This is a genomic window from Caballeronia sp. RCC_10 (assembly GCF_041360715.1).
In the GTDB taxonomy this organism is placed as follows: domain Bacteria; phylum Pseudomonadota; class Gammaproteobacteria; order Burkholderiales; family Burkholderiaceae; genus Caballeronia; species Caballeronia grimmiae.
Map to the genome: position 1 here is coordinate 111,173 of NZ_JBFUPT010000011.1, position 93,277 is coordinate 204,449.

The 93,277-nt window shown below is 64.0% G+C and carries 84 protein-coding genes, 1 tRNA gene and 3 pseudogenes (1 of these 88 only partly in view); 31 read left to right on the forward strand and 57 right to left on the reverse strand.

Annotated features, from left to right (window positions below; all coding sequences use genetic code 11):
* Positions 1-24: the end of a 16S rRNA (uracil(1498)-N(3))-methyltransferase gene (locus AB6804_RS19930; RefSeq protein WP_370887913.1), read on the forward strand. The gene continues 714 nt to the left of window position 1, outside the view; only the last 24 of its 738 coding nucleotides appear in the window; the start codon falls outside the window, past its left edge; the stop codon is at positions 22-24.
* Between the two features lie 77 nt (positions 25-101).
* Here AB6804_RS19930 and AB6804_RS19935 read toward each other — a convergent pair.
* From AB6804_RS19935 to AB6804_RS19950, 4 genes and pseudogenes are all read right to left on the reverse strand, one after another.
* Positions 102-509: pseudogene (locus AB6804_RS19935) on the reverse strand (barstar family protein); the annotation flags it as partial.
* 63 nt (positions 510-572) lie between these two features.
* Positions 573-680: pseudogene (locus AB6804_RS19940) on the reverse strand (barnase inhibitor); the annotation flags it as partial.
* 15 nt (positions 681-695) lie between these two features.
* Complete coding sequence (locus tag AB6804_RS19945) at positions 696-1,205, reverse strand: ribonuclease (RefSeq protein WP_370887973.1); 510 nt, start codon at positions 1,203-1,205, stop codon at positions 696-698.
* A 410-nt stretch (positions 1,206-1,615) separates the two neighbouring features.
* On the reverse strand, positions 1,616-3,910 hold the full coding sequence (locus AB6804_RS19950; protein WP_370887914.1) for an NADP-dependent malic enzyme: 2,295 nt from the start codon (positions 3,908-3,910) through the stop codon (positions 1,616-1,618).
* Between the two features lie 266 nt (positions 3,911-4,176).
* Between AB6804_RS19950 and thiL the strand changes: the two genes are divergently transcribed.
* The 3 genes from thiL to AB6804_RS19965 are packed head-to-tail and all read left to right on the forward strand — an operon-like array spanning position 4,177 to position 6,215.
* On the forward strand, positions 4,177-5,163 hold the full coding sequence (gene thiL, locus AB6804_RS19955; protein ID WP_370887974.1) for a thiamine-phosphate kinase: 987 nt from the start codon (positions 4,177-4,179) through the stop codon (positions 5,161-5,163).
* Positions 5,153-5,686 carry a phosphatidylglycerophosphatase A gene (locus AB6804_RS19960; RefSeq protein WP_370887915.1) on the forward strand — a complete coding sequence of 178 codons (534 nt, stop codon included), beginning with the start codon at positions 5,153-5,155 and terminating at the stop codon, positions 5,684-5,686. Before thiL ends, AB6804_RS19960 begins: the two co-directional genes overlap by 11 nt.
* A gap of 28 nt (positions 5,687-5,714) precedes the next feature.
* Entirely contained in the window at positions 5,715-6,215 is a 501-nt protein-coding gene (locus AB6804_RS19965; RefSeq protein WP_035966765.1) for a CinA family protein, read from the forward strand.
* Positions 6,216-6,313: 98 nt separating this feature from the next.
* On the opposite strand, the gene pyrF is transcribed toward AB6804_RS19965, so the two are convergent.
* The 16 genes from pyrF to mpl form a co-directional block, all read right to left on the reverse strand.
* Positions 6,314-7,129: an orotidine-5'-phosphate decarboxylase gene (pyrF, locus tag AB6804_RS19970; RefSeq protein WP_370887916.1), complete on the reverse strand. Its 816-nt coding sequence runs from the start codon at positions 7,127-7,129 to the stop codon at positions 6,314-6,316.
* A gap of 68 nt (positions 7,130-7,197) precedes the next feature.
* Positions 7,198-8,313: an aldose 1-epimerase gene (locus tag AB6804_RS19975; protein ID WP_370887917.1), complete on the reverse strand. Its 1,116-nt coding sequence runs from the start codon at positions 8,311-8,313 to the stop codon at positions 7,198-7,200.
* 81 nt (positions 8,314-8,394) lie between these two features.
* Entirely contained in the window at positions 8,395-9,288 is an 894-nt protein-coding gene (locus tag AB6804_RS19980; RefSeq protein WP_370887918.1) for an SMP-30/gluconolactonase/LRE family protein, read from the reverse strand.
* On the reverse strand, positions 9,288-10,073 hold the full coding sequence (locus AB6804_RS19985) for an SDR family NAD(P)-dependent oxidoreductase (protein WP_370887919.1): 786 nt from the start codon (positions 10,071-10,073) through the stop codon (positions 9,288-9,290). Before AB6804_RS19985 ends, AB6804_RS19980 begins: the two co-directional genes overlap by 1 nt.
* A 12-nt stretch (positions 10,074-10,085) precedes the next feature.
* Positions 10,086-11,102, reverse strand: a complete 1,017-nt coding sequence (gene araH / locus AB6804_RS19990) for an L-arabinose ABC transporter permease AraH (protein ID WP_370887920.1) — start codon at positions 11,100-11,102, stop codon at positions 10,086-10,088.
* 18 nt (positions 11,103-11,120) lie between these two features.
* Positions 11,121-12,635 carry an L-arabinose ABC transporter ATP-binding protein AraG gene (gene araG / locus AB6804_RS19995; protein ID WP_370887921.1) on the reverse strand — a complete coding sequence of 505 codons (1,515 nt, stop codon included), beginning with the start codon at positions 12,633-12,635 and terminating at the stop codon, positions 11,121-11,123.
* Between the two features lie 66 nt (positions 12,636-12,701).
* Positions 12,702-13,709, reverse strand: coding sequence for an arabinose ABC transporter substrate-binding protein (locus tag AB6804_RS20000; protein ID WP_035966776.1), 1,008 nt, complete (start codon positions 13,707-13,709; stop codon positions 12,702-12,704).
* 205 nt (positions 13,710-13,914) lie between these two features.
* Entirely contained in the window at positions 13,915-14,694 is a 780-nt protein-coding gene (locus AB6804_RS20005; RefSeq protein WP_370887922.1) for an SDR family oxidoreductase, read from the reverse strand.
* Positions 14,691-15,368 (reverse strand): 2-dehydro-3-deoxy-6-phosphogalactonate aldolase, encoded by a 678-nt coding sequence (locus AB6804_RS20010; protein WP_370887923.1) that lies wholly within the window; start codon positions 15,366-15,368, stop codon positions 14,691-14,693. The genes AB6804_RS20005 and AB6804_RS20010 overlap by 4 nt, the downstream gene beginning before the upstream one ends.
* A 25-nt stretch (positions 15,369-15,393) precedes the next feature.
* A complete protein-coding gene (locus tag AB6804_RS20015; protein ID WP_370887924.1) occupies positions 15,394-16,383 on the reverse strand; it encodes a 2-dehydro-3-deoxygalactonokinase in 990 nt (329 codons plus the stop codon).
* Positions 16,380-17,306, reverse strand: a complete 927-nt coding sequence (locus AB6804_RS20020) for an IclR family transcriptional regulator (RefSeq protein WP_370887925.1) — start codon at positions 17,304-17,306, stop codon at positions 16,380-16,382. Before AB6804_RS20020 ends, AB6804_RS20015 begins: the two co-directional genes overlap by 4 nt.
* Positions 17,307-17,668: 362 nt before the next feature.
* Positions 17,669-18,430 carry a monofunctional biosynthetic peptidoglycan transglycosylase gene (gene mtgA / locus AB6804_RS20025; RefSeq protein WP_370887926.1) on the reverse strand — a complete coding sequence of 254 codons (762 nt, stop codon included), beginning with the start codon at positions 18,428-18,430 and terminating at the stop codon, positions 17,669-17,671.
* Positions 18,430-19,284, reverse strand: a complete 855-nt coding sequence (gene aroE, locus AB6804_RS20030) for a shikimate dehydrogenase (RefSeq protein ID WP_370887927.1) — start codon at positions 19,282-19,284, stop codon at positions 18,430-18,432. The genes mtgA and aroE overlap by 1 nt, the downstream gene beginning before the upstream one ends.
* The gene (locus AB6804_RS20035) at positions 19,281-21,353 is read right to left on the reverse strand and encodes a ribonuclease catalytic domain-containing protein (RefSeq protein ID WP_370887928.1); all 2,073 of its coding nucleotides are present in this window, start codon (positions 21,351-21,353) and stop codon (positions 19,281-19,283) included. Before AB6804_RS20035 ends, aroE begins: the two co-directional genes overlap by 4 nt.
* Before the next feature lie 62 nt (positions 21,354-21,415).
* A complete protein-coding gene (locus AB6804_RS20040; protein WP_035966784.1) occupies positions 21,416-22,015 on the reverse strand; it encodes a YqiA/YcfP family alpha/beta fold hydrolase in 600 nt (199 codons plus the stop codon).
* On the reverse strand, positions 22,012-23,430 hold the full coding sequence (gene mpl, locus AB6804_RS20045; RefSeq protein WP_370887929.1) for a UDP-N-acetylmuramate:L-alanyl-gamma-D-glutamyl-meso-diaminopimelate ligase: 1,419 nt from the start codon (positions 23,428-23,430) through the stop codon (positions 22,012-22,014). Before mpl ends, AB6804_RS20040 begins: the two co-directional genes overlap by 4 nt.
* Positions 23,431-23,603: 173 nt before the next feature.
* Between mpl and AB6804_RS20050 the strand changes: the two genes are divergently transcribed.
* The 10 genes from AB6804_RS20050 (at position 23,604) to AB6804_RS20095 (ending at position 31,735) form a co-directional block, all read left to right on the forward strand.
* On the forward strand, positions 23,604-24,260 hold the full coding sequence (locus AB6804_RS20050) for a UDP-N-acetylmuramate--alanine ligase (protein ID WP_370887930.1): 657 nt from the start codon (positions 23,604-23,606) through the stop codon (positions 24,258-24,260).
* Positions 24,261-24,283: 23 nt separating this feature from the next.
* Complete coding sequence (locus tag AB6804_RS20055) at positions 24,284-24,823, forward strand: TlpA family protein disulfide reductase (RefSeq protein ID WP_370887931.1); 540 nt, start codon at positions 24,284-24,286, stop codon at positions 24,821-24,823.
* A 194-nt stretch (positions 24,824-25,017) separates the two neighbouring features.
* Positions 25,018-25,281: a hypothetical protein gene (locus AB6804_RS20060; protein ID WP_370887932.1), complete on the forward strand. Its 264-nt coding sequence runs from the start codon at positions 25,018-25,020 to the stop codon at positions 25,279-25,281.
* Between the two features lie 68 nt (positions 25,282-25,349).
* A complete protein-coding gene (gene accB, locus AB6804_RS20065; protein ID WP_370887933.1) occupies positions 25,350-25,826 on the forward strand; it encodes an acetyl-CoA carboxylase biotin carboxyl carrier protein in 477 nt (158 codons plus the stop codon).
* A gap of 153 nt (positions 25,827-25,979) precedes the next feature.
* Positions 25,980-27,347, forward strand: a complete 1,368-nt coding sequence (gene accC / locus AB6804_RS20070; RefSeq protein WP_370887934.1) for an acetyl-CoA carboxylase biotin carboxylase subunit — start codon at positions 25,980-25,982, stop codon at positions 27,345-27,347.
* Between the two features lie 19 nt (positions 27,348-27,366).
* Positions 27,367-28,269 (forward strand): 50S ribosomal protein L11 methyltransferase, encoded by a 903-nt coding sequence (prmA, locus tag AB6804_RS20075; RefSeq protein WP_244794018.1) that lies wholly within the window; start codon positions 27,367-27,369, stop codon positions 28,267-28,269.
* Positions 28,270-28,317: 48 nt separating this feature from the next.
* Positions 28,318-29,562 carry a zinc-ribbon and DUF3426 domain-containing protein gene (locus AB6804_RS20080; protein ID WP_370887935.1) on the forward strand — a complete coding sequence of 415 codons (1,245 nt, stop codon included), beginning with the start codon at positions 28,318-28,320 and terminating at the stop codon, positions 29,560-29,562.
* 99 nt (positions 29,563-29,661) lie between these two features.
* Positions 29,662-30,162, forward strand: coding sequence for a thiol peroxidase (tpx, locus tag AB6804_RS20085; protein WP_370887936.1), 501 nt, complete (start codon positions 29,662-29,664; stop codon positions 30,160-30,162).
* Positions 30,163-30,291: 129 nt separating this feature from the next.
* The gene (locus AB6804_RS20090; RefSeq protein ID WP_370887937.1) at positions 30,292-31,230 is read left to right on the forward strand and encodes a carbohydrate kinase family protein; all 939 of its coding nucleotides are present in this window, start codon (positions 30,292-30,294) and stop codon (positions 31,228-31,230) included.
* Positions 31,231-31,255: 25 nt separating this feature from the next.
* Positions 31,256-31,735 carry a glycine zipper 2TM domain-containing protein gene (locus AB6804_RS20095; protein ID WP_035966802.1) on the forward strand — a complete coding sequence of 160 codons (480 nt, stop codon included), beginning with the start codon at positions 31,256-31,258 and terminating at the stop codon, positions 31,733-31,735.
* A gap of 247 nt (positions 31,736-31,982) precedes the next feature.
* Here the strand turns inward: AB6804_RS20095 and AB6804_RS20100 are convergent, their stop codons facing one another.
* From AB6804_RS20100 to AB6804_RS20115, 4 genes and pseudogenes are all read right to left on the reverse strand, one after another.
* Positions 31,983-32,762, reverse strand: coding sequence for a histone H1-like repetitive region-containing protein (locus AB6804_RS20100; protein ID WP_370887938.1), 780 nt, complete (start codon positions 32,760-32,762; stop codon positions 31,983-31,985).
* A gap of 31 nt (positions 32,763-32,793) precedes the next feature.
* Positions 32,794-33,118, reverse strand: a pseudogene (locus tag AB6804_RS20105) (hypothetical protein).
* Between the two features lie 104 nt (positions 33,119-33,222).
* Positions 33,223-34,464, reverse strand: a complete 1,242-nt coding sequence (locus AB6804_RS20110; protein WP_370887939.1) for a ribonucleotide-diphosphate reductase subunit beta — start codon at positions 34,462-34,464, stop codon at positions 33,223-33,225.
* A gap of 559 nt (positions 34,465-35,023) precedes the next feature.
* Positions 35,024-35,233: a DUF3820 family protein gene (locus AB6804_RS20115; RefSeq protein WP_035966806.1), complete on the reverse strand. Its 210-nt coding sequence runs from the start codon at positions 35,231-35,233 to the stop codon at positions 35,024-35,026.
* A 117-nt stretch (positions 35,234-35,350) separates the two neighbouring features.
* Here AB6804_RS20115 and AB6804_RS20120 point away from each other — a divergent pair, with 117 nt between their 5' ends.
* Entirely contained in the window at positions 35,351-36,748 is a 1,398-nt protein-coding gene (locus AB6804_RS20120; protein WP_370887940.1) for an MFS transporter, read from the forward strand.
* 156 nt (positions 36,749-36,904) lie between these two features.
* Here AB6804_RS20120 and AB6804_RS20125 read toward each other — a convergent pair whose 3' ends face one another.
* The 3 genes from AB6804_RS20125 to AB6804_RS20135 all read right to left on the reverse strand — a co-directional run bounded on the left by AB6804_RS20125 (position 36,905) and on the right by AB6804_RS20135 (position 41,865).
* Positions 36,905-39,898 carry a ribonucleoside-diphosphate reductase subunit alpha gene (locus tag AB6804_RS20125; protein ID WP_370887941.1) on the reverse strand — a complete coding sequence of 998 codons (2,994 nt, stop codon included), beginning with the start codon at positions 39,896-39,898 and terminating at the stop codon, positions 36,905-36,907.
* Positions 39,899-40,610: 712 nt separating this feature from the next.
* A complete protein-coding gene (locus AB6804_RS20130) occupies positions 40,611-40,925 on the reverse strand; it encodes a PP0621 family protein (protein WP_035966817.1) in 315 nt (104 codons plus the stop codon).
* 25 nt (positions 40,926-40,950) lie between these two features.
* Positions 40,951-41,865 (reverse strand): inner membrane protein YpjD, encoded by a 915-nt coding sequence (locus tag AB6804_RS20135; RefSeq protein WP_370887942.1) that lies wholly within the window; start codon positions 41,863-41,865, stop codon positions 40,951-40,953.
* Positions 41,866-41,988: 123 nt separating this feature from the next.
* On the opposite strand from AB6804_RS20135, the gene ffh reads away from it, so the two are divergent.
* Both ffh and AB6804_RS20145 read left to right on the forward strand, forming a co-directional pair.
* Entirely contained in the window at positions 41,989-43,356 is a 1,368-nt protein-coding gene (gene ffh / locus AB6804_RS20140) for a signal recognition particle protein (RefSeq protein WP_035966823.1), read from the forward strand.
* 117 nt (positions 43,357-43,473) lie between these two features.
* Positions 43,474-44,025 (forward strand): hypoxanthine-guanine phosphoribosyltransferase, encoded by a 552-nt coding sequence (locus AB6804_RS20145; protein ID WP_370887943.1) that lies wholly within the window; start codon positions 43,474-43,476, stop codon positions 44,023-44,025.
* A 95-nt stretch (positions 44,026-44,120) separates the two neighbouring features.
* Here the strand turns inward: AB6804_RS20145 and AB6804_RS20150 are convergent, their stop codons facing one another.
* Both AB6804_RS20150 and AB6804_RS20155 read right to left on the reverse strand, forming a co-directional pair.
* Complete coding sequence (locus AB6804_RS20150; RefSeq protein ID WP_035966826.1) at positions 44,121-44,720, reverse strand: MarC family protein; 600 nt, start codon at positions 44,718-44,720, stop codon at positions 44,121-44,123.
* Entirely contained in the window at positions 44,720-46,456 is a 1,737-nt protein-coding gene (locus AB6804_RS20155) for a proline--tRNA ligase (protein WP_370887944.1), read from the reverse strand. The genes AB6804_RS20150 and AB6804_RS20155 overlap by 1 nt, the downstream gene beginning before the upstream one ends.
* Before the next feature lie 285 nt (positions 46,457-46,741).
* On the opposite strand from AB6804_RS20155, the gene AB6804_RS20160 reads away from it, so the two are divergent.
* Both AB6804_RS20160 and AB6804_RS20165 read left to right on the forward strand, forming a co-directional pair.
* Positions 46,742-47,383 (forward strand): RNA pyrophosphohydrolase, encoded by a 642-nt coding sequence (locus AB6804_RS20160; RefSeq protein WP_244794746.1) that lies wholly within the window; start codon positions 46,742-46,744, stop codon positions 47,381-47,383.
* Positions 47,384-47,501: 118 nt separating this feature from the next.
* Complete coding sequence (locus AB6804_RS20165) at positions 47,502-48,068, forward strand: CNP1-like family protein (protein ID WP_035966914.1); 567 nt, start codon at positions 47,502-47,504, stop codon at positions 48,066-48,068.
* A 78-nt stretch (positions 48,069-48,146) separates the two neighbouring features.
* Here AB6804_RS20165 and proB read toward each other — a convergent pair whose 3' ends face one another.
* The 4 genes from proB to rplU all read right to left on the reverse strand — a co-directional run bounded on the left by proB (position 48,147) and on the right by rplU (position 51,226).
* The gene (gene proB / locus AB6804_RS20170) at positions 48,147-49,265 is read right to left on the reverse strand and encodes a glutamate 5-kinase (RefSeq protein WP_370887945.1); all 1,119 of its coding nucleotides are present in this window, start codon (positions 49,263-49,265) and stop codon (positions 48,147-48,149) included.
* Between the two features lie 49 nt (positions 49,266-49,314).
* Positions 49,315-50,412 (reverse strand): Obg family GTPase CgtA, encoded by a 1,098-nt coding sequence (cgtA, locus tag AB6804_RS20175; protein WP_035966831.1) that lies wholly within the window; start codon positions 50,410-50,412, stop codon positions 49,315-49,317.
* Between the two features lie 207 nt (positions 50,413-50,619).
* The gene (gene rpmA, locus AB6804_RS20180) at positions 50,620-50,880 is read right to left on the reverse strand and encodes a 50S ribosomal protein L27 (protein WP_035966833.1); all 261 of its coding nucleotides are present in this window, start codon (positions 50,878-50,880) and stop codon (positions 50,620-50,622) included.
* A gap of 34 nt (positions 50,881-50,914) precedes the next feature.
* Complete coding sequence (gene rplU / locus AB6804_RS20185; RefSeq protein ID WP_008342953.1) at positions 50,915-51,226, reverse strand: 50S ribosomal protein L21; 312 nt, start codon at positions 51,224-51,226, stop codon at positions 50,915-50,917.
* 257 nt (positions 51,227-51,483) lie between these two features.
* On the opposite strand from rplU, the gene AB6804_RS20190 reads away from it, so the two are divergent.
* From AB6804_RS20190 to yacG, 9 genes are all read left to right on the forward strand, one after another.
* Positions 51,484-52,476: a polyprenyl synthetase family protein gene (locus AB6804_RS20190; RefSeq protein WP_370887946.1), complete on the forward strand. Its 993-nt coding sequence runs from the start codon at positions 51,484-51,486 to the stop codon at positions 52,474-52,476.
* Between the two features lie 40 nt (positions 52,477-52,516).
* Positions 52,517-52,593 (forward strand) — tRNA-Pro (locus AB6804_RS20195).
* 168 nt (positions 52,594-52,761) lie between these two features.
* Positions 52,762-54,048 (forward strand): HlyC/CorC family transporter, encoded by a 1,287-nt coding sequence (locus AB6804_RS20200; protein ID WP_370887947.1) that lies wholly within the window; start codon positions 52,762-52,764, stop codon positions 54,046-54,048.
* A gap of 71 nt (positions 54,049-54,119) precedes the next feature.
* Positions 54,120-55,304, forward strand: a complete 1,185-nt coding sequence (locus AB6804_RS20205; protein ID WP_370887948.1) for a GspE/PulE family protein — start codon at positions 54,120-54,122, stop codon at positions 55,302-55,304.
* The gene (locus AB6804_RS20210; protein WP_370887949.1) at positions 55,301-56,509 is read left to right on the forward strand and encodes a type II secretion system F family protein; all 1,209 of its coding nucleotides are present in this window, start codon (positions 55,301-55,303) and stop codon (positions 56,507-56,509) included. Before AB6804_RS20205 ends, AB6804_RS20210 begins: the two co-directional genes overlap by 4 nt.
* Before the next feature lie 31 nt (positions 56,510-56,540).
* Positions 56,541-57,452 (forward strand): A24 family peptidase, encoded by a 912-nt coding sequence (locus tag AB6804_RS20215; RefSeq protein ID WP_370887950.1) that lies wholly within the window; start codon positions 56,541-56,543, stop codon positions 57,450-57,452.
* Positions 57,453-57,468: 16 nt separating this feature from the next.
* Entirely contained in the window at positions 57,469-58,071 is a 603-nt protein-coding gene (gene coaE / locus AB6804_RS20220) for a dephospho-CoA kinase (RefSeq protein WP_370887951.1), read from the forward strand.
* Between the two features lie 160 nt (positions 58,072-58,231).
* The gene (zapD, locus tag AB6804_RS20225; protein ID WP_035966846.1) at positions 58,232-58,987 is read left to right on the forward strand and encodes a cell division protein ZapD; all 756 of its coding nucleotides are present in this window, start codon (positions 58,232-58,234) and stop codon (positions 58,985-58,987) included.
* A 70-nt stretch (positions 58,988-59,057) separates the two neighbouring features.
* Positions 59,058-59,249, forward strand: a complete 192-nt coding sequence (gene yacG / locus AB6804_RS20230; RefSeq protein WP_035966849.1) for a DNA gyrase inhibitor YacG — start codon at positions 59,058-59,060, stop codon at positions 59,247-59,249.
* A 13-nt stretch (positions 59,250-59,262) separates the two neighbouring features.
* On the opposite strand, the gene AB6804_RS20235 is transcribed toward yacG, so the two are convergent.
* From AB6804_RS20235 to secA, 4 genes are all read right to left on the reverse strand, one after another.
* Entirely contained in the window at positions 59,263-59,694 is a 432-nt protein-coding gene (locus tag AB6804_RS20235; RefSeq protein ID WP_370887952.1) for an NUDIX domain-containing protein, read from the reverse strand.
* A gap of 5 nt (positions 59,695-59,699) precedes the next feature.
* On the reverse strand, positions 59,700-60,563 hold the full coding sequence (locus tag AB6804_RS20240; protein ID WP_370887953.1) for an ATP-binding protein: 864 nt from the start codon (positions 60,561-60,563) through the stop codon (positions 59,700-59,702).
* A 32-nt stretch (positions 60,564-60,595) separates the two neighbouring features.
* Positions 60,596-61,837, reverse strand: coding sequence for a bifunctional glutamate N-acetyltransferase/amino-acid acetyltransferase ArgJ (argJ, locus tag AB6804_RS20245; protein WP_370887954.1), 1,242 nt, complete (start codon positions 61,835-61,837; stop codon positions 60,596-60,598).
* A gap of 194 nt (positions 61,838-62,031) precedes the next feature.
* On the reverse strand, positions 62,032-64,851 hold the full coding sequence (secA, locus tag AB6804_RS20250) for a preprotein translocase subunit SecA (RefSeq protein ID WP_370887955.1): 2,820 nt from the start codon (positions 64,849-64,851) through the stop codon (positions 62,032-62,034).
* A gap of 288 nt (positions 64,852-65,139) precedes the next feature.
* On the opposite strand from secA, the gene AB6804_RS20255 reads away from it, so the two are divergent.
* On the forward strand, positions 65,140-65,634 hold the full coding sequence (locus AB6804_RS20255; protein WP_370887956.1) for a DciA family protein: 495 nt from the start codon (positions 65,140-65,142) through the stop codon (positions 65,632-65,634).
* 64 nt (positions 65,635-65,698) lie between these two features.
* Here the strand turns inward: AB6804_RS20255 and lpxC are convergent, their stop codons facing one another.
* From lpxC to coq7, 18 genes are all read right to left on the reverse strand, one after another.
* Entirely contained in the window at positions 65,699-66,616 is a 918-nt protein-coding gene (lpxC, locus tag AB6804_RS20260; protein WP_370887957.1) for a UDP-3-O-acyl-N-acetylglucosamine deacetylase, read from the reverse strand.
* Positions 66,617-66,888: 272 nt separating this feature from the next.
* Entirely contained in the window at positions 66,889-67,392 is a 504-nt protein-coding gene (locus AB6804_RS20265; RefSeq protein ID WP_370887958.1) for a peroxiredoxin, read from the reverse strand.
* A 254-nt stretch (positions 67,393-67,646) separates the two neighbouring features.
* Positions 67,647-68,843, reverse strand: coding sequence for a cell division protein FtsZ (gene ftsZ / locus AB6804_RS20270; protein WP_035966858.1), 1,197 nt, complete (start codon positions 68,841-68,843; stop codon positions 67,647-67,649).
* A gap of 142 nt (positions 68,844-68,985) precedes the next feature.
* Entirely contained in the window at positions 68,986-70,218 is a 1,233-nt protein-coding gene (ftsA, locus tag AB6804_RS20275; RefSeq protein WP_035966862.1) for a cell division protein FtsA, read from the reverse strand.
* Positions 70,219-70,244: 26 nt separating this feature from the next.
* Positions 70,245-70,997: a cell division protein FtsQ/DivIB gene (locus AB6804_RS20280; RefSeq protein ID WP_035966865.1), complete on the reverse strand. Its 753-nt coding sequence runs from the start codon at positions 70,995-70,997 to the stop codon at positions 70,245-70,247.
* A gap of 34 nt (positions 70,998-71,031) precedes the next feature.
* Positions 71,032-71,973, reverse strand: coding sequence for a D-alanine--D-alanine ligase (locus AB6804_RS20285; protein ID WP_370887975.1), 942 nt, complete (start codon positions 71,971-71,973; stop codon positions 71,032-71,034).
* 32 nt (positions 71,974-72,005) lie between these two features.
* The gene (murC, locus tag AB6804_RS20290; protein WP_370887959.1) at positions 72,006-73,400 is read right to left on the reverse strand and encodes a UDP-N-acetylmuramate--L-alanine ligase; all 1,395 of its coding nucleotides are present in this window, start codon (positions 73,398-73,400) and stop codon (positions 72,006-72,008) included.
* A 3-nt stretch (positions 73,401-73,403) separates the two neighbouring features.
* Positions 73,404-74,522: an undecaprenyldiphospho-muramoylpentapeptide beta-N-acetylglucosaminyltransferase gene (gene murG / locus AB6804_RS20295; protein ID WP_370887960.1), complete on the reverse strand. Its 1,119-nt coding sequence runs from the start codon at positions 74,520-74,522 to the stop codon at positions 73,404-73,406.
* A complete protein-coding gene (ftsW, locus tag AB6804_RS20300) occupies positions 74,519-75,817 on the reverse strand; it encodes a putative lipid II flippase FtsW (RefSeq protein ID WP_370887961.1) in 1,299 nt (432 codons plus the stop codon). Before ftsW ends, murG begins: the two co-directional genes overlap by 4 nt.
* Entirely contained in the window at positions 75,814-77,325 is a 1,512-nt protein-coding gene (gene murD, locus AB6804_RS20305; protein WP_370887962.1) for a UDP-N-acetylmuramoyl-L-alanine--D-glutamate ligase, read from the reverse strand. Before murD ends, ftsW begins: the two co-directional genes overlap by 4 nt.
* Before the next feature lie 53 nt (positions 77,326-77,378).
* A complete protein-coding gene (gene mraY / locus AB6804_RS20310) occupies positions 77,379-78,548 on the reverse strand; it encodes a phospho-N-acetylmuramoyl-pentapeptide-transferase (RefSeq protein ID WP_035966875.1) in 1,170 nt (389 codons plus the stop codon).
* A gap of 23 nt (positions 78,549-78,571) precedes the next feature.
* Positions 78,572-80,002: a UDP-N-acetylmuramoyl-tripeptide--D-alanyl-D-alanine ligase gene (gene murF / locus AB6804_RS20315; protein WP_370887963.1), complete on the reverse strand. Its 1,431-nt coding sequence runs from the start codon at positions 80,000-80,002 to the stop codon at positions 78,572-78,574.
* Positions 79,999-81,537: a UDP-N-acetylmuramoyl-L-alanyl-D-glutamate--2,6-diaminopimelate ligase gene (locus AB6804_RS20320; protein WP_370887964.1), complete on the reverse strand. Its 1,539-nt coding sequence runs from the start codon at positions 81,535-81,537 to the stop codon at positions 79,999-80,001. Before AB6804_RS20320 ends, murF begins: the two co-directional genes overlap by 4 nt.
* Positions 81,534-83,387, reverse strand: coding sequence for a peptidoglycan D,D-transpeptidase FtsI family protein (locus tag AB6804_RS20325; RefSeq protein ID WP_370887965.1), 1,854 nt, complete (start codon positions 83,385-83,387; stop codon positions 81,534-81,536). The genes AB6804_RS20320 and AB6804_RS20325 overlap by 4 nt, the downstream gene beginning before the upstream one ends.
* Positions 83,384-83,728, reverse strand: coding sequence for a cell division protein FtsL (ftsL, locus tag AB6804_RS20330; protein WP_370887966.1), 345 nt, complete (start codon positions 83,726-83,728; stop codon positions 83,384-83,386). Before ftsL ends, AB6804_RS20325 begins: the two co-directional genes overlap by 4 nt.
* Positions 83,725-84,678, reverse strand: coding sequence for a 16S rRNA (cytosine(1402)-N(4))-methyltransferase RsmH (gene rsmH, locus AB6804_RS20335; protein WP_035966889.1), 954 nt, complete (start codon positions 84,676-84,678; stop codon positions 83,725-83,727). Before rsmH ends, ftsL begins: the two co-directional genes overlap by 4 nt.
* A gap of 16 nt (positions 84,679-84,694) precedes the next feature.
* A complete protein-coding gene (mraZ, locus tag AB6804_RS20340; RefSeq protein WP_035966891.1) occupies positions 84,695-85,123 on the reverse strand; it encodes a division/cell wall cluster transcriptional repressor MraZ in 429 nt (142 codons plus the stop codon).
* A gap of 429 nt (positions 85,124-85,552) precedes the next feature.
* The gene (gene coq7, locus AB6804_RS20345) at positions 85,553-86,206 is read right to left on the reverse strand and encodes a 2-polyprenyl-3-methyl-6-methoxy-1,4-benzoquinone monooxygenase (protein ID WP_370887976.1); all 654 of its coding nucleotides are present in this window, start codon (positions 86,204-86,206) and stop codon (positions 85,553-85,555) included.
* A 355-nt stretch (positions 86,207-86,561) separates the two neighbouring features.
* Here coq7 and AB6804_RS20350 point away from each other — a divergent pair, with 355 nt between their 5' ends.
* Entirely contained in the window at positions 86,562-87,725 is a 1,164-nt protein-coding gene (locus tag AB6804_RS20350) for a porin (RefSeq protein WP_035966893.1), read from the forward strand.
* 142 nt (positions 87,726-87,867) lie between these two features.
* Here AB6804_RS20350 and AB6804_RS20355 read toward each other — a convergent pair whose 3' ends face one another.
* The gene (locus AB6804_RS20355) at positions 87,868-89,541 is read right to left on the reverse strand and encodes a long-chain fatty acid--CoA ligase (RefSeq protein WP_370887967.1); all 1,674 of its coding nucleotides are present in this window, start codon (positions 89,539-89,541) and stop codon (positions 87,868-87,870) included.
* A 128-nt stretch (positions 89,542-89,669) separates the two neighbouring features.
* On the reverse strand, positions 89,670-91,751 hold the full coding sequence (locus AB6804_RS20360) for a molybdopterin-dependent oxidoreductase (protein WP_370887968.1): 2,082 nt from the start codon (positions 91,749-91,751) through the stop codon (positions 89,670-89,672).
* Positions 91,752-91,911: 160 nt separating this feature from the next.
* On the opposite strand from AB6804_RS20360, the gene AB6804_RS20365 reads away from it, so the two are divergent.
* Complete coding sequence (locus AB6804_RS20365) at positions 91,912-93,105, forward strand: M20 aminoacylase family protein (protein ID WP_370887969.1); 1,194 nt, start codon at positions 91,912-91,914, stop codon at positions 93,103-93,105.
* Positions 93,106-93,277 lie beyond the last annotated feature (172 nt).

Consider the following 93,277-nt stretch of genomic DNA (forward strand, 5'->3'; position numbering starts at 1 on the left):
GCCGCGCGCTGGGGCGGGTGGTGACGCGCTTTCTGGCCGTTCCAACGAAAACAGCCCGATGAGCGTACTCATCGGGCTGTTCTGTATGTGACGCCGACAGTTCAGACGAATGAATAAAACACGCGGAACGCCACGCGTCGTTCGGCCCAGAATTCGGCCGCGTCGCGGAACACATCGAGCAGCGTCTCGCGCCCTTCCTTGTCGAACTTCTGGGCGATCGGCAGTTGATCCAGCACGATCACGAAGCCCGGCTGCGAGCCCGCCTTGTGGACGAGATCGGTCAGGCAGTCATACAGCGCGTCATAGTTCTTGCCGAAATGCTTCGGGAACAGAAACGACAGCGCGATCGTCTCCAACACTTCCTGCTTGCTCTGCGCCTGGCCGAGATACGCGTAGAGAAAATGCTGACCAAGCCGGTTCGCCTCGTCGGCGAGTTCCTGTACGCGGAACGCGCGTATCGACTGAACGATGTTCGGCCGCACCGTCGCGAAAAGAGACTCCGATTCCTCCTGAGGATGCCCCTCGGCCTCCGCGCTGTGCTGCGGATTCGGCTCGTCTTCGGGTCTGTTGTCGTGTTCTGTCATCCGTAGCCGCAATACTCGCTGGAACAGGTTGCCATCGCCGGTGGCGAAAAGATCACCCGCGACGCCGTTGTCGTGCGCGTAGATGTTGTCGCTCATGCCGTTAATCCCTAGTTATCCCGCAATGCGTTTGAAACTGGCGTAATGGTCGTCCGAGTAGTAGCAATCGTCTGTTTGCTGCTTCGGGCCACCGCATACGATCCGGCGTGCGCCGCGATCCCGCGCGCGCGGCGTGGGGACTGTGTACTCGTGGTAGTAGCCGCGGGGATGCCGCGGCAGCAAACGCTCGCGATTGCCGAACACGACGCCGTCCTTCTCATAAGGAAACGGGCCGCCCGCTTCGATCAGCCGCAGCGTCTCGACCGCTTGCCTCGGCAGCTGGGCGACGCTGGTTGTCCCGGGGCCATCGCCGCGCGCCTGAGCGACGGCAGGCCGTTCCGATTCGGAGGAGGCGACAGTCGCATCCGGCCTCGCCGACGCCTTCCCCGCCTGATCGGACTGCTCCGCAATCGTGGGCGTGGACGTTGACCGTGGAGCCGCGTCGCCGTGCGATTCATTCTTGCCGCAACCGCTCAGAAGGAGACTCAGAGCGACGATACAAGCGAACGCCGATGCACGCTTCACGAAACGATTGTCCCCCGCGTTGATCCGAAATTCGACGACCATGAAAGATATAAGGGTATCGCTAATGACAGGGCGAAGCAACGTTCCGCGGAATTTCGGAAATTTTTTCTCAACTTCGACTCCGGCGAGCCCAAAGGCCGAAGAAAAGGCGGCGACTTTTAGCCTTTGTCCGAGAGATTTTTATCCCGCGTTAGATAAAAATGGATGCCGTAGAGATCGAAACCTCTGGACCGGTTGCCTCACCTGTCGCCAGTTTCGCGCGATGCCCGCATCGCGATGCTCTGCATTGGGCGGCAACCCCTTGCCTCTGCCCCGAGCGTGCCAGCACCGGCACGCTTTTTTTTCACCCAAAGAAAAACGCGGCAGGAAGATCCCGCCGCGTTGTTTGCGGTGACGCGCGAGCCGGATGTTTAGCGCGAGGCGGTCGTGTCCGCGACCAGCAGCGCCGTCATGTTGACGATGCGACGCACCGTCGCCGACGCCGTCAGCACATGCACCGGCTTCGCCGCGCCGAGCAGGATCGGCCCGATCGCGATGTTGTTGCCCGCCGCCGTCTTCAGCAGGTTGTACGAGATGTTCGCCGCGTCGATGTTCGGCAGGATCAGCAGATTCGCGTCGCCTTCGAGCGTCGATTCGGGCAGCACTTCGCGGCGCAAACGCGCGTCGAGCGCGACGTCGCCGTGCATTTCACCGTCCACGTCGAGATCGGGGGCGCGCTCCTTGAGGATCGCCAGCACGTCGCGCATCTTCTGCGCCGTCGGCGCGTTGCTCGTGCCGAAGTTCGAATGCGACAACAGCGCGATCTTCGGCAAGATGCCGAAGCGCTTCACTTCCTCGGCCGCGAGAATCGTGATTTCGGCGAGTTGCTCCGGCGTCGGATCGACGTTGACGTGCGTATCCACGATGAAAATCTGGCGGCCCGGCAGCACGAGCGCGTTCATCGCCGCGTACACGTTGCAGCCTTCCTTCTTGCCGATGACCTGATCGATGAAGTGCAGGTGACGATGCGTCGTGCTCACCGTGCCGCAGATCATGCCGTCCGCTTCGCCCTTCTTGACGAGCATCGAGCCGATCAGCGTCGTGCGGCGGCGCATTTCGAGCTTCGCCATCTGCTGGCTGATGCCCTTGCGCGCCATCATCGAGTAATAGGTTTGCCAGAAATCGCGATAGCGTTCGTCATGGTCCGTATCGACGACCGTGAAGTCCACGCCCGGCGTCAGACGCAGGCCGAACTTCGTGATGCGCTGCTGAATGACCGCCGGACGGCCGATGAGAATCGGCTTGGCGATCTTTTCGTCGACGGCGATCTGCACCGCGCGCAGCACGCGCTCCTCTTCGCCTTCCGCGAACACAATGCGCTTCTTCTCCGGCTCGACGCTGCGCGCAAGCTGGAACACGGGCTTCATCGTCGTGCCGCTGTGATACACGAACTGCTGCAGATGCTGCTCGTAGGCGTCCATGTCCTCGATGGGACGCGTCGCCACGCCGGATTCCATCGCGGCCTTCGCCACCGCCGGCGCGATCTTCACGATGAGACGCGGATCGAACGGCTTCGGAATCAGATATTCCGGACCGAACGACAAGTCCTGGATGCCATAGGCCGTCGCGACGATATCGCTTTGTTCCTGACGCGCCAGTTCGGCGATCGCGTTCACGGCCGCGATTTCCATTTCCTTCGTGATCGTGGTCGCGCCCGCATCGAGCGCGCCGCGGAAGATGAACGGGAAGCACAGGACGTTGTTGACCTGATTCGGATAGTCCGTGCGGCCGGTCGCGAGCACCGCGTCGGGACGCACTTCGAGCGCGAGTTCCGGCAGGATTTCCGGCGTCGGATTGGCGAGCGCGAGAATCAGCGGCTTCGCGGCCATGCCCTTCACCATCTCCTGCTTCAGCACGCCGCCCGCCGACAGGCCGAGGAACACGTCCGCGCCTTCGATGACTTCCGCGAGCGTGCGCGCGCTGGTTTCGCGGGCGTAGCGCTCCTTGTCCGGATCCATCAGCTCGACGCGGCCCTTGTAGACCACGCCGGCCAGATCGGTCACGTAGATGTTCTCGAGCTTCATGCCGAGATCGACGAGCAGGTCGAGACACGCGAGCGCCGCCGCGCCCGCGCCGGACGCGACGAGCTTCACTTCGCCGATGCTCTTGCCGACCACCTTCAGCCCGTTGGTGACCGCCGCCGCGACGACGATGGCCGTGCCGTGCTGGTCGTCGTGGAAGACCGGAATCTTCATGCGCTTGCGCGCTTCACGTTCGACGATGAAGCAATCCGGCGCCTTGATGTCTTCGAGATTGATGCCGCCGAAAGTCGGCTCCAGCGCAGCGATCACGTCGACGAGCTTGTGCGGATCGGTTTCGTTCAGCTCGATATCGAACACGTCGATGCCGGCGAACTTCTTGAAGAGTACTGCCTTCCCTTCCATGACCGGCTTCGACGCCAGCGGCCCGATGTTGCCGAGACCAAGCACCGCCGTGCCGTTCGTCACCACGCCGACGAGGTTGCTGCGCGCGGTAAAGCGCGCGGCGTTGAGCGGATCCGCGACGATCTCCTCACATGCGAACGCCACGCCCGGCGAATACGCGAGCGCGAGATCGCGCTGGTTGATCATCTGCTTCGTCGGGGCGATCGCGATTTTCCCGGGGGTCGGGAACTCGTGATAATCGAGCGCGGCTTCGCGCAACTTCGTATTGGCGGGAGTCGTCATAAGGCGGGCTGAAAGTGCGGGAATTAGAATAGAGATTCCAACGCATTGTAGCGCCAAACCCTTTCGGTTTCGGGACGGCAGTCCGTGCATTTCGGCTATAAGTGCCGTGACTGCCAAACGTCTGATCGCATGGCGCGGCAAGGCTCGCAGCGCATCGTCCTGTTTTTTCGAGATATAGGCGGCGGTTCTCGATCGTTCGGATTCCAGCCTTGTCGTTCTCGCCGTTCCGTTTTTGCAGCGCACAAATAATGACTCATTCGCCGACGATGCTCTCCGAGTTCTCTTTAATCGACCGCTTCTTCGCACGCCGCGCGAGAGCGCCCGCGCCGCGTCAGGGCGACGCGCCGCTCGGCATCGGCGACGACTGCGCACTAATCGCCCCGCCCGCCGGGCATCAGTTGGCCATCTCGACGGACATGCTGGTCGAAGGCCGTCACTTCTTCCCCGATGTCGATCCGCACGCGCTCGGTCACAAGGCGCTCGCCGTCAATTTGTCGGACCTTGCCGCGATGGGGGCGAAGCCGCACGCGTTCACGCTGGCGCTCGCGTTGCCGCGCGCCGATGAAGCGTGGCTCGAAGCGTTCAGCGACGGCCTGTTCGCGCTGGCCGACCGCTTCGGCTGCGCGCTGATCGGCGGCGACACGACGAGCGGACCGCTCAACATCTGCATCACCGTATTCGGCGATGTACCGCACCACGCGGCGCTGCGTCGCGATGCAGCGAAGCCCGGCGACGACATCTATGTTTCCGGCACGCTCGGCGATGCTCGCGCGGGCCTCGGCGCGATGCTCGGCGAATGGCAAGCACCGGAAGCTGCGGCATCGGCGTGGCGGCGCGCGCTCGAACGCCCCGAACCGCGCGTGGCGCTCGGCATGGCGCTCGGCGGCATCGCGCACGCGGCGCTCGACATCTCCGATGGCCTCGCCGGCGACCTCATGCATATCTTGAAACGCTCGAACGTGCGCGCAACCGTCGATGCCGACGCCGTCCCCTGCTCAGACGCCGTGCGCGCCATGCCAGACGCCGCGCGCCGCCAATGCACGCTCGCGGGCGGCGACGACTACGAGCTTTGCTTCACCGCGCCACGCACCGCACGCGATGCGATCGCGCGCATCGGCGAACGCGTGGGCGTGCCGCTGACCCGCGTCGGTAGAATCGAATCTTTCGGTTCGCCGGAAATCGCGTGGCGCGACAGCGCCGGCGCTCCGCTTTCTTTGATGTTGCAAGGCTTCGACCACTTTCATGCAGACTGACCCGACTCTCGCGAACGCGCCCGACCGGCCGCGTCCCGCGCCGCGCAAGGCGACCGCGCGCTTCATGCTCAACCATCCCGTGCATATTCTGTCGCTCGGCTTCGGCAGCGGGCTGTCGCCTGTCGCGCCGGGCACCGTCGGCACGCTCTTCGCGTGGGCGTCGTTCGTTGCGTTCAACCGTCATCTCACGGTTGCCGAATGGGGCGCGCTGATCGTCGTCGGCTTCATTGCGGGATGCTGGTTCTGCAGCTTCACGGCGAAGAGGATGGGCGTCTCGGACCCGTCGGCGGTGGTGTGGGACGAGATCATCGCGTTCTGGCTGGTGCTGCTGTTCGTCACGCCCGCGACCTTCACCGGCCAGTTGTGGGCGTTCATCGTGTTCCGCTTCTTCGACATGGTGAAGCCGCCGCCCATCCGCTACTTCGACCGGCATCTGAAAGGCGGCTTCGGCATCATGTTCGATGATCTCGTCGCGGCGTTCTTCACGCTGCTCGTCATCGCGCTGTGGCGCATGACCGTCTGATTTCATCCCTCTCTTCGAGAACACCGCCATGCCAACCGACACTGTCGTTCACCAACTCGCGATTCGCGTCAGCAACAAGCTGCGCGACGAACGACTGATGCTCGCGACCGCCGAATCGTGCACGGGCGGCATGGTCGCCGCCGCGATTACGGACATCTCGGGCAGCAGCGCGTGGTTCGAGCGCGGTTTCGTCACGTATTCGAATCTCGCGAAGACGGAGATGATCGGCGTGCCCGCCGCGCTGATCGAGCAGCACGGCGCGGTGAGCGAGCCGGTCGCGAAGGCGATGGCCGAGGGCGCGCTGCGCAACAGCCGCGCACAGGTGTCCGTGTCGATCACGGGCGTGGCCGGCCCGGCGGGCGGCAGCGACGCGAAGCCGGTCGGCACCGTCTGCTTCGCGTGGAGCAACCGGCTGCATACGGCATTCGAGACGCTGCACTTCAAAGGCGACCGCGAGCAGGTGCGAACGCAGGCGGCGGCGCATGCGCTGAGAGGCTTGCTGGAGTTTCTCGAACAGCGCGAGCGATGAGAGGCGCGCAGTCTCAAGAGGCGGGCGCAGTGGTCCGCTTGCCGGAGCAATACATTCAGGCGCTCTTCACGCCGATATCCGGCGCGTGAGCGTGCGGTTCATCGATACGCGTTGATCGTGTCGCGCGTCTTCTTCGCGGCAACGGCCGCTGCGTCGGCGTAGTCATCGCCCTTGCCGGCGTAGATGATCGCCCGCGAAGAGTTGATGAGCATGCCGGCGCCGTTCGCCGTGCGGCCTGCACGCACGGTCGCTTCGACATCGCCGCCTTGCGCGCCGATGCCGGGAATCAGCAGCGGCATATCGCCGACGATGCCCCGCACCGCTTCGATCTCCTTCGGAAACGTCGCGCCCACGACGAGGCCGAGCTGGCCCTGATCGTTCCACTTCGTCGCCGCGAGCTTCGCCACGACCTGATACAGCGGCTGACCATCGGACGTCGTCAGGAATTGGAGGTCCGAGCCGCCCGGGTTCGACGTGCGGCACAGCACGATCACGCCCTTTCCTTCATGCGCGAGATACGGCTCGATCGAATCGAAGCCCATGTACGGATTGACCGTCACGGCATCGGCCTCGTAGCGCTCGAAGGCTTCCTTCGCGTATTGCTCCGCCGTGCTGCCGATGTCGCCGCGCTTTGCATCGAGAATCACCGGAATGCCGGGATGCTTTTCGTGGATATGCGCAATCAGCGCTTCGAGCTGGTCTTCCGCGCGATGCGCGGCGAAGTATGCAATCTGCGGCTTGAACGACGACGCGTACGGCGCGGTCGCATCGGCGATGGTCTTGCAGAACTCGAAGATCGCGTCGGCGCGGCCGTTGAGCGCGCCCGGAAACTTCGACGGCTCGGGATCGAGGCCGACGCACAGGAGCGATTGAGTCCGCGACCACGCGGCGTTGAGAGATTGGATGAAGGACATGTGAGGAGTCGGTGAACGTCGGTGGCACGCATTTTAACGTGACGCAACCGCCGTATTCCTGGTCCGGCTCACCGCGCCGGCGCCGCGCGGCCGCGCGCCTTCGATCCCGCTCCCGCCCGCGTGCGCGGCCTCCCGCGACGTGCGGCCTCGCCCGTGCGCTCGACGGTGAAGCGAAATTCCCGCGCCAGCCGCTCGCCGGGACCGAGCACGGTCATCCCGTGCGCCTCGCCGCCGCCGGGCAGATTCACCGCGTTGATCGGATGATCGACCGGCTCGAAACAGAAGAAGTCCTCGCCGGGCGGCGCATAGAGCACGTAGTAATCGGTATCGGCGGCGATCGTGAGCGACAGGCGGCGCTTCGGCCACAGCACGCTCGTGCGTCCGCTCCAGCCGGTGAACGCGTTGTTCACCATTTCCGATGGCATCGGATAAGCGACGCCGAATTGCCACGCGGGTGGCGCGGGAACGTGACGCACCGGCAGCCAGTCGTCGCCGCATAGCCAAAGGCCGCCCGCCGCGGCGGACAGTTCGGTATCGGCTTCGCGCATCAGAAACGGATGCAATCCGAGACCGAAGGGCAGCGCTGCATCGCCGGTATTGCGCACTTCGAGCGTGACGACGAGCGTCGCGTCTTCGAGCGCGTAAGTCTGCGCCGCGTGAAACGAGTACGGCTTGCCGTCGTGGCGTTCGAGCGTGAGGCGCACGCGCGTCGCCTCTTCCTCCTCGACCTCCCACGCGCCGAGCCAGCCGTCGCCATGCAGCGGCAGCGGTTCGCCGGGGCGATTCGGCGGCACGTCGACCGCGCGTCCGGAGAACTGAAAATGCCCGTTGCCGATGCGGTTCGAATACGGCAAGAGCGGATAGCACGCGAGCTCGTTCGGGTCAGTGCCGGGACCGGGATCGGCGCACGGCCGGAAGATCGGCACGAGCACGCCTTCGTGACGCCAGTCGAAACGCGTGATGCCGCCGCCGAGCGCCGGCGCGACGTCGAGCCGCAAGTGCGCGTTCACCAGCGTGATGCAGCCTTCGACGTCCGCGCCGCCCATCGCCACGACCGCGGTGTGCGGACCGGGGCGGATCGGCGGTTCGGAGGCGGCGGCGAGGCGCGAGCGGCGAGCGTTCGCCTGCGCGGTGGATGTCGTCGATGCGGATTTCAGCCTTTGCTCCGTGCGCGCAACAGTCATGACTCGTGCTCCATCGAGAGGCGACCGACCCGGCATCGCCGGGGCCAGAGCGGGCGACGCGTCATTGCGCGCCGCCTCGTTTTATCCGTTCAGCTTGCCGGCGAACACCGGTTCCGCGATGCCGCGCACGCCGGGCTGCGCGGTGAAGATGCCGCCCGCGTGCGGATCCGCGTCGAGCGCATCGTCGTCCAGACCGGCGCGCGCCGTCGTGATGAAAAGCGTATCGAGCAATGCCCCGCCGAACGCGACGCAACTCGGCTGCGCGCTCGGCACCGCGATGCGCGCCGTCTCGCGGCCGTCGGGCGCATAACGCACGACGCGCCGGCCGGCCCATTGCGCGTTCCACAGGCCGCCGTCGGCGTCGACGATCGAGCCATCGGGGAAGCCCGTGTCATCGGACAGTTCGACGAACACGCGTTGATTGCCGAAGTCCGGATAATCGCACGCGCGGATGTGGCGCGTCGGCGTGTCGCAGTAATACATCGTCGCGCCGTCCGGGCTGAACGCCGTGCTGTTGTTGATCGCGAAATCGCCGAGCGGCAGGCGTTCCAGCGACAAGTCCAGATTCAGCCGATACATCCCGCCGATGGGTTGCGCGTCGTCCACATCGTGCTTGGTGCCGAACACGAAGCGCCCTTCACGATCGCAGCGGCCGTCGTTGAGGCGCGTCGGCAGATGCGCTTCCACTTCAAGGATCGTCTCGATCTTCCCCGACGCGATCTCGTAGAACGCGAGCCGCGACGCGAGACCCAGCAACAAGACGTTCGGATCGGCGCACAATGCGAAGCAGGCAAGGCGTTCGGGCGTCGCGAACGATGCCGTCGCGCCGTCGCGCGGGTCGTAGCGCCACAGGCGCTTGCCTTCGATATCCGTCCACCAGAAGCGCCCGCTCGCGGCGCACCACGTCGCGCCTTCGCCGAGTTCGCACCGGCTGTCGATCAGAAGCTGCGCATCCATCGCGTGCGCGCTGTTCATCAGGACCACCCTGCATCGACGATCATGTCCTGCGCCGTCATCATGCTGCTGTCGTCGGACGCGAGGAACAGCGCCGCGCGTGCGAGGTGATGCGGCAGCAGTTCGCCGTCGATGCATTGCCCTTGCTTGAGCGCGAGCTTGCCGGCCTCGTCGAACCACAGCCGCTTCTGCTTCTCGGTCAGCACCCAGCCCGGCACGAGCGTATTCACGCGAATGCCAAACTTGCCGACATCGCGCGCGAGGCCGCGCGTCATGCCCTGCACCGCCGACTTCGCCGTCAGATACACCGGCATGCCGCTGTTCTTCAGCATCCAGCTGACGGAGCCGAGGTTGATGATCGAGCCGCCGCCCAGTTGCTTCATGTCGTCGATGACCGCCTGCGCCGCGAAGAACTGATGGCGGACGTTCACCGCGATGCACGCATCGTAGTACTCGGGCGTCACGTCGGCGATCGCATGACGCTGGTCGTTGGCCGCGTTGTTCACGAGCACGCCGATCGGACCGAGCGCGCTGCGCACATCGGCGATGCCCTGACGCAGTGCGGCGATATCGGTGAGATCGACGCGCAGGAACATCGGGCGCACGCGGTCCGCGCCCGGCGATGCGCCGAGCTGGTCCGCGAGCGCTTCGCCCGCGCTGGTGTCGATATCGAAGAATGCGACTTTTGCGCCCTGATCGAAGAAGTGTTCGACGAAGGCCGCGCCGATGCCGGTCGCGCCGCCGGTGATGAGCACCGTCTTGCCGGCGAGGCTCGGATAGCGCGCGAGTTTGTTGTCGATTGCCATATCTCTTCCCGATTAATCCCGCGATCCGCGGTTCTTCAACTGGTCGAGCAACACCGCGGCGAGCAGGATCGCGCCGCGCACGAGGTACTGATAGAACGCGTCGATGTTGAGCAGGTTCATCACGTTCTCGACGGTGCCCATGATGAGCACGCCGATCACGACGCCCGAAATCGTCGCGCGTCCGCCGAGCAGCGACACGCCGCCGAGCACGCACGCCGAAATCACGTTGAGCTCGAAGCCTTGCGCCGCGTTCGGCTGCCCCGACGTGATTCGCGATGCAAGGATAACGCCGGCCAGCGCCGTGACCGCGCCCTGAATCAGAAAAATCCACACGCGCGTGCGTTCCACGTTGATGCCCGCGAGCCGCGACGCCTCCGGATTGCCGCCGATGGCAAGCGTGTTGCGCCCGTACACGGTCTGGTTCAGCAACACGCCGAACACGATGAAACACGCAAGCGTCACCCAGATAGGCAGGGAAATGCCGAGCATCGACAAGCTACCGAGCGCAATGAACGTATCCGACGACACGCCGACCGCCTGCCCATGCGACACGATGAAGCCGAGCCCGCGCACGATTTCCATCGTGGCCAGCGTGGTGATCAGCGCGTTGATGCGCAGATACGCGATCACCGCGCCGTTCACGAAGCCGATCACCGCGCCCGCCGCAACAGCAGCAATGATCGCGATAAACGTGTTGTCGGTCGCGTTCAGCACCATCGCGCACAGCACGCCGGCGAAGGCGATCGTCGATCCCACCGACAAGTCGAAGTCGCGCGACGCGAGACAGAACATCATCGTGCACGCGACCATGCCGATCTGCGAAATCGACAGCGCGAGACCGAGCATGTTCTCGATCGAGAAGAAGTGATCGACGGAAAGCGACATCGTCACGAACATGACGATGAAGATCACGATCAGGCTGTACTCCGTGATCTGCTGCCACCACTTCTGTTTGTCGTTCTTCTGCGGGATCAGCGCGTTCGCGACCGTTTCGCTCGCCTGTCCCACGATGTTTTCTCTTGCTTCCATGATTCGCTCCTCTTGTCTTTACGCGGCCTGCGCAACCGTCTCGGCCTGCGGCAACGCGAGGCTCAGCACCGATTGTTCGCTCGCCTTCCCGCGCGGCAATTCGCCCGCGATCCGCCCCTGCCGCATCACGACGATGCGATCGGAGACGCCCAGCACTTCCGGCAACTCCGACGAAATCATCACGATCGCGCAGCCGCGCTCCGCCAGCTGATAGATCACGTTATAGATTTCGTGCTTCGCGCCGACGTCGATGCCGCGCGTCGGTTCATCAAGAATGACGACCCTCAGATCCGGCTCCGCGAGCCAGCGCGACAGAATCGCCTTCTGCTGATTGCCGCCCGACAGGAAACGGATGCGCTGCTTGCGGCTCGGCGTCTTGATCTTCAGCAACTGGATGAAACGGTCGGCCGTCTGCGCTTCCTTCTTGCGGTCGAGAAACAGACCGCCGCGCAGATAGTGACGGCGGCACGAGATGTTGATGTTCTCCGCGACCGTCGCCATCGCTACGATGCCCTCTTCCTTGCGATCTTCCGGACACAGCACGATGCCGTGACGGATCGCTTCGCCGGTGCTGCGTATCTTGATCGGCTGGCCGTCGAGCCGGATGTCGCCGCCCTTCTTCTTGTCCGCGCCGTACACGAGATGCATCAACTCGCTGCGGCCCGCGCCGACCAGTCCGAAGAAGCCGACGATCTCGCCGCGCTTCACCTCGAAGCTTGCGGGCGCGCTCAAGGCATCGCCCTGCACGTTCGTCACGGAAAAGCGCACTTCGCCCAACTCGCGCGCCCGGTAGTTATAGATGTCGCTGATTTCGCGGCCGACCATTTCCTGCACGAGCGTATCGCGCGACACTTCGGCGAGCCGCGTGTGCGACGCGATCTTGCGGCCGTCGCGGAAAATCGTGCAGGCGTCGCACAGTTCGTAAATCTCGTCCATGCGATGCGAGATATAGATCAGCGCGCGCTTGTCGGCCTTCAGATCGCGCACGAGCTTGAACAGCACTTCCGTCTCGCGATGCGACAGCGACGAAGTCGGCTCATCGAGCGCGATCACGCGCGCATTGCGCAACAGCGCCTTGCAGATTTCGACCATCTGCCGCTGCGCGATGGAGAGCTTGCGCAGCTTCGCGTTCGGATCGAGATCGACGCCCATCGCCGCGAGCCGCTCGCGCACGTGCTTTTTCGCGGCGCTCTTGTTGACCCAGCCGAGCCGGTTCGGCAACGCGCCGAGCAGCAGGTTTTCGGACACGGTGAGGTCCGGCACGTACTGCAACTCCTGATGGATCACCGCGATGCCCGACGCGATCGATGCCGCCGCGCTTCCGAAATGCACTTCTTTTTCGTCGATGAGCACACGCCCCGAATCGGGCTGATACTCGCCGCCGAGAATCTTCAACAAGGTCGATTTGCCCGCGCCGTTCTCGCCCATCAAACCGTGAACTTCGCCGGCATTGACGTCGAACGACACGCCGTCGAGCGCACGCACGCCTGGAAACACCTTGCCGATATTGTCAAAACGCAGCGTCGCTGACACATCGCCTCCTTTGTCGCCAATGCGCGGGCCGCTTCCTGCAACGCGGCCCGCTCCGCTTCACTCGTTTCAGTTCGACGCCAGGCCCATCTGCTGGCGCACCGACGACACGTTCTCACGCGTGGCGAGCATGCCGGTCGTGAGCGTGAGCATCGGCGGCGTCTTGCCGTCCTTGATCCACGCGTACATCAGCTCGGACGTCTCTTCGCCGTGGCGCTTCGGGCTGATGATGACGGTGCCGAAGAAGCCCGTCGGCTGCGGCTTCTTGAATTCGTTCAGCGCCGAATCCGACCCGCCGATGCCGATGCCGATCATGTTGTCGGCCTTGAAGCCGCGCCCTTCCGCCGCGCGCACCGCGCCGAGCACGCCTTCGTCGTTCAGCGCATACGCGACCCAGTGCTTGAACTGCGGGTTCTTCGTGAGCGCGATGTTCGCGGCGTTGAATGCGTTCTCGGTATCCGTCTTCGCTTGCGGCGCGGCGATGATGTTCGCCTTCGGGAAACCGGCGGCGACGAGCGCATCGGTGGCGCCGGACGTGCGGTCGTGCGCGGTCGGCAACTGCTCGTAAGTCACGTCGATGGCGCCGACTTCCTTCATATCCCAGCCGCGCTTCTTGATCTCGGCGGCGATGCCGTCGCCCACCTGCTTGCCGATGTTGTACGCCGAGATGCCCATGTGCGGCACGGACTCGATCGGCTTGCCGGAACCATCGACCAGGCGGTCATCGACGGTCATCATTTTCAGCTTGTCCGCCTTCGCCTTCGCGACGATGCCCGGCCCGAGCTTCACGTCCGGCGTGCAGATGATGAAGCCCTGCGCCTTTTGCGCGGCGAGGTTGTCGATGGCGCTCATCACCTTTTCGCCCGACGGCGCGCCGATCTTCACGAGCGTGAAGCCCTTGCTCTTCGCGGCCGCTTCGGCGAACTTCCATTCGTCCTGGAACCACGGCTCTTCCGGCTGCTTCACGAGGAAGCCGATCTTGACGTCATCGGCGGCCTGCGCGACGGGCGCGGCGATCAGCGTGGCGCTCGTGGCGGTGGCGGCGGCGATCAGCGTGAGGAACAGTCTGCGTTTCATCTTGTGTCTCCCGAGTTTTTACCCGTTGTCTCAAAAAGCCCGCGTGTCGGGCCGTTACGAAATGTGTGTGGCTGCTTGTGGCTACCTGTGACTGCTTTCGACTGCTTGCGACTGCTGTCGTCTTCATGCCGCCGTCGCATCGCGGCATCCAGCTTGCGCGTCAGCGCCTTTGCCGCACTGCGGCCAGTGCGTCATTCCTCGTGTTCTAGTCGTGATAGAGCGCCGAGCGCCCGCCATCCACGGTGATGCAGCTCGCGTTGATGAAAGGCGCTTCATCCGATGCGAGGAACACCGCCGTCATCGCGACTTCGTGCGGCTGGCCGATGCGCTTCATCGGCTGCAAATCGAGCGTCGCCTGCCGCGCGGCGGCCGGATCGGGCTGCGCGTCCCACCAGTCGAGCGTCAGTTGCGTTTCGATATAGCCCGGCGCGATGGCATTCACGCGCACGTTGTTCGGCGCGTATTCGATGCCGAGCGCGCGCGTCAGGCCGATCACGCCGTGCTTCGCCACCGGATACGGAAAGCAGCCGGGAATGATCTTGAACGCATGCGTCGACGCGATATTCACGATGCTTCCCCGCCCGCGCGCCACCATGCCCGGCAGCACGGCGCGGCAGCCGTTCCAGACGCCATCGAGATCGACGGCGAAGCAGCGGCGCCAGTCGTCGTCGGTCATCGTGAGCGGATTGCAAAACACGTTGATGCCGGCGTTGTTCACGAGCACGTCGACGGGGCCGAGCCGCGCTTCCGTTTCCGCGACGGCTTCCTTCACCGATGCGCTTTGCGTCACGTCGGTCCGCACCGCGAGCACGTCGTGCGCGCCGGTCTCCTGCCGGATGCGCGCGGCTGTCGCCTGCGCGGTTTCGATGTCGAGTTCCGCGAGCGCCACCGCCGCGCCTTCGCGTGCGAACGCCAGCGCGATCGCCGCGCCGATGCCGCGCCCCGCGCCCGTGACCATCGCGACCTTCCCGGCGAGGCGGCTCATCGTTTTTCACCTCGGGCGATCGCGAGTCCGCCGACGAACGCCTTCGCGTGCGACGCCGTCACCTTCACGCCCTGACCCGGCTTGTACAGCGCGGAGCCGAGGCCGAAGCCGTTGGCGCCCGCCGTCAGGAACGGCCCCATGTTGTCGGGCGAGATGCCGCCGACCGGCACGAGCGGCACGTCTTTCGCGATCACCGCGCGCCACGCCTTCACGACCGTCGGCCCGAGCTGCTCGGCCGGAAACATCTTCAGCACGTCCGCGCCGTTCTTCAGCGCGATGAAACCCTCGTTCGGCGTCGCGACGCCCGGTGCGCAAGCGAGCCCGAGCGCCTTGGCGGCGCGCACGACATCGCCGTCGCTGTGCGGCATCACGATCAGTTCGCCACCGGCGGCCTTTACATCGTCGACATAGCCCGGATGCAGCACCGTGCCTGCACCGACGATGGCGTCGGCCGGCAATGCCTGGCGGATCGCCGCGATGCTGTCGAACGGCTGCGGCGAGTTGAGCGGCACCTCGACGATGCGAAAGCCCGCTTCGTAAAGCGCGCGAGCGTGATCGGCGGCATCGTCGGGCGTGACGCCGCGCAGGATCGCGATCAGCGGGCACGCGGCGAACGCCTTCGCGAGACCGGCGTGCATCTGGTACGGCGCGGGGAGATTGATGGGTGGCTGCATCGTCGTGACTCCTTCTCGGTGCTGCTCAGGCCGCACGCGCGGGCGCTGGCACGAGCCCGGCTTGCACGGCGATTCGGAATAGGCCCTGCTCGGTGGCGTTGGCAACGGTCGCGGCGTCGTGACAGCCGAAGCGCGCGAGCGCCGCCCGATAGCGGTCGCACAGCGTCTCGTTGCCGATGAGCCGCAGCGTCCTGCCCGCCAGCGACGACTGATCGCGCGCCAGCACTTCGGTGAGGCCGCGCAGTTCGTGGCCGATCAACAGGCCCGACAGATAATCCGGCTGCTGCGCCGGCGTGAGTTGCCCGGTGAGGCCGAGCGTGCGTGTGCTGAAGATCGTCGCGAGCACGCCGGGATGACCGGCATCGCGTGCGGTATCGACGCCCCGCTCGAACGCCGCCGCGTCCGCCGCCGCGCCTTGCTGCATCGTGCGGCCGAGGATCGTGTGATCGCGCAGCGCGCCGAACACTTCGCCCGTCATGAACGTATAGAAGCGCTCGATGCGCCCCGCCTGCACGAACGCCCACTTCGCGTGCGTGCCGGGCAGGCCGATCAGCACGCCGCCCTCCGCGTTCAGCGATGCATCGCTCGACAACGCGCCGACGATCTGAGTTTCCTCGCCGCGCATCACGTTCGGCAGCACGCCGCGCTCGAGCACGCCCGGCACGATCCGCACCGTCGCGCCGCGCGCCGTTTCGATCGCGACGATGCCTGCGACGAGCGCATCGGCATCGGCGGGCGTTTCGACGTACGGCGCTTCGGCCCAGCCTTGCGCGCTGCCGACCATGCCCGCAGCCAGCACCGGCAGTTGCGGATGCGCGTCGAGCCACGCGCCGCAGGTTTCTTCGAACGCCTGCTCGAAGCCGCCCGCAGGCAAATTCATGATGCCCGCAGGCGATGCGTGCGTGTCGAGCGCGACGCCATCCGCGCCGAGCAGATAAGCGCGCAGCGAAGTCGTGCCCCAGTCGAGCGCGACGAGCGCGGGAGCGGCGAATGTCCGTGCGACGGGCGCGGTCATCGCTTGATCCTGCGATTGCTTTGCGGCGCGCGCCAGCCGAGTTCCGACGAGATTGCACGCGCTTCCTGCTGCACAATCGGAATCAGTTCTTCCATGCGCTCGTCCGGCATATAAGGAATGGTGCTCGCCACCGAGAGCGCCGCCACGATCGCGCCCGACGCATCGCGCACGGGCGCGGCGACGCAGCGGATCGACGCTTCGTTTTCTTCCAGATCGAACGTGTAGCCGCCTTGCGAATAGCGCGTCATGCGCTGCACGAACGTGCTGACGTCCGGCCGATGATCCGGCTTGAAACTCGTACGGGCGAGCGCGCGATGCGACGCCTCCAGCAGCTTCTTCCACGCGTTGCTTTCGAGATCGAGCATCATCGCCTTGCCGATGCCCGTCGACGCCAGCGGCATCCGGTGCCCGACGCGCGAGCGCATCTCCAGTCCGCGCGTGCCCGGAATTTTGTCGATGTACAGCACGTCGTCGCCGTCGCGCACGCCGAGGTGGATGGTGTCCTGCGTATGCCGCGCGAGCGATTGCAGATACGGCCGCGCGACGGTGGTGAGCGGCATCTGCTCCAGCGCGATAGTGCCGAGTTCGATCAGCTTCGGCCCGAGCAGATAGCCGCCCTGCACTTGCCGCAGATAGCGCGCCTGCACGAGCGAGCTGACGAGCCGATGCGTGGTGCTGCGGGTCGTGCCGAGCGCGGCGCTGAACGAGCGCAGATCGCGCGCCCCGTTCGCGGCGGCTTCGAGAATCGCGAGGCCGCGCAACAGCGTCTGTGTGCCGGCCTGCTGCGGCGTGATGTCGACGAGCGCGCTCGGCAGCGCGATGGCGTCGGGATCACGGCCGTGCGGTTGGGCGTTCTGCTGGCTGCCCGCCGCGCCGATGGAACTGCTGCGCGCACGCGTCGCGCCGGTGGAGTGGTCGCTCATGTCGGCTCGTCCTCGCGATTCATGCAGCGCGGGCAAGCCGCGACACCTGGATGAACCGGCGCTGGCCGGCGCGAAACACCGATGAATCGTGCAACGCAACCCGCGAGCGCGGGCGAGCGGTCGAGTGCATGACGTGTCTCCAGTCTGTTCTTGTCGGCGCATGTCAGTGGCGCATGCGCTCGGGGCTTCGTGGCGATTCCATCGAAAGCCTGCACGGATTGTAGTTCCGGCTATCTCGATAATTCAATATGTGATCGTCTGGTTCACATAATGGGACTCAAGCTGACAACCGAAAGCCGACAGAAAAAGAAAAAGCCCTGACGGATCAGGGCTTTGCAATGTTTAGCGACGCCAACTAAATTTCACTCGGGCAGTTCGGCTGCGCCCATTCGACGCGCGATGACACGCGCCCGCGACGCGAGATAGGCCGAGTTCCGATGGTCGTCGAAATACTTCGGGCGCGGCAGCATCACGGCGAGGCGCGCGCTTTGTCCGGCCGTCAGTTTCGCCGCCGAGGTCTTGTAGTAATACTGCGCCGCCGCTTCCGCGCCATAGACGCCGTTGCCCCATTCGACCGAATTCAGATAGATCTCGAAGATGCGCTGCTTGTCCATCCAGAACTCGAGCATCCACGTGATGACGAGCTCCTGCGCCTTGCGCAAATAGCTCTTTTCCCGCGACAGAAACAGGTTGCGCGCAAGCTGCTGCGAAATGGTCGATCCACCCGCGACGATTCTTCCGCGCGCCTTGTTCTTCTCCCACGCCTGCAGGATCGCGTCCGTTTCGTAGCCGTTGTTGTTGACGAAGTTCGCATCCTCCGACGCGATGATCGCCCGCTTCAGATTGCGCGATATCTGGTCATAGGGCATCCACGTCCGTTGCAACGGCGTGCCGGGGCGGGTGCTGGCAAGCGTCCACGCGTCGGCGCGCATGAACGCGGTCGAGCCGGGATTCAGCACCGTCCATATGCCGATCTGCGCGAAGAAGTAGAACTGCGTCGCGACCGCCGCGATGACGAACACGGAGAGGCCGTAAGCGATCCATCGCGCGGGTCCGAGGCGCACCGCCGGGCGTGGCTGCCGCGAGCGCGGCGACGTGCGGCTCGGAGCGGGCGCGGTCGTCATCAGGCTTTGGCCGCCAGCGTCTGGCGCAATTCACGCAGCACCGCGCCGCCGTCCGGACGCACGCCGCGCCATATGAAGAACGATTCGGCCGCCTGCTCGACGAGCATGCCGAGGCCATCGGCGGCGCGTGCGCCGAGGCGTTCGGCGTGCTCCATGAAGACCGTCGGCTTGGGGCCGTACATCATGTCGTAGGCGAGCGTGCCCGCGCCGAACGCGGCGTCGTCGCATTCGGGCAGCGCGGCATCGAGACTGCCGGCCGTCGCGTTGATGATTACGTCGTAGCGCGCTTTTTCCGCGCTATCCGCGCCGCCGCCCGCAAAGCGCACGCCGCTCTCACGCGCCTGTGCGGCGAATTGGTCGACGAGTTCGCGCGCCTTCGCCGCCGTCCGGTTGACGATGGTGAGCGCGGCGGGCTGCCGGGCGAAGATCGGCAACACGACGCCGCGCGCCGCGCCGCCCGCGCCGAGCAGCAGAATGCGCGCGCCCTGAAGGCTCACGCCCAGATTCACTTCGATGTCGCGCACGAGGCCGACGCCATCGGTGTTGTCGCCGCGCACGCCGTCATCGGAGAACGAGAGCGTGTTCACCGCGCCCGCCGCCGCCGCACGCGGCGACAGCGAATCCGCGAAGGCGTGGGCATCGAGCTTGAACGGGACGGTCACGTTCATGCCGCGTCCGCCCGACGCGATGAAGGTTTTCACCGCCGTCTCGAAACCGCCGAGCGGCCCGAGAATGCGCGCGTATTCCACCGGCTCGCCCGTCTGCTCTGCGAACCGCGCGTGAATCCACGGCGATTTGCTGTGCTCGACAGGATTGCCGATCACCGCGTAACGGTCGGCTTGCGCGTGGCTCATGCGGTCGGCTCCGTGGAATCGGACGTAGGTTCCTGCGGCTGCCCAGTGCCTTCGGTCTGTGCTTCGGTCTGTGCTTCCGCCTGCGCTTCGGCTTCGCTTTCCGCGCTGAGATCGTCGGCCTCGATGATCTCTTCCTCGGCTTCGTCTTCCTCGGCGGGCGCGCTCGCGGACGGCGCGTCGATCACGTGCAGCAGACGGCACGACGCTTCGACGGTCAGTTCATCGATCGAGACGACTTCGAGCATCACCCGCGTGCCGCGTGCATGCACGCCGAGACCGGGCACGTGCAGGATCAGCGGAATCTCTTCGAGCCGCACGAGATCGTCCTTCACCACCGAAGCCGGCACGTGCCGCTTGTTCTCCTGCTTCAGCCAGCGCAGACACCAGAAATATTCCATGCGGCGCTGGTGATCGGCGTAGGCGCTGTAGGTATCGTCGAAACCCTGCACGACGGCGAAAAGGTCCGCGTCCTTCGGCTTGAACGGCGCGGCGAGCTTCGCGGTCACGCCATGCTGCACGCACGCGAGCAGTTGCCACTGATTGACGAGGTCGACATAGCGGCGCAGCGGCGACGTGCTCCACGCATATTGCGCGACGCCCAGCCCTTCGTGCGGCGCGGGCGTCGTCTGCATGCGCGTGCGCTTCGGGCCGGGACCGCCGAAACCGCGCTGCGAGCGATAGATGCCCGGCACGCCGTGATCGTTGAGGAACGCGCCCCAAGACGAATTCGCGAGAATCGCCAGTTCCGCAACGATCAGATCGAGCGGCGATCCGCGGCGGCGCGGCGTGATGGTGATGTGCTCGCCATCGACATAGAAATTGAAGTCGTTGTTGCGCTGCACTTCGCGCTTGAGCCCGTAAGTCGCGCGTGCCTGCTGGCGTTTTTCGAAGAGCGACTGCGCGAGCGGCCACAGCACGGCGATGTCTTCCTTGTGCGGATAATCGCCCGTGCCGGCGGCGAGGCTTTCCTCCGTGACATGCTCGTCCAGATGGTTGTGCCGCAGGTTGCTTTTCACGAAGACGCGTTCGGCGCGCGTTTCGGTCGCGACGATGTCCTGCGTCTCGCGATTCACGATGATGTAAAGCGACAGCGCCGGACGCAGCCCGCCTTCGCCGAGCGTGAACACTTCGACGACGTTGTCGGGCAGCATCGTGATCTTGTCGCCGGGCATGTAGACCGTGGACAAGCGGCTGCGCGCGATGGAATCGACCGTGTCGCCGCGCGCGATGCCGAGCGCCGGCGCCGCAATGTGAATGCCGATGCGCAGGCGGCCATCGGCGAGATGCTCGACGGAGAAGGCGTCGTCGATTTCGGTGGTCGTGACGTCGTCGATGGAGAACGCCTGGACATGCGCCTCAGGCAAGTCTTCCGGCAGCGGCGCGGGCTGCACCGCCGGGAAACCGATCCCATGCGGGAAAAACTCGGACAGGAAACGCGCCTCGTGCAGCGCCCGCGCGGACGCGATGCCGCCGCATTCGAGCATCAGCCGCGCCTGCGAGATGCCGCGCGCCGCAGCGGCGGCTTCGAGCGCCTTGTACTCGATCGAATTCTTGTCCGGCTTCGTCAACAGGCCGATGGCCTTGCCCTTCAGCGCCTCGGGCAGCTTGCCCGCTTTCAGTTCCTCTTCGTAGCCGGCTTGCACGAGCGCCTGCTGACGCTTGCGCTCCAGCGACGCCAGCGCCATCTGCAACTGTTCCTGCGGCGCGCGCTGATATTGGCCGCGTCCCTTGCGGCGGAAATAAACCGGCGAGCCGTGCATGCGCAGCACGAGCGCCGCGCGTTCGGCTGCACCGAACTTGTCGCCGAAGTAATCCGCGCCCAGCGCGGCGAACGGAAACTCCTCTTCGGGCGCGCATTCCCACAGAAAATCGAGGTCGATCTCCTGCGCGATGGCGTCGGCTTCCTGCATGAGATCGCCGGCAGCGGGCTTGTCGAATTCGATCAGCACGTCTTTCGCGCGCACCTTGGCGCGGCGTCCGCCCGGCAATTCGACCTGGAACGCGTCGCCTTGTTTCGACAAGACCGAGCCGGCCTTGAAACTACCCGATTCCTCGAAGAAAACGTTCACTCAATACTCTCGTAAGACGGTGGACCGGCGCGCAGCGGGCGCGCCGGTGTATGAATGGGGCATCACGCAGCCGCTGGGGCAAGCGCGGCGCGCGGCGTCTGATCGCAGAAGGCAAGCACATCGGCGAGATAGTCGCCGAAGTCGCTGATCGCGTGATCGCTGCCTTCGATCAGCGTCGTGCGTACGCCGGAATAGTGGGCAAGCATCGCGCGATAGTCGAGCACTTCGTCGCCGGTCGCGGCAATCAGGAAATAGCGCTCGGGGCGCGTGATGGCATCGACATGAAGCGCGCGAAGTTCGTCGAGATGACGCGGCAACACGGTGATGGTGCCGCCGCCGTGCCACAACGGCTGTTCGCCGAGATACGCACTGAGATCGACATCGGGCATCACGGCCGGATTCAGCAGCACCGCGCGCCAGCCGTGCTTCTCCGCGAGATAGGTCGCGTAGTAGCCGCCGAGCGAACTGCCGACGACGGTGACATCTTCCGGTAGCGCCGCGCCGGCGATGGATTCCGCCAGCGCGATGGCGTCGCACGGAGAAACCGGCAAGACCGGGCACTGCCATTCACTCAGCCGGCCGAGTTCCGCGAGGCGCGCGCGCATCATGCGCGCCTTGAACGATTGGGGAGACGAGCGAAAGCCGTGCAGGTAGAGAATCACGCGGGGCCTCTTGCGGTTGTCCCCGGACCCGGACGCGCCGACAGCGCATCGAGCAGTTTCTGATGTACGCCGCCGAAACCGCCGTTGCTCATCACGAGCACGTGGTCACCAGGGCGCGCCGCACTTACGACCGCTTTCACCAGCGGCTCTATTTCATTGAAGGCCTGCGCCCGGTCGCCGAGCGGCGACAACGCCTCGGCCAGGTCCCAGCCGAGCTTGTCGCGGCCTTCGCGCGCGCCGTAGCCGAACACGAGATCCGCACCGGCGAGGCTCGCGGGCAGTTGGGCTTTCATCGTGCCGAGCTTCATCGTGTTCGAGCGCGGTTCCAGCACTGCGAGGATGCGCGCGTGACCGGCATCGCCGATGCGCGTGCGCAATCCCGCGACGGTGGTTTCGATGGCGGTCGGGTGATGCGCGAAGTCGTCGTAGACGGTGACGCCTTCGACGCTGCCCTTCACTTCCATGCGCCGCTTGACGTTGCGGAAGCTCGCCAGCGATTTCACCGACTGCGCCGCCGGCACGCCGACCGACCGCGCCGCCGCGATCGCCGCGAGCGCGTTCATGCGATTGTGCTCGCCCTGCACCTGCCAGTCGACGACGCCCAGCCGCTCGCCTTCCCAATAGACGGCGAACTGCTCATCGACGGTTTCGCCATCGCGGGCGGGCAGCGCCTGCCATCCGCCTTGCACGCCGAAGCGTTCGACGCCCGACCAGCAACCGCGCGACAACACGCGTTCGAGCGCCGCCTCGCGCCCATTGGTGACGATGCGTCCGACGCCCGGCACCGTGCGCACGAGGTGATGAAATTGCGTTTCGATGGCGGCGAGATCCGGGAAGATGTCGGCGTGATCGAATTCCAAATTGTTGAGCACCGCCGTGCGCGGACGGTAATGGACGAACTTCGAACGCTTGTCGAAGAACGCGGTGTCGTATTCGTCGGCTTCGATCACGAAGAAGCTCGAATCGGTCAGGCGCGCGGAGATGCCGAAGTTGAGCGGCACGCCGCCGATCAGAAAGCCCGGATTCATGCCGGCGTCTTCGAGCAGCCACGTGAGCATTGAGCTCGTCGTGGTCTTGCCGTGCGTGCCGGCGACCGCGAGCACCCACTTGCCCGCCAGCACGTGCTCGCCGAGCCATTGCGGGCCGGACGTGTACGGCAGGCCGCGATCCAGAATGGCTTCCATCAGCGGATTGCCGCGCGACACCACATTGCCGATGACGAACAGATCCGGCTCGAGCGATAGCTGCTCGACGCCGAAGCCCTCGATCAGTTCGATGCCCTGCGCCTCGAGCTGCGTGCTCATCGGCGGATAGACGCCCGCGTCGCAGCCGGTGACCTTGTGACCCGCCTCGCGAGCCAGGACGGCGAGACCGCCCATGAAGGTGCCGCAAATGCCGAGGATGTGGATGTGCATAAACCGTGTCGCGCCGCGCAGGCGATGAAGTGCGGAAAAGAGGACGGCGCGTGGACGGAAAACCCGTGCAGGAACGCGCCTGGAGGCGCATATTGTAACCGAGCGCGCCGGCCGCCTGACTGCGCGCCCGCGCGCCGCAAGGGCCGCCAGACGTTATCTAGTATGATTGCCCAATGGTCCGCAAATCACACTTCGATCCGCAGCGCGTGCGCGAGGAAATCGCAATCGCCGCAGCGAGAATGATCGCCGAAGATGGCCTCGACTACTCCACCGCAAAGCGGAAGGCGGCGCGGCAGGTCGTCGGCGAGGCGAAAATCGGCGGCGAGTTTCTACCCGACAACGACCAGATCGAAGAGGAAATCCGCGAATATCAGGCGATTTTCCAGAGCGACAGCCAGCCCGCCGTTCTGCGCCGCATGCGCGAGGCCGCACTCGACTGGATGGAGCGGCTCAAGCCCTTCGACCCCTATCTGACAGGCGCGGTGCTCAATGGCACGGCGGGCGAGCATTCGGATATTCATCTGCAATGCTTCTGCGACAACCCCAAGGAAGTCGCCATTTATCTGCTGAACGCCAACGTCCAGTACGACGTCTCCGAGACGCGGCACTTCGCCGGACGCGGCTACGTGGAAACGCTCAGCTTTCTGCAGCGCGAGCGCGGCGAGGAACCGATCGGCGTGCACATCGCGCTTTACGGACCCAACGATCTGCGCGGCGCGGTGCGTGCCGACGGACGCGGACGGCTCGCACGCGCGAACGCGGCAGCCGTGCGCGCCCTGCTCGACGATCCCGGCCCTTCCGATCGTCCGCCGCTGGAAGTCGGCGGCTGATTCTCCAAGACTCTTTCTCGTCCATGAACAGCAAACGCATCCTGGCGGCCCTCGCGGTCGCGATCGCCGCGACCGTCGGCGGCTTCTACGCGGGCCATCGCTTCACCGGCGTCGATACCGAAGCCGCCACGCAGCCGAGCGGCAACGCGGTCGAGCAGTTGTGGCAGACGACGCCGCCCGCCGCTGCCGGAACCTCGCAGCCGCTCGCGGCTTACAAGGGCAAGCCGGTCGTCGTCAACTTTTGGGCGTCGTGGTGCGGACCATGCGTCAAGGAAATGCCGACGCTGTCGGCGCTGCAGCGCGAGTATCAGAAGAAGGGCATCACGTTCATCGGGCTCGGCGTGGACAGCGAGAAAAACGTCAACGACTTCCTGAAGAAGGTTCCGGTCGATTACCCCGTCTACGTGACCGGTTTCGGCGGCGCAGATCTTGCGCGAAGCTTCGGCAATAACGCGGGCGGGCTGCCTTTTACCGTCGTGATCGACGCGAAGGGCGCGGTCCGGTCGACGAAACTCGGCGAAGTGAACGAAGCTGAACTAAAGCGAACACTGGACGCGCTGTAAAAAATCGCCGCCTGATCGCTCGCCTTTGCGCTAAGTAAGCAGCAACTTAGCGGGCTTTTGCCGGAACTTCGTCGTTTGGGTGCGACAATGCTGGCAAAGCGTGCCGTCCCGATTCCGCGTCTTGCACGGCAAAACTAGACAACATTCTCTAAACGGCGCTAAAGTGCGCCGAATTCCGCACAACCGAACCGACCATGATCATTCCGCCGGCGCCGCAAGGCCACGCAGCCGAATCAGCCGATGCCCGTTCGAACGGGCCGTGCCGCGCCGCGCGAAATGCGACTGCTCGCGTGCCGTTCAGGCGCACGCTTCAAAGCGACCACGTCAAGGCGTTCCGTTCGAACGCCGTCCGCGTGCCGATCGACTCTACCGATTTCGCCGCCCGCGCATGGGCGGGCGCACCGATGCGCCGAATGCATGCGCGCGCCGGCCGGCCGACCGCGCCGGCTCGCGGCTGACAGTCATACACCCACAAAGTCAAGCACCGGGCAGTCCCGGTCTCCAAGTATTGAAAGGGGAATTTTCGATGGACCTTCGTAAACTGAAAACGCTGATCGACCTCGTCTCGGAATCCGGCATCTCGGAACTGGAAGTGACGGAGGGCGAAGGCAAGGTTCGCATCGTCAAGAACGCAGCACCCGTCTACATGCAGGCGCCGCAGCAGTACGCGCCGCAGGTTCAGGCGCCGTCCGCGCCGGGCATGTCCGCCGGCGCCGATGCAGGCGCAAGCGCGGGCGCAGCGACGCCGGCGGCTTCCGCGCCGCAGGGCCACATCGTGACGTCGCCGATGGTCGGCTCGTTCTACCGCGCGCCGTCGCCGGGCGCGGACCCGTTCGTCCAGGTCGGCGATACGGTGAAGGAAGGCCAGACGATCTGCATCATCGAAGCCATGAAGCTCCTGAACGAAATCGAATCGGACAAGTCCGGCGTCGTGAAGGAAATCCTCGTCGAGAACGGTCAGGCGGTCGAGTATGGCCAGCCGCTCTTCGTGATCGGCGACTAAGCGCGTCGAGCCGTGCGCCGGGCACATCGCTCCGGTCCGCGCGGCGTCACCGCGCCGGCGCGTGCTTGTGCCTCAGACTCCTGAAAGCGCGCGCCGCCGATTCGAATCCCGAGGGCCGCTCGCGCGTGCCCGTTGATGAGCCGACCCACAGCCATGTTTGAAAAAATCCTCATTGCGAACCGCGGCGAAATCGCGCTTCGCATCCAGCGCGCGTGCCGCGAACTGGGCGTCAAGACTGTCGTCGTCTATTCGGAAGCCGACAAGGAAGCCAAGTACGTCAAGCTCGCCGACGAAGCCGTGTGTATCGGACCGGCGCCGTCGAACCTGTCGTACCTGAATATGCCGGCGCTCATCAGCGCCGCCGAAGTCACCGACGCCGAAGCCATCCACCCCGGCTACGGCTTCCTTTCCGAGAACGCCGACTTCGCCGAGCGCGTCGAGCAGTCGGGCTTCACGTTCATCGGGCCGCGCCCTGAAACCATCCGCATGATGGGCGACAAGGTCACCGCCAAGCAGACGATGATCAAGACCGGCGTGCCGTGCGTGCCGGGCTCGGAAGGCGCGTTGCCGGACGATCCGAAGGAGATCGTGAAGATCGCGCGCACGATCGGCTATCCGGTCATCATCAAGGCGGCGGGCGGCGGCGGCGGACGCGGCATGCGCGTCGTGCATACGGAAGCGGCGCTCGTCAACGCGGTCAACATGACGCGCGAAGAAGCGGGCCGCGCGTTCGGCAATCCGCAGGTCTACATGGAGAAATTCCTGGAGAATCCGCGGCATATCGAAATTCAAGTGCTGTCGGATTCGTTCCGCAACGCGATCTGGCTCGGCGAGCGCGATTGCTCGATGCAGCGCCGTCATCAGAAGGTCATCGAAGAAGCGCCGGCGCCGGGTATCGCGCGGCGGCTGATCGACCGTATCGGCGACCGCTGCGCCGACGCGTGCAAGAAGATGGGCTACCTCGGCGCGGGCACGTTCGAGTTCCTGTACGAGAACAACGAGTTCTACTTCATCGAAATGAACACGCGCGTGCAGGTCGAGCATCCGGTGACGGAGCTGATCACGGGCGTCGATATCGTGCAGGAGCAGATTCGTATCGCCGCCGGCGAGAAGCTCGCGTTCCGCCAGAAGGACATCCAGTTCCGCGGCCACGCGATCGAATGCCGCGTCAATGCGGAAGATGCGTTCAAGTTCACGCCGTCGCCGGGACGCATCACGTCGTGGCATGCGCCGGGCGGCCCGGGCATTCGCGTCGACTCGCACGCGTACAACGGCTACTTTGTCCCGCCGAACTACGATTCGATGATCGGCAAGCTGATCGCCTACGGCGCGACGCGCGAACAGGCCATCAACCGCATGCGGATCGCGCTGTCGGAAATGGTCGTCGAAGGCATTTCAACCAACATCCCGCTGCATCGCGAGTTGATGATCGACGCCAAGTTCGTCGAGGGCGGCACGAGCATCCACTACCTCGAGAACAAGCTGGCCGCGCGTCAGGCGGCGGTGGCGGAAGAGTCCTGAGTCAGATAGAGACACGAGCATGAGTTACCGGGAACTGATCGCCGAGCTGGATCGCGAGCACGCGGAAGCGCTGTCGGATGCGCTGCTGGAAATCGGCGCGCTGTCGGTGTCCGTCGAAGACGCCGACGCCGACACGCCCGACGAGCAACCGCTCTTCGGCGAGCCCGGCCTCACGCCGGAGCGCAGCGCGTGGAAGCGCTCGCGCGTCGTCGCGCTCCTGGCCGAGGACGCCGATCCCGCCGTGCTGCTTGCGGCAGCCGCGAACGAAATCGGCCTGAACGCGACGCCCGCGTTCTCGGTGCGCGACGTGGAAGAACAGGACTGGGTGCGCCTGACGCAAGCGCAGTTCGAGCCGATTCCTATCGGCGAGCGCATCTGGGTGGTGCCGTCGTGGCATGACGCGCCCGATCCGTCCGCGCTCGTGCTCGAACTGGACCCTGGTCTCGCGTTCGGCACGGGCAGCCATCCGACTACGCGGCTCTGCATGGAATGGCTGGAGCAATCGGTGAAGCCGGGCCAGTCGCTGCTCGACTATGGCTGCGGCTCGGGCATCCTCGCGATCCTCGCGAAGAAGTGCGGTGCCGATCCGGTCTACGGCATCGACATCGACCCGCAGGCGGTCGAATCCGCGCGCCAGAACAGCGAGCGCAACCGGGCGGCCGTCACCTACGGGCTGCCCGACGAATGCCCCGCCGGCGAGTTCGATATCGTAGTCGCGAACATTCTCTCGAACCCGCTCAAGCTGATGGCCTCGATGCTTTCGTCGAAGGTGAAGCCCGGCGGGCGCATCGCGCTGTCGGGCATTCTCGCGCGACAGGCCGACGAAGTCGCGGCGGTCTATGCGGCGTGGATCGACATCGCCGTCTGGCGCGAACACGAAGGCTGGGTGTGCCTCGCCGGAACGCGCCGCGAAAGCCATTAGAATAGCGCCATCGTTCACGACCCGGCCGCGAGGCCAATGGCAATACACATGGCGCTCGCAACCCGCTGCCCTCACTGCGAAACTGTTTTCAGGCTCGACCCGTACCTGGTCGCGCCGCATGATGGCCGCGTGCGTTGCGGACACTGTCAGGAAGTCTTCGACGCCGCGCACCATACGTTCGAGCTTCCCGACGACGCGGCCGCAGCGGACGAGCCGCAGCACGCAACCATCGTCGATGACCAGGTGGCAGTCGGGCCGTCCACGTTCACCGCGCCAACGCCCGAAGCCGACAAGGAACCGCCCACGCTCGTCGTGCCCCGCACGCTCGAACTCGGCAAGCGGGCGAGCGTCGAGCCGCCCGCTCCACGCGTCGAAGACGACGATCCCACGATTCATGCGAAGCCTCCGGCATCCGCTGCGGCGCCTTCGCGTCCCGCGCGGAAGGATGCAGCCAACGAATCCGCAGTTCAGCCTCCCGCCGACGACCGGCGCAAGCCCTTCGTTCGCGTAAGCGCGCCGCCCGACGATCGCCCGCAGCCGACGCCCACGCGCCCGGAACCGCCGCCCACGCGCTTCGTCAATCCTGTCGACGACCGCGCGGAGCCGTTCATCGGTCCAGATCATCGCGAGTCCGATGCGCCGCCGCCTCGTCCCGCGCCGCCCGTCGAGCCCGCGTCTTCATGGCATGACGACGAAGAGCCGCGTTTCGGCGCACGGCCACCCGCAGCGGGCGCGGCGCACGCACCGAGCGCGAACGAAGCCTTTCCCGTGACGCGCGAGCCACGTCCCGCTTCGCAGCCGCCGCGGCGCGGGCGCCAGGCCGTGCAGATTGCCGGCTACCTGCTCGCGGCAGTGCTCGCGCTGCTCTTGCTGATGCAACTCGCGTGGTGGCAGCGCGAAGCGGTCATGGTCTACATGCCCGGCACGCGCGCCCTTTACTCCGATATCTGCACTGAAGTCGGCTGCACGTTTTCGCCGCCGCGCTATGTCGCGGGGCTGCAGATCGAGAGTTCGGGGCTGCGTCAGGTCGACGGTCCGCACAAGCTCGAACTGAAACTGATGTTGCGCAATCGCGCCGACGTCCCGCTCGCCTATCCGGCGCTCGAACTCACGCTGCTCGACGACAAAAGCGATGTCGCCATCCGGCGGGTGCTGTGGCCGCAGGATTACGCGCGACCGGGTACGATATTCGCCATCGGCCTTCCCCCGCAAAGCGCGCAGCCGGTCGTCGTACGGTTGGATACCGGCGATGCCGTCGCCGCGAACTACCGCGTTCAGGTCTTCTATCCGTGATGGCGCGATCGCGTGACGGGGCATTCGCGCCCTGCCCGCCGACCGCGCCACGCCAAGTGAAACTTCCCGTCAGCATCTGACACCTCTCTGGAGCGCAACATGAGTCAAGTTACCCTCGGCGGCAATCCCATCGAAGTCAGCGGCACGTTCCCGAGCGCGGGACAGCAAGCCCCGGAATTCAACCTCGTCGGCACTGATCTCGGCGACATCACGCTCGCGAGCTTCGCGGGCAAGCGCAAGGTGCTGAACATCGTGCCGAGCCTCGACACGCCGACCTGCGCCACGTCGACGCGCAAGTTCAACGAATCCGCCGGCAAGCTCGACAACACCGTCGTGCTCGTCGTTTCGGGCGACCTGCCGTTCGCGGCCAAGCGTTTCTGCACGACCGAAGGCCTCGCCAACGTGGTGACGGCGTCGACATTCCGCGGCCATGAGTTCGCGCAGGCGTATGGCGTCGATGTCGCGAGCAGTCCGCTCAAGGGGCTGACGGCGCGCGCAGTCGTCGTCCTCGATGAGAACAACAAGGTGCTGCACGCCGAACTCGTGCCCGAAATCAAGAACGAGCCGAACTACGATGCGGCGCTGTCGGCGCTGAAGTAAGCTGCACGGCCGGACCGCTTGCGGCGGTCCGCGCATACGAGGCGCGGCAGCCATCGAAGTCGAAAAGCCGCCGCCGCGCGCCGTATGCGCATTCTCTTGCTCGGCACCCCAACTTAAAGGACGTTCGCCTTGGCTACGCTCATCTGCGGCTCGCTCGCCTACGACAACATCATGACTTTCCAGGGCCGCTTCGGCGACCACATCCTGCCGGATCAGGTGCACATGCTGAACATCAGCTTCCTGGTCCCGACGATGCGGCGCAACTTCGGCGGCTGTGCGGGCAACATCGCCTATGCGCTGAAACTGCTCGGCGGCGATCCGAAGATCATGGCGACGCTCGGCGAAGCGGACGCGCAGCTTTACATCGACCGTCTCGACGCGCTCGGCTTGTCGAAGGAATACGTGCGCGTGCTGCCCGGCCAGCACTCGGCGCAATGCTTCATCACGACCGATCTCGCGAACAACCAGATCACCGCCTTCCACCCCGGCGCGATGATGGAATCGCACCTCAACCGCGCCGACGAAGCGCAGGGCATCTCGCTCGGCATCGTCGCGCCGGACGGCGCCGACGGCATGCGCGAACACGCTGCCCAGTTCGCGGCTGCGGGTGTGCCATTCGTCTTCGATCCGGGTCAGGGTTTGCCTATCCTTGAAGGTGTAGAACTCTGTCGCATGATTGAACTTGCCAAATACGTGGCGGTCAACGATTACGAAGCCAAGTTGTTGAGCAATAAGACCGGCTGGTCGATCGAAGACATCAAGAGCCGTGTCGATGCGCTGATCGTGACGCGCGGCGAGCATGGCGCCCAGATCTATCATGAGGGCGGCGTGCTCGACGTGCCGGTTGCGAAGGCGCGTCAGGTCATCGATCCGACCGGTTGCGGCGATGCGTTCCGCGGCGGCCTGCTGTACGGCATCGAGAACAATCTTGGCTGGGAAAAAACGGGGCGTCTCGCGAGTCTGATGGGTTCGTTGAAGATCGAACATCAAGGCCCGCAAACCTATGCGCCGACGCGCGCCGAAATCGAAGAGCGTTTCAAGCAGGCATTCGGAACAAGCCTGTCGTGAGCGAGTGGAAGAAGGGAGTGAAGGGATGAAAACGGTAAGTCGCATCATGCTGGCAGCAACGCTCATCGGCTCAGTGGCGCTGACGGGCTGCGCGTATAACAGCAGTTCGCCCGACGTCTACACGGCGTCGCAGGCTCAGCGCGAGGAAACGGTACGCATGGCGACCGTCGAAAGCGTGCGCGGCGTCAAGATCAGCTCGAACAACGGGCAGCCGAGCGGTCTCGGCGCAATCGGCGGCGGCGCGCTCGGCGGTGTCGCGGCGGGCAGCGCCATCGGCGGCGGCAACGGGTCGATCATCGCGGGCATCATCGGCGGTCTGGCGGGCGCGGTCGCGGGTAACGCGGTCGAGAACAGCGTCGCGACGAAGAACGGCCTGGAGATCACCGTGCGCCTCGACAACGGCGACCTACGCGCGATCACGCAGACATCGAACGGCGAAGTGTTTCAGGCTGGCGAGCGCGTTCGCCTGCTGTCGAGCGGCGGCGTGACGCGCGTCACGCACTAAGCACCGGCGGATTCAACCGAGGAATCCTCAGCGATTCTTCGGCGGATGACAGAAGCGCATGCATCGAAAGAGGCATGCGCTTTTTGTTTGCGGCTTGCTCGAGCGCGTGACATTGCCGCTGTGTGCGACGCCACGCGAAAAACCCGTCGCCGAGTTTCCCCGGCGACGGGTCGAGGCCGGGTAGGCCTACCCGGTCGTAAGGCACAGCGAGGTGTGCCGCGGTGATGCGTCCTGCTTGTGCCGAGACTTACGGACGGCTGCCGGTCGGGAACGGCCATGCCGCCGCCGGGTTCAGCGCCGTCTTGACTGCTGCAGCCGGAGCGGCCGGAGCAGGCGTCGAGACAGTCGTTGCCGTCGTTGCGGGAGCGGCAGCGGTCGTCTTCTTGGCAGCAGCGGCCTTCTTGGTCGGAGCCTTCTTCGCTGCGGGCGCAGCCTTCTTCGCTGCGGGAGCAGACGCGGGAGCCGACGCCGACGTAGAAGCAGGCGCAGGAGCAGCAGGCGCGGCAGGAGCAGAAGCAGTCTTCGCCGACGCCTTCTTCGCAGGGGCCTTCTTCGCAGCAGCCTTCTTCGCGGGGGCCTTCTTCGCAGGAGCCTTTTTGGCGGCAGCCTTCTTCGCGGCCGCTTTCTTCGCAGGCGCCTTCTTGGCGGCAGCCTTCTTCGCCGGCGCCTTCTTCGCAGCGGCCTTCTTCGTCGCTACCTTCTTGGTCGCGACTTTCTTGGCTGCGGCTTTCTTGGCGGGCGCCTTCTTCGCAGCGACCTTCTTGGCTGCGGCTTTCTTCGCCGGCGCCTTCTTCGCGGCGACCTTCTTTGCCGCTACTTTCTTGGTCGCGACTTTCTTTGCTGCGGCCTTCTTTGCCGGCGCTGCCTTCTTGGCGGCAACCTTCTTCACTGCGACTTTCTTTGCAGCGACCTTCTTGGTGGCGACCTTCTTTGCCGCTACCTTCTTCGCCGGAGCGGCTGCCTTCTTGGCGGTGACTTTCTTTGCTGCGGCCTTCTTCGCGGCGGGTTTCTTTTTGGCGACTGCCATGATTTTTCTCCTTCAGGTTTTCAGATGAGAGTCAGTTCAAACAACACCCTTCGTCAAAACCCGCTTCCCGCGTGGAGGCTCTCAGGGCACACGCTACGAAGCGGATTATTCATCGGCGTACGCTGATCCCACCTGCTTACGCTAATGAATACGGCAAGGCGCGCCGTGCCCCGAGGCACCGCGCGCCAAATAAAGTCAGCGCCAATACCGAGCGCCGCCCATCGCTTGATCGAGCCAGCGAGCTTGCCGCTGGCGTTTTCCGGGGGGAAGTTTGCCCATCCCATTGAAGGGAACGCAAAACGCCTGTCTTCGAATCGGGCCACTCGGTCCGTTAAGTCAGTAGGCGCACTTTGCATCAGGCGACCGTTCTCCTAAACCTTGTCAGTCAGGCGCGCGTGAGTGACACGCCGCTGCCTGCCCGTCCCATCGATTTCGTCTGCAACACGTCCTGGGCTTGTTGTTATTCCCAGGTCAGCGCGCCGCCGGTTTGATACTCAATCACGCGTGTCTCGAAGAAGTTGCGTTCCTTCTTCAAGTCGATCATTTCGCTCATCCACGGGAACGGGTTTTCCTCGTTCGGGAAGAGCGGGTCCAGGCCAATCTGCTGGCAACGCCGATTGCAGATGAAGCGCAGGTAACTCTTGAACATCGACGCGTTCAGGCCGAGAACCCCGCGCGGCATGGTGTCTTCAGCGTAGCGATATTCAAGATCAACAGCTTGCTTGAAGAGCTCACGGATCTCCGCCTTGAAGTCGGCGGTCCACAGTTGCGGCTCTTCCAGCTTGATCTGGTTGATGAGGTCGATGCCGAAATTGCAGTGCATCGATTCATCGCGGAGGATGTACTGGTACTGCTCCGCCGCGCCCGTCATCTTGTTCTGGCGACCCAGCGCCAGAATCTGCGTGAAGCCCACATAGAAGAACAGACCTTCCATGATGCAGGCGAACACGATCAACGACTTGAGCAATTTCTGGTCCGCTTCCAGCGTGCCGGTGATGAACGCCGGATCGGTCAACGTCTGGATGAACGGGATGAGGAACTCGTCCTTGTCCCGGATGGACTTCACTTCGTGATACGCGTTGAAGATCTCGCTTTCGTCGAGGCCGAGCGATTCGACGATGTACTGATACGCATGCGTATGGATCGCCTCTTCGAACGCCTGGCGCAGCAGGAACTGGCGGCACTCCGGAGCGGTGATGTGACGATACGTGCCGAGCACGATGTTGTTCGCGGCGAGCGAGTCCGCCGTCACGAAGAAGCCGAGGTTGCGCTTGACGATGCGACGCTCGTCATCGGACAGACCGTTCGGGTCTTTCCACAGAGCGATGTCTCGCGACATGTTCACTTCCTGCGGCATCCAGTGATTCGCGCAACCGGCGAGGTACTTCTCCCACGCCCACTTGTACTTGAACGGCACCAGCTGGTTGACGTCGGTCTGGCCGTTGATGATGCGCTTGTCTGCGACGTTGACGCGCGCTTCGCTCTGCGCGGCGATAGCGCCCGCGGAGGGCGTGGCGGCTGCCGGGGGAACGAAGCCATCGGAGAAGATGTTGTTCGCCTGAGCAGACTGATGGGCGGCTTGATGAGCTGCAGCATGTGCTGCTTGCGTACCGAAAGTCGTGCCTTGAGCGTTGCGCAACGGGTTCTGTTGCGAAGCGCTCGAGGGAGCTACGGTCGTGTTCTCGTCATCCCAGTTGAGCATAAATTCTCACCATCAATTTAGATCGGTTTGTACCATCTTTTCATGAGCGATAAAAGAGCTTGCTCATGAAAATTCTCGTTTTCTAGCGATTTGGATTCAGCGTTGCTACCTGCATACAACACTTGGCTCTTCGCTTCATGTGTGACGCGTGATGCAGGCACCGATGAGACAGGTGTGAAGCGGTCCTCACTGACTGTCATCGAGTGCTTCGATGCGGTCTGCGCCGCGTTGCTTCGATGCCTCGAAGCGATGGTCCGAACGGCAAGCGCAGGATGTGTCGATGTGAAGCGTTCGATGGTTCGCATGAGTGGGGCGACACACGCGACGTTCATGCGGCTGATGCGAACTCGCATGCGATGTCATCGACGATGAAGCGGCATGTCGGACTCGCGATTTTCTTGCGCATTCGATGCGCGAGGAACGCAGCCGGCGACTCGTTAAAGCGCTTCGATTTCGTTGCCGAAGTTTAGCATTTTCGGCCCAATCCATACAAGATATTGTGTCTGTCGCGGTCGATCCATACAACCTATAGGGCCGCTGCGCAAGTGCGAAAAAAGCGTCATCGGCGTAGCGGATCGAGCAGAGAACGCAGGTTGTTGTGATCGATCTCGTGCATGAGGGCAAGCAACGCGCCGAGCTTGCCTTGAGGAAAACCCTCACGCGCGAACCATGCGAGATAGTGTGCGGGCAAGTCGGCGATAAGCCGGTCCTTGTACTTGCCGTAGGGCATCGTCTGCGTGACGAGACGTTGCAGGTCTTGCGGGTCCATCGTTTCTCGACTCCTCTTGCATGTTCATCGCATCACGTAGCGCGACGCTGGCGGTCGGCGTGTGCTCCACATCGGTGCCATAATCGCCGCTCCTCCCGCCATGATGATCGTTCTCTGATGCCGCTCGCCGTCAAAGCTTTCATTGCCCCTCTCATCGTCGCATGTGCGATGTTCATGGAAAGCGTCGACGCCAACGTCATCGTTACTGCGATTCCCGAAATGGCCCGGGCGTTCGGACGCGATCCCGTCACACTCAAGATCGCGGTGACGAGCTATGTGCTTGGCCTCGGCGTCTTCATCCCGATCTGCGGCTGGGTCGCCGACCGCTTCGGCGCACGCGTCGTGTTTCGCACGGCCATCGGCGTCTTCGTCGTCGGCTCGCTGCTTTGTGCGGCGTCGACATCGCTCGGCACCTTCACCGTCGCGCGCTTCATTCAGGGCGTCGGCGGCGCGATGATGGTGCCCGTCGGACGCATCATCATCTTCCGTTCGGTGCGCCGCTCGGAGTTCATTCGCGCGATGAACTACCTGTCGGTGCCTGCAATGCTCGGACCCGCCGCCGGTCCGCTGCTCGGCGGTTTCATCACGACGTATCTGCACTGGCGGCTGATCTTCTTCATCAACATTCCGATCGGCATTGCCGGCATCTACCTGACCAATCGATACATCGCCGACACGCGCGAAGAGCATCCCGGCCGGCTCGACTGGTTCGGCTTCTTTCTTTCGGCGAGCGCGGGCGTGTTGCTGATGCTCGGGCTGTCGCTCGTCGGCGGCGAACTGGTGCCGCAGAGCGTCGCTTACGCGATGTGCGTGCTCGGCGCGGTGATGGTCGCGCTCTACATCCTGCATGCGCGACGCGCCGAGCGGCCGTTGCTCGACTTGCGCTTCTTTCGCGTGCCGACGTTTCAGGCGAGCGTCGGTGGCGGCTCGCTCTTTCGCATCGGGCTGGGCGCCGTGCCGTTTCTGCTGCCGCTCGCGTTGCAGGAAGGCCTCGGCATGACGGCGTTCAAGTCCGGCGCGATCACGTGTGCGTCCGCGTTCGGCGGCATGTTCATGCGATCGCTGGCGTCGCGCGTGTTGCATCGCTTCGGCTTCCGGCAGACGCTGCTGTACAACGCGGCGTTGTCGGGGATCGCGATCGCTGCATGCGGCGCGTTCTTTCCCGGCACGCCGACGTGGGTCATCTGGGCGGTCGTGCTGCTCGGCGGATTCTTCCCTGCGTTGCAGTTCACGTCGCTCAACTCGCTCGCTTATGCGGAGATCGAGACGCGCGATGTGGGCCGGGCCACCAGCCTGGCCAGTTTCGTGCAGCAGGTTTCGCTCGGGCTCGGGGTGACGATTGCTGGCATCACGCTCGAGCTGTCGCAGTATCTCAATGGCCACGCTTCCGTGCGCTGGTCGGACTTCTGGCCTGCGTTCATGGTGGTGGGCCTGTTTTCGTTCCTTTCGATGCCGGTTACTGCGCGCCTGGCGCGCGATGCCGGGCGGGAGATTTCGCGCGGGACGCGAGGGTAAGTTCTTTCTCGCTCTGCCGCGCCTGTTCAACGCCGCAATGAAAAAGGCCGGTATCGAAGTCATCCCCGAGGGAAAGAAGCATCCGATACCGGCCCTACCGCTCAGGGAAAGCCAGGCTTCCCCCAAGCGCCCTCTCGCGACGAGAGAGCAAACCTGTTACTGACAGGCCTCGCACTCGTCGAACCCGGCGTCGCCCGGACGCATCATGCAAACCGGGCCATCGGCTTCCGGTGCATCCGCCGCTGCCGCAGGGGCCGCGTTGAAGCCACCGCCCGCAGCACCGCTCGCCGCCGATGCCCCGCCGCCCGAAGCACCGAAGCCGCCATCGGAACCCGACGAAGGAACCGCGTTCAGCGCACCGTGCGCAACAGTCGACTTCTCGACGTGCGTCGCCGCCATCGTGCGGAGGTAATACGTCGTCTTCAGGCCACGCAGCCAGGCGAGCTTGTAGACCTCGTCGAGCTTCTTGCCCGAAGCGCCGCCCATGTAGATGTTCAGCGACTGCGCCTGATCGATCCACTTCTGACGACGCGACGCCGCCTCGACCAGCCACTTCGGATCCACTTCGAACGCCGTCGCGTAGATCGCGCGCAGGTCCGCCGGAATGCGGTCGATGCGCGACAGCGTGCCGTCGAAGTATTTCAGGTCCGAGACCATCACCTCGTCCCACAGGCCGCGCGCCTTCAGGTCACGCACCAGGTAGTCGTTCACCACCGTGAATTCGCCCGACAGATTCGACTTCACGTACAGGTTCTGGAACGTCGGCTCGATACACGCCGACACGCCGATGATGTTCGAGATCGTCGCCGTCGGCGCAATCGCCACGCAGTTCGAATTGCGCATGCCGTGCGTCGCGATGCGCGAACGCAGCGTCGACCAGTCCATCGTCTCGGTCGTATCGACTTCGACGTAACCGCCGCGCGCTTCGGCGAGCAGCTTGATCGTGTCCTGCGGGAGAATGCCGCGATCCCACAGCGAGCCGCGATACGTCGCGTAACGGCCGCGCTCTTCCGCCAGTTCCGTCGACGCGTAGTACGCGTAGTAGCAGACGGCTTCCATCGAACGATCCGCGAACTCCACCGCTTCCTGCGACGCGTACGGCGTGCGCAGCAAGTGCAGGCAGTCCTGGAAGCCCATGATGCCCATGCCCACCGGACGATGCTTCAGGTTCGAGTTGCGCGCCTTCGCCACCGCGTAATAGTTGATGTCGATGACGTTGTCGAGCATGCGCATCGCGACGCTGATCGTGCGCTTCAGCTTCTCGTGATCCAGCGCGAGCGTGCCGTCGGCTTGCTTCGTCAGGTGCGCGACGAGGTTCACGGAGCCGAGGTTGCAGACCGCGATCTCGCTGTCGCTCGTGTTCAGCGTGATTTCCGTGCACAGGTTCGACGAATGGACGACGCCCACGTGCTGCTGCGGCGAACGCACGTTGCACGGATCCTTGAACGTGATCCACGGATGGCCCGTCTCGAACAGCATGCCGAGCATCTTGCGCCACAGTTGCGCCGCCGGCACCTTCTTGAACAGCTTGATTTCGCCGCGCGCCGCCTTGTCTTCATAGGCCGTGTACGCCTTTTCGAACGCCGCGCCGAACAGGTCGTGCAGGTCCGGGCAGGTGGCCGGCGAGAACAGCGTCCAGTCGCCGCCTTCGTGGACGCGCTTCATGAACAGGTCGGGAATCCAGTTCGCCGTGTTCATGTCGTGCGTGCGGCGACGGTCATCGCCCGTGTTCTTGCGCAGCTCCAGGAACTCTTCGATGTCCAGGTGCCACGTCTCGAGGTACGCGCAGACCGCGCCCTTGCGCTTGCCGCCCTGATTCACGGCGACGGCCGTGTCGTTCACGACCTTCAGGAACGGCACCACGCCCTGCGATTTGCCGTTCGTGCCCTTGATGTGCGAGCCGAGCGCGCGCACGCGGGTCCAGTCGTTGCCGAGGCCGCCCGCGAACTTCGAGAGCAGCGCATTTTCCTTCAGCGCTTCGTAGATGCCGTCGAGGTCATCGGCAACCGTCGTCAGATAGCACGACGACAACTGCGAGCGATGCGTGCCCGAGTTGAACAGCGTCGGCGTCGACGACATGAAGTCGAACGACGACAGCACGTTGTAGAACTCGATGGCGCGCGCTTCGCGGTCGATTTCGTTGAGCGACAGGCCCATCGCGACGCGCATGAAGAACGCCTGCGGCAACTCGATGCGCGTGCCGTCGACGTGCAGGAAGTAGCGGTCGTACAACGTCTGCAAGCCGAGATAGCCGAATTGCAGGTCGCGATTCGCGTCGAGCGCGGCGCCGAGGCGCTTCAGGTCGAACTGCTGCAGCTTCTCGTCGAGCAGGCCGGCTTCGATGCCGCGCTTGATGAACTGCGGGAAATATTCGGCGTAGCGCTCGCCCATTTCGGCTTGCGTCACTTCTTCGCTGAGGATTTCACGGCGGATCGTGTGCAGCAGGATGCGCGCCGTGACCTGGCTGTATGCCGGGTCCTTCTCGATCATCGTGCGCGCCGCGAGAATGGCCGAGTCGTAGACCTGGCTCATCGGCACGCCGTCGTACAGATTCTTCACCGTTTCGGCAACGATCGGGTCGGCGGACACCGCATCGCCCAGATTCGCGCATGCGGAGACGATCAGCCCTTTCAGCGCTTCTAGATCGAGCGGGCGCGTCACGCCGTTGTCCGTCACGTTGATGACGCCGCCTTCATGCGACTGCGCATCCTGCGCGGCCGAGCGCTCTTGCGAACGCTGCTGCGTGCGCTTCTCGCGATACAGCACGTAGGCGCGCGCGACGTTGTGCTCGCCGCCGCGCATCAGCGCGAGTTCGACCTGATCCTGAATGTCTTCGATGTGGAACGTGCCGCCGTGCGGACGGCTGCGCACCAGCGCGCGCACGACCGCTTGCGTCAGTTGCTCGACGAGCTCGCGCACACGCGCCGAAGCCGCGCCCTGCCCGCCATTGACGGCGATGAACGCCTTCGTCACGGCGATGGAAATCTTCGACGGCTCTAACGACACCACGCTTCCGTTGCGACGGATGACCTTGTAGTCGGCAAACGTCGTGTTGGGCGCGAGCGCTTGCGCGCCCTGGCCTTGCGCACCGCCCGCGGGCTGTGCGGATGCGCCTTCGAAGGAAGACGTGGCGTTCTCGGTGGTTTGCATGTGCAAAACTCCTGGTGTTCGAATGGTGCGGATGATCCGCGGATTTATCACTTGTGCCGCGCGTGTCGCGCCATCTGATGACGGTGCAACGCGCGGTGTTTTTTTGCGGTGAAGCGGGGCTGTGACGTCGGCCGTGAAGCCGGCAAGCCCTGAAACGCGATTCGCGGCGATGTCGGCCCGCACTGTTCTTGGCGCCGCGTGCGGGGCCCGCGTTGGCGCGCGGTTATCGGCCGACGCGACGCGCGTTCACTTGCTGCCTTCTTCACGGTGATGCTTGCCGGCGCTCGATACGGTTCGCCGTTTTTCGACGCCGGAAAGCGCCCCGGCCAGCCGAACGTTCTCTTGCGCCGGAAAGCCAACGGCGCCGGCTCGTAGGAGCGGGCGCCGCCTCAACAACACAAGATATAGTGCAAATTACGTCTGCGAGCACCAAGTATAGTGTAACTTCGCACGGTCTCAAAAAGGTTTTTTTGCTGACGAAACGCCTTCGCGGGGTTGACTTCTGCGACGCCGAAGCACGACAAGGCATCGAGCCTGACGCTGCTGCGTCGCAGCGAGAAAGACTTTACGCGGCGCGCAGTCGCGGTTCGCGGGGTTGCTCAGATGGTGGGCTGAAATGAGAAAAACGATGACCGCGACGCGCGGTGGCGATCGCTTGAAATGCGATGCGCGTCCTGATCGGCCGCGCTTGATCGCTCGATCGCTCAATCGCTCATCGTGCGTCGCGGCCGGTCGGACGGTTGGCGTGGCGGCGTGCGTGATCGCTGCAGCAGAAGCGTTCTCCCGCCACGACGATGGCTTCGCTGCGCGGCGTATGCACGCCGCACTGCGCGCAGCGGATGAGCGGATCGGCGAGTTGCGGGGCGTCGCTGGCTGCGGCGCCGTTGCGGGCGCGCGAGCTCGTCGAACCAGCGGAGTCCGCCGCGCCCGTCGCGCCCGATTGCGCACGCTGATTCGCGCGGCGCAGCTTCTTGAGGAGCCACTGCGTGACGAAGAAGAGGACGATCAGAAGAATGAAGTTTCGCATCGACTGGAAAAGTGGAGTCGCCCGCTCAGATGACGGCGCGATGCAGCAGCACTTCGAACACGAACCGGCTGCCGACATACGCGAGCAGCAACGCCACGAACGAAGCAAGCACCCAGCGCAGCGCGGCGCGCCCGCGCCAGCCGGAGATGCGCCGCGCGGTGAGCAGCGCGCCGAACATCAGCCAGGAGAGGAAAGCGAAGATGGTCTTGTGATCGAAGCGCAACGCGCGATCGACCAGTTGCTCATTGAACGCGATCCCCGACACCAGCGTGAGCGTCAGCAGCACGAAGCCCGCGCCGATCAGCCGGAACAGCAGCTTCTCGAGCGTGAGCAGCGGCGGCAAGGTGTCGAGCCAGCTCGCGAGCCAGCCGTTGTTGCCCGAGTGGCGCATCGCGAGGCCGCGCATGCGCTGCAGGCGACGTTCGAGCATGAGCATCAGAATGGCGTGCAGCGCGGCGATGGCGAACAACCCATACGCGATGTTGGCGATCAGGAAGTGGAGCTTGAACATCGGCGCGGCGGAATACGACAGCACGCGCACGCCGCCGAACACGAGCGGCAGGACCGACGCCACGCACGCAAGCGGCAGCACGAGCAGGCGCAAGCCGTCGAGCGGAAAGAAAAAGCTCTCGATCCAGTAGATGCCCGCGCCGAGCCAGAACATCGCGGAAAGCGCGAATGCGAAGCCAAACACCATCGCGTTCTGCGGGAAGATGGTCGTGTGGAGCAAGAGGCCGTGCACGAGCAACGCTATTAATAGTAGCGCGCGCCCGACGCCGCTCATGCCGGAGGCCTTCGATGCAGCCGCGGGCATCGCGCCCACGCCCGCAGGCACGCCCGCCAGCGCCGGCTCGACGCCCGTATGACGATGCGCGCGCCAGCCCGCCACGGCCAGTCCGCCGTAGAGAAGCGCAGTGAGGGCATACAGTACAATATCCATGTTCGAAGTTTACACTAGGCCCCGAACCCGCGACGTCTTCCCCCTTGCGCCGGAATAGAGCGCATCGCTGCGAAGCCGTCTTCACGTCGCGGGAAAACAAGGGCCGCACTCTCTACATTCCCCATGCTCGACAACCTCACTCAACGGATGGCGCGCGTCGTCAAGACGCTGCGCGGCGAGGCCCGGCTCACCGAGGCCAACACGCAGGAAATGCTGCGCGAAGTGCGTCTCGCACTGCTCGAAGCCGACGTGGCGCTGCCGGTCGTGCGCGAGTTTATCGCCAAGGTGAAGGAAAAGGCGCTCGGCGAGGAAGTGCTGTCGAGCCTGTCGCCGGGTCAGGCGCTCGTCGGCGTCGTGCAGCGCGAACTCACCGCGGTCATCGGCGGCGACTACGAAGGCAAGGCCGCCGAACTGAATCTCGCGGTGACGCCGCCCGCGGTCATCCTCATGGCCGGCCTGCAAGGCGCGGGCAAGACGACGACCACCGGCAAGCTCGCCAAACTGCTGCGCGAAAAGCAGAAGAAGAAAGTGCTGACGGTTTCCGTCGACGTGTACCGCCCCGCCGCTATCCGCCAGTTGCAGACGGTCACGGAGCAGGTCGGCGCGGACTTCTTCCCGTCGGAGCCGGATCAGAAACCGGCGGACATCGCGCGCGCGGCGATCGACTGGGCGAAGCGGCATTACCACGATGTCGTGATCGTCGACACGGCCGGCCGTCTCGGCATCGACGAAGCGATGATGAACGAGATCAGCGAGCTTCATGCGCTGCTGAAGCCGGCTGAGACGCTGTTCGTCGTCGATGCGATGCTCGGTCAGGACGCCGTCAACACCGCGAAGGCGTTCAATGACGCGCTGCCGCTGACGGGCGTCGTGCTCACGAAGCTCGACGGCGACTCGCGCGGCGGCGCGGCGCTTTCAGTGCGTCACGTTACCGGCAAGCCGATCAAGTTCGTCGGCGTCGCGGAAAAGCTCGATGGTCTCGAAGTCTTCCATCCGGATCGCATGGCGAACCGGATTCTCGGCATGGGCGACATTCTCGCGCTCGTCGAGGAAGCGCAGCGCGGCGTCGACACCGCCGCCGCGCAGAAACTCGCCGACAAGGTCAAGAAAGGCGGCGACTTCGACTTGAACGACTTCAAGGCGCAGTTGTCGCAGATGAAGAAGATGGGCGGTCTGTCGTCACTGATGGACAAGCTGCCCGCGCAGTTCCAGCAAGCCGCGCAAGGCGCGGACATGAACAACGCCGAGAAGCAGATGCGCCGCATGGAAGGCATCATCAACTCGATGACGTTGCAGGAGCGCGCCAAGCCGGAGCTGATCAAGGCTGCGCGCAAGCGTCGTATCGCGGCGGGCGCGGGCGTTCACGTGCAGGAAGTGAACCGCATGCTGAACCAGTACGAGCAAATGCGCGGCATGATGAAGAAGCTCAAGGGCGGCAACCTGCAGAAGATGATGCGCGGCATGAAGGGCATGATGCCGGGCATGCGTTGATCGCGTTGCATCGAACCCGCGTTTTTTCGCCGGTGCGGCGACGAGACGCGGGTTTATGATAAGGTGCGCGCCGCCGTTTTTCTCCACAGCAAGCAGTCAGCCTCCCCCGCTTTCCCTATGAATCGCGAAGAAGCCCTCCATATTTATAGCCACTCGGAAGAGATCGTTTCGGCTGCCGAAGTCAACGCATCGATCGAGCGCATGGCTTCGGCCATCAAGGCGGCGACGAGCGAAGATTTCCCGCTCGTGCTCTCGGTCATGGGGGGCGCGGCCGTGTTTACCGGCATGCTGCTGCCGCACCTCGATTTCCCGCTCGAATTCGACTACATCCACCTGACGCGCTACCGCAACGCCATCAAGGGCGGCAGCGAAATGCAATGGCGCGTGGCGCCGGCGGAATCGGTGAAGGATCGCGTGGTGCTCGTGCTCGACGACATTCTCGACGAAGGCGAAACGATGGCCGCCATCCGCGACCGCATCATGGCGATGGGCGCGAAACAGTTCCTGTCGGCGGTGCTGTGCGAAAAGATCATCCCGAAGGCGAAGCCGCTGCGCCCCGACTTCTGCGGCTTCGAAGTGCCGGATCGCTATGTGTTCGGCTGCGGGATGGATGCCAAGGGATACTGGCGGAATCTGCCGACGATCCGGGCGTTGACGGAAGGCGCGTAAGCGCTTCGTTTCCCGAGTTCGTCTCAAGGGCCGCGCCAGCGGTTTTTCTCAGTCACAAGCGAACGTCAAACAAAAAGCGGCCGAGGCCGCTTTTTTCATAACTGATGCACGAAGGTCCGTATCCCTTCGAGCATCATCTCGACCGAGATCGCGACCAGCACCAGCCCCATCAGGCGCTCGAACGCCGTCACCGCGCGTTCGCCGAGCCACTGCTGAATCTTCTCCGCGAGAATCAGCACGACCGCGCACACGATCATCGTGACCGTGAGCGCGCCGATCCATTCGACCATTTTCCCCGGCGCCTGCGATGTCAGCAGCATCACCGTCGCGAGCGCGGAAGGCCCGGCGAGCGCGGGAATTGCGAGCGGCACGATCAGCGGTTCGCCGCCGCGCGAGTCGCCGCCCATCGGGCCGTCCGGATGCGGGAAGATCATCCGCAGCGCGATTAGAAACAGCACGATCCCGCCGCCGATGCGCAGCGACAAATCCGTCAGATGCATCGCGCGCAGGAAGCGGTCGCCGGCCAGCATGAAAAACAGCAGGATGCCGAACGCGATCGCCACTTCGCGCAGAACCACGATGCGGCGCCGCTCGATGGCGACGCCCCGCAGCGCATTGATGAAGATCGGGATATTGCCGAGCGGATCGGTGATCAGCAGCAGCAGGACCGTCGCAGACAGGAAGTTGTACTGCATTACTTCGCGAGGGCGGCCCGCACCTTGCCTGTCACGACGCCCGCAGCCTCTTCCACCGGCAGCAGCGTGGCTTCGGTATCGCGGCGGCCCTGATATTCGAGCTTGCCTTCCTTCAGCCCGCGATCGCCGATCACGATGCGATGCGGCACGCCGATCAGTTCCCAGTCCGCGAACATCACGCCGGGACGCTCGCCGCGATCATCGAGAATCACGTCGATGCCCGCTTCAGTCAGCGTCGCATACAGCTTGTCCGCCTGCTCGCGCACGGCGTCGCTGCGGTCATAACCCATCGGGCAGATCACGACCTCGAACGGCGCGATGGATTCCGGCCAGATGATGCCCTTGTCATCGAAGTTCTGTTCGATCGCCGCGCCCAGCACGCGCGTCACACCGATGCCGTAGCAGCCCATCAGCATCGGCGCGGGCTTGCCGTTTTCGTCGAGATACGTCGCGCCCATCGAGTCCGAGTACTTGGTGCCGAGCTGGAACACGTGCCCGACTTCGATGCCGCGGCAGATTTCGAGCGTGCCCTTCCCGTCCGGCGAAGGATCGCCCGCGACGACGTTGCGGATATCCGCGACTTCCGGTTCCGGCAGATCGCGGCCCCAGTTCACGCCGGTCGTGTGGAAATCGACTTCGTTCGTGCCGACGACGAAGTCGCTCATGTTCGCCACCGTGCGGTCCGCGATCACGCGCACCGGCTTCTTCGTGCCGATCGGTCCCAGATAGCCCGGCGGCGTGCCGAACCATTCGACGATCTCCGCTTCCGTCGCGAAGCGATAGCCCGCGAGGCCCGGCAGCTTGTTGACCTTGACGTCGTTCAGAGAATGGTCGCCGCGCAGCATCAGCAACCAGATGGTCGGTTCCGCGCCTTCGTTGTCGGTGGCGAGGATGATCGACTTGATGGTCTTTTCGAGCGGAATGTTCAGGTGCTCGGCGACCGCTTCGCACTTCGCCTTGCCGGGCGTCGGGGTCTTCTTGAGCGCTTCGGTGGGCGCGGCGCGTTGCGCGATCAGCGGCAGCGCATCCGCGGCTTCGACGTTCGCGGCGAAGTCCGAAGTCGGGCAATACGCGATGTCGTCCTCGCCCGTCTCGGCGATCACGTGGAATTCGTGCGAGCCGCTGCCGCCGATCGAACCGTTGTCCGCCGCGACCGCGCGGAATTCGAGGCCGATGCGCGTGAAGATGCGCACGTACGCGTCGTACATCTTGCGGTACGACTCGGCGAGGCCGGCGCTGTCCTTATCGAAGGAATAGGCGTCCTTCATGATGAATTCGCGGCCGCGCATCACGCCGAAACGCGGGCGGATTTCGTCGCGGAACTTCGTTTGAATCTGATAGAAGTTGACCGGCAACTGGCGATAGCTCTTGATCTCGCGGCGCGCAATGTCGGTCACGACTTCTTCGTGCGTCGGCCCGACGACGAAATCGCGCTCGTGGCGATCCTTGATGCGCAGCAGTTCGGGACCGTATTGCTCCCAGCGGCCGGATTCCTGCCACAGCTCGGCGGGCTGCACGGCGGGCATCAGCAATTCGAGCCCGCCCGCGCGATTCATCTCTTCACGCACGATGGCTTCGACCTTGCGGATGGAACGCAGGCCTATCGGCATGTAATCGTAGATACCGCCCGCGACGCGACGGATCATGCCGGCGCGCATCATCAGCTTGTGACTGACGATCTCGGCGTCGGCGGGGGCTTCCTTCAGGGTGCCGATGAAGAAACGGGATGCTTTCATTCAGAAATTTTCCAAAAGCGGCGCGCGCCTCGAACCATGTGGCCACGAGGCTGGCAAGACGGGTGAACAACGGAACGGTGGACGGTTTGCGTGAACCGCGGCACGCACTGACTCCGGCCGGCAAGAAGAAGATTCTGCCGCCTTCCCGGTCGCGTGGCAAAGATTCCTCGCACTTCAGCGCATTTCTGCCCTGAAACGCAGCGGCCGCCGCGGGTTGAAACCGATGCGCCGGGTCCGTTATCTGTTTATAATCAAAGCAATTTTAAAGGATTCGAAGGTGGTTGTATGCTGGATCGTGAAGGCTTTCGCCCGAACGTCGGCATCATCCTCTTGAACGCGCGCAACGAAGTGTTTTGGGGCAAGCGGCTGCGTGAACATTCCTGGCAGTTTCCGCAAGGGGGTATCAAATACGGCGAAACCCCCGTGCAAGCAATGTATCGGGAGTTACACGAAGAAACCGGCCTGCTGCCTGAACACGTGAAAGTTGTCGGTCGCACACGCGACTGGCTGCGTTATGAGGTGCCGGATAAGTTCATCAAGCGCGAAGTGCGCGGACATTATCGCGGTCAGAAACAGATCTGGTTTCTGCTGCGCATGGTGGGGCGCGACTGTGACATTTGCCTGCGCGCGACGGACCATCCGGAATTCGATGCTTGGCGCTGGAATGAGTACTGGGTACCGCTGGATGCGGTCATCGAGTTCAAGCGCGACGTTTATCAACTTGCTCTCACCGAGCTTTCCCGCTTCTTGCGGAGAACCAATGCTCGCGGCGAACGCGCCGCGCATCACGGGCCGCGCTATCCACGCGTCGTCCAGACGATGACGATCGAAGCACCTGCCGTAACCGCCGCTGGCGCTGCGGTTCAGGCAGAATGCACGATCAGCGAAGACGTGCGGATCATCGCAACGCGCGCATCGTGCGATTGATCGGCGCCGGTCTTCGTCCATTTTGACACTCGGCACTTCGAAGAACCCGGCACCGCGAGCATTGCTCGCGGTGCCGGGCGCTTTGCCGCCCGCGCATCCGTTTATCGGGAACATCGAATTGAAAGTCATCGTCTCATCTGCGGTAGCCGTGGCCGTGTTCGCCGCGCTCGCCGGCTGCTCCAGCTCCAAAGCTCCGTCCGCGTCCAATCAGGATGACGGCGTGTTCACGTATCTACTCGACCGGAAGTCGGAATGGGTCGAGAACAAGGTCGATACGCTGCCGCCGCTGCCGCAAGCGTCCAATCTGCTGCCGTTCAACGTCTCGCAGAACACGCCGCTGACGTTCGCCGTCGACAAGACTTCGCTTACCGTCGGCAGTGACGGCGTCGTGCGATACGTCGTCGTCGCGACGAGTCCGGGCGGGGCGCGCAACGTGAACTACGAAGGCATCCGCTGCGATACCTACGAATGGCGGCGCTACGCAAGCATCGACGACGCGCAGACCGGCTGGGATCGCGGCGCGACGTTCGATTTCCGGCGCATCGAGAACGGCGAACTGAACGCCTATCAGGCGGCGCTGTATCAGGACTACTTCTGCACGAGCAAGCTGCCTGTCGGCAATGCGAAGCAGATCGTCGAGAACATTCAGTACAAGCGCACGCAGAGTTCGATCAACCTGCGCTGACGGTTTCGCCGCTCGTTCGGCAGTAAAAAGCCCGCTGGCCTTTCGGCTCAGCGGGCTTTGTCTTTATGGCTGCGGATGTCAGACCAGCACCAGATTGTCGCGATGAATCAGCTCCGGTTCGAGCATATAGCCGAGCACGGTTTCGATTTCGCCGCTCGGCCGCCGATGGATCAGCCGCGCTTCCGAACTGCTGTAGTTGGTGATGCCGCGCGCCACTTCCTGCCCCTGATCGTTGACGCACGCGATCACTTCCCCGCGACCGAACGCGCCCTTCACATCGACGACGCCGATCGGCAGCAGGCTCTTCCCGTCGGCCGTGAGCTTCTGCACGGCGCCGTTATCGATGACGACGTGACCGCGCACCTGCAAGTGATCGGCCATCCACTGTTTGCGCGCCGCGATGCGTGCGGTGCGCGCGATCAGTTGCGTGCCGATCATCTCGCCCGAAGCGAGCCGCGTCAGCACATCGGCTTCACGGCCACTCGCGATCACCGTGTTCGCGCCGCTATGCGCCGCGCGCTTCGCCGCGAGAATCTTGGTCAGCATGCCGCCGCGCCCGAGGCTCGAGCCCGCGCCGCCGGCCATCTGCTCGAGTTCGGGCATGCCTGCATCGGCTTGCTCGACGAGCGTTGCACTTGGATCTTTGCGCGGGTCGGCGGTGAAGAGGCCGCGCTGATCCGTGAGGATGACGAGCGCGTCGCCTTCGATCAGATTCGCCACGAGCGCACCGAGCGTGTCGTTATCGCCGAACTTGATCTCGTCGGTGATGACGGTGTCGTTCTCGTTGATGATCGGCACCGCGCCGAGGCGAAGCAGCGTCAACAGCGTCGAGCGCGCGTTCAGATAACGCTCGCGATCGGCCAGATCGGCGTGTGTGAGCAGAATCTGCGCAGTGCGGATGCCGTGCGCGCCGAAGCTGCTCTCGTAGACCTGCGCGAGCCCCATCTGCCCGACCGCGGCGGCAGCCTGAAGTTCGTCGATTTCGCGCGGCCGCTTGCTCCAGCCGAGCCGATGAATGCCCTCCGCGATCGCACCCGAACTGACGAGCACGACTTCCTTGCCCTGCTCGCGCAGCGCCGCGATCTGCGACGCCCAGCGGGCGATGGCCGCGTGATCCAGTCCGCGCCCGTCGTTGGTGACGAGACTAGACCCCACTTTCACTACGATTCGCTTCGCAGCGGCGATGACCGAACGCATCGTGCGCTTTCTCCTCGGGTGTCGCGGCCCGTTTCAGCGGGTCGCTTCGTTACTCGTTGGCTTCTTTGCTCGCGGCGTCGTCACGAAAGCGCACGTCGGCGGCGAGATCTTCCGCCTCGGCCGCACGCGAGGCGTCGGAGTGCTGCGAGATGTAATCGAAGATGGCGTAGGTCAGCGCCTCGCAGCCCTGGCCGGTGAGCGCGGAGATTTCATACACCGGGCCGTCCCATTCGAAACGCTCGATGAAGTCCTTCACGCGCGCCTCGCGCTCGTCCTCGGGCACCATGTCGAGCTTGTTCAGCACGAGCCAGCGCGGCTTCTCGAAGAGCGCCTCGTCGTACTTGCGCAGTTCGCCGACGATCGCCTTCGCATCGGCGACGGGATCGACGTTTTCATCGAACGGGGCCAGGTCGACCAGATGCAGCAGCACCCCGGTGCGCTGCAAATGCCGCAGGAAGCGATGCCCCAGCCCCGCGCCTTCCGCCGCGCCTTCGATCAGCCCCGGAATGTCCGCGATCACGAAGCTCTTGCTCGGCCCGACGCGCACCACGCCGAGATTCGGCGCGAGCGTCGTGAATGGATAATCGGCAATTTTGGGCCGCGCGTTCGAAACAGACGAGATGAAAGTCGATTTCCCCGCGTTCGGCATGCCGAGCAAGCCCACGTCCGCCAGCACTTTCAGTTCGAGCTTGAGCATGCGACGCTCACCCGGCTTGCCATCGGTCTTCTGACGCGGCGCGCGGTTCGTGCTGGACTTGAAATGCAGGTTGCCGAGGCCGCCCGCACCGCCCTGCGCGATCAGGACCTGCTGATTGTGCTCGGTCAGATCGGCGATGATTTCGCCCGTTTCCTGATCCGAGATGATCGTGCCGACCGGCATGCGCAGCGTGATGTCTTCGCCGCCCTTGCCATAGCAGTCGGCGCCGCGCCCGTTCTCGCCGTTGCGCGCCTGATGCTTTTTCGCGAACCGGTAGTCGATCAGCGTGTTGATGTTGCGATCCGCGACCGCGTAGACGCTGCCGCCGCGCCCGCCGTCGCCGCCGTCCGGCCCGCCGAACGGGACGAACTTTTCGCGGCGCATCGACGCGCTGCCATCTCCCCCGTCGCCGGCGATGACTTCGATCCTCGCTTCGTCAATGAACTTCATGCGTTGCTCCGTCCCGTGTTTCCAAGCGATGAGGCCGCCCCGGCGATAACGCCGTAGCTGCAGCCGAACCGCTATTTTGCCGTGACCGGCGGCTGCCGGTCATCGATAACCGTGAATTCTGTCGATGCGGCGTTTTCCGCGCACCAATGCAAAAGGCCCCGCGAACTTCGCGGGGCCTTTTGCGGTCCTGAAGCCCGTGCGTAGGTTTTACGCTGCCGGGACGACGACGACCGTGTGCTTCTTCGCTGCGCCCTTCGTCGTGAACTGGACGTGGCCGTCGGTCAGCGCGAACAGCGTGTGATCCTTGCCGATGCCGACGTTTTCACCCGGGTGCATGCGCGTGCCGCGCTGGCGAACGATGATGCCGCCCGCGTTGATTGCCTGGCCGCCGTAAACCTTCACGCCGAGGCGCTTCGATTCCGAATCGCGGCCGTTGCGGGAAGACCCGCCTGCTTTTTTGTGTGCCATTTGCTATAGCTCCTTTACCGTTGTGCGCGACGCGTTAAGCGTTGATCGCGTCGATGCGCAGTTCGGTGTAGTTCTGGCGATGGCCAGCGTGCTTTTGGTAGTGCTTCCGGCGGCGCATCTTGAAGATGGTCACTTTCTTGTGACGACCCTGGGACACGACGGTAGCCTTGACGGAAGCCCCACTGACCAGCGGTGTACCGAACTGAATCGATTCACCTTCGCCTACTGCGAGAACCTGGTCGAGCGTGATTTCAGCGTCAATGTCTGCCGGTATCTGTTCTACTTTCAATTTTTCGCCAACGGCAACCTTATACTGCTTGCCGCCGGTTTTTATGACCGCGTACATTGAGAACCTCACTCAGAATTTCGTTTTCCCACGCACCACGCGCGGAAAACACGAGATTATACATAGGGTTAGGCAGCGCGTCAAAAGGCATTGACATTTGCCGTTTGTACCCGGCGTGCGGCATCCGTGCCCGATCTTCTGCGATTTCGCCCCGATCCGATCGCGATTGCGTCCGCTCACGCGACCCTCGAGCGCCGCGGCACCCGTCGCCGCGCCGATTCGCCTTATAATCCGCCGCATTACCTTATTAGCCGATCATGTCGTCCACCGCCACTTCTTCCCCCGACGCCGCCGCACTGCTTGCCCCGATCGCCGAGGACATGCAGCAGGTCAATCGCGTCATCCGGCAGCGCCTGGCATCAGAAGTGATGCTCATCAATCAGATTTCCGAGTACATCATCGGCGCGGGCGGCAAGCGGCTGCGTCCGGCGTTGCTGCTGCTCGTGTCGGGCGCGCTGGGCGATACGACCGGGCATCGCCATGAACTCGCGGCGGTCGTCGAATTCATTCACACCGCAACGCTGCTGCACGACGATGTCGTCGATGAATCCGATCTGCGCCGTGGCCGCAAGACCGCGAACGCGCTGTTCGGCAACGCGGCGAGCGTGCTGGTCGGCGACTTCCTTTATTCGCGCTCGTTCGAGATGATGGTGAGCGTCGGCAAGATGCGCGTGATGGAAATTCTTTCTGTCGCGACCAACATCATTTCCGAAGGCGAAGTGCTGCAGCTTCTGAACATGCACGACCCGGACGTCGACGAAGCGCGTTACATGCAGGTCATCCGCTACAAGACGGCGAAGCTTTTCGAGGCGGCGGCGCAACTCGGCGCGGTGCTGTCGGGCGTGGATGCGCGCACGGAAGCGGCGGCGGCAGAGTTTGGCCGGCGTATCGGCACGGCGTTCCAGATCATGGACGACTGGCTCGATTACACGGGCACGCCCGAATCGATGGGCAAGAATGCCGGCGACGACTTGCGCGAAGGCAAGCCGACGCTGCCGCTCATCTATCTGATGGAGCACGGCACGCCGGAACAGGCGGCGCTCGCACGCGAAGCCATCGAGCAAGGCGGCACGGATCGCTTCGACACGATCTTCCACGCGATCACCACGTCCGGTGCGCTCGATCACACGTTGCAATGCGCGCGAAATGAAGCACAGGCCGCCGCCGATGCGATTTCGTCATTCCCCAGTTCCATTTTCAAAGATAGCCTGCTAGAATTATGTTCTTACTCGACGGCGAGACAGTCTTAAACGAGACTTTAGCGCACAAAACGTCTAGTTAAGTTGAATTCGGGGTGTAGCTTAGCCTGGTAGAGCGCTACGTTCGGGACGTAGAGGCCGGAGGTTCGAATCCTCTCACCCCGACCAGAATTTGCAAAAACCCGCATGGTCCGCCATGCGGGTTTTTTCTTTTCCGGCGCCCGCTGCTTAATGCTTGTCCGATGCCTGGCCGATGCCTGGCCGATCGGCCGGGAGGCGAAGCGGGAAAGCCGTCTGCTATAGTCCCTTTCATCATCGCTTCTACTCGATCACCGCGTGGACAACCTTCCCTTATGGGCGCAAATCTGCGCCATCTTCCTGCTTCTCATTCTTTCCGGTTTTTTTTCGATCTCCGAAACGTCGATGATGGCGCTCAACCGCCATCGGCTGAAATTTCTGGCTAGCCAGGGATCGCTGCGCGCCCGCACCACGCAGGGCCTCCTTGCGAAGACCGATCAGCTGCTGTCCGTCATCCTCATCGGCAACAACCTGATCAACACGATCATCCCGGTGCTCACGACGTCGATCGCGTTGCGCACGTTCGGTCACAACAACATGGTGCTGTCGGTGACGACGGGCGTGATCGCTTTCCTGATCATCGTGTTCGCGGAGATCGCGCCGAAGATCGTCGGGGCGACCTTTCCCGAGAAGGTCGCGCTGCCCGCGAGCCTCGTGCTTTCGCCGCTCATGCGCATCGCGCGGCCGCTGGTGTGGTTCGTCAATCTCTTCGCCAACGCCATTCTGGCCGCGCTGCACATCAACACGAAGGGCGGTCGCGATCAGCGTCTGTCGCCGGAAGAGTTGCGCACCATCGTGCTGGAAACCGGCAGCTTCATGCCGACCAAGCACCGCAGCATCCTGCTGAATCTGTTCGATCTGGAAAACATCTCCGTCGATGACGTGATGATTCCCCGCCGCCGCATCGAAGCGCTCGACTTCGAGGCGCCGTTCGACCAGATCCTGCACCAGCTCGAAACCTGCTATCACAACAAGCTCGTTGTTTATCAGGGCGACATCGACCGCGTGCTGGGCATCCTGCACGTACGCAAGACGCTGTCGGCGCTGCATAACCAGGAGCTCGAGCGCGAAACGCTGCGCGAACTGCTCATGGAACCCTACTTCGTTCCCGCTGGCACGCCGGTTTTCCAGCAGCTTCAATATTTTCAGGAGAGCGGCCAACGCATTGCGATCGTGGTCGACGAATACGGCGAGTTGCAGGGCCTCGTTACGCCGGAAGACATCATCGAGGAACTCATCGGCGAGTTCACAACGACGATTCCGCGGGGCGCTGGCTCGCGCGGCTGGGACGATAACGGCGAGTGCATCGTCCCGGGCAGCATGCCCCTGCGGGAACTCAACCGCTGGCTAAAGCTCAGCTTGCCGACGGACGGGCCCAAGACGCTAAACGGGCTCATCCTCGAAACGCTGGAACAAATTCCGGACGGCGACGTATCGGTGCGTATTGCGGGCGTTCATTTCGAAGTCCTGCGCAGCGACGATCAGTCGATCCGCACCGTCAAAATCTTCCGCCCGCCGACGCCGGGCAAGCGCGTGCTGCGTTAGCCATTCGGACGAGTAGGCGCGGGCAAGCGGGCGCGGGATGATCGGCTCATCTCATTTCGCACCGTGCTCCGATGATCTCCGCCTTCCGCGCCGCCGAACCTTCTCTCGACACCGCATCCGATCCGGACTCGCCCGCCGTCTCGCTGCTCGCGAACACCTTGCGCGAAGCGGCCGAGCGCGGCGCGTCCGATATCCACGTCGAGCCGTCCGAGCACGATTGGCGCATCAGGCTGCGTGTCGACGGCGCGTTACACGTGCTGCGCCGCCCGCCACCGCATTTGCGCGATGCATTCGTGACGCGCATCAAAGTGCTGGCGCGCATGGATATCGCCGAGCGCCGCGTGCCGCAGGACGGCCGGCTGCGGCTCGCGCTTGGCGGCGGACAGACCGGCGACTATCGCGTGAATTCGCTGCCGACGCTCTTCGGTGAAAAGCTCGTGCTGCGTCGGCTGGATGCGCTGCCGCCGGACCTTTCGCTCGGCGCGCTCGGCCTGAGCGAAGCGCAAGGCCGCGTCGTCGAATCGGCGATTCGCGCGCCGCATGGCCTCGTTCTCGTCACCGGGCCGACGGGCAGCGGCAAGACCTTATCCCTCTATTGCTTCCTGCAGATGCTCAACGCCGAAGCGCGCAACATCTGCTCGGTCGAAGACCCGGCCGAAATTCAGCTCGCCGGGATCAACCAGGTCAGCGTGCGCGAAAAGGCCGGCCTGAACTTCGCCGTGGCATTGCGCGCGTTCATGCGGCAGGACCCCGACGTCATCATGGTCGGCGAGATTCGTGACGCCCAGACCGCTGACGTCGCGGTGAAGGCCGCGCAGACCGGCCATCTCGTGCTCTCGACGCTTCACACGAACGACGCGCCCGCCGCCATCGCGCGCCTCATCGACATCGGCGTGGCGCCGTACAACCTCGCGTCGGCGCTGCGCCTCGTGACCGCGCAACGCTTGGTGCGCAAGCTGTGCGAGACCTGCCGTGCGCGTTCGGCGCTCACGCTCGACGACGGCTTTCGTCCGTTCGAGCCGCGCGGCTGTCCGGCGTGTCATGGCATCGGGTATCGCGGGCGAATCGGTGTGCATCAGTTGATGCCGGTTTCGGATGCGATGCGCGAACTCATCGTCGCGCGATCGGCGACGCATGCGATCTCTCGGCTCGCGCAATCGGAAGGCATGCCCGCGCTGCGTGACGCCGCTTTCGCTCGCGTGCGCGAGGGCGTGACGAGCGTCGCGGAAGCCGTGGACGCGACGGAGATCGTATGAGCGCGCAAGGATCATCGGACGTCCGCTTCGGCTGGCGCGGCATCGACGCGGAAGGCGCGCGCATGAGCGGAAAGCTGATCGCGGCCGATGCCGCTTCGGCGCGCGCGTCGTTGCGACGGGACGGCGTGATCGTCCTCGAACTCGAAGCGCTCGGCGACGCGCCGCCGGCCAAGGCATCGTCGGCGGATGTCGGCGTTTTCACGCGTCAGCTTGCCGGTCTGTTGCGCGCGGGATTGCCGCTCGCCGGCGCACTCGAAATGCTCGGCGACTCGGGCGAACGTGGCGGCCTGCCGCGCATCGTGCGATCGCTTGCACGCGACATCACACGGGGCGTGCCCTTTTCGGCGGCGCTCACGCGTCATCCGGGGGCGTTCGGCGCGCTTTATTGCCAGCTCGTCGCGGTCGGCGAAGTGGCGGGCGCGTTGCCCGCCGTGCTCGCGCGGCTCGCCGACGATCAGGACCGCGCCAGCGCCCAGCGCGCGAAGTTGCGCGCCGCGCTCGCCTATCCGGTGATGGTGCTGCTGCTGTCGCTCGCGATCACGGCGGGCCTGCTGATCGGCGTTGTGCCGACATTCAAGACGATCTTCGATGGCTTCGGCGCCGCGCTGCCTGCGCCGACGCGCTTCGTGCTCGCGTTGTCCGATGCCGTCGCGCATCACGCCGTCCCGTTCGCGGCGTTCTGCGTCTGCGCGGTGCTCGCCGGTGCGCGATGGCTCCGGCGTTCCCCCCGCGCCCGGGAAACCGCGGACCGCATTACGTTGAAGCTGCCGATCGTCGGCGCGTTGCTGCGGTCGCTCGCCGTCGCCCGATGGAGCCGCGCGCTCGGCACCTTGCTCGCGGCCGGCACGCCGCTGTCCGACGCGTTCGATTCCCTCGCGCACGCCACCGGCAATCAGGTGTTCGACCGCGCGACCGTCGAGATCGCGGCGCGCCTGCGCAACGGCGAACGTCTGGCTTTCGCGATGCGCGCGCTCGGCTGCTTTCCCCGGGACGTCGTGCAACCTATCGCCGTCGCGGAAGAATCCGGCTCGCTCGACGCGATGCTGCTCGATCTCGCCGCGCTCGCCGATCGTCAGGTGGACGAGCGCATCGGCGCATTCGCGAGCCTGTGCGAACCGCTCGTCATCACGGTGCTGGGCGCGCTGGTGGGCGGCCTCGTCATCGCGATGTATCTTCCGATCATCCAGCTCGGCAACGTGGTGTAGCATCGCGGGCCAACGACATCGCATCCAGATCATGCAGCCTCCGTTCGATCCGTCCGCCGCACACCATGCGAGCGATTACCTGGCGCCGTTCGCGGCTTTGCCGGTCGTCGCGCAATACGCGTTCGCCGTCGTGTTCGGGCTGGTCATCGGCAGCTTCCTGACGGTCGTCGTGCATCGCTTGCCGGTCATGCTCGAACGCGCGTGGCGCGCCGAATTCGATGCCGCCGTGCCCGATGCTTCCAAAGCGCCCGCCGACGCGTATCCCGCGCGCTTCAATCTCGCGGTGCCGCGCAGCGCATGTCCGCACTGCGGTCACGTGCTGCGTGCATGGGAGAACATTCCGGTCCTGAGCTACCTCGCGCTGAAAGGGCGATGCGCGTCGTGCGGCGCGCGCGTAAGTCCGCGCTACCCGTTGATCGAACTGGCGACCGCCGCGCTGGCAGCACTCTCGCTTTACGCTTACGGGCCCGACTGGCCGGCGCTCGCGGCATTCGGCCTGTGCGCGACGCTCCTGGCTGCGAGCCTCATCGATTACGACACGCGCTATCTGCCCGACGTGCTGACGCTGCCGCTGCTGTGGGCCGGGCTGATCGTCAATCTGGGCGAAGGCGGATTCGCGACCCTTCACGACGCAGTCACCGGCGCGATCGCGGGCTATGTCTTTTTGTGGTGCGTGTACTGGATTTTCAAACTGGCGCGCGGCGTCGAAGGCATGGGCTACGGCGACTTCAAGGTGCTGGCTGCAATCGGCGCATGGCTCGGCTGGGCCTCGCTCGCGCAAGTAGTCCTGATCTCGGCGGTGGCGGGCGCGGTTTTCGGAATCGTCGCAACGTGGCGGGGCCGCATGCGCTTCGAAGAGCCGTTGCCGTTCGGGCCCTTCCTTGCGGCGGGCGGGGCGATCACGCTGTTCGTCGGCACGCCGCTTTACGCATTGTTCGGATGAAGACAAGGAGCTGCGGATGTTCAGCATCGGGCTGACGGGCGGTATCGGAAGCGGTAAGAGCACGGTCGCGGACCTGTTCGCGGCGCGCGGCGTGCCGCTCATCGATACGGACGTCATCGCGCATCAGGTGACGGCGCCGGGCGGCGTCGCGATGCCGCTGATCGCGAGCGAATTCGGCAGCGGCTTCCTGGCGCCCGACGGCTCGCTCGACCGCGCCCGCATGCGCGAACTCGTCTTCACCGACGACACCGCCAAAGCCCGCCTGGAAGCCATCCTGCACCCGCTGATACGCGCCGAGACCGATCGTCAGCGCCAGGCGGCGAGCGGCCCGTATCACATCGTCGTGGTGCCGTTGCTCGTCGAATCGGGGAACTGGGCTTCGCGGGTGTCGCGCGTGCTCGTCGTCGATTGCCCGGTGGAGACGCAGATCGAGCGCGTCATGCGGCGAAACGGCTTCCCGCGCGAGCAGGTGCTGGCGATCATCGCGAAGCAGGCATCGCGCGAAACGCGGCTCGCGGCGGCAGACGACATCGTGCTGAACGATGAAGCGGCCACGCTCGAAACACTCGCAGCTCAGGTCGACGAACTCCACGCGCGATATCTGGAACTCGCGGGGTGACGGTTTTCGAGTGTTGGATATCGAAGAAGTTGCGGATTTTGCCGGGAAAAGCGGTAAATGCGGCGAGAATGTGGCGCGATTTGCTAGGGTTCGGATGCGGCATTAGAATGTGCTGACTTCCGCTCATGGAAGCAACCGACCCACGCCGAGGCGAGCGCGCTTGATCCTTTACGAGTATCCCTTCAACGAGCGAATCCGGACGCTGCTGCGTCTCGAAGACTTGTTCGAGCGCTTCACGTTCTTCCTGACGCAGGAAGACCCTCGGGAGCATCATGTGGCGCTGACCACGCTCTTCGAAATCTCGGAAGTCGCGGGGCGCACGGACCTCAAAGCAGACTTGATGAAGGAACTGGAGCGCCAGCGTCAGACGCTCGCGCCGTTTCGCGGCAATCCGGGTATCGAGCAGGAAGCGCTGGAAGCCGTCCTTGGCGAAATTGAACAAACGCTCGCCGGTCTGGGCGACATGCACGGCAAGACCGGCCAGCATCTTGCGGACAACGAATGGCTTGCTAGCATCCGCAGCCGCACGATCATCCCCGGCGGCACCTGCAAGTTCGATCTGCCGTCGTATTACGCGTGGCAGCAGTTGCCCGTCGAACAGCGCCGTCAGGACATCGCGAGCTGGGTCATGCCGATGCTCGCCCTGCGTGACGCCGCTGCCATCGTGCTTCGGCTTGCGCGCGAGTCGGGCCAGGCGTCGAAGGTCATGGCGATGCAGGGCAGCTACCAGCAGATGCTCTCGGGCCGCACCTACCAGTTGATGCAGGTGCGCGTGTCGCCCGAAGTGCGCGTCATTCCCGAAGCGAGCGCCAACAAGTACATGCTGTGGGTGCGTTTCACCGTGCAGGACGGCGATCTGAAACCGCGCCCCGTCGATGTCGACGTCCCGTTTCATCTGACGCTTTGCAGCCTTTGAACCGCGCGGTCCGGCCTCATATAGTCGATTGTCGATCAAACGCCGGCTCAACTCGCCAAGCCTCACCGTCATGACCACTGTCGTCAAATGTCCAACCTGCGCCAAGGAAGTGCGCTGGGTCCCAGAAAATCGCTATCGTCCGTTCTGCTCCGAGCGTTGCAAGCAAATCGATTTCGGCGCCTGGGCGGCCGAGAAGTACAAGATTGCGGGCAATTCGCAGGAAACGCCGCCGGACGACGATTCGCACGGCGGCCTCAACTAGCGCCCTCGCGGCTTCAACGCTCCGCTTCCGCCGCGAGCCAGTTCAACACCGGAATCGCGGCGGGCAGAAGCGGCGCGACCGTCACCGGAAGCGCCTGCCACGCGATCGCCTGCCCCTCGCGGCCACGGGGCGTCCCGCTCCAGCCGGTCACCTTGCAGAAAAAGAGACGCACGTAGGCATGCGGATAGTCGTGCTCCAGCGTGCGCCAGAGTTCGCACGCGGTCACGTCGATGCCCAGTTCCTCGTGCAGTTCGCGTGAAAGCGCCGCCTCGACGCTCTCGCCCGCTTCCAGCTTGCCGCCCGGAAACTCCCAATAGCCCTCATACGGCTTGCCGTCGGGCCGCTGCGCGAGCAGATAGCGCCCGTCCGGCTGAACCATCACGCCGACGGCCACTTCGGTCACCTTGCGGCCATCGGGCGCGACGTCCGTTCGTGCTTCGTTCATGCCGCTCATTGCTTGCGGCCCGACCAGTCGCGCGCAAACTGCCACGCCACGCGGCCCGATCGTGAACCGCGCTCGAGCGCCCAGACCAGCGCATCGCCGCGCGCGCTTTCGATTTCGGCCGCCTCGCAACCGAAGTGCTTCAGCCAGTGGCCGACGATCGTCAGATAGTCGTCCTGCTTGAACGGATAAAAGCTCACCCACAGCCCGAAACGCTCGGACAACGAAATCTTCTCTTCGACGACTTCGCCCGGATGAATCTCGCCGTCGGGCATGTGCTTGTACGACTCGTTGTCGCTCATGTACTCGGGCAGCAGATGGCGGCGGTTCGACGTCGCGTAGATCAGCACGTTGTCCGACTGGGCGGCCACTGATCCATCGAGCGCGACCTTCAGCGCCTTATAGCCCGATTCGCCTTCCTCGAACGACAAATCGTCGCAGAACACGATGAAGCGCTCGGGCCGCGCCGAGATCAGATCGACGATATCGCCGAGATCGTGGAGATCGTCCTTGTCGACTTCGATCAGACGCAGGCCGTCTTTCGCGTACGCATTCAGGCAGGCCTTGATGAGCGAGGACTTGCCCGTTCCGCGCGCACCCGTCAGCAGCACGTTGTTGGCGGGCAGCTTGTTCACGAACTGCCGCGTGTTTTGCTCGATGAGCCCTTTCTGACGATCGATGTTCTGCAGGTCGTCGAGCGAAATGTCCGAGATGGCGGGCACCGGCTGCAAAAAACCGCGCCCCTGCCGCTTGCGCCAGCGGAAAGCCACCGCGGATTGCCAGTCGATATCGGGCGCGGCAGGCGGCAGCATGCCTTCGATACGCGCCAGAACCGCTTCGGCGCGCGTGAGAAATTGTTCGAGTTTGTCCATGTCTCTTTCTTTGCGCGCCGGTTCAGCGCGCGTTACGAGCGGTAATCGGCGTTGATGCTGACGTAATCGTGCGAAAGGTCGCAGGTCCAGACGGTTGCCTCGGCGTTGCCACGGCCGAGCACGACGCGAATCGCGATTTCGCTTTTCTTCATCACGCGCTGGCCGTCTTCTTCGCGATACTCGGGATTGCGCCCGCCGGCCTTTGCGACGAGCACGTCGTCGAGATACAGGTCGATCTTGCCGACGTCGAGGTCCGTGACGCCCGCATAGCCGATGGCGGCCAGGATACGGCCGAGGTTCGGATCGGAGGCGTAGAACGCGGTTTTGACGAGCGGCGAATGACCGATTGCGTAGGCGATCTGGCGGCATTCAGCAACATCCTTGCCGCCTTCGACCGTGATCGTCATGAACTTCGTCGCGCCTTCGCCATCGCGCACGATCAGTTGCGCGAGTTCTTGCGCCACGGCCGTCACGGCGTCGCGCAGCGCGGCGCAGGCCGGCGCATCCGTCGACGTGATCGCGGGCAGGCTCGACTTCCCCGACGCGATGAGGATGAACGAATCGTTCGTGGAGGTATCGCCGTCGATGGTAATGCAGTTGAACGAGCGATCCGCCACGTGCTTCACGAGCTCGTCGAGGACCGGCTGCGCAACGGCGGCATCGAAGGCGAGGAAGCCGAGCATCGTCGCCATGTTCGGCTTGATCATGCCCGCGCCCTTGCTGATACCGGACAGCGTGATCGTGTGACCGTCGATCTGCACTTGCCGCGACGACGCTTTCGGCAGCGTGTCGGTCGTCATGATGGCTTGCGCGGCGTCGAACCAGTGAGCGGGCTGCTGATTGGCGAGCGCGGCGGGCAGACCGGCTTTCAGGCGATCGATCGGCAGCGGCTCGAGAATCACGCCGGTCGAGAAAGGCAGAATCTGCTGCGGGTCGACGCCCGCGAGACGCGCGAGTTCGGCGCAGGTTTCGCGAGCGTGCGCCATGCCCGGCTCACCGGTACCGGCGTTCGCGTTGCCCGTGTTGACGACCAGCGCGCGAACGCCCTTGCCCCCGGCGCGCACTGCGTCCAGATGTTCGCGGCACACCGTCACCGGCGCGGCGCAGAAGCGGTTTTGCGTGAACACGCCCGCGACGGTCGCGCCTTCATCGACGCGAATCACGAGCACGTCCTTGCGATTGGGCTTGCGGATGTTCGCTTCGGCCCAGCCTAGCGTGACGCCTGGAACCGGATGTAGCGCGGCGGGATCGATCGAGGGGAAGTTGACAGCCATGTTCGCGACTCGCTGATGGTGGCGAGTGCCGGCCCGATGCGCCGGCACGCTGTGAAAGACTGACACCGCCTGAAGCTGTGATGCTGCGGACGGCGCCGTGAAACGCTCGGGGCGCGCAGCGCGGCCCGGTTGAGACCTCAAAGACAAACGACGCATTGCTGCGTCGCTCGTCCGTTTTGTCGATCAGAAAGCGCTTATGCCAGCTTTCCGTGACAGTTCTTGTACTTCTTCCCGCTGCCGCACGGGCACGGGTCGTTGCGGCCGACCTTCGGCACTTCGTCGGACGGGCGCGTGGCCACGGTGATGTCGTCGCTCGCCGCCATCGCCTGATTGACCATCTGGGCGGTGGCGGTCGCCGCAGCGGCGGCTGCGGGCGTAGCGGCCGGCGCGGCGGCCGCGTTGAAGTCCGCGTGCGTGAACGACACGTTCTCCAGATGGCTGCCCTTCTCTTCGTACTGCTCGGCAGCTTCTTCCAATTGCTCCGGCGACTGGATCTGCACGTTCATCACGATGCGCGTGACTTCCTGCTTCACGGAATCGAGCATCGCGGCGAAGAGTTCGAACGCCTCGCGCTTGTACTCCTGCTTCGGATTCTTCTGCGCATAGCCGCGCAGATGGATGCCCTGACGCAGATGATCCAGCGCGGCCAAATGCTCGCGCCAGCGGCTGTCGAGCGTCTGCAGCATGATCGAGCGCTCGAATGCGCTGAACGATTCGCGGCCCACGAGCGCGACCTTCGCTTCGTACGCTTCGTCGGCGGCGGAAAGCACGGCTTCGCAGATTTCCTCGGCGTCGATCGAGTTCGACTCGTTGATCATCTCCTGAATGGCCAGATCCAGCGACCATTCGTTGCGCAGCACTTCCTCGAGTTCCGGCGCGTCCCACTGTTCTTCGATACTGCCCGCCGGAACGAACGTGCGCACGAGATCGCTGATGACGCCGTGACGCATCGCGGCGATGGTCTCCTGCACGTCGTTCGCTTCGAGCAACTCGTTGCGCTGCTGATAGATGACCTTGCGCTGATCGTTGGCGACGTCGTCGTATTCGAGCAGTTGCTTGCGAATGTCGAAGTTGCGCGCTTCGACCTTGCGCTGCGCGCCTTCGATCGACCGCGTGACCATGCCCGCTTCGATCGGCTCGCCTTCCGGCATCTTCAGGCGGTCCATGATCGCGCGGACGCGGTCGCCCGCGAAGATGCGCAAGAGCGGATCGTCCAGCGAGAGATAGAAGCGCGACGAGCCCGGATCGCCCTGACGGCCCGCGCGGCCGCGCAACTGGTTGTCGATACGGCGCGATTCGTGCCGCTCCGTGCCGATGATATGCAGCCCGCCCGCAGCCTTGACGTGGTCGTGCAGCGTCTGCCATTCGTCGTGCAGCTTCTGGATGCGCGCGGCTTTTTCTTCTTCGGGAATCGAAAGATCCGCCTCGATGAACGATGCCTGCTTCTCGACGTTGCCGCCGAGCACGATGTCCGTGCCGCGACCCGCCATGTTCGTCGCAATGGTCACGACGCCTGGCCGGCCCGCTTCCGCGACGATCGCCGCTTCGCGTGCGTGCTGCTTCGCGTTGAGCACTTCGTGACGCACGCCCGCCTGCGTCAGCAAGCCGGACAGCAATTCCGACGCTTCGATCGACGTGGTGCCGACGAGCGTCGGCTGGCCGCGCTCGACGCAATCGCGGATATCGCGAATGACGGCGTCGTAACGTTCCTTCGACGTCTTGTAGATCTGGTCCTGCTTGTCGACGCGCTTCGGCGGACGGTTCGTCGGAATCACGACCGTTTCGAGGCCGTAGATTTCCTGGAATTCGTACGCTTCGGTGTCCGCCGTGCCGGTCATGCCGGACAGCTTCGAATACATGCGGAAGTAGTTCTGCAGCGTGATCGAGGCGAGCGTCTGGTTCTCCGCCTGAATCTGCACGTGCTCCTTCGCTTCGACGGCCTGATGCAAGCCGTCCGACCAGCGGCGGCCGGTCATCATGCGGCCCGTGAATTCGTCGACGATCACGACTTCGCCGTTCTGCACCACGTAATGCTGATCGCGATGGAAGAGCGTATGAGCGCGCAGGGCCGCATAGATGTGATGCATCAGCGTGATGTTCTGCGGCGCGTAGACACTTTCGCCTTCGCCGATCAGGCCCCACTCGACGAGCAGACGCTCCGCCTTCTCGTGGCCCGACTCGGTCAGGAACACCTGACGCGCTTTCTCATCGAGCGTGTAGTCGCCCGGCTTCTCGACGCCCGTACCGTCCGCCTTTTCTTCGCCGATCTGCATTTCGAGCAGCGGCGGCAGCGCGTTCATGCGCACGTAGAGGTCGGTGTGGTCTTCGGCCTGCCCGGAGATGATGAGCGGCGTGCGCGCTTCGTCGATGAGGATCGAGTCCACTTCGTCGACGATCGCGAAATTGAGCGGCCGCTGCACGCGCGCATCGGTCTCGTAGACCATGTTGTCGCGCAGATAGTCGAAGCCGAACTCGTTGTTCGTGCCGTAGGTGATGTCCGCCGCGTAGGCTTCCTGCTTCTGCGCGTGCTGCATCTGCGACAGATTCACGCCGCACGAAAGCCCGAGGAAGTTGTACAGGCGAGCCATCCATTCGGCGTCGCGCTGGGCAAGGTAGTCGTTCACCGTCACGACGTGCACGCCCCGGCCCGACAGCGCGTTCAGATACGCCGCGAGCGTGGCGACGAGCGTCTTGCCCTCGCCGGTGCGCATTTCGGCGATCTTGCCGTAGTGCAGGACCATGCCGCCGATCAACTGGACGTCGAAGTGGCGCATCTTCAAGACGCGCCGGCTCGCCTCGCGACAGACGGCGAAGGCTTCGGGCAAAAGCACGTCGAGCGACTCGCCGCCGGCGACGCGCTTGCGGAACTCGTCCGTCTTCGCGCGCAACTGATCGTCCGAATATTTTTCGACGGTCGGCTCGAGGGCATTGATCGCCGCAACGGTCTTTTGGTACTGCTTGATCAGCCGCTGATTGCGGCTGCCAAAAATCTTCTGAAGGAAACCGGTCGTCATCGGATCAGTGTCTGCGTCGCGGCTTCGGAGGACGACAGTTTAAACCTGCGTCCGGGCTCGAAAAAACCTCGGCGACTTAAGTCCATGGGGTGAAATTCGAATCGGGAATTTTAGCACGCGAGTCCAGCACGCCTTGCGTCGGCGTAGGGTCGCGGACGTCGGCGGAACGCGACAGTCAACCGCTTGAAAGCTCGGCTCCGCGGGCGTCGGCACGAGGCAACCGGGCGCTCCGGGCGGCGGGCTCGCGGTACAATCGATGCGTCGCGTCAGGCGTCCGTCGATTAAGAAATGAGCCGTTTTTCTACAAATTCAAGGTATCCGCCCAGGCGGCTGGATCCGCGCCGGCCGCAAGCCGTCGCGGACGTGCTCGGCCGGACCGATGCTTTCCGCGCATTGCGTGCGGGCGTCGAGCAAATGGCGGCGCTGCAACGCGATCTGTCGGCGCTTCTGCCGGATTATCTCGCCGCGAACATCGAACCCGGCTTCATCAAGGATGGCGTGCTCGCGCTCTTCGCCGCGCACAATGCGCTCGCGGCGCGTCTGCGTCATATGGAGCCGCGCCTGCTCGCCGATCTTCAGCAACGCGGCTGGGCGGTCGATTCGCTGCGAATCCGCGTGCGTCCGCAAGCGGTGAGAGAAGCCGCGCCGCCGAAGCAGGCGCGCATGTCGGCGGCGGGGGCATCGGCATTGCATGAACTGGCTGAGTCGCTGGCGCCGTCGCCGCTGCAGGAGGCGCTTGCGCGCATGGCCGCGCGCCACCAGGGCCGCGGACAAAAAAAATGAGCGGCGCTTTCGCTGCCGCTCACCTTGTCCCGCTTGCCGCTTGCCGCTTGCCGCTTGCCGATGATCAGGCGAATGCGGTCTGCGTATCGAATCCGAAACCGCGTGGCGCTTTTTGCGTGTCGTCGAACGTGACGATTTCATAGGCGTCTTCGTTCGCCAGCAGTTCGCGCAGCAGCATGTTGTTCATCGCGTGGCCGCCCTTGTACGCCTTGTACGCCGCCAGCAACGGATGTCCGGCTACATACAGGTCGCCGATGGCGTCGAGCATCTTGTGCTTCACGAACTCGTCGTCGTAGCGCAGGCCGTCGTTATTCAGGATGCGGTACTCGTCCAGCACGATCGCGTTGTCCATGCTGCCGCCGCGTGCGAGGCCCAGTTCGCGCATCATTTCGACTTCGTGCGCAAAACCGAACGTGCGCGCGCGCGCGATTTCGCGAACATACGACGTGGTCGCGAAGTCCACTTCCAGCGCCTGACCGGTCTTGTCGACGGCGGGATGACGGAAGTCGATGGTGAAGCTCAGCTTGAAACCGAAGTACGGCTCGAGGCGCGCAAACTTGTCGCCGTCGCGCACTTCCACCGGCTTCCTGACCTTGATGAATTTCTTCGGCGCGTTCTGCTCTTCGATACCCGCCGACTGAATCAGAAACACGAAGGAAGCAGCGCTGCCGTCCATGATCGGAATCTCTTCGGCGGTCACATCGACGTACAAGTTGTCGATGCCCAGACCCGCGCACGCCGACATCAGGTGCTCGATGGTCGACACGCGCGCGCCGTCCTTCTGCAACACCGATGCGAGCCGGGTGTCGCCGATTGCCATGGCCGAGACCGGAATGTCCACCGGCTGCGGCAGGTCGACCCGCGAAAAGACAATGCCCGTTCCCGCTGGCGCCGGTCGCAGCGTCAGATCGACCTTGCGGCCGGAATGAAGGCCGATTCCCACGGTTTTGACGACGGTCTTGATTGTTCGCTGCTTCAACATGATTTTAGTCCGATGGCATTCCCGATAAAGAGAATTAATCGCACGCAGAATTCTAATAGATCGAAGTATACTCGATTCGGAACATCTCGTCCCAAACCAGGCGGTATCAACTGTTTCCCTGTGTTACGCCGCGATGTCGGGCGAGTCAAGTGAAACGGGCCGATGGCCGGAATGGAGGCATTTCCGGTCATCGGCCCTAAGTTGTCGCCGATTGCGAGGACGTCTTTCAGCGTTGCGTAACTACAACGACACGCAACGCGACGCCACTGCCATCAGTTCAACGTCGCCAGGATGCTTCGAGCGTCGCTGACTTCGAACTTGCCGGGCGCTTCGACAGCGAGCGTCTTGACCACGCCGTTGTCGACCACCATCGCGTAGCGCTGGGAACGGATTCCCATGCCGCGCTCGGTCAAATCCTGATCCAGTCCGAGTGCCTGAGTGAAACGCGCACTGCCGTCCGCAATCATCGTCACCTTGCCCGCGGTTTGAAGATCGCGTCCCCACGCGTTCATCACGAACGCGTCGTTGACGGAAACGCACCAGATTTCGTCGATGCCCGCGGCGAACAACTCATCCGCTGCGTCGACGTAGCCCGGCACGTGCCTGGCGGAGCACGTTGGCGTGAACGCGCCCGGCAATCCGAAGATCACCACGCGCTTGCCTGCGGCCCGCTCGCGCGCCGGGAACCCGTTCGGTCCCACGGCACAGCCCTCGCGCGCCACTTCGATGAACTCAAAGAGACGCGCATCAGGCAACGTTTCACCCACTTCGATCATGCTCGGTCCTTCCCTCGTCAGTGCCCGGACATCCGTGGCGCTCATTCGTCCCGCAGTGTCACCGATGCGTGCTTCGACGGTTCAGGTTTCATTTGCCTTCGGCAAATTCGCGGGCGGCTGGCCACGGCCTGGCGTCTTTACTTCGACGCGGCCTTGGACAGTCGCCCCACGCGAAACCTGCATCGCCGGCTCACGCTCGACGTGCCTGCGGTGGCTGCACTGCTCGTGCCAGCAACCGAAAGGCGCGGAGCCTGTCAGTCCGCTTGCTTGCGCAGGAACGCGGGGATGTCGTACGTATCGACGCCCTTCTCCTGCAATGCCTGCACATGCGATGCCGCGGTTTCACGCGTCGAGCGCCACACTGCCGGCGTATCGAGTTGACCGTAGTCCGTAGTCTGACCGTGCTGCGGCGCGTAGTTGCCATGCGCTGCATGCGCGACCGGCTGATTGTCGGTGCCGGTGCGCAGAAGCGTCATCGGCGCTTGCTGCTGCTTCTTCGCCGCACGGCCGAGGCCCGTCGCCACCACCGTCACGCGCAGGGCATCGCCCATTGCGTCGTCGTACACCGCGCCGAAAATCACCGTGGCGTCGTCGGCTGCGTAGGACTTGATCGTGTTCATCACTTCGCGCGTTTCAGACAGACGCAGCGAACGGCTCGACGTGATGTTCACCAGCACGCCGCGCGCACCCGACAGGTCCACGCCTTCGAGCAGCGGGCTCGCCACGGCCTGTTCAGCCGCGAGACGCGCACGATCGACGCCGGCGACCGTCGCCGTGCCCATCATGGCCTTGCCCTGCTCGCCCATCACCGTCTTCACGTCTTCGAAGTCGACGTTGACGAGACCATCGACATTGATTATTTCAGCGATGCCCGCGACGGCGTTGTTCAGCACGTCGTCCGCGCACTGGAAGCACTTGTCCATCTCGGCGTCGTCGCCCATCACTTCGAAGAGCTTGTCGTTCAGCACGACGATCAGCGAATCGACGTGATCTTCCAGTTGCTGCGAGCCGGCTTCAGCGACGCGCATGCGGCGGCCGCCTTCGAACTCGAACGGCTTGCTCACGACGCCGACCGTCAGAATGCCCATTTCCTTCGCAATCTGCGCGACGACCGGCGCCGCGCCCGTACCCGTGCCGCCACCCATGCCCGCGGTGATGAACACCATATGGGCGCCACGCAGCGCGTCGGCGATGCGCTCGCGTGCATCCTCCGCCGCTTCCTTACCCTTCTCCGGCTTGGCGCCTGCGCCCAGGCCGGTCATGCCCAATTGCAGGACCGCCGGCGCGCGCGAGCGAGCCAGCGCCTGCGCGTCGGTGTTCATTACGATGAAATCGACGCCTTGCACACCCCGATTGATCATGTGCTGAACGGCGTTGCCGCCCGCACCGCCAACTCCGACCACCTTGATGATCGTTCCGTTGGTTTCCGTTTCCAGCATTTCGAAATCCATGTTGCCTCCGTCAAGAATGAAGATCGGCGTTATCCGACGAGAGATCGGGCAACCTCTCGCCGCGCGCTAGCCGCCGGTACCGGCGCGAATTATATTCACTGCTTACATAAATTTGTTCGTACTGCTGTGCTGCGCTCGGGCTTTAGAAGTTTCCGAGGAACCAGTCCTTCATTCGCGTGAGCACTTGCCCCATCGATCCGTTCTGCACCGCGACCTTGCGGCCGCGCATGCGCTGCGAGCGTCCTTCGGCGAGCAGGCCCATCGCGGTCGAGTAGCGCGGGTTGCGCACGACATCCGCGAGACCGCCCGCATACTCCGGCACGCCAATGCGCACCGGCTTCAGGAAGATGTCTTCGCCGAGTTCGACCATGCCGGGCATCATCGCCGCGCCGCCGGTCAGCACGACGCCGCTCGACAGCAGCTCTTCGTAGCCGGATTCGCGCACGACCTGCTGCACGAGCGAGAACAGTTCTTCGACGCGCGGCTCGACCACCGCCGCGAGCGCCTGGCGCGACAACGTGCGCGGACCGCGTTCGCCGAGGCCCGGCACTTCGATCATTTCGTCCGGATCGGCGAGCGCCTGCTTCGCGATGCCGTAGCTCACCTTGATGTCTTCCGCGTCGGGCGTCGGCGTGCGAAGCGCCATCGCGACGTCGCTCGTGATCTGGTCGCCGGCGATCGGAATCACTGCCGTATGACGGATCGCGCCTTCACTGAAGATCGCGATATCGGTCGTGCCGCCGCCGATATCCACGAGCACGACGCCCAGTTCCTTCTCGTCCTCGGTCAGCACCGCGAGCGACGACGCGAGCGGTTGCAGAATGAGGTCGTTCACTTCGAGCCCGCAGCGGCGCACGCACTTGACGATGTTCTGCGCCGCGCTCACCGCGCCCGTGACGATATGCACCTTCACTTCGAGGCGGATGCCGCTCATGCCGATCGGCTCGCGCACGTCCTCCTGCCCGTCGATGATGAATTCCTGCGTCAGGATATGCAGCACCTGCTGATCGGTCGGGATGTTGATGGCCTTCGCCGTCTCGATCACGCGCGCGACGTCGGTCTGCGTCACTTCCTTGTCCTTGATCGCGACCATTCCGCTCGAATTGAAGCTGCGGATGTGACTGCCCGCGATGCCGGTGAAGACGTTGGTGATCTTGCAATCCGCCATCAGCTCGGCTTCCTCGAGCGCGCGCTGAATGGATTGCACCGTGGCCTCGATATTGACCACGACGCCCTTCTTCAACCCCTTCGAGTCGCTCTGACCGAGTCCGATCACCTCGTAGTGGCCCTCGCCCTTCAATTCGGCGACGATCGCGACCACCTTCGACGTTCCGATGTCGAGGGAAACCAGCAGGTCTTTGTAGTCTTTGCTCATAGCGTGCTCATGCCTGTGATGTCTGCTTACTTCTTGGCCTTGTCGGTGTCGTTGATGAAGCGCATGCTGGCGGCGCGTATCGCGAAGCCATTGGGGTAACGCAAATCCGCATATTCGATCTCCTTGCCCCACCGCCCCGTCACGGAGGGCCACGATGCGACGAACCGCCTGGTGCGGTCATACAGCGTGTCCTGATTGCGCTCGCGACCGAGCTCGATCTGCGTGCCGTTCGAGAGCTTGACCGTCCACGCGAAGCGCGGCGACAGCGTCACTTCCTCGGGCTGCGCATCGAGCGGCGCAAACCACTTCTGAAAATCGTGATAACGCGCGACGACTTCCTTCGCCGTGCCTTCCGGACCGTCGAACGCGGGCAGGTCGTCGTCGAGCTCGCCCTGGTTCGCGGTGAAAAGCTCGCCGTCGACGCTCACCAGTTGATCGTTGCCCCACGTGCCGAGCGGCTTGTACTCCTCGAGCGTCACCGCGAGGGCGTTCGGCCATACGCGGCGCACGCTCGCATGACGCACCCACGGCATCTGTTCGAACGCGGTCCGCGCGGTATCGAGATCGACGGTGAAGAAGTTGCCCTTCAAATGCCCGACCACGCTCGCACGCACCGTGGGCGTATTGATGTGCTGCGTGTCGCCGTCGATCTGAATTTCGCGCAGGCGGAACTCGGGACGCTGGATCGCCCATACGCCCGCGGCGCATAGCAGCATCAGCACGAGCATGGCGTGCAGCGCGCTGGCGGCGAGGTTCATCTGGCGAACGTTGTTCCACATGGCTCGTGCTTCGTCTTGTTCCGTTGATCCTGCGTTAGCTCGTAAGCGTGAGCGACAACACCTTCACGACCAGGTCCTTGTAGCTGATGCCGACCGCCCGCGCGGCCTTCGGCGGCAGCGAGTGATCGGTCATGCCGGGCGCGGTGTTCACTTCGAGGAAATACGGGTTGCCGTCCGCGTCCAGCATGAAATCGGCGCGGCCCCAGTCGGTGCAGCCGAGCATGTCGAACGCGCGCTGCGTCAACCGCTTCATGCGCGTTTCCTCCGCGTCGGTCAGACCGCAGGGAATCAGGTATTGCGTGTCGTCGGCGACGTACTTCGCGTGGTAGTCGTAGAACTCGCCCGCCGGAATAATCCGGATGACCGGCAAGTCGAGATCGCCCGCGATGCAGCACGTGTACTCGCCGCCGCCTTCGATGCTCTTCTCGACGATCACGATCTTGTCGAACTGCGCGGCCTGCTCCAGCGCCGGCACGAGCGACTCCGCGTTCTTCACCTTGATGACCGCGACGCTCGAACCTTCGCTCGCCGGCTTCACGAAGAGCGGCAGGCCGAGCCTGGCGATGATGTCCTGCGCGCGCGATGCATAGTCGTCGCCGCGCACGACGGTCTCGAACGGCGGCGTCGGGATGCCGGTCTGCTGCCACACGAGCTTCGTGCGCAGCTTGTCCATGCCGAGCGCGGACCCGAGCACGCCGCTGCCGGTGTATCGGATGCCGTAGAAGTCCAGCGCGCCCTGCAACTGGCCGTTCTCGCCATAACCGCCATGCAGCGCGATGAACGCGCGCTCGAAGCCTTCGGCTTTCAGATCGGAGAGCGGACGCTCGGCGGGATCGAACGGATGCGCGTCGACGCCGGCGTCGCGCAGCCCTTCGAGCACGAGCCGGCCCGAATTGAGCGAGACTTCGCGCTCCGCGGAATTTCCGCCGAGAAGCACGGCCACTTTGCCGAAGACTTTCGGATCGATGTTGTTCACTGTGTTGCTCATTGCGTCGCTCATTGCTGTCATCACTGCGGCTGGCTCTGCGCGAGCCGTCCGCATACACCGCCGATGGAACCCGCGCCCATCGTGATCACTACATCGCCATTGCGCGCGATCGTCGTCAGCGCGTCGGGCACCTCGTCCACCGTTTCGACGAACACCGGCTCGATCTTTCCTGCGACACGGATCGCACGCGCGAGCGCGCGGCCATCGGCGGCGACGATCGGCGCTTCGCCAGCTGCGTAGACATCGGTGAGGACGAGAGCGTCGACCGTCGAGAGCACCTTGACGAAGTCCTCGAAGCAGTCGCGCGTGCGCGTGTAGCGATGCGGCTGGAATGCCAGCACGAGACGCCGGTCGGGAAATGCACCGCGCGCCGCCGCCACCGTCGCGGCCATTTCGACCGGGTGATGACCGTAGTCGTCGATCAGCGTGTACGCGCCTTCGTTGTCGGCCGTCTTCACTTCGCCGTAGCGCTGGAAGCGCCGGCCCACACCGTTGAAGTCGGCGAGCGCCCTCTGGATATCGGCATCCGCAACTTCGAGTTCAGTCGCAATCGCAATGGCCGCGAGCGCGTTCTGCACGTTGTGCAGGCCGGGCAGGTTCAGCACGATATCGAGCGGCGGCGCGTCTTCGCGCATCGTCGTGAAATGCATGCGGCCGCCGCGCGCCTCGACGTTCACCGCGCGCACTTGCGCTTCGGCGCCGATGCCATAACGGATGATCGGCTTCGACACGAACGGCAGGATTTCGCGCACGTTCGGGTCGTCGACGCACAGCACCGCGATGCCATAGAACGGCAGCCGGTGCGTGAACTCGATGAACGCCTGCTTGAGCCGCGCGAAGTCGTGGCCGTAGGTGTCCATGTGATCGGCGTCGATGTTCGTGATGACTTCGATCACCGGGAAAAGATTCAGGAACGACGCATCCGATTCGTCCGCTTCCGCGACGATGAAGTCGCCCGTGCCGAGCCGCGCGTTCGCGCCGGCGCTGATCAGCCGCCCTCCGATCACGAAGGTCGGATCGAGCCCGCCCGCGGCGAGCACGCTCGCGACGAGCGACGTGGTCGTGGTCTTGCCGTGCGTGCCGGCAATCGCGATGCCCTGCTTCAGGCGCATCAGTTCCGCGAGCATCACGGCGCGCGGCACGATCGGCACGCGGAGATGGCGCGCGGCGAGCACTTCGGGATTGTCGGGCCGCACGGCCGTCGATACGACGACCGCATTCGCGCCTTCGATGTTTTCTTCACGATGACCGATCTCGACACGCGCGCCGAGCGCACGCAGCCGCTCCGTGACCGCGTTTTGCGAGAGGTCCGAACCGCTGACCTGATAACCGAGATTGAGCAGCACTTCAGCGATGCCGCTCATCCCCGCTCCGCCGATGCCGACGAAGTGGATGTGCTTGACGATATGTTTCATGTCTTAATGTGCCTCCCGAGCTTGCGCGTTCATACGCGCGCCGGCCACGTCGGCGCAGATGCTCGCGACCCGTTCGGTCGCGTCCGGCTTCGCCAGCGCGCGCGAGCGCACGGCCATTTCGGCGAGCGTCTCCCGCGACTGCGCACGCAACCAGCCGGCGAGCTTTTCCGCCGACAAATCGCGTTGTTGTATCAATTCAGCAGCGCCGTTCCTGGCGAGGAACGCGCCGTTGGTCGTCTGGTGATCGTCGACGGCGAACGGGAATGGCACGAAGAGCGCGGCCACGCCGACCGCCGCGATTTCCGAAACCGTCATCGCGCCGGAGCGGCAGATCACGAGATCGGCGGATGCATAAGCACTTGCCATGTCCTCGATGAACGGCACCAGCTGCAAGTCCTCACCGCGCGCCAGGCCCGCCGCCGCGTAGTTTGCTTCCAGTGCTTCGATGTGCTTCGCGCCCGCCTGATGCACGATGCGCGGCCGAACATCGGCGGGAAGCAACGCAAGCGCTTTCGGCACCGTCTCGTTCAGCGCGGCAGCGCCAAGACTTCCGCCGACCACGAGCACGTTCAGCTTTCCCGAACGAGCGGCGTAGCGTTCTTTGGGCGGCAATGTCTCGTTAAGTTCCGCACGAATCGGATTGCCGGTCCATTCGGCATTCGGCAACGCATCGGGGAACGCGACGAGCACGCGCTTCGCAAGATGTGCGAGCACCTTGTTTGCGAGGCCCGCGATCGAATTCTGTTCATGCAGCACGAGCGGACAGCCCGCGAGCTTCGTCATGACGCCCGCCGGGAACGTGATGTAGCCGCCCATGCCGAGCACGACGTCCGGCCTGACCTGACGCAGCACGCGCAGGCTTTGCGAACACGCGCGCAGCAGGTTCACGGGCAGCATGAGCTTCGTCTTGATGCCTTTGCCGCGCACGCCGCCGAAGCGCACCGCTTCCATCGGAATGCCGTGCTTCGGGACGAGCGTCGCTTCCATACCGCTCGCGTTGCCGAGCCATACGACGCGCCATCCGCGCGCCTGCATCCAGTGCGCGACGGCCAGCCCCGGAAATACGTGGCCGCCGGTGCCGCCGGCCATGACCATCAGCGTGCGGTTGTTCTGCGCGGTCATACCTTTCCTCCGCGCATCAGAACGCGATTCTCATAGTCGACGCGCAGCAGTACCGCCAGCGCGACGCAGTTCAGCAAGATGCCCGAGCCGCCGTAGGAAACGAGCGGCAGCGTGAGACCTTTGGTCGGCAAGAGGCCGAGGTTCACGCCCATGTTGATGAAGGTCTGCGCGCCGAACCAGATGCCGACGCCCTTCGCCATCAGGCCCGCGAAGGTGCGGTCGAGCGCGAGCGCCTGACGGCCGATTTCGAACGCGCGGCGCACGATCCAGTAGAACAGCAGAATGACGCAGATGACGCCGACGAAACCCAGTTCTTCGCCGATCACCGCGAGGATGAAGTCGGTATGCGCTTCGGGCAGATAGTTGAGCTTCTCGACACTGCCGCCCAGTCCGACGCCGAACCATTCGCCACGCCCGAACGCGATGAGCGAGTGCGTCAGTTGATATGCCTTGCCTTGCGCGTAACGGTCGTCCCACGGATCGAGATACGCGAAGATCCGCTCGCGACGCCACGGCGAGAGCCACACGAGCATCGCGAACGTGCCCACCGCCGTCAGAACGAGGCCGCCGAACAGCTTGCCGTTCACGCCGCCGAGGAACAGCACGCCCATTGCGATCGCGGCGATCACCATGAACGCGCCCATGTCCGGTTCGAGCAGCAGCAGTGCGCCGACCGCGCCGACCGCGACGGCCATCGGCAGAAAGCCCTTACCGAAGCTATGCATGAACTCCTGCTTGCGGACCGTGTAGTTCGCGGCGTAAATGGTGACCGCGAGCTTCATGATCTCCGACGGCTGCATGTTCGTAATGCCGAGCGGAATCCAGCGGCGCGCCCCGTTCACGCCCTTTCCGATGTGCGGAATCAGCACGATGACCAGCAGCACGAGCGCGAGCAGAAACAGCTTCGGCGCGTACTTCTCCCACGTCTTCACGGGAATCTTGAAGGCGATGACCGCGCCGACGAGCGCCGTCGTGACCGACACGAGGTGACGCACGAGGAAGTGATAGTCGCGGTATTGCGCGTACTTCGGCGAATCGGGCATGGCGATCGACGCCGAATACACCATCACGATGCCAAGACCGAGCAGCGCGATCATCACCCACAGCAGCGAATAATCGTAGTCGAGCATGCGCGAGCGCGCGGGACGCACGCCGTTGACCGCGCTCGAAATGCCGTCTGCGCTTTCCGTGCGGCGGACACGCGCGCTCGCGCCCGAACGTCCGGCGAGCGAGTCGTTAGCAACCGCGTTGCGCTGGCCGGTCAGTTTCGATCCGAAGCGTTCCGACCAGCTCATAGCATCACTCCCCGCGCTGCGGCGATTTCTTCGACCGCGCCGCGAAACACGTCGGCGCGGTGTGCATAGTTCCTGAACATGTCGAGGCTCGCGCAGGCGGGCGAGAGCAACACCGCGTCGCCAGCTTCCGCGATGCGCGCGGCGGCGTGCGTCGCGGCTTCGAGCGTCGCGTGATCTTCCAGCGCGACGCCCGTCGATGCGAGCGTCTCGCGGATGCGCGGCGCGTCACGGCCGATCAGCATCACCGCGCGAGCCCAGCGCGCGACCGGCGCTTCGAGCGGCGAGAAGTCCTGCCCCTTGCCGTCGCCGCCGGCGATCAGCACGACGCGCTGCGCGAGGCCATCGAGCGCGGCGACCGTTGCGCCGACGTTGGTGCCCTTGCTGTCGTCGACGTAATCCACGCCGTCGATCTGAGCGATCACTTCCACGCGATGCGGCTCGCCTCGGTACTCACGCAGGCCGTGCAGCAACGCGGCGAGCGGCAGGTCGATGGCACGCGCGAGCGCCAGCGCCGCGAGCGCGTTGGCGGCGTTATGCAGGCCGCGAATGCGCAGCGCATCGGACGGCATGAGGCGCTTGGCGACGACGTTCGGCGCAGCCGCTTCCTGCTTGCGACGGCGCGATGTCGCCGGTTCGCTGGCTGCGTCGCGATCGATGCCTTGCGCGAGCCACGCGATGCCGTTGTCGCGCAGCAAGCCGTAGTCGCCGAGAGTCGACGGTTCATCAAGGCCGAAGGTCACGACGCGGCCCGGCGCAACGTTGGCCGCGAGCGCCATCGTGCGGGCGTCGTCACGATTCAGTACGCGTGTGGTGCGCGGGCCGAAGATGCGGCCTTTCGCGGCGGCGTAGGCATCGAGGCCGCCGTGCCAGTCGAGATGATCCTGCGTGATGTTGAGCACCGCGGCGGCATCCGGCTCGAAGGTATGCGCGGTTTCGAGCTGGAAGCTCGACAACTCGAGCACCCACACATCGGGCAATGCGGTTTGATCGATGGCTTCCGCGAGCTTGTCGAGCATCGCCGGGCTGATGTTGCCCGCCACTGCAACGCGCTTGCCCGCGCGCTCGCACAGAAGACCGGTGAGCGCGGTCGTCGTGGTCTTGCCGTTCGTGCCGGTGATCGCAAGCACCTTCGGCTGATAGCCGTTCACGGCGAGTCCCGCGAGCGCCTGCGCGAAGAGCTCCAGTTCGCCCCATACCGGGATGCCGCGTTCTTTCGCAGCGGCGACGAGCGGCGCGAGATCCGGCGCGAGCGGCGACAGACCCGGGCTCACGGCGACGAGTTCGATACCGCCGTCGAGCAGTTCGGTCGTGAACGCGCCGCCGACGAAGTCCGCATCGATGTTGTGGATGACGAGCTCGGACAGGTTCGGCGGATTCTCGCGCGTGTCGGCGATCCGCAGGCGGCAGCCGTGCCTGGCGCACCAACGCGCCATCGCGAGGCCGGATTCACCGAGCCCCAGCACGAGCACCATCGGACTTTGCCGACCGGAAAACTTCTCGCCAAACATCGCTTTACCTTTGATCTAAACCAGAGACAGATGAACCTTCGGGTGCTCGGGCATCAACGCAGCTTCAACGTCGACAAGCCAAACAGACACAACATCAACGTGATGATCCAGAAGCGCACGACCACTTGCGTTTCCGTCCAGCCGGACAGTTCGTAGTGGTGATGCAGCGGCGCCATCTTGAAGAAGCGGCGGCCCTCGCCATAACGGCGCTTCGTGAACTTGAACCAGAAGACTTGCAGCATCACGGAAAGCGTTTCCGCGACGAAGATGCCGCCCATGATGAACAGCACGATTTCCTGACGCACGATCACCGCGATGGTCCCGAGCGCGCCGCCGAGCGCGAGCGCGCCGACATCGCCCATGAAGACCTGCGCGGGGTGCGTGTTGTACCAGAGGAACGCGAGGCCCGCGCCCCCCATCGCCGAACAGAAGATCAGCAGTTCGCCCGCGCCGGGAATGTGCGGGAACAGCAGGTACTTCGAATAGACCGAGCTGCCCATCACGTAGGCAAACGCGCCGAGCGACGCGCCCACGAGCACGACCGGCATGATGACGAGACCGTCGAGGCCATCGGTGAGGTTGACTGCGTTGCTCGACCCGACGATCACGAAGTACGTCATCGCGATGAAGCCCCACACGCCGAGCGGATACGTGATCGACTTGAGGAAGGGCAGCATCAGGTCGGCGCGTGCGGGCAGGCCCATCGAGAGGCCGCTGCGCACCCACGCCATGAAGAGATCGAACACGCGCGCGTTGTTCGCTTCCGACACGCTGAACGCGAGATACACCGCGGCGAAAATGCCGATCACCGATTGCCAGAAATACTTCTCGCGCGACGACATGCCGCGCGGGTCTTTGTGCACGACCTTGCGATAGTCGTCCACCCAGCCGATCACGCCAAAGCCGAACGTGACGAGCATCACGATCCACACGAAGCGATTCGTGAGGTCGGCCCACAGCAGCGTAGACACCGCAATGCCGATGAGAATGAGCACGCCGCCCATCGTCGGCGTGCCGGACTTGACGAGGTGCGTCTGCGGGCCGTCCTTGCGCACGGCCTGGCCGACTTTCATCGCGGTCAGTTTGCGGATCACCCACGGGCCGCAGACGAGACCGATCAACAACGCCGTCGCCGTGGCTCCCACGGCGCGGAAGGTAATGTAGGTGAACACGCGCATGAAGCTGGCGTCATTCTGAAGCCATTGCGCGAGTGCGAGTAGCATGCTGGGCCTTCTCTTTCAGTGAGTCAGTGTGCTGCGGGCGCGGCGCCCGAAGCGGGTTGTTGTGGGCTCGTGAGGGCGTCAACCACGCGTTCCATCTTCATGAAACGCGAGCCTTTCGCGAGATACGTTGCGCCGGGTCCGAACCCGGCTTGTTCGAGTGCTTCGAGCAATGCGCCGACATCGTCGAAATGCGCGCCGGTCTGCTTCGATGCCGCTGCGTTGAATGCGTTCACTGAATCGCGGCTGGCGTCGCCGAGCGCGAAGAGCGCATCGATGCCGCGTTGCGCCGCGTAAGCGCCGACTTCGCGATGAAACGCGGGCCCTTCTTCACCGACTTCGCCCATGTCGCCCATCACGAGCACGCGCGGCGATGGCTGCGCGGCGAGCACGTCGATGGCTGCACGCATGGAATCGGGATTGGAGTTGTACGTATCGTCGATGACGGCCGCGCCATTCAGCGCGCCGATCACCGCGCGCTTGACCTGCAAGCGGCCCTTCACCGGCTCGAACGCTTCGAGGCCGCGCCTGATCGCGTCGAGCGACACGCCGGCGGCCAGCGCCGCAGCCGTTGCCGCGAGCGCGTTGCGCGCGTTGTGTTCGCCGAGCACGGCCAGCGTCACGTCGATTGCGCCTTGCGGCGAGCGCACGTGCACCGTCGTGCCGCTGACCGTCCCGGTGACGGCGGCCTTCGATTCGTCGCCGGTGAGCGCGAAGTCCATGATCGGATTGCCGGTCGCGGCGACGCGCCAGATGCTCGCGTAATGGTCATCGGCGGGAAACACGGCCGTGCCGGTTTCGCCGAGCGCATGGATGACCGAAGCGTGTTCCAGCGCGACCGCTTCGACCGTCGCCATGAACTCCTGATGCTCGCGCTGCGCGTTGTTGACGACCGCAACGGTCGGCGCCGCGATCTTGCCAAGCTCCGCCGTTTCGCCCGGATGATTCATGCCCAGCTCGACCACCGCCAGCTCGTGCGCCGCGCTCAGGCGAAACAGCGTGAGCGGCAAGCCGATGTCGTTATTGAAGTTGCCCGCCGTCGCGAGGCGCGCCTGTTCGCCGACGGCCGCCGCGAAGATCGACGCGATCATTTCCTTGACCGTCGTCTTGCCGTTGCTGCCCGTGACGGCGACGAGCGGCATCGTGTAGCGCTTGCGCCAGCCGTGCGCCAACGCACCGAGCGCCGCGCGCGTGTCCTTTACCTTGATGACAGGAAGCGGCCAGGCATCCGAATTGCGCAGCTCGCGCGACACGAGCGCCGCAGCCGCGCCGCTCTTCGCAACCTGATCCAGGAAATCATGCGCATCGAAGCGATCGCCCTTCACCGCGACGAAAAGATCGCCCGCCTGAATGGCGCGGCTATCCGTCACGACGCGTTCGATCGCAATGCTTTCATCGCCGATGAGCGACGCGCCGGGAATCAGCGCGGCGGCTTCGCGCAAGCTGAACATGGTCATTCGGAACCTCCGCGCTGCGTCGCGCGTGCTGCAAGCGCGAGGCGCGCGTGGTCCTGATCGGAGAACGCGCGCTTCTTGCCCATGATTTCCTGTGTGGCTTCGTGGCCTTTGCCGGCCAGCACGACGACATCCTCCCGCGCCGCCGACCGCACGGCTTGCAGGATGGCGCTCGCGCGATCTTCGATACGCCGCGCTTTCGCGGCGTCCTTCATGCCGGCGGCGATCTGGTCGATGATGGCGAGCGGATCTTCGCTGCGCGGGTTGTCGCTCGTGATGACGACCTGATCCGCGAGACGTTCCGCGATCTCGCCCATCAGCGGGCGCTTGGTCGCGTCACGGTCACCGCCGCAACCGAACATGCAGATGAGTTCGCCGCCGCGCGCATTCGCGATCGGGCGAAGCGCGGCGAGCGTTTTGTCGAGCGCGTCGGGCGTGTGCGCGTAATCGATCACGACGAGCGGCTCGTCGCTTTGCAGCCGGCCGCCAAGACGCTCCATGCGCCCGTTGACCGATTCGAGCTTCGCAATGCGCGCGATGGCGGCATCGAACGGCACACCCACTTCGAGCAGCACGCCGAGCACGGCGAGCAGGTTGCTGACGTTGAACGTGCCGAGCGTGCTGACTTCGACTTCGGCTTCGCCCCAATCGGACGAGAGATGAAACGCGGTGCCGGTGGCCGTCGCGCGGACGTGCGTGGCGAGAAGCATCGCGTCGGCGCTCGGGGCGGCATCGGCGGGCATTTCGACGCCGTAGGCAATCGTGCGAACCTTGCCGCGCAACGAGGCGATCAGGCGCTGGCCGGCGGCATCGTCACGATTGACGATCGCCGTTTTCAGCGACGGCCACGCGAACAGACGCGCCTTCGCCGTCTCATACGCCTCGAACGTGCCGTGATAATCGAGATGGTCCTGCGTCAGATTCGTGAAGATGGCGATGTCGAAATCCGTGCCGTTCACGCGGCCCTGATGCAGCGCATGCGACGACACTTCCATCGCGACGGCTTCCGCGCCCTGGCTCTTCAGTTGCGCGAGGCTGCGCTGAAGTTGCGGCGCGTCGGGCGTGGTGAAACCGGTATTCACGAGCTTGCCGGGCATGCCGATACCGAGCGTGCCGACGATCGCGCACGGACGGCCGAGCGCGGTCAGCGCCGTGGCGATCCACTGGCTGCACGATGTCTTGCCGTTCGTGCCCGTCACGCCGACGGTCAGCATCGACGCGGTCGGCTCGCCGTACCACGCGGAGGCGATCGGGCCGGCGAGCTCGTTCAGCGCCGCGACGGCGAGCGTCTTCGACGCGTCCGGCTTGCCCGCGAAGTTTTCCGGCTGGTACAGCGCCGCTGCCGCGCCCGCGCCGAGGGCGGCGTCGATGTACGGACGATTGTCCGCGCCATCGACCGCATAGGCGAAAAACACGTCGCCGCTTTTCAGCGAGCGCGTGTCGGCGTGCAACTGCGCCTCGGGCCGCGCATGCGCGCGCAGCCATTTAACGGCGTTCGAAACGTCCTTCTGCATCTTGCTTTGACGGGCCGCGCTCATCGCACGACTCCCGGATGACTCTTCGTGTTGCTCGACACGGCGACTTTCTTCGCCGTATTCGCGTTGTTGGTATTCGCTGGCTGCGTCCCTGATTGCGGCGCGGAACCGGATTCGTCCGTCACCACCATTTGCTTGACCGGCATGTCGGGCGGCACGTTCAGCGCGCGCAAGGTGTCGCCGACGATGCCCGAAAACACCGGCCCCGACACCTGTCCGCCGAAGTGGCTGCCCGCCGTCGGCTCGTCGACCGATACCGCCACGACGATGCGCGGATTCGGCATCGGCGCCATGCCGACGAACGACGCGCGATACTTCGAATGGTCGTAGCCGCGGCCCGCATGCTTGTAGGCCGTACCCGACTTGCCGCCGACGCGGTAGCCCGGCACCGCCGCATCCGGCGACGTCCCGTTCTTCGACACGACGGTCTCGAGCATCGCGCGCACTTCGCGTGCGGTGGTCGGCGAAAAAACCTGCTGACCGAGCGGCGGCTGATCGGCCGGCGTGCGGAAAATCGATACCGGCAGAACCGAGCCGTCATGCGCGATCGCCGTATAAGCGCGAGCGAGCTGGAACAGCGACGCCGACAAGCCGTAGCCGTAAGACATCGTCGCCTGCTCGATACGCCGCCAGCTCTTCCACGGCCGCAAACGCCCGGTCACCGCGCCCGGAAATCCGACTTTCGGCGCCTGACCGAGCCCGAGGCCGGTGTACATGTTCCACATCTCTTCGGGCCGCAATTGCATCGCAATTTTGGTCGCGCCGATATTGCTCGACTTCTGAATCACGCCGCCGACGGTGAGCGTGCCGAAGCCGGCGTCGTCCGTGATGCGCGCGCCGTCGAGCACGAACACGCCGCCGCCCGTTTCGACCAGCGTGTTCGGCGACACGCGATGCAGATCGAGCGCGAGCGAAACGGTGAACGGCTTCATGATCGAGCCCGGCTCGAAAGTGTCCGTGAGGATGCGGTTGCGCAACTGCTCGCCGGTCATGCGCGAGCGGTCGTTCGGGTTGTAGGTGGGATAGTTGACGAGCGCGAGCACTTCGCCCGTCTTCGTATCGATGACGATTGCCGCGCCCGCCTTCGCCTTCGACTTCTCGACGGCCGCCTTCAGGTTCGTGTACGCAATGTACTGAATCTTGCTGTCGATCGACAGTTCGACGTCCTTGCCGTTATGCGGCACGACTTGCTCGTCGACGTCCTCGACGATATGACCCATGCGATCCTTGATGACACGGCGCATGCCCGGCGTTCCGGCCAGCACGCCCTGATCGCCGAGCTCGACGCCTTCCTGACCCTTGTCTTCAATATTAGTAAAGCCGATCAGGTGCGCGGTGATTTCACCTTCCGGATAGAAGCGCTTGTATTCCCCGCGCGAATAGATGCCGGGGATGTCGAGCGCCGCCACCTTCTGCGCGACTTCCAGCGGCACCTGGCGCTTGACGTAGACGAAGGTCTTGTCCATCGAAAGCTTCGAGCGCAGGTCTTTCTGCGTCATGTCGAGCAGCTTCGCCAGTTCCGCGAGCTTGTCCGCGCCGAGGTCGTTCGGCACCGTTTCGGGAATCGCCCAGATCGCCTTGACGGGCAGACTCGTGGCAAGGACGAGGCCGTTGCGGTCGGTGATCTGGCCGCGCGTAGCCGGCAGCTCGAGCGTGCGCTGATAGCGGCTCTCGCCCTGCTTCTTGAAGAACGCGTTGCCGGGGCCCTGAATCCAGAACGCGCGCGCGGCCAGCGCGAGGAACGCCATGAACAGCAGGAACACGACGAGCTTCGAGCGCCACATCGGCAGGCGCACGGCGAGGATCGGGTTCGGCGTGTAGGCGACGTCCTTTTGTTTCGCGGATTTTTTCATCGTTTCGCTCCGCGAGCGTGCGGCGCCGAGGCGGGCAGCGGCGGCGGCATTGGCGCATCGGCGGCCTTCGTGGTCGCCGGGTCGTAGGTGAGATATTGCGTGCGGCCGGTCGTCACGGGCTGCATCTTCAGTGAGTTAGTGGCCAACTGCTCGATGCGCGAAGTCTTTGACAACGCGCTCTGCTGATACTGAAACTGTGCGAAATCCTGCTGAAGCTGGCGTTCCTGCGATTGCGCCCGCTGCAGTTCGATGAACACCTGCCGCTGCTTGTTCGTGGCGCTGACGACCGACAGCGCGCACCCGAGCACGATCATCAACAGGAAGATGTTGAGACGGTTCATGGCGCGATGCGCTCCGCGATGCGCATGACCGCGGAACGTGCGCGCGGGTTCTCGGCGACTTCCGCGTCACTCGGAAACACGCGGCCGACGATCCGCAACGGCGGACTCGGCAGATCGACCGCGCGGATCGGCAAACGACGGTCCACCGCCGGCGCGCTCGATTGCGCCTGCATGAACCGCTTGACGATCCGGTCTTCGAGCGAATGAAAGCTGATCACGACCAGCCGCCCCCCTTGCTCCAACAAACTCAGTGCCGATTCGAGAACTACTTGCAGCTCCGCAAGCTCTTGATTGATGTGAATCCGTATAGCCTGAAAGGTGCGAGTTGCCGGGTCCTTGCCCTTTTCACGGGTCTTGACGACGTGACCCACGATTTCGGCAAGCTCGCGCGTGCTGACGAGAGGCCCAAGACGGTCGGACTCTGCCCGGCGAGCAACAAGCGCCTTTGCAATCTGAAAAGCAAACCGTTCTTCCCCATAATCTCTGATCACCTCCGTCAATTCCTGCACCGTGGCCCGCGCGAGCCACTCCGCCGCCGACTCGCCGCGAGTCGGGTCCATTCTCATGTCGAGCGGGCCTTCCGCCCGGAAGCTGAAACCGCGTTCGGGATCGTCCACCTGGGGCGACGACACACCGAGATCCAGCAACACGCCCGACACCTTTTGCACTCCGCGTTCGCTCGCTGCATCGCGCATCGACGCAAAGCTGTCGTGCACGATCGAGAAACGCGAATCCTGAATCTGTTGCGCCGTGGCGATTGCGAGCGGGTCTTTGTCGAAAGCGATGAGCCGCCCCGCTTCGCCCAGCCGTTGCAAGATTGCCCGGCTATGACCGCCGCGCCCGAAGGTGCCATCCATATAGATGCCGTCCGCGCGCGTGATCAGTCCGTCTACTGCTTCATTGAGCAGCACCGTGCGATGCTGCAGTTCATTTCCCATCGCAGGTGCCATGTCGTTGAGCGCCGCGTCAGAAAGTGAAGTTCTTTAGCGCGTCGGGCATGCCCTGCGCCATCGCCGCGGCTTCCTTCGCGGCGTACGTCTGTGAATCCCATAATTCGAAGTGCGCGCCCATGCCGAGCAGCGTCACTTCCTTTTCGAGCGACGCGGCAGCACGAAGCTCGGGCGAGACCAGCACGCGCCCGGCGGTGTCGAGTTCGACATCCATTGCATTACCGAGAAAGATGCGCCGCCACCACATCGCTTCCATCGGAAGCGCGGCAACCTTGGCGCGAAAGACTTCCCATTCGGGACGAGGAAAGAGCAACAGGCATCCATCCGGGCTCTTCGTGAGCGTCACCCGGCCTTCTGCCTGCCCTTGCAGCGCTTCCCGATAGCGAGACGGAACCGACATCCGCCCTTTCGCATCGAGCGTCAGCGCCGACGCCCCTTGGAACACTCGCCCTTCTCCCCGTTGTGACCGGCTCACCGTCTCTGGCGCTGGTCCGTGCAAAGCTGACGACGCCCTCGATGACGCCACTCCCGCCGCAAAACTGCCCGAAAGTGGGTTCGGAATCACACAAAGAACCACTTTCTCACACTGTCTCCCACTTTAGAGGAACGTATTTCCTCGGTCAAGACGCGACAGCTTTTTTCAGGAAGGTTTTGCTCGCTAGAACAAGGACTTAGCGCAAGGACTTGAAGCCGGGATGGAGAAGAAAAGCGTTTGGAATTAGAGAGCTAGTGCGCTATCTGAAGGTAAAGTCTGAATTCGACGATAGAGAGGCGTGAAATGTAACGGTTTCCGTGGACGGATCGTGTGAGGAATGCAGCGTGAGGTTCGATGGCCGTTCGAAGGCATCTGGACGGCCATCGTTATAACCATGAATCAGATGTAGTAAGCGGTGCGCGTCATGACTTTCGACGCGGCGCGCATCAACGCCCGCACTGGAAACGGCATTTCGCTTCCGCCCGCGCCGATGGCCGCCGCGGCGTGCGCGCTCTCGTCGTTGCGCATCTGCTCGACGATCGCCCGCGAAGCATAGTCCGCAGCCGGCAGCGTGCGCATATGGCCGTCCAGATGCTGCTCGACCTGCCGCTCGGTCTCGGCCATGAATCCGAGGCTCGCGCGGTCGCCGAAGCGTCCCGCCGCGAAGCCGATCGCCAGCGCGCCCGCATACCAGAGCGGGTTCAACAGGCTCGGGCGTGAGTCGAGATCCTTCAGGCGCTGCGCGGTCCAGGCGAGGTGGTCTTCTTCTTCGCGAGCCGCGTACTCGAAACTCGCTTTGAGCGTCGGGGAATTGGTCGCGAGCTTCTGCGCCTGATAGAGCGCCTGCGCGCAGACTTCGCCCACGTGATTCACGCGCATCAGTCCCGCCGAATGCGCCTTCTCCTTCTCCGTGAGCGCCGGCTCCGCAACGAGCGAATCGCCTTCCACCAGCCCAGCCACGTTCGATTCGGGAATCGGCCGCGACATGCGGCTCACGCCGACCATGGAACGCAAGCCTCGATCGAATTCGCTAATGATTTCATCGAGCGTCATGTTCTCACCTCTTTGTTCGTGTTCGTGCTTGCGCAGCAGCGCCATCGCCCTTGCTTAGCAAGCCCTATTCTCTGTGGCCGACGATGCGAAGATGCCCCTCGGCAAGCGCCATTTTTTGTAATTAGGGCAAACACGACTCGTGAAAATGCTGAAAAACCAAGATTTTAGCGCATGTTGCAAAAACGTCACACGAGCGGCTGACGCGGCCCCGTTTTCCTTCCGCCGATCAGGACGTGTTTGCTACATTACGTGTCAACTTCGTCAAGAAGTATTCCGGCAGGGACCGTCAACACACTGGCGCTAGAACAGTGACCTTGCCAAAACAGTTGCAGGAACATCCTTGGAGATCTATTCAATGAAAAAGTCGCTTCTCGCTCTCGCAGCATTGGGCGTCTTCGCTGGCGCCGCGCATGCGCAGAGCAGCGTGACGCTTTACGGCATCATCGACGCGGGCTTCCTCTACAGCAACAACAGCGCCGGCCAGAAGCAGTACGCGCTGAACAGCGGCAACGTGCAAGGTAGCCGTTGGGGCCTGCGTGGCACGGAAGACCTCGGTGGCGGTCTGAAGGCACTGTTCGTGTTGGAAAACGGCTTCAACGTGTTCAACGGCCGTCTGGGCCAGGGCGGCGCCGAGTTCGGCCGTCAGGCGTATGTCGGTCTGTCGACGGCGCAGTTCGGCACGGTCACGCTGGGTCGTCAGTACGACTCCGTGGTCGACTTCACCGGCGCGTTCGAAGTCGGCAGCCAGTGGGCGACGTACTTCGGTGCGCACCCGGGCGACCTCGACAACATGAACAACTCGAATCGCGTGAACAACGCGATCAAGTTCACGAGCGCGAACTACGCGGGCTTCACGTTCGGCGGTTTGTACAGCCTGGGCGGCGTCGCTGGCCAGTTCAACCGCAACCAGATCTGGTCGGTCGGCCTCGGCTACTCGCGCGGTCCGCTGCAATTGGGCGCGGGCTACTTGAACGTCAAGGATCCGAACTTCTCGTTCTTCGGTAACACGCCGGCTTCGAGCACGACGGGTTCCAACATGGCCGGCAGCCGCGTGTACTCGGGCTTCGCATCGGCTCACACGCAGCAAGTCATTTCGGCAGGCGGCGCCTATACGTTCGGCGCAGCGACCGTCGGCGCGACGTACAGCAACACGCAGTTCAAGGATGTCGGCACGGAACCGGGCACGGGTCTGAACCAGTTTGGCTACACGGGCGGTTCGGGCAAGTTCCACAACGCCGAAATCAACTTCAAGTATCAGTTGACCCCGGCGCTGTTGGTCGGCGCGGCTTACGACTACACGAAGGGTTACGGCCTGGCCAACGCCAAGTACCACCAGGGCATGCTGGGCGCGGACTACTTCCTGTCGAAGCGCACGGACGTGTACATCGACGGTATCTATCAGCACGCTTCGGGCACGGACTCGACGCGCACGGCCGCTGTCGCGAACATCAATGGCCTGTCGCCGTCGTCGACGTCGAACCAGGTTGCTGCACTCGTGGGTATCCGCCACAAGTTCTAAGACGCACGTAACAAAGCGGTATCGACTAAAGGCGCCTTCGGGCGCCTTTTTTCTTCTCGCACGCATACGTCGCATCGGGACAAAAAAGCCGTCGTATCCAGCGACGGATACGACGGCTCGTCTTCACAGGTTAGCGCACCTGTCAAACGGTGCCGTCGCGCAGTTCCCGTCGCAGGATCTTGCCGACGTTGCTCTTCGGCAAGGTGCTGCGGAACTCGATGATGCGCGGCCGCTTGTAGCCCGTCAGGCGCTCACGGCAATGCGCGATGACGTCAGCTTCGGTCAGGCTCTCGTCCTTGCGCACGATGAAGAGCTTCACCGCCTCGCCGGAGTTCTTGTCCTTCACGCCGACGGCCGCGACTTCGAACACGCCGGGCAGCATCGCTACCACGTCTTCGATCTCGTTCGGATAGACATTGAAACCCGACACGAGAATCATGTCTTTCTTGCGATCGACGATTTTCACGTAGCCGCGCTCGTCGAACACGCCGACGTCGCCGGAGCGGAAGAAGCCATCGGGCGTCATCACCTTGGCAGTTTCGTCCGGGCGATTCCAGTAGCCCGCCATTACCTGGGGTCCGCGAATGCAGATCTCCCCTGCCTCGCCCAGCGGCACCTCGTTGTTGTCATCGTCGCGAATCGAAATTTCCGTCGATGGCAACGGCAGCCCGATCGTGCCGGTGTATTCGGCGGCCGTCACCGGGTTGCAAGTCACGCACGGCGACGTCTCCGATAATCCATAGCCTTCGACGATCGGCACGCCAGTGACCGCAAACCAGCGCTTCGCGACGGCCTCCTGCACGGCCATGCCGCCGCCGTTCGCTGCGATGAGCTTGGAAAAGTCGAGCTTGCTGAAATCGGGATGGTTCAGCATCGCGTTATAGAGCGTGTTGACCGCCGGGAGCGTGTTGATCTGAATGCCCTTCAATTCCTTGATCATCCCACCGACGTCGCGCGGATTCGGAATCAGCACGCCAAGGCCGCCGGTACGGATGGTGAGCATGCCGCACACCGTCAACGCGAAGATGTGATACAGCGGCAGAGCCGCCACGCATACGAACTGATCGATATCCGGCCGTTGCTTGCGCGCCGGCTCCAGCCACACTTCGGATTGCAGGACATTGGCGATCAGGTTGCGATGCGTGAGCGTTGCGCCCTTCGCTACGCCGGTCGTGCCGCCCGTGTATTGAAGGAACGCGACGTCGTCGGGCTTCTGTTCCACGGGCGCGAGCGTATGTCTGCCGCCTTCAACGAGCGCCTGATTGAAGCGGATGCTGCCGGGCAAGCTCCACTCGGGCACCAGCTTCTTCATCCGGCGCACCACGAAATTGACCACGGGCCCCTTCAGGCCCATGAGATCGCCCATCGACGCGACCACCACATGCTTGATGGCCGTGTTGGCGATCACCGCTTGCAGCGTCGCAGCGAAGTTCTCGAGAATGACGATGGCTTCCGCGCCGCTGTCTCTGAGCTGATGCTCGAGTTCTCGCGGCGTATAGAGCGGATTGACGTTGACGACGATGTATCCCGCGCGCAGAACCGCAGCGATCGCGACAGGATATTGCAGCACGTTCGGCATCATTAGCGCGACGCGCGCGCCGGGCTTCACCCCCTTCGCCTGAAACCACGCAGCGAGCTTCTTCGACATGTCGTCGAGCTCGCGATAGGTAATCGCCCGTCCCATGCAAAGGAACGCGCGACGGTCGCGATTCTTGCGGAAACTGTCCTCGAGCAGTTGAGACACGGATCGATACGCCGACGCGTCGATTTCCGCAGGCACACCGGCCGGATACGATTTCAGCCAAAGTTTCTCCATGCGGCGTCTCCTTTATCTGATTTTAGAATGATCGTGCGGAAACGAGATGCTAGCTGCTCGAACCGCTGCCGACAATCCGGTTAGACGCCGCGCTCCAGGCTCGTATGAACCCGCGTGCTTCAAACTTCTCAATGCAATGACTCCACTTCAACCAGGCAATCGTAAAACGTTGCCGATCCCCCCAGATCGGTCAGTGCCTGGCTCGTTACCTGATTGGCGTTGCAGCCATCGGGGGACAGCTTCTTCCACCAGATCGACAAGCCGACGACAACGCCTTGACGTGCGCGCTCGGTCACACGCGCGCGCGCCTGCATCGAGCCCCGGTCGTTGAATATGCGGACTTGCATGCCGTCTGCGATGCCGCGCGCTTGCGCGTCGAGCGGATGGATGTCGAGATGTGGCTCGCGCTCCGTTGCACGCAGACTCTCGATGTTCACGAAACTGCTGTTCAGGAAGTTGCGTGCGGGCGGCGAGATCATCGCGAGCGGATAGCGGGCAGCCAGTTCGGGCGCGGCTTCGGCGGATTCATACGGCGGGATGTAATCCGGCAACGGATGATGGCCCTCGTCTTTCAGGCGCTGGCTGTAGAACTCGCACTTGCCCGAGGGCGTGCGAAAGCCGCCATCGGCGAAAGGCGCATCCGGCAGGTCGAGCTTGATCCAGCCGGACGCCTTGAGCGCGTTCCAACTCTGGTCCTTCAGCGTGGGATGGTCCCAGCGGAAAGCCTTCGATGCGATCTGTTCATCGGTTTCGAATAGCGCCGGTTCGGTCAGTCCCATCGCGCGCGCAAGCCCGCGGAAAAACTCGGTGTTCGGGCGCGACTCCCCTACAGGCGCGATGGCCGGCAGGTTCGCCATGACGTGCGTGTGGCCGTAGGACTGGTGAACGTCGAGATGTTCGAGCTGCGTGGTCGCCGGAAAGATGAGATCGGCGTAATCAGCGGTATCGGTCTGGAAGTGCTCGAGCACGATGGTGAACAGATCCTCGCGCGCGAATCCCGCCGCGACTTTCGCGGAATCCGGCGCGACCGCAACAGGATTCGAGTTATACACGACCAGCGCCTCGATCCGCGGGCCAAAGCTCTCGTCGCCGGGATGCAGCAAGGCATCGCCGATGGCGTTCATGTTCACGATGCGCGGCGGCTTCGCCAGACCTCCCGGCAGCAGATCTGGCCGCTGGAGCGCGGCGGCATGCGTCGGCGCCCATCCGGACGACGACAGCAGCAGCCCGCCCGATCGCTCGCGCCACGCGCCGGTCAGCGACGGCAGGCAGGCAATCGCCCGCACCGCGTTGCCACCGCCGCGCACACGCTGCATGCCGTAGTTGAGGCGGATTGCGGCTTTCTTCGTCGAACCGAAAGCGCGCGCAAGGTCGACGATCACTTGCTCGTCGATGCCGCATATCGCTGCGGCGCGCGACGGCGGATACAGCGACGCGCGCTTGGCGAGCTCGTCGAAACCCAGCGTGTGCGCATCGACATAATCGCGATCGACGAAGCCCTCGCGGATGAGCACGTGCATCATGCCCAGCGCGAGCGCGGCGTCGGTGCCCGGCCGCAGCGCGATGTGCTGATGACACTTTTCGGCGGTCAGCGACTTATACGGATCGATCGCGATCAGTTTGGCGCCCCGCCGCTTTGCCTCCTGCGCGCGCGTCCAGAAATGCAGGCTCGATGCGATCGGATTCGCGCCCCAGATCAAAATCAGTTCGCTTTCCTCGAAGAAATCGACGTGCATGCCGACGCTCGCGCCATAGGTATAGCGGAGGCCGGCCGCACCGGCGGCAGCGCAAATCGTGCGGTCAAGGCGCGATGCGCCAAGCACGTTGAAGAAGCGCGCAGCGATGCTTTCGCCCTGAACGAGGCCCATGGTGCCCGCGTAGCTGTACGGCAGAATCGCTTCAGGCGCGCGACGCGCAATCGGCTGAAGCCGGTCGGCGGCGATGCGCAACCCTTCCTCCCAACTGATCGGCTCCAATTGCCCGCTTCCTTTCGGTCCGACGCGGCGCAACGGTGTCAGAAGACGGTCCTTGTGATGCGTGCGCTCGGCGTATCGCGTGACCTTCGTGCAAAGGACGCCTTGCGTCGGCGGGTGATCGGGATCTCCGCTGACTTTTATCGCCTTGCCGTCTTGCACGGTCACGCGCATCGCGCAGGTATCGGGGCAATCGTGCGGGCATACGGCTCGTGCAAACTCGGCTGGAGCGTTCATCGAAAAGTCCGGTCAGTCGGGAAAATAGGCGGCAGATGACCGAATTCTATTACGCCGGCTATGCGACAGACTGTCCGATCCAGCAAATAGTGGCGGCGTAGAATGGGTTATGCCGCGTGTCAATCCGCGCGATCCGAATATCAACGAGAGAGCAGTACAAATGAGTTCGATCCCTGAAATCGAAGCATCACACGATGAAATCAAGGCCCTTCGACGAACGATCCACGCTCATCCCGAGTTGCGTTACGAAGAGGTCGGCACTGCGAGGCTCGTGGCCGAAAACCTCGAACGGTGGGGCGCTACCGTGCATCGCGGCGTGGGTAAGACTGGCGTCGTCGGCGTTTTGAAGCGCGGAACGAGCGGCGCATCCATCGGACTGCGCGCCGACATGGACGCATTGCCGATCCAGGAAGTGAACACGTTCGAACATCGATCCACACACGCCGGCCGGATGCACGCCTGCGGCCACGACGGCCACACGGCGATGTTGCTCGGCGCCGCCAAGTATCTTGCCCAGCACGGAAAGTTCGACGGGACGGTCGTGTTCATCTTCCAGCCAGCAGAGGAAGGCGGTGCGGGCGCGAAAGCCATGATCGACGATGGACTCTTCACTCGCTTCCCCGTCGATGCAGTGTTCGGCATTCACAACTGGCCAGGAATCGAGACCGGACACTTTGGCGTTACCGAAGGACCGATCATGGCGTCGAGCAACGAGTTTCGCATCACGATAAACGGGACCGGCTCGCACGCGGCGCTACCGCACAACGGTCGCGATCCGGTGTTCACGGCGGTTCAGATCGCGAACGCATTGCAGAGCATCATCACACGTAACAAGAAGCCGCTGGACACGGCAGTGCTGTCCATCACGCAGATCCATGCGGGAGAAGCGGCGAACGTCGTGCCCGACCACGCATGGCTCGGCGGCACGGTGCGGACGTTTACGGTGGAGACGCTCGATCTCATCGAAGCGCGGATGCGCAAGATCGTGGAGGCGACGGCTTCTGCGTACGATTGCGAGGCCGAAGTGCGGTTCCACCGGAATTACCCGCCGACAATCAATGACGCTGAACAGGCGGTGTTTGCGGCGCGCGTGATGGCGGAGGTGGTGGGTGCGGACAAGGTCGACAGCTCGGTCGAGCCGACGATGGGCGCCGAAGACTTCTCGTTCATGCTGCTCGAAAAACCCGGATGCTATGCGTTTCTTGGAAACGGCGATGGCGGGCATCGCGATCATGGACACGGCGCGGGGCCCTGCATGTTGCACAACGCCAGCTATGACTTCAACGACGCGCTGTTGACAGTGGGATCGTCGTACTGGGTACGATTGGTTGAGCGGTTCTTGGCCGAGAAGTGATTGCTGCGGCGGGCGTGCTTCATCGGGACGCCTGCGTGCGTAAGCGCGCCCCAACGCAAAAACCCCACCTTTGTGGGGTGGGGTTTTTGTTTGCAGCATGAGGAGCCTGACGATTACCTACTTTCACACGGGCAATCCGCACTATCATCGGCGTGGAGTCGTTTCACGGTCC

What these genes read in the sequence shown, in the direction of transcription:
- AB6804_RS20135 (WP_370887942.1), bottom strand. Translation starts at nt 41,865, where the DNA reads ATGGATATTGTACTGTATGCCCTCACTGCGCTTCTCTACGGCGGACTG.
- AB6804_RS20005 (WP_370887922.1), bottom strand. Translation starts at nt 14,694, where the DNA reads ATGAGCCGCCTCGCCGGGAAGGTCGCGATGGTCACGGGCGCGGGGCGC.
- AB6804_RS20080 (WP_370887935.1), top strand. Translation starts at nt 28,318, where the DNA reads ATGGCGCTCGCAACCCGCTGCCCTCACTGCGAAACTGTTTTCAGGCTC.
- AB6804_RS19950 (WP_370887914.1), bottom strand. Translation starts at nt 3,910, where the DNA reads ATGACGACTCCCGCCAATACGAAGTTGCGCGAAGCCGCGCTCGATTAT.
- AB6804_RS19975 (WP_370887917.1), bottom strand. Translation starts at nt 8,313, where the DNA reads ATGACTGTTGCGCGCACGGAGCAAAGGCTGAAATCCGCATCGACGACA.
- mraY (WP_035966875.1), bottom strand. Translation starts at nt 78,548, where the DNA reads ATGCTACTCGCACTCGCGCAATGGCTTCAGAATGACGCCAGCTTCATG.
- yacG (WP_035966849.1), top strand. Translation starts at nt 59,058, where the DNA reads ATGACCACTGTCGTCAAATGTCCAACCTGCGCCAAGGAAGTGCGCTGG.
- lpxC (WP_370887957.1), bottom strand. Translation starts at nt 66,616, where the DNA reads ATGTTGAAGCAGCGAACAATCAAGACCGTCGTCAAAACCGTGGGAATC.
- accB (WP_370887933.1), top strand. Translation starts at nt 25,350, where the DNA reads ATGGACCTTCGTAAACTGAAAACGCTGATCGACCTCGTCTCGGAATCC.
- AB6804_RS19980 (WP_370887918.1), bottom strand. Translation starts at nt 9,288, where the DNA reads ATGAACAGCGCGCACGCGATGGATGCGCAGCTTCTGATCGACAGCCGG.
- tpx (WP_370887936.1), top strand. Translation starts at nt 29,662, where the DNA reads ATGAGTCAAGTTACCCTCGGCGGCAATCCCATCGAAGTCAGCGGCACG.
- AB6804_RS20125 (WP_370887941.1), bottom strand. Translation starts at nt 39,898, where the DNA reads ATGCAAACCACCGAGAACGCCACGTCTTCCTTCGAAGGCGCATCCGCA.
- AB6804_RS20365 (WP_370887969.1), top strand. Translation starts at nt 91,912, where the DNA reads ATGAGTTCGATCCCTGAAATCGAAGCATCACACGATGAAATCAAGGCC.
- AB6804_RS20150 (WP_035966826.1), bottom strand. Translation starts at nt 44,720, where the DNA reads ATGCAGTACAACTTCCTGTCTGCGACGGTCCTGCTGCTGCTGATCACC.
- murF (WP_370887963.1), bottom strand. Translation starts at nt 80,002, where the DNA reads ATGACCATGTTCAGCTTGCGCGAAGCCGCCGCGCTGATTCCCGGCGCG.
- AB6804_RS20155 (WP_370887944.1), bottom strand. Translation starts at nt 46,456, where the DNA reads ATGAAAGCATCCCGTTTCTTCATCGGCACCCTGAAGGAAGCCCCCGCC.
- accC (WP_370887934.1), top strand. Translation starts at nt 25,980, where the DNA reads ATGTTTGAAAAAATCCTCATTGCGAACCGCGGCGAAATCGCGCTTCGC.
- rpmA (WP_035966833.1), bottom strand. Translation starts at nt 50,880, where the DNA reads ATGGCACACAAAAAAGCAGGCGGGTCTTCCCGCAACGGCCGCGATTCG.
- AB6804_RS20205 (WP_370887948.1), top strand. Translation starts at nt 54,120, where the DNA reads ATGATCTCCGCCTTCCGCGCCGCCGAACCTTCTCTCGACACCGCATCC.
- AB6804_RS20240 (WP_370887953.1), bottom strand. Translation starts at nt 60,563, where the DNA reads ATGGACAAACTCGAACAATTTCTCACGCGCGCCGAAGCGGTTCTGGCG.
- ftsL (WP_370887966.1), bottom strand. Translation starts at nt 83,728, where the DNA reads ATGAACCGTCTCAACATCTTCCTGTTGATGATCGTGCTCGGGTGCGCG.
- cgtA (WP_035966831.1), bottom strand. Translation starts at nt 50,412, where the DNA reads ATGAAGTTCATTGACGAAGCGAGGATCGAAGTCATCGCCGGCGACGGG.
- mtgA (WP_370887926.1), bottom strand. Translation starts at nt 18,430, where the DNA reads ATGACGACCGCGCCCGCTCCGAGCCGCACGTCGCCGCGCTCGCGGCAG.
- ftsA (WP_035966862.1), bottom strand. Translation starts at nt 70,218, where the DNA reads ATGAGCAAAGACTACAAAGACCTGCTGGTTTCCCTCGACATCGGAACG.
- AB6804_RS19985 (WP_370887919.1), bottom strand. Translation starts at nt 10,073, where the DNA reads ATGGCAATCGACAACAAACTCGCGCGCTATCCGAGCCTCGCCGGCAAG.
- pyrF (WP_370887916.1), bottom strand. Translation starts at nt 7,129, where the DNA reads ATGTCCTTCATCCAATCTCTCAACGCCGCGTGGTCGCGGACTCAATCG.
- AB6804_RS20265 (WP_370887958.1), bottom strand. Translation starts at nt 67,392, where the DNA reads ATGATCGAAGTGGGTGAAACGTTGCCTGATGCGCGTCTCTTTGAGTTC.
- araH (WP_370887920.1), bottom strand. Translation starts at nt 11,102, where the DNA reads ATGGAAGCAAGAGAAAACATCGTGGGACAGGCGAGCGAAACGGTCGCG.
- AB6804_RS20280 (WP_035966865.1), bottom strand. Translation starts at nt 70,997, where the DNA reads ATGTGGAACAACGTTCGCCAGATGAACCTCGCCGCCAGCGCGCTGCAC.
- murC (WP_370887959.1), bottom strand. Translation starts at nt 73,400, where the DNA reads ATGAAACATATCGTCAAGCACATCCACTTCGTCGGCATCGGCGGAGCG.
- secA (WP_370887955.1), bottom strand. Translation starts at nt 64,851, where the DNA reads ATGACGACCGGTTTCCTTCAGAAGATTTTTGGCAGCCGCAATCAGCGG.
- ffh (WP_035966823.1), top strand. Translation starts at nt 41,989, where the DNA reads ATGCTCGACAACCTCACTCAACGGATGGCGCGCGTCGTCAAGACGCTG.
- AB6804_RS20115 (WP_035966806.1), bottom strand. Translation starts at nt 35,233, where the DNA reads ATGGACCCGCAAGACCTGCAACGTCTCGTCACGCAGACGATGCCCTAC.
- AB6804_RS20360 (WP_370887968.1), bottom strand. Translation starts at nt 91,751, where the DNA reads ATGAACGCTCCAGCCGAGTTTGCACGAGCCGTATGCCCGCACGATTGC.
- AB6804_RS20255 (WP_370887956.1), top strand. Translation starts at nt 65,140, where the DNA reads ATGAGCCGTTTTTCTACAAATTCAAGGTATCCGCCCAGGCGGCTGGAT.
- thiL (WP_370887974.1), top strand. Translation starts at nt 4,177, where the DNA reads ATGCTCTCCGAGTTCTCTTTAATCGACCGCTTCTTCGCACGCCGCGCG.
- AB6804_RS20110 (WP_370887939.1), bottom strand. Translation starts at nt 34,464, where the DNA reads ATGCTCAACTGGGATGACGAGAACACGACCGTAGCTCCCTCGAGCGCT.
- AB6804_RS20100 (WP_370887938.1), bottom strand. Translation starts at nt 32,762, where the DNA reads ATGGCAGTCGCCAAAAAGAAACCCGCCGCGAAGAAGGCCGCAGCAAAG.
- AB6804_RS20145 (WP_370887943.1), top strand. Translation starts at nt 43,474, where the DNA reads ATGAATCGCGAAGAAGCCCTCCATATTTATAGCCACTCGGAAGAGATC.
- coq7 (WP_370887976.1), bottom strand. Translation starts at nt 86,206, where the DNA reads ATGACGCTCGATGAAATCATTAGCGAATTCGATCGAGGCTTGCGTTCC.
- AB6804_RS20130 (WP_035966817.1), bottom strand. Translation starts at nt 40,925, where the DNA reads ATGCGAAACTTCATTCTTCTGATCGTCCTCTTCTTCGTCACGCAGTGG.
- AB6804_RS20320 (WP_370887964.1), bottom strand. Translation starts at nt 81,537, where the DNA reads ATGAGCGCGGCCCGTCAAAGCAAGATGCAGAAGGACGTTTCGAACGCC.
- AB6804_RS20015 (WP_370887924.1), bottom strand. Translation starts at nt 16,383, where the DNA reads ATGACCGCGCCCGTCGCACGGACATTCGCCGCTCCCGCGCTCGTCGCG.
- mpl (WP_370887929.1), bottom strand. Translation starts at nt 23,430, where the DNA reads ATGCACATCCACATCCTCGGCATTTGCGGCACCTTCATGGGCGGTCTC.
- AB6804_RS20160 (WP_244794746.1), top strand. Translation starts at nt 46,742, where the DNA reads ATGCTGGATCGTGAAGGCTTTCGCCCGAACGTCGGCATCATCCTCTTG.
- AB6804_RS20010 (WP_370887923.1), bottom strand. Translation starts at nt 15,368, where the DNA reads ATGCAGCCACCCATCAATCTCCCCGCGCCGTACCAGATGCACGCCGGT.
- AB6804_RS20235 (WP_370887952.1), bottom strand. Translation starts at nt 59,694, where the DNA reads ATGAACGAAGCACGAACGGACGTCGCGCCCGATGGCCGCAAGGTGACC.
- aroE (WP_370887927.1), bottom strand. Translation starts at nt 19,284, where the DNA reads ATGAGCCACGCGCAAGCCGACCGTTACGCGGTGATCGGCAATCCTGTC.
- AB6804_RS19960 (WP_370887915.1), top strand. Translation starts at nt 5,153, where the DNA reads ATGCAGACTGACCCGACTCTCGCGAACGCGCCCGACCGGCCGCGTCCC.
- AB6804_RS20060 (WP_370887932.1), top strand. Translation starts at nt 25,018, where the DNA reads ATGATCATTCCGCCGGCGCCGCAAGGCCACGCAGCCGAATCAGCCGAT.
- AB6804_RS20190 (WP_370887946.1), top strand. Translation starts at nt 51,484, where the DNA reads ATGTCGTCCACCGCCACTTCTTCCCCCGACGCCGCCGCACTGCTTGCC.
- argJ (WP_370887954.1), bottom strand. Translation starts at nt 61,837, where the DNA reads ATGGCTGTCAACTTCCCCTCGATCGATCCCGCCGCGCTACATCCGGTT.
- AB6804_RS19965 (WP_035966765.1), top strand. Translation starts at nt 5,715, where the DNA reads ATGCCAACCGACACTGTCGTTCACCAACTCGCGATTCGCGTCAGCAAC.
- rsmH (WP_035966889.1), bottom strand. Translation starts at nt 84,678, where the DNA reads ATGGCACCTGCGATGGGAAATGAACTGCAGCATCGCACGGTGCTGCTC.
- ftsW (WP_370887961.1), bottom strand. Translation starts at nt 75,817, where the DNA reads ATGAGCTGGTCGGAACGCTTCGGATCGAAACTGACCGGCCAGCGCAAC.
- AB6804_RS20215 (WP_370887950.1), top strand. Translation starts at nt 56,541, where the DNA reads ATGCAGCCTCCGTTCGATCCGTCCGCCGCACACCATGCGAGCGATTAC.
- AB6804_RS20020 (WP_370887925.1), bottom strand. Translation starts at nt 17,306, where the DNA reads ATGAGCGACCACTCCACCGGCGCGACGCGTGCGCGCAGCAGTTCCATC.
- AB6804_RS20325 (WP_370887965.1), bottom strand. Translation starts at nt 83,387, where the DNA reads ATGAAAAAATCCGCGAAACAAAAGGACGTCGCCTACACGCCGAACCCG.
- AB6804_RS20050 (WP_370887930.1), top strand. Translation starts at nt 23,604, where the DNA reads ATGGTCCGCAAATCACACTTCGATCCGCAGCGCGTGCGCGAGGAAATC.
- AB6804_RS20355 (WP_370887967.1), bottom strand. Translation starts at nt 89,541, where the DNA reads ATGGAGAAACTTTGGCTGAAATCGTATCCGGCCGGTGTGCCTGCGGAA.
- proB (WP_370887945.1), bottom strand. Translation starts at nt 49,265, where the DNA reads ATGCGTTCGGTCATCGCCGCTGCGAAGCGAATCGTAGTGAAAGTGGGG.
- rplU (WP_008342953.1), bottom strand. Translation starts at nt 51,226, where the DNA reads ATGTACGCGGTCATAAAAACCGGCGGCAAGCAGTATAAGGTTGCCGTT.
- AB6804_RS20055 (WP_370887931.1), top strand. Translation starts at nt 24,284, where the DNA reads ATGAACAGCAAACGCATCCTGGCGGCCCTCGCGGTCGCGATCGCCGCG.
- AB6804_RS20350 (WP_035966893.1), top strand. Translation starts at nt 86,562, where the DNA reads ATGAAAAAGTCGCTTCTCGCTCTCGCAGCATTGGGCGTCTTCGCTGGC.
- ftsZ (WP_035966858.1), bottom strand. Translation starts at nt 68,843, where the DNA reads ATGGATTTCGAAATGCTGGAAACGGAAACCAACGGAACGATCATCAAG.
- murD (WP_370887962.1), bottom strand. Translation starts at nt 77,325, where the DNA reads ATGTTTGGCGAGAAGTTTTCCGGTCGGCAAAGTCCGATGGTGCTCGTG.
- coaE (WP_370887951.1), top strand. Translation starts at nt 57,469, where the DNA reads ATGTTCAGCATCGGGCTGACGGGCGGTATCGGAAGCGGTAAGAGCACG.
- AB6804_RS20120 (WP_370887940.1), top strand. Translation starts at nt 35,351, where the DNA reads ATGCCGCTCGCCGTCAAAGCTTTCATTGCCCCTCTCATCGTCGCATGT.
- AB6804_RS20095 (WP_035966802.1), top strand. Translation starts at nt 31,256, where the DNA reads ATGAAAACGGTAAGTCGCATCATGCTGGCAGCAACGCTCATCGGCTCA.
- AB6804_RS20000 (WP_035966776.1), bottom strand. Translation starts at nt 13,709, where the DNA reads ATGAAACGCAGACTGTTCCTCACGCTGATCGCCGCCGCCACCGCCACG.
- murG (WP_370887960.1), bottom strand. Translation starts at nt 74,522, where the DNA reads ATGACCGCGCAGAACAACCGCACGCTGATGGTCATGGCCGGCGGCACC.
- AB6804_RS20210 (WP_370887949.1), top strand. Translation starts at nt 55,301, where the DNA reads ATGAGCGCGCAAGGATCATCGGACGTCCGCTTCGGCTGGCGCGGCATC.
- prmA (WP_244794018.1), top strand. Translation starts at nt 27,367, where the DNA reads ATGAGTTACCGGGAACTGATCGCCGAGCTGGATCGCGAGCACGCGGAA.